Genomic DNA, 110,762 nt, shown 5'->3' on the forward strand with positions numbered 1-110,762 from the left:
CACTCCTGCACCAGCTCCGGCCGGTACGCCAACGCCAACCTCGCCACAACACTCTCCACCCGCTAAGTGTTGCGACCACCGCGAGAACCCAAGGTCTGCTCCCTGCGTTCGTACGTCTCGAGCGGGTGGCGCACAGCCTGAGACTCCCATGTGTGCTGCAAGGCTATCCGGGCCGCGATTTCCGCCGCTGGGCCTTGACAGATCGTGAGAGCCGTGCCCGATGGACGGCGAGGCTAGGCTCAGGTGGGGCGCGGGCACCGTGCGCGCCGGATCGAGGAGCAGATGGCCGACGCCGACGGTGTGGGATTCCGTTCGGAGCGGGGCCCCATCCTCATCGCGCTCATGCTCGCGACCGGACTCGTGGCCATCGAGTCCACCATCCTGGCCACCGCGGTGCCGACGATCGTGGCCGACATCGGCGGATTCACCGAGTTCCCCTGGCTCTTCTCGATCTACCTGCTCGCCCAGGCCGTCACGGTGCCGGTCTACTCGAAGCTCGCCGACACCTTGGGGCGGAAGCCCATCATCCTCATCGGCATCGGGTTCTTCCTCCTCGGGTCGATCCTCGCCGGGTTCGCGTGGGACATGTCCTCGCTCATCGTGTTCCGGGCTGTCCAGGGACTCGGGGCGGGTGCCGTGCTGCCGCTCGCGGTCACCATCACGGGCGACCTCTATTCGGTGCGCGAGCGGGCTCGGGTGCAGGCCTACATCGCAAGCGTGTGGGCCGCGTCATCCGTCATCGGACCTTCACTCGGTGGACTGTTCGCCGAGTTCCTCACCTGGCGCTGGATCTTCTTCGTGAACCTGCCCCTCGGCGCCGTCGCCGTGTGGATGCTCGTCAGGAACTTCCACGAGACCGTCGGGCGCCGCCGCCATCGGATCGACATCGCGGGGGCGATCGTGCTCACGGCCGGACTCAGCCTCCTCATTCTCGCGGTGCTCGAAGGCGGGCAGGCGTGGGACTGGCTGTCGTGGCAGAGCCTCAGCGGCTTCGGCCTGGCCGCGGTGCTGCTCGTGGCCTTCGTGCTGATCGAGCGACGGGCGGCCGAGCCGGTGCTGCCGCTCGGCATCTTCTCCCGGCGCCTGATCCTCACCACCTCCCTCATCGCGTTCGGGCTCGGCGCGGTGATCATCGGCCTCACCTCGTACGTGCCGACGTTCCTCGAGGTCACGGCCGACGCCTCGCCGTTCGCGTCGGGGCTGGCCGTCGCCGCCCTGACGCTCGGCTGGCCGCTCTCGGGCTCTCAGTCCGGCCGCGTGTACCTGCGCATCGGCTTCCGCGCCACGGCCCTGATCGGGATCGCGGTCACGGTGCTCGGTGCCGCGGGCCTCGTCGCCGCGACGGCCACGCCGAACCCGTGGACGGCCGCCCTCGCCTGCTTCGTCGTGGGGCTCGGGCTCGGTCTTGTCGCCTCCCCCACGCTCATCGCGGCGCAGTCGTCGGTGCCGTGGACCGAGCGCGGCGTCGTGACCGGTGCCATCATGTTCCTCCGCTCGATGGGCAGCGCCGTCGGCGTGGCGATCTTCGGCGCCGTCGCGAACGGCATGATCGCCCGTTCGGGGCTCGGCGAGCAGTCGCCGGCGGCGATCCAATCCGCGTCCGCGGCAGTGTTCATCGGCGTCGGGATCGCGGCGCTCGCGACCGTCGCCGCAGCGCTCGCGATGCCGCGCGGTCACGTCGACGACATCGAGCACCATGCGGCCGAGGAACCGGCGGCGGGCTGAGGTCGGGGTAGCCGCTCAGACCACCGCCGCGCCGCGCGTCAGCGCAACCCCGCCGGCGGGATGACCTCACGCTCGAAGGTGCGCACCCACCGGTCGCCGGTCGTGCGGAACTCCGCCCGCGTCGAGAACCGGTAGTGGTAGGCGCGCGCCCGCACCCACTTCGGCGGCGACCCGTCGAACGGGTCGGCCGCGAGGAGCTTCAGCGTCGGGACGTCCGCTTCGAGCAGGCGCAGCAGGAACACCTCGAACCACGGTTCCCACATGCGCCCGAGCGGCAGGAACCACATCAGCCAGTCGAGTCGCAGGTGGTACGGCGCCCACAGCCGCGGAATCGCGCGCACGTCGCCGGGCTTGCCCCTGAAGTGGTACTCGCGCCACCCCGAGTCGGGATCGGGCACGTCGTCGCGCGTGCCCTCGACGATGATCTCGATGCGCCGCTTCGTGACGGTGCCGAACGCGCCGTAGGCGTTCACGAGCATCCACCGGTTGAAGCTCGCGTTCATGAGCTGTCTCCGCGAGAGCAGGTTCTGCACGGGCCGCACGCTGAGCACGAGGAGGAGCACGGCGACCCCGGCGACGATGACGAACCACCACAGCGGCGTGGTCGCGGCATCCGTGCCCAGATCGGTCGGGATCACCGGGATGAGCCAGTGCCAGACCGAGTCCGAGATGGCGGATGCACCGAGCACCACCGTGATCCAGTTCAGCCACGCGAAGTTGCCGGTCACGATGAGCCAGAGCTGCGTGAGCACGATGATCGCGGCGGCGCCGGAGCCGATTGGCCCCGGCACGAACAGGAGGAACGGCACGATGAGCTGGGCGAAGTGGTTGCCGAGCACCTCGCCCTTGTGGAACCACTTCGGCAGCAGGTGCGCCGTGCGGCTCAGCGGGTTCGGCATCGGCTGCGTCTCGTGGTGGTACATGAGCGCGGTGAGGTCGCGCCACTCGCTACCGCCGCGGATCTTGATCATGCCCGCGCCGAACTCGAGCCGGAACACGAGCCACCACACGGCGACGAGGATCAGGATCGACGGCGGCTGGTCGTTCGAGCCGAGGAACGCCATGATGAACAGCGCCTCGCAGAGCAGCATCTCCCAGCCGAAGCCGTAGAACGTCTGGCCGACGTTCACGATCGAGAGGTACAGGATCCAGAGCGCGAGGAACACGAGCATCGGCACCCACGGCGGGCCCAGCTGCGGGAGACCGACGACGACGGATGCCGCGAGCACGAGCCCGGCGACGGCGACCACGACGAGGCGCCGGTCGGTGTAGCCCCAGCGGAACAGCGTCGGGCCGCGAAGCCGGGGCGCGAGGCGGATGAGCTCGGGCACGGGCAGCAGCCCGTGCTCGCCGAGCAGCGGACGGAACTGGTTCAGCGTCGAGAGGAACGCGACCAACGCGAGCGCCCCGACCCCCCGCTGCAGCACCTGACGGGCGATCTCGTAGTCGTGTGCGTCGAACCAGTCGAGCCAGTCCACGCCCTCACGCTACCGATTAGAACTGGTGCAGGTACACCCACGGCAGGCGGTCCATCACGAGCCGGTGCCGGTTGCCCATGGCGTCGGGGGCGTCATCCGGCACGTCGGGCGCGTGCTCCTGGCGTTCCCGCTCGGCCTCGTATTCGTCGTCCTCCTGCCAGAGGACCATGGTGCGGTCGTCGCTCAGCCGCGAGACGTACGGCCTGATCTCGCCCGAGCGCAACTCGGAGAGGGCTTCGTCGACGGATGTCGCGTCCATCAGTCCGTGCAGCGTCACCCACGTCGGCGGCCACAGCGACATCGACCCGGCGCTGTGCCGATCGAGCGCGTCGACCGGGCGGATCCACTCGACGGCGAGGACCTCGTTCGGGTCGGGACGGATGTCGCCGTCGGGCACCCGCACGGCGAAGAAGGTCGTGCTCAGGCGCTTCTGGGCGCTCGTCGGCGGCGGCATCCAGCGCGAGAACGCCACGAGCTCATCGGGGTCGAGCGTGAGCCCGATCTCCTCGCGGGTCTCGCGCACGGCGGCACGCCGCGCGGCGTCCTCGTTGTCGACCGCTCCGCCTGCGGCATCCGCGTCGTCGACGGCGCCGCCAGGGAAGACCCAGGCACCCGCGAACGAGCCGCGGTCGCGCGGTCGCTCGGCGAGCAGCACCTCGAGACCGCGTTCGCCGTCGCGCAGCAGCACGACGGTCGCGGCCGAACCAGGAACCTCGTCGGTGGTGAGTGATGCAAGGTCGCTGTCCATGGACTCAGACTAGGCGCGTCGTGCCCCGCGTGCACCGGTGCGACGCGCCCCGTCGCGGCGGCGCGGATACACTTCGGTCATGGCTGAGGCATCCGTCGGCGGCGACGCCGTCACCCGATTCGCGACGCTCGTGCGTGCCCCGAACCCGGGCCCGATGACGCTCGACGGCACGAACTCCTACGTGCTGCGAGCTCCGGGTTCGGCCGGAGTGATCGTCGTCGACCCGGGCCCGTCGGATGACGCGCACCTGCGTCGCCTGGCCGAAGCGGGCCGGGTCGAGCTCGTGCTGCTCACGCATCACCACGTCGACCACAGTGAGGCGCTCGCTGAGTTCGCGAACCTTGCGGATGCCCCGGCGCGAGCAATCGACCCGGCGTACTGCATCGACGCCGAGCCACTCGCCGACAGCGAACGCATCGAGGCCGCGGGGCTCGCGCTCCACGTGATCGCGACGCCCGGACACACGGCCGACTCGGTGTGCTTCGTGCTGCCCGACGACGGCGAGCACGGCTCGGTGCTCACGGGCGACACGGTGCTCGGGCGGGGCACCACCATCATCGCCGACCCCGACGGGGCCCTCGGCCCCTACCTGCACTCGCTCGGACGCCTGCGTGCCCTCGGCGCGATCGGCGGCGTGACGGTGCTGCCAGGGCATGGGCCGGTGCTGCCCGACCTCGCGGAGATCTGCGACGCGTACCTCGCCCACCGCACCGAGCGGCTCGACCAGATCCGCGCGGCACTCGGCGACCTTGGTGCGGATGCCTCGGCCGAGGCCGTCACCGACCTCGTCTACGCCGACACGGATGCCTCGGTGCGAAGCGCAGCCGAGGCATCCGTTCGAGCGCAGCTCCGGTACCTCAGGGGAACCGAGACCGCGTAGGCGTCAGGCCGCGACGGCGAAGCCGCCCGTCCAGTTGATCTTCTCGGCCGCGGCGAGCGTGATCTGCAGGAAGCCGAACGCCTCGAGCTCACGGGCACGCTTGAGGCCGCCCACGTCGATCGCCTTGATGCCGCCGGCACGCACGACCTCGGCAAGGGTCTGCTTCGCCGCCGCGTCATCACCGGCGATCTGCACGGTGGTGGGCAGGCCACCCACGGTCTTCCCGGCGAGGGTGCCCGCGAAGGTGGTGTTGAACGCCTTGAGCACCCGCGAGTCGGGAAGCTGCCGAGCCAGTTCCGCGGCGGCCGAGCTGTCGGCGGGAACGGTGAGCGAGTCGAAGGTCTCGAAGTTCACAGGATTCGTGATGTCGACGACGATCTTGCCGGCGAGCGCATCGCGGTGGGAGGCGACGATGTCGGCGAGCGCGGCGTAGGGAACCGCGAGCACCACGATGTCGCCCGTGGGCGCATCGTTGGAGTCTTCGCCGATGTACTGAACGGTGCTGCCGCCGTCGGCGATGACCCCGCCGATCGCGTTCGCCATGTTGCCGGTACCGAAAATGCTGACGTTGGTCATGTCTTCCTCCACGCGCCGCCTTCGACGCAAATAGTTGTTGGGACAACTATCAAGATAACACCGTTCAGTTGTTGCGTCAACTAATACGGTAGACTGGACGCATGAGCTCCGAAACGAGATGGCTGAACACCGAGGAATCCGCTGCCTGGGTGCGTCTCGTCGCGCTCGCCGAACTCCTTCCCGGAGCGCTCGATGCGCAACTCCTGCGCGACGCGGGGCTCACGCACTTCGAGTACGTCGCGCTCATGGCGCTGGCGGAGGCGCCCGACCGCACGATGCGCATGACCGAGCTCGCATCGCGCACCAACGCGACGCTCCCCCGCCTCTCGCACGTCGCACGCCGGCTCGAGGAACGCGGGCTGATCCGTCGGTTCCCGTGCCCCACCGACCGGCGCGCCACGAACGCGACCGTCACCGAGGCGGGGCTGGAGCTCATCGCCCAGGCGGCACCCGGGCACGTCGGAACTGTGCGCGCAAGCGTGCTCGACGCGCTCACGCCCGAGCAGTTGCAGCAGCTCTACTCGATCGCGGGCGCCGTGCTCGCCCGGCTCGACCCCGACGAGCGGCTCGCGGCCACCTCGTGCCAGTTCAGCGAGGGTCCGACCCTCGCCCGCGCCGGCTGATCCCCGCCTCGGGTGAGCCGTGCTGCCGTGAGCAGTGCTGCTCCAGGCAGTGCTGCTGAGCGCGGTGCTGCCCTGAGCGGCATCCGCCCCGTGGCATCCGACTCCGGCGCACGCTGGACGCATGAGCGAAGACCAGTCCGCACCCATCCAACCCATCGACGCCGAGCTCACCCGGCGCCTCTACCACGAGCGCATCATCGTGCTCGGCGAGGAGCTCGACCAGCAGGGCGGCAACCGCCTGATCGCGCAACTGCTCACCCTGTCGGCCGATGACCCGCGCCGCGACATCCGCTTCTGGATCAACTCGCCCGGCGGCTCGGTGCCCGCCATGCTCGCCATCATGGACGTGATGCGCGCCATCCCCAACGACGTCGCGACCATCGCGGTCGGCTGGGCGGCGAGCGCGGGGCAGTTCCTCCTCACGGCCGGCACGCCGGGCAAGCGGTTCGCGCTCCCGCACGCGCGCATCCTCATGCATCAGGGCTCTGCCGGCATCGGCGGCACCGCGGTCGACATCGAGCTGCAGGCGGAGGACCTGCGCTACACGCGCGACACCGTGCTCGGCATCACGGCCGAACTCACCGGGCAGCCGATCGAGCGCATCGCGCAGGACTCGTTGCGCGACCGCTGGTTCACGGCGGAGCAGGCGGTGGACTACGGCTTCGTCGACCGCGTCGTGAGCGAGGTCGACGAGCTCATGCCCTCGCCCGGGCGGAGCATGACCGGATTGCGGGTGTCGGCATGAGCACCTACACGATCCCCTACGTCATCGAGAAGCGCGGCAACTCCGAGCGCTCGCTCGACGTCTACAGCCGCCTGCTCTCGGAGCGCATCGTCTACCTCGGCACCGAGATCGACGACGGGGTGGCGAACGTGCTCATCGCGCAGTTCCTGCACCTCGCGTCGGAGTCGAGCGAGACGCCGATCAGCCTGTACCTCAACTCGCCCGGCGGCTCGCCGGGCGCGGCGCTCGCGGTGTACGACACGATGCAGCACATCCGGCCGGATGTCGCCACCACGTGCGTCGGCCAGGCGGGCGGTCCCGCCGCGGTGCTGCTCGCGGGCGGCGCGAAGGGCATGCGGGCCATCCTCCCGCACGGAAAGGTGACACTGCACCAGCCCGCGTCGCAGGGGCGGGGAACCGTGCCCGACCTGATCCTGCACGCCGATGAGGTGCTGCGTGTGCGCGCCGACCTCGAAGCGGCACTCGCGGCCGACACGGGTCACGACGTCATGACGCTTCGGCGCGACACCGACCGCGACCTCATCCTGCCGGCGCAGGCCGCCGTCGACTACGGGCTCGCCGACCGCGTACTCGCGGGTTGACGTCCGAGGGGAGGCTCAGGCGGCGAGAAGGAACACGTCGGTCGGTGCGGCGGGCGGATGCGCCGACAGCGCGTCCGCCCGGAACGCGAGCGACGCCTCGATGACGAGCCGTTCGCGTCGCTCGGCCTCGCGTCGCTCCTCGTCGCGTCGCGCCCCGAGCCGGTCGCCGACGCGGCGCACGACCTCGAACAGCTCGAGTCCGAGCGCCTCGGCGACGGAGCCGAGGATCTCCGACGACGGCTCCTTGCGCCCGCGCTCGATCTCGGAGAGGTACTGCGGCGAGACGCCCGCGGTCGCGGCGACCTCGGTCAGGATCCGCTCCTGGTCGAGGCGCTCGCCGCGCAGCACCTCGCCGAGCACGTGCCGCCAAAGCGGCTTCGGCGCATTCGGGCCGACCGCCCGTGAGAACTCGATGACGCTGCCCATGTCGAGAGGCTAATCGCGATGCGGTGTCGTCGACAGGTCGATCCGCTCAGAGCAGAATCCGCAGCATCCGCCCGGGCCCCTCACCGCCACGGGGTCGGTCGTCAAGGAGGGCTGGCGCGTGGTCTTCGCCGAGGGCGGGGTCGCCGACTCCGAGGGAAACCTCGTCGCGACGGCGTCGAGTTCACTGCTCGTGCTGTCCTCGCGCTGAGGCGCCAGCCCGGGTGCCCCCGCCGTCAGGCGGCGCCGAGCCGCGACGGCGCGCCGAGCCGGTCGAGCACCCGGCTCGTGGCATCCGCGATGGCCCGCTTCTCGTCGGGTTCGAGCAGGTCGAGGAAGAGCGAGCGGATGTCGCGGGCGTGATCGCGCATGGCGCGCAGCAGGGCGCGACGTCCGTCGCGCGTGAGCACGACCCACGACCCGCGCCCGTCGGTGTCGCACTCCTCGCGTTCGACGAGTCCGCGCGCGACCATGCGGGTGAGTTGGTGCGAGAGCCGGCTCTTCTCCCAGCCGATCGCGTCGCCGAGCGCGCTCGGGCGGAGCCTGCGGTCGGGCGCCTCGAACAGCGCGAGCATCACGCCGTAGTCGCCCTGCGAGATGCCGGCATCCCGCTGCAGGCGGCGGTCGAGTTCGCGCGCCAGCTCCTGTTGAACCCGGACGAAGTCGACCCAGAGCGCCCATTCGGCCTCGTCGATCTCAGACACCTCGGACATGTTCCCAGCATAGCCGAAGTTGGTTGACACATCATCTTCTTGAGTTATGATGACACGTCAACAACTTCGACGAAAGGGATCCACATATGTCCGCAGTCAGGATCGGCGTCATCATCGGCAGCACCCGCCCGGGCCGGGTCGGCGACCAGGTCGCCCGCTGGGTGATCGAGCAGGCGTCGGCACGTCACGATGCGGAGTTCGAGCTCGTCGACCTCGCCGACTTCGCGCTCCCCCACCTCGACGAGGCTGTTCCGGCCGCACTCGGTCAGTACGCCAACGACCACACGAAGGCCTGGGCGTCGAAGGTCGATTCGTTCGACGGCTACATCTTCGTGACGCCCGAGTACAACCACTCCACGTCGGGCGCGCTGAAGAACGCCATCGATTTCGTCTACGGCGAGTGGAACAACAAGGCCGCCGGGCTGGTGAGCTACGGCGGAGCGGGCGGCACTCGTGCGGCTGAGCACCTCCGGCTGATCCTCGGCGAGCTGCAGGTCGCCGACGTGCGCCAGCAGGTCTCGTTCTCGCTCCTCACCGACTTCGAGAACTACACGACGTTCACCCCGGCCGAGTACCACGCGGGCATGCTGGCCGCTCAGCTCGACCAGCTCGTGCCGTGGGCTGCGGCCCTGCGCTCGGTGCGCGAGTCCGCGTCGTTGGCGCAGGCCGCATAGCGGTCCGCACGCCGCGAACTGCTCGCGCCTCGATGGGAGCGGCGCCGGCCGGATGCCTCGGCGGCCGGCGCCACCCGCCTATGCGGGGGGGTTCTCGGGATCGACCGCGTCGATCGTCTCCTGCTCGACGGCGTTGTCGGCCTCCATGTCGTTGACCTCGGGGCCCTCGCGCGGCGTCTTCTCGACCCCGGAGTCGACGCCGACGTCCGTCTGGTCGGGCTCGTCGGGGTCGCTGCCCGTGGGAACGTTCATCGCATTCGGATCGCTCATCGTCTGCTCCTCGCTCACGGCGTGCGCCAAGCGTCCGACGTGGCCGCGGCATCCGTCAACGGCTTGACTCCCTGGTGACGCGGTGCGCGCGTCGGTCGCGCCAGGCGCCGCGCCGGTTCGCACTGGTGGATGGGCGACGACTCGGGCCAGAATGGCCACAAGACACCTGGAGGTGCAACGATGCCGATCGAAGTCGTCTTGTGGTCCATCCTCGGCCTGACGGCCGCCGTCGTGGGCGTGCTGGGACTCGCCGCGCTCTGGGCACTGGGCAAGCCGTCACGCTGACGAGGGTGCGCCTTCTCTCGAATTCCACGCAACACCCCACCCTCGCGATCATCATCCCCGTGCGCGACGACCGCGGGTTCCTCGAGCGGTGCCTCGGCTCGATCGCGGCGCAGTCGGTCGCTCCCGACGAACTGATCGTCGTCGACAACGGCGAGAACGGCGACCTGCGCGTCCTCGCCGAGCGCTTCGGGTTCCGCATCGTCGACGAGCCGGTCGTGGGCATCCCGGCGGCGACCGCGACCGGGTTCGACGCGGCATCCGCCGAGGTGCTCGCGCGGATCGACGCCGACTCGGTGCTGCCGCCCGGTTGGGTGCAGGCGGCGACCGACCGATTCACGGACCCAGCTGTCGAGGCGGCGACGGGCTGGGCCTGGATGCCGAACGCCTCGCGCGTGGCCTCCCGGCTCGGAGTCGCCGCGTACGTCGGCGGCTACACCCTCGCTGCCGGCCTCGGTCTCGGGCACCGGCCGCTCTGGGGGTCGTCGATGCTCATCCGCCGGCGCGTGTGGACCGAGGTGCGTACGCGGTTCTGCCGTGACGACCAGCGCGTGCACGACGACCTCGACCTCAGCGTGCACCTGCCGCCGGGCACGCGGGTGATCCGCGATCGTCACCTGTCGGTCGGGATCTCGTCGCGCCCACTCCGCGACGCCGCGAAGCTCCGCCGGTACGTGGCGATGGCCGTGCACACGCTCGTGAAGCACTGGCCGCACGAGCTGCCGCCATATCGCTACGTGCGCATCATCCGCGCGCGGGCTGCGATTCGGCGTCGCCAGCCTGCCCCCACCTGAGGCCGCATCAGGCGATCGTGACGTCCTCTCCGCGCCGTCGACGCAGTCGGAGGCGCCGGCGTTCGTCGAGCGAGGGGTCGGGCCCCTCCCACACCTTGACGATCGCCCAGCCGAGCGCCGTGAGCGGCACGGCGAGCACGGCCCCGGCGATGCCGCCGACGATGGTGCCCGCGGTGAGGGCGATGAGGATGACGAGCGGATGCAGCTTCAAGGACTGTGCCATGACCACGGGCTGCAGCAGGTCGCCCTCGAGCTGGTTCACGAGGACGACGATCGCCACGACGATGAGGGCGACCACCGGTCCGTTGGCCACCAGCGCGACGAGCGCGGCCAGGATGCCGGCCACGGTGGCGCCGACGAGCGGAATGAACGCGGTCAGGAACACGATGACCGCGAGCGGCAGCGCAAGCGGCACCTGCAGGATCACGAGTCCGAGGCCGATGAAGAGCGCGTCGACGAAGGCGACGATCGCCGTACCGCGCACGTAGCCGCCGAGCACCTTGACGCCCGTGACACCCACGCGGCGGCCACGCTCGCGGCGTTCGCCGTGGAATGGCCGCATGAAGAACGCCCAGATGCGGTCGCCGTCCTTCAGGAAGAAGAAGAGCACGACGAGCATCAGCACCAGTCCCGTGATGAACTCGGTGGCCCGGGAGACCCCGGTGAGCGCGGTCTGGCCGAACTCGGCGCTGGTCACGAAGTCGATGACGGAGTCGCGGGCCTCGTCGATCTGCTGCTGGTCGATGGGGATGGGCAGCGTCTGCACCCACGCGAGCAGGTCGTCGAACCCCTCCGTCGCCGCTTCGGCGAGGTCGGCCCATTGGCTCCTCACGGCGAACACGATCGCGGTGATGATGCCGCCGAGCACGAGGATGCCGCCGAGCAGCGTGATCCAGGCGGCCAGCATGGGCGAGACGCGATGACGGCGCAGCCACATGATGAGGGGCGCCGAAGCCGCAGCCAGGATGAGGGCGATCAGCACAGCGAGGACCAGCACCTTGACCTGGAGCAGCGCCCAGATCGTGAGCGCCGCGAGGATCACGACGATGAGCACCTGGAGGCTCCGCGTCGCCCAGCGGCCGAGGCGGTCGTTCCAGATCGATCCGAGGTTGGAGCGCCTCGGCGTGCTGCCGATACCTTCGGCCTCGGTCGCGCGCAACCGCTCGAGGGCTTCGTCGCGTCGTCGTCGTATCCGCATGCCGCCACCATACGAACGTCGGGTGGTCTGTGGCGCCCCCTCGCGGGCGCGCCGCGGATCCGCTATCGTCACACGGTCTTCGCGGGCCTCAGGCGGACCCGCTCCACGGCGCCGGAACGAGCACCCAGCACACCTCCGCGGGCTCGTCGGCGTCGGCGTGCCAGGTGTGCGGCTCGCGGCCCGGGAACGTCAACGCGTCGCCGGCGTCGAGGCGAACCGATCGGTCGGCGAAGCGCACGGTCACGGCGCCCGAGAAGACGTGCAGCACCTCGACGTCGCAGTTGACGGTGTAGAGCTCGTGCCCGCCGTGTGCGCCGCGACCGAGCGAGGAGCGCAAGAGCTGCACTCGTTCCTCGCCGCGCGGCGACATGAGGTGCTCCTCGACGTTGACCCCGCCGAGGTTGATCTTCGGGGCATCCGCTCGGCTGACCTTCTGCACTTCGGGCTCGGTGAACAGCGCCCCGACGGGGAGCGACAGCACTTGGCACAGCTGTACGAGGGTGGCGACGCTCGGCGAGGTCTCATCGCGTTCGACCCGGCTGAGGAAGCCCTTCGACAGGCCGCTCGACTCGGCGACCTGCGCGAGCGTCAGGTTCTGGGCGAGCCGGGTGCTGCGCAGCTTCGCGCCGATGGGCGTGCCCGCCGCGTCGGCGGACGGATGGATCGGGCGCACGTGGAACTCCCTTGACGGCGGCGGTGAGCGCGGCATACAGTGACCTCAAGTTTCCCCAACAGTACTGGAAGTTTCGTAATATGCAACTCACTTCCGACGGCTCGTCCGACGGCTCGCACACCGGCCAGAGCGATGCCGTTGCCATGAGCGCCGATCGCGGCATCCGCGGCCCGGTCGACGCCAGTGTCGTGCCGCGATTCGCCGGCATCGCGACGTTCGCGCGACTCCCCCGCCTCGACGAGGTGGGCCGAGCGGATGTCGCGATCGCGGGAGTTCCGTTCGACAGCGGGGTGAGCTATCGACCGGGCGCGCGCTTCGGTCCCTCGCACGTGCGCGAGGCGTCGCGCCTCCTCCGGCCGTACAACCCCGCGCAGGACATCTTCCCGTTCGGCGCGCAGCAGGTGGCCGACGCCGGCGACTTCGCGGTGAATCCGTTCGACATCGCCGAGGCGGTGCGGCAGGTGGAGGCGGGCGCGCGAGAACTCCAGTCGAGCGCCACGAAGCTCCTCGCGATCGGTGGCGACCACACGATCGCGCTGCCGCTGCTCCGCGCCGTCACCGCGCAGCACGGTCCGGTCGCGGTGCTGCACTTCGACGCGCACCTCGACACGTGGGACACCTACTTCGGCGCCCCGGTCACGCACGGCACACCGTTCCGCCGCGCGTCGGAGGAGGGGCTCATCGACCTCACGGCGAGCATGCACGTCGGCATCCGGGGGCCGCTCTACGCCAAGACCGACCTCGAGGACGACGAACGCCTCGGCTTCTCCCTCGTCACGAGCGAGTACATGGAAGAGCACGGGCTCGCCGCCGCGGTCGACCGCGTCCGTGCTCGCATCGGCGACGCGCCGCTCTACGTCTCCGTCGACATCGACGTGCTCGATCCCGCACACGCCCCCGGCACGGGCACGCCAGAGGCGGGCGGCCTCACGAGCCGCGAGCTGCTCCGCATCATCCGGAGCCTCGCCGACCGCAACATCGTCGGCGCCGACCTCGTCGAGGTCGCCCCCGCGTACGACCACGCCCAGCTCACGGGGGTTGCCGCGAGCCACGTGGCCTACGAGCTGATCAGCGCCATGGCGCCCCGCACCCAGCCGGCGGTCGAGTAGGCGCACAGCGCCGTATCGAAACCCAACCACCCCGAGGCGAAGGAGCCCCACCCGATGAGCGAACCGATCACCCCGACCCGCGAGTCGGTGCTGGCCGCGGCAGCCGAGATCGTCGACGCGTTCGCGGCGACCGACGGCGAGCGCTACTTCGCGACGTTCGCGCCCGAGGCGACCTTCGTCTTCCACACCGAGCCCGAGCGGCTCGGTGACCGCGCCGCCTACGAGCGGCTCTGGGCCGGATGGGTGGAAGACGGCTGGCGCGTCGTGTCGTGCGAGTCCAGCGACCAGCTCGTGCAGGCGTTCCCGGGCGGCGCCGTCTTCAGCCACTCGGTCGCCACCACGGTCGACACGGGCGAGGGCACCGAGTCCTACCGCGAGCGCGAGACCATCGTCTTCCGCGTCGAGGATTCGGCGACGGATGCCGCGTCGCCGCGCCTCGCCGCCGTGCACGAGCACCTCTCCCCGATGCCAGCGGCCGCGGCATCCGACACCCCCTCGTGACCTGACCCACTCGAACCCGACTCAATGAGGAGCACCCGAATGTCCGCCTACTCTCGTCTCGAGCAATACCTCGAGGAGCACTCCGACGACGCCGGCCCCGTGCGGGGCGAGCTGTCGCTTCCCCGCATCGGCATGATCTGGCTGGCTGCGAACCTCGTGGTCACGACCCTGCTCACCGGCACCCTGTTCGTGCCGGGCGTCAACTACGGCCTCGTGGTCGTGCTCATCATCGTCGGCACGATCGTCGGGGCCGCCGTGCTCGTGACGGTCGGCAACATCGGCACCCGCACGGGCCTGCCGACGATGGCGCTCACGCGCGGGCCGTTCGGCACGCGCGGCAGCCTGCTGCCCGTCGCGGCGAACGTCATCATCCTGATGGGCTGGAGCTGGGTGCAGGCCATGCTCGCGGGCATCGCGCTCGACTTCCTCGTGGCCTCGGTCACGGGATTCTCGAGTCCCGTGCTGTTCGCGGTGATCTGCCAGACGCTCGTCGTGATCCTCGCGATCTTCGGCCACACCGGCATCGCCAGGGTCGAGCCGTGGCTGGCGGTGCTGATCCTCGGCATCATCACGTACATCTTCATCGTCGCCTTCGTGACCTATGCCCCTTCGGAGTACGTGGGGATCCCCGCCGACGAGTCGATCGGCTACACGCCGATCCTCGTGCTCGACGTGGTGATCGCGACCGCGATCTCGTGGACGGTGCTGTCGGCCGACTTCAACCGCTTCGCACGGTCGAGCCGCGCCGGCATGATCGGATCCGGCGTCGGCTACACGCTCTCGACGGTGATCTCGATGACCGTGGGCGCCACGGCGATCGGGTATGTCGTGCTCTCGGGCGGCGAGGCGATCCCGTTCGACCCGGTGACCATCGTCGAGCCGTTCGGCGCACCGCTCGCGGTCATCATCTTCCTCTCGGTCATGGCCACGAACACCATGGTCGTCTACGGCATGGTGACGACGATCGTGAACGCCGTGCCGGGCACGAAGAAGCTGAAGTTCCTGCCGACGGCCCTCATCGTCGGCGTGATCTCGATCGTCGGCTCGACCTGGTTCGGCCTGCTCGAGCAGTTCACGACGTTCCTCGTGACGATCGGCGCGCTGTTCGCCCCGGTGTTCGCGATCATGATCGCCGACTACTACATCGTGAAGCGCGGCGCGTACACCGCCGACATCCTGAAGGCGCGCGAGGGCCGCTACTGGTACCTCGCGGGCGTCAACTGGGCGGCGGTCGTCGTGTGGGCGATCGGCGCGGTCCTGGCCTACGTGTTCACCTACATGTGGCCGACGCCGATCGGCGCGACGATTCCGGCGTTCGTGATCACGTTCGTGCTGTACCTGCTCGTGTCGCTGCGCGAGCGCTCGTCGACGCCCGCGGTGCGCAGCGAGCACCTGGCGGATGCCACGACGGAGCCCGCGCGGCATGCGTGACCTCAGTCATCCGCTCCACTCGGGCATGCAGGTCTACCCCGGCGACCCCGGGGTGGACTTCGCGCCCGCCCTCGAGCTCGATCGTGACGGCGCGGCCGTCACGGCGCTGCACCTCGGCTCGCACACGGGCACCCACGTCGACGCGCCGGCGCACACGGTCGCGGGCGGGCGCACCATGGATCGGGTGTCGCTCGACGAGCTCGTCGGCGAGGCGCTCGTGATCCACGTGACCGGCCCGGGCGATCGGGCGACCGTGGGCGTCGACGACCTCGGTGACCTGCCCGACCGGGTGCCGTCGATCGTGGTGATCGACACGGGATGGGCGCGGCACTTCGGCACCGAGCGGGCGCTCGCGCATCCGGCGCTCGGCGTCGAGGCGGCCCGGCTCCTCGTCGCGCGCGGCATGCACGTGCTCGGCGTCGACACGCTGAGCCCCGACCCCACGGATGCCGCGGGCACGACCGACTTCCCGGTGCACGAGGTGGTGCTCGGCGGCGACGGCCTCATCATCGAGAACCTCACGGGCCTCGAGGGGCTGCCGTCGCGGGTGCGGATCGGGGTGTTCCCGCTGCGGCTCGCGGTGGACGGGGCGCCCGTACGGGCGGTGGCGTTCGAGGAGTGATCGGGGCGCCGGTGCAGGTTCCGGCGTCGGGAACCCTCAGTCGCGGGCCGCGAGCAGCTCGTCGGCCCAGGCCGGCACCACGACGCTCGCGGGTCCGTGCCGCACCTCTTCGAAGAGCGGCGTGATCTCGCTCGCGGCCAGGTTGAGCTCGATCGTGCGGGCGCCGAACGACGACGCCGTCATCACGAAACCCGCAGCAGGATAGACGGCACCGGATGTCCCGATCGCGGCGAAGAGGTCGCACGCGAGGAGCGCCTCGTCGATCTCGTCGAGGTCGTACGGCATCTCGCCGAACCAGACGACGTCGGGCCGGAGCATCCGCTCGCCGCATTCCGGACATGCGGGCCGCTCGATGAGGTCGGCCGCGACGGGCGACCGCGCGTCGCACGTGGTGCAGCGTGCGGTGAGCAACGAGCCGTGCATGTGCAGCACCCGGCGCGACCCCGCCCGCTCGTGCAGGTCGTCGACGTTCTGGGTCACCACCAGCAGATCGTCGCCCATGGTGCGTTCGAGTCGGGCGAGGGCCCGATGGGCACCGTTCGGCTCCACCCCCGCGAGCGCGTGCCGCCGCGCGTCGTAGAAGCGGTGCACCGTGTCGGGATCTCGCTCGAACGCCTCGGGCGTCGCGACGTCCTCGACGCGGTGGCCCTCCCAGAGGCCGCCCGCGTCGCGGAACGTCGGCACGCCGCTCTCGGCGGAGATCCCGGCACCGGTGAGCACGACGAGTCGCATGCCTCTATTGAACCGTGCCCCCGTCGCCTCACACCGGGTCCGCACGCCGTAGGCCTCGCGGCCGTCGTACTGGCTGACCGCGCCGCACAGTGCCAGTCGGGCACCGACGCGGAGTCGTCCGATCGCGGCCTCGAGAACCAGACCGCCCACGTTGTCGAACACCACGTCGACGCCATCGGGTGCCGCCTCGGCGAGACGCCCGGGGAGGTCCGCGTCGTGATGGTCGATGGCGGCGTCGAAGCCGAGGTCGTCCACCAGGTGCCGCAGCTTGACGTCGGACCCTGCCGTACCGATCACCCGGTCGGCGCCGCGCATCCTGGCGAGCTGACCGGCGAGACCGCCCACCGCGCCGGACGCACCCGTGACGAGCACCGCGTCACCCGGTTCCACGGCGACCATGCGGGTGATGCCGAGCCAGGCCGTCAGCCCCGTCGTGCCGAGCGCGCCGAGGTGGACCTCCGGCGGGAGTCCATCGAGGTCGACCGGCGAGGCCCAGGCTCCGTCGACCACGGCGACCTCGCGGAGTCCCTGGAAGTGCTGAACGATCTGCCCCTCCTCGATGCCGTCGACACGCGACCGCTCGACGATGCCCAGTGCCCCGCCCTCGAGCGGCGCACCCACGGCGAACGGCGGGAGGTACGAGGGGCGGTCGTCCATTCGGCCGCGCATGTACGGATCCACCGAGAGGTGCGTGTTGCGGACCAGCACCTGGCCCGGCCCGACCTCCGGAACTGGGGCTTCGACGAGGGCGAAGTCGTCGGCCGACGCTCGCCCTTCCGGTCGGCGGATGAGGTGCCACTCCCGAGCCGTCCGGGTGTCTGTCTTGGAATTCATAAGTCTTCCTAATTGCTTGATTGGATCAAGCATCACCATTTGACACTGATGCTTGAGCGAATCAAGCTTTTTGCTACGATGGGGTCATGGCCGTGACATCCGGGCCCGTCGCCGCGTCGACCGACGCCGAGCGAGCCATGTACGACTTCGTCGACGCGTACGACCGCGCGTTCGAGTCCGCCGCCGTCGAGCACGCGCTCAGCGTTGCCCAGGCGTGCGTCCTCGGGCGCCTCACCCGCCCATGGGGTATGCGCGAACTGGCCGACGAACTGGGCTGCGACGCCTCGAACATCACTCAGATCGTCAGCCGTCTCGAAGCGCGCGACCTGGTCGAGCGCCGCCCGAACCCCGACGACGGTCGGTCCCGGCAACTCGTCAGGACGGCCAACGGCGAAGCCGTCAACGTCGCCTTCGAGCGGTCCTTCGAGTTCGCCCGCACCGCCATGTCCAACCTGAGCCCGCGGGAGCAGGATCAACTCGCCACGCTGCTCCGCAAGGCCCTCGGCACGACCGACCGGTCAGGGCCCGCGGCATAGGTGAAACCCGTCTCACGGGGCCATGATGCGGATTCTCATGCACGCTCGCGCACGAGCGAACGCAGCACGAAGAACACCACGACCGCGACCACCGCGACGATCGCGAGCTTCACGATGAACCACAGCACGCTGAACACCACGTCGACGATGAACCAGGCGATGAGCACGGCGGCGATCACGCCGAGGACGGTCCAGACGGTGCGGCTCATACATCGAGGCTAGCCCACGCCGCTCGCGCACGATCCTCGGCCGACCGGGGATACGCTGGCGCTTGCGCGCGACCGCGACCGCGACCGCGCGCTCGACCGTGGCCGCGGCGGCGGCCGCGACATCCGCCCTGACGAACCAGGAGTACGAACGTGAACGAACCGAACGCAACGGATGCCTCGGCGCTGCATCCCGAGACGGTCGCGATCACCGCGGGCCGCCCGCAGCATGGTGTGGACGCGCCAATGAACGTTCCGGTGCACCTGACCTCGACGTACGGCGCGGGCGGCGAGCTCGAGTACGGACGCTACGGTAACCCGTCGTGGTCGGCCTTCGAGGCCACCCTCGGCGCGCTCGAGGGTGGCCGCTGCGTGGCCTTCGCCTCGGGCATCGCCGCGATCGCTGCCGTGCTCGACCTCGTGAAGCCGGGCGGCACCATCGTGGCGCCGCGCCATTCCTACACGGGCACCGTCGGCCTGCTCGAGGAGCTCGAGGCGAAGGGCCGCGTCCGCGCCGTGTTCGTCGACATCACCGACTCGGCAGCGGTGGCGGATGCCTGTGCGGATGCCGCGATGCTCTGGTTCGAGTCGCCCACCAACCCTGCGCTCGAGCTCGCCGACATCGCGGCGATCACCCGGGCGGCGCACGAGCACGGTGCCCTCGTGGCGGTGGACAACACCTTCGCGACACCGCTGCTGCAGCGTCCGCTCGAGCACGGCGTCGACCTCGTGGTGCACTCGGCGACGAAGTACATCTCGGGCCACAGCGACGTGGTCATGGGCGCGGTGATCGCGGCATCCGACGATCTCGCGGCCGCCCTCGTGCACCACCGCTCGCTGTTCGGCGCCATCCCCGGGCCGCTCGAGGTGTTCCTCGCGCTGCGCGGACTGCGCACCCTGCCCGTGCGGCTCGAGCGTGCGCAATCGAACGCGCAGGAGCTCGTACGCCGGCTCACCGGACACCCCGAGCTCGAGGAGGTGCGCTACCCGGGCTTCGGCGCGATCATCTCGATCGTCGTGCGCGGCGGGGCCGGCGCGGCCGATACGCTCGTCGAGCGCACGTCGCTGTGGGTGCACGCCACGAGCCTCGGCGGTGTCGAGTCGACGTTCGAGCGCCGTCGCCGGTGGCCCGCCGAGGCGCCGACGATCCCCGAGGGACTCGTGCGCCTGTCGGTCGGACTCGAGCACGTCGACGACCTGCACCGCGACTTGGCTGCTGCGCTCGACTCGCTGGGGTGAGCTCCGAAACGCACCAGAAGCCCGGACGCGCGGGCGCCCGTCAGCGCGCCCGCTGGAGCAGCCAGTCCATCGCGTCGGGAACCGTGCCGAGCACCGAGACGTGACCGTCGTCGAGTCGCATCCAGAGCTGCGCGTTCGGCAACCGGCTCAGCATCCACGACGCGTGCGTGCGAGGCACGACCCGATCGCCCTCGCCCTGCACGAGAAGCACGGGCGCGGTGACCTGCTCGAGCTCGAAGCCCCACGGCGACGCGAAGGCGACGTCGTCGTCGATGAGGCCGTCGGGTCCGAAGGCGTCGGACCGGCCGACGTCGGCGCCGAGTGCCGCCCACTCCCCCTCGAGCGCGGCGTAGTCGGCCGGGAGGAACTGCTCGGGGTCGAACTCCTCCGACTCGGCGAAGCGCGCACGCGCGTCGCGGCCCTCGAGCGCCGCACGCAACGCGTCGGGCGAGCGCATGCCGCCGAACCAGTCGAACGCCTCGGTGAACGGTGCGATGCCCGCGATCGAGACGACCGCCGTCACCCGCTCGGGCTCGAGCGCCGCACCCGCCAGCGCATGGGGCGCGCCGCCCGACGCGCCCATGGCGGCGAACCGGTCGACCCCGAACGCATCGGCGACCGCCGCGACATCCGCCGCCGCCGAGGCCACGTCGCGCCCGGGTCGCGGTGATGAGCCTCCGTAGCTCGGCCGGGCATAGGAGATGAGTCGGATGCCCCGTGACGCCGCCGCCGCGACCACCGGGTCGAGCGGGGCGCCGGTCTGCGGCGACCCGTGGTGCCACACGAGCACGAGCGTCGACGCGGCTTCGGGCCCCGTGTCGTAGGCCCGGAGAACCCGGCCGTCGTCGAGCCGTACGTCGCGCTCGTCCACCATGTCGCAACTCCCATCGTCAAGCCCGGTTCTCCCGCGCGATGGCCACTCTAGGCTGGGCGGGTGACACGCAAGACCGGGGTGGTGGGCAGGTTCTTCGCCGGCGTCGGCATGCTGATGCGCGGCTTCGGCTTCTGGGGGAGGCGGCCGGGCATCATGCTGCTCGGGCTCATCCCTGCGGCGATCGTGTTCGTCGTCATCGTCGGCGCCCTCGTGGCACTCGGCTTCAGCATGCCGGTCCTCACCGACTGGCTGACGCCGTTCGCCGACGACTGGGCGGACCCGTGGCCCGACGTCATCCGCGCCGCTGTCGGGGCGATCCTGTTCGCCGCGGCGATCGTGCTCGCCGCCGTCACCTTCACCGCGCTCACGCTCGCGGTGGGCGACCCGTTCTACGAGCGGATCTGGCACGCCGTCGAGCTCGAGGTCGGCGGCGCGGTGCCCGAGCACGACCTCGGATTCTGGCGTTCGGTGCGCGACTCGGCGAAGCTCATCGGCCTCGGCCTCATCGCTGCGATCGCGGTGGGGCTCTCGGGATTCGTGCCCCTCGTCGGTGCCGTGCTCGCGCCGACCCTTGGCGTGATCCTGTCAGGACGGCTGCTCGCGATGGAGCTGAGCTCGCGGGCGTTCGAGGCGCGCGGCATCGCGGGCTCGACGCGCCGCGCGATCCTGCGAGGGCACCGAGCACAGGTGCTCGGCTTCGGCGTCGCCACGCAGCTGTGCTTCATGATCCCGCTCGGCGCGGTGTTCGCGATGCCGGCCGCAGTCGCCGGTTCGACGTTCCTCGCGCGATCGGCGATGGATGCCGCGGCTGCAGCCGGCGCGGCCACCGCCGCCGCATCCGCCGCGATCCCCCCGCCCGCCCCCGCCACCGGAATTCCGCCGCAGCCGGGTCGCGCCGTCGAACGCTAGGCCTCGGGCGCGCGTCCGTCGAAGAGCAGCATCGGCACCGGCCCGAACGGCATGGATCTCACGCGCAGCCGCCGCACGTCGACGCCCACGAAGCCAGCCGCGACGAGGGCCCCTTCGGTGTCGCGGTCCCAGTGGCATCCGTGGCAGAACCGCTTCGAGAAGGGCGTCGCGACCCGCTGCACCGCCCGCTTCAGCGTTCGCGGCGGGGCCAGGACGTGGTCGACGAAGACCACGCGACCGCCCCGCACGAGCACGCGCCGGATCTCGGCGAGCGCGGCGGCGGGATCGCCGACCGAGCAGAGCACGTACGTGCCCACCACCGCGTCGACCGAGGCATCCGGAAGCGGAATCGACTCGGCCCGGGCGTCGAGCGGCTCGGCACCATGCCGCCACTCGCGGGCCCGCGTCGCCAGTTCGGCACGCCGCTTCGCGTCGGGCTCGAGCCCGACCCAGTCGACTCCTGGATCGAAGGCGCCGAAGTTCTCGCCGTCGCCCGCACCGATCTCGAGCACGCGGCCGCGCACGCGCGCGACGAACTCGCGCTCGAGGTCGTCGAGCTGATCGTCGTCGATGAGCGGGATGGTCACCCTCGCACGCTAGCGCGCCGGTGCCCTCACGTCAGCCCTGCACGCGGCCGGATGTCGCGGCGATGCGCTTGAGGAGCGGCGGTTTCGCGAGCACCCAGACGACGACCATGACCACGACGGACGCCACGAAGACCGCGAGCCCCACCCAGTCGTCGGCGTCGCGGCCCGCGTACATCTGGTTGAGCTTGCGGAGCGCCCCCGTGGTGAGCACGAGCACGACGTGGACGAAGGTGAACACGAGGAACACGAGCATCACGGGGTAGTGCACCGCGCGGGCGAGCTTCTCGGGAATGGTTCGGACGAGCGGGCCCTCGAGCGGCCACACCGAGGAGAGCCTCAGCCCCGAGAGGATCGCGAGCGGCGCCGCCACGAACACGATCCCGAAGTAGACGAGCTGCTGCAGCGAGTTGTAGACGACCCACGAGTCCTCGGTCGGCCAGTCGAGCGACGCGTACTGCAGTGCGGCCGAGAGCGCGTTCGGAACCACGGCCCAGTCGGTCGGCACGAGGCGCAGCCACTGGCCCGTGGCGAACAGCACGACGACGTAGACGACGCCGTTGAGGATCCAGAGCGCGTCGAGCCAGAGATGGAACCAGAGGTGGATGCCGAGACGCCGTGGCGCCCGCTTCGTGCGCGGCCACCGCGCGTTGTCGCGCGTCCAGAACCCGGGCGGACGCTTCTTGGAGTGCAACTGGTAGCCCGTGCGCACGAGGAGCAGGAGGAACAGCGAGTTGAGGAAGTGCTGCCAGCCGAGCCACGCCGGAATCCCGACCGGGGTGCCGTCGGGCGGCGGCACGATGCCGGGGTACGTCTCGACGAAATCCTCGACCCCGGCAAGTCCGCGCAGCCAGCGCGCGACGAGCACCCCGATGACGAGCACGACCACCGCGACGAGCGTGGTCCACAACACCTGCTTGCGCCTGGCCCGCCACCATTCGGCGGCGCGAGTGGAGTTCGGCGAGGTCACGGTCATCTCGGGAGGCAGTTCCTTCTCCGGCGGGGGCCGGGGCATCCGCTCGATCGACGGCGCGACGGGCGCGCGACGGCCGCAGCGGTGAATTGCGGATGCCTCGACGATATCGCCGCACGCGGCGAGCGCGAAGTCCGCGAGCAACAGGGCGCCACGCGTCGACACGCTTTCGACCGGGGGCGATCCGACCGACCGATTCACAGGGGGCGGCACTAGGGTTGCGACCACGGGGCCGTCCAGGCTCCCGATCAGAGGACGTCACCGTGTCAGACAAGTCACCGAAGAAATCGTCCAGCAAGACCCCCGCAGCGAAGTCGCTCAAGGAGAAGCGGATCGACAAGAAGGCCAAGGTCGCGAATCGGCCGGGCAACGACGTCACCGAGGCCACGCACCGCAAGAAGTAGCCGGTCGGCGGGTCAGGGTCGCGGGTCCCGAAGCATTGGACGAGGACGGCGGCGGTGCAATGCCACCGTCCTCGATTTCGGATTGATCCTCCCCCGAAACCCGCGAGCGGCGCAGTCCCCTCTTTGGCGGACCCGGCCGGTTCTCGCCGGCCTCAGCCGCGCATCGGAGCGAAGAACGTCCGGATGTCGCCCACGAGGACCGAGGGCACCTCGAGCGCCGCGTAGTGGCCGCCTTCATCGAAGCGGCTCCAGTGCACGATGTTCGAGTTGTCGCGCTCCGCGAACACCCGAATGGTCTGGAAATCGTCCTTGAAGACGGCGACCCCGGTGCGTGCCGCGTTCACCTGCGGCTCGGCGCCCGCGGCATCCGCTCGGGCGTTCTCGAGGTAGCTGCGGCTCATGCCGGCCGGGGCGTTCGCGAACCAGTTGACGCTGACCTCGGTGAGGATCTTCTCGAGCGGCACGAGCGACGTGCCATTGCCGAACGAGTTGAACAGCTCGCTGTAGGCGAGCAACCCCACGGGTGAGTCGCTGAGGCCTGTCGCGACGGTCTGCGGCCGACTCGCGTTCATCGTGTTGTAGCCGCCCACGGACTGGAACCACTGCATGTGCTCGAGCCCGGCGTAGTCCTGCGGCTCGAGCCGCTCGAACTCGGCCGGGTCGCCCGAGGGGAACGAGAAGAGCTGCAGCACGTGCAGGCCGAGGAAGCCCTCGGGGTTCAGGAGGCCGAGTTCGCGTGCGACCATGGCGCCGTTGTCGGAGCCGTGGATGCCGTACCGCTCGTAGCCGAGGCCGCGCATGAGCGCGTCGTACGCCCGGGCGACGCGCGCCATGGTCCAGCCCGCCTCGACGACGGGGGTCGAGAAGCCGTAGCCCGGGGCATCCGGGATCACGACATCGAAGGCGTCCTCGGCGCGTCCGCCGTGCGCGACCGGGTCGACGAGCTCGTCGATCAGGTCGAGGTAGTCGACGGATGACCCGGGGTACGTGTGCGCGAGCAGGAGCGGTGTGGCATCGGGGTGCGGCGAGCGCACGTGGATGAAGTGGATCGTCTGGCTGTCGATCTCGGTCGTGAAATGCGGGAATGCGTTGATACGCGCCTCCGCGGCGCGCCAGTCGAACGTGGTGCGCCACGCGTCGATCGCCTCGCGAAGGTACGAGTTGGGCGTGCCCGCGTCCCAGTCGTCGACGGGGGCGGGCTGCGGGAGGCGGGTGCGCGCGAGGCGCTCCATGAGGTCGTCGAGCTCGGCCTTCGAGACCTCGACGCGGAAGGGGCGAATGTCGATGCTGGAGGTTGTGGTGTTCGTCATGTCTCCGACGGTACGGTCCATATAGGAACGTTCTGCTCCTAATTGCGCGAGAAAGTTGAGCCATGTCCGACACCGCCGCTCGCCTGCTGGCCCTGCTCTCGCTCCTCCAGTCCAGGCCCGAATGGAACGGCACCGAGCTCGCCTCGCGCCTCGGCGTGTCGACGCGCACCGTGCGCAACGACATCGACCGCCTGCGCGAGCTCGACTACCCCGTGGACGCGACGCGGGGAGCCGCCGGCGGCTACCGGCTCGGTAGCGGCGGCAAGCTGCCGCCGCTGCTGCTCGACGACGAGGAGGCCGTGGCCGTGGCCGTCGGGTTGCGCGCCGCCACCGGCATCGCGGGGATCGCGGAGTCGAGCACCCGGGCGTTGGCCAAGCTCGAGCAGGTGCTGCCCTCGCGACTGCGGCCGATGGTGGCGGCGGTCTCGTCGGTCGTCGATCGCGCGCCCGAGAACACCGGAACGGATGCCCCCGACCCCGAAGTGGATCCAGCCGTGCTCGCCGCCATCGCCGCCGCCATCCGCGACGTCGAATGGTTCCGTTTCGACGACCGCGGCACGCCGCGCCTCGTGGAGCCCTATCGGCTGCTCAGTTGGCAGCGTCGTTGGTACCTGGTGGCACGAGATCCCGCCTCGGGTGAGTGGGGAACATTCCGGGCCGACTGGATCGCGCCGCGGATGCCCACTCGCCGGCGCTTCTCCCCAGCACCGCTCCCGGGCGGCGACTACACCGCATTCGCGATGCGTTCGATCGCCGCGAGCGGCTGGAAGGTGCACGCCCGGCTTCGCGTCGCCGCTCCCGCCGATGCGGTGCTCGCGCGGATCAACCCGACGGTGGGCATGGTGGAGTCGATCTCCGACGCCGAGTCGGTGCTCGTGACCGGCGCCGACAGCCTCGACACGATCGCCGCCTACATCGGCATGCTCGGCATGGACTTCACCGTCGAGTCGCCCGCTGAGCTCCGGCCGTTGCTGCGCAGCTATGCCGAACGGTATCTGCGCGCGGCGGCCGAGGGCTGAGGGGGCACCCCGCGGGGCTCAGCCGCGCGCGCCGCCGTGGGCGGCGACGAACGGCCCGAGCACCGCGAGGAGGTTCGCCCGCACCTCGTCGAGCGCGTGGCCCGACTCGAGCAGTCGCGTGCCGGCGTGCACCATGCCGTTGATCATCTCGGCCACCGCAGCCGGATCGGTCGCGCCGAGCTCGTCGAGCGTGGCGATGAGCGGCTCCTGGATCTGCCGGTGCATCCGGTGGGCCTGCTCGTCGAGCTCCTCGCCGGGAGTGAGCGCCGCAAGGGCGGTGCCCACCACATGCTCCCCCTCGGCGACGAGGTCGAGGTTCGCCAGTGCGTACGCGGTGACGCGGTCGGCCGGCGTGGGCGCCGCGGCCATCGCGCCCGTGATGCGCTCGGCCCAGCGCGGGAACGTGTCCTGTGCGAGCGCGGCGAGCAGATCGCGGCGCGACGCGAAGTACTGGTACACGCTCGACCGGGCGACGCCCGCACGCTCGGCGACGTCACCGAGGGCGGGGGCCTCGGCATTCGCCTTCAGCAGCTCGTGCGCCGCATCGAGGAGGGCGCGGCGACGCGCCGCCCGGTGCTCGGCGAGCGACGGTGCATCGATCTTCGGCATGACCCGCCTCCCTTGGACTCGACGCTCTGCGGTGTCAGCCGCACCAGCCTAGGCCGACAGCTTGCCGTCGACCATCTCGTGCACCCGGTCGCAGTGAGCGAGCACGTCGCGATCGTGCGTGACCATCACGACGGCCACATCGGCGCTGCGCGCCTCGGCCGCCAGCAGCTCGACGACCTCGTGACTGCGTGCGCGGTCGAGCGCCGCGGTCGGCTCGTCGACGAGCAGGAGGCTCGGGCTGTTGACGAGGGCGCGCGCGATGCCGACACGCTGCCGCTCGCCGCCCGACATCTGGCCGGGGCGGTGGCCCGCCCGATGCGCCATGCCGACGGACTCGAGCAGCGGCATCGGATCGAAGCTCCGCGGCCCGCGCGCGAGGCGGTTGACGAGTCGCAGCTGGTCGGCCGCCGTGAGCGCGGGGATGAGGTTGCCCGACTGGAACACGAAGCCGATGTTGTCGAGGCGGAACCGGGCACGGCGGCCGGCACGCAGCCGGGTCACGTCCGTGCCGTGCACCCGCACGACGCCCGAGTCGGGTGCCGCCAGGGCACCGGCGATCGCGAGGAGCGACGACTTGCCCGAACCCGACGGGCCGACGATCGCGACGAACTCGCCGCGCGGCACGTCGAGCGAGACGTGGTCGAGGGCGCGCACGCGACCGTCGCCATCGCCGAGCTCGAGCACGGCGTCCTGCACCGACAGTGCGGGAACGGCGTCGACGGATGCCGCGCCGGTGGTCTCGGGTGCAGTCAGGGTCATCGCTGTCCTCCAAGGGCCTTCAGCGGGTCGACCCGCGAGATGCGCAGCACGGCGACGGCCGCGCCGATGAGTCCGAGCACGATGGTGAGCGCGCTCGCGATCGCGATGGGCACGAACTCGAGGTCGAACGGCATGGCGTCGGGCATCGCGGCCCCCATGCCGACACCGGCGGCGACGCCGAGTGCCGTGAAGCCGATGAGGAGCGCCGCCGCCTGGGCGAGGCTGTCACGCAGCAGGTAGCGGGTCGACGCGCCCACCGCACGGAGCACCGCGATCTCGTGCGTGCGCTGGATCGTCCACACCGTGAAGAACGCGCCGACGACGAGCGCCGAGATGGCGTAGAGGAACACCTGGATCATGCTGAGCGTCAGGGTTTCGGCCTCGTAGCCGGGCGACGCGTTGAACGCCTCGACGAGGGTCATGCTGGTCGTGCCGGCGAGCTCGTCACCGGCGGCCAGGTCGAGTGCCGCCTCGTCGGACGCCGAGAGGGCGACGACGCTGGCGAAGTCGAAGTCGACCGCGTCGATGGCCTTCGCGGTCGGCGCGCCCGCGGGTGCCTGCCCGGAGGCGAGGAGCTGCCAGGTCGTGAGCGGCAGGTACGCGACGTCGACATGACCGAACGTCGCCTGGCCCTCGGTGAAGCCGATCACCTCGAGTTCGACGTCGGTGCGGTCGAGCGTGACGATCGAGCCGAGCTCGATGCCCTGCTCCCGAGCGGTCTCTGAGACCACGATGCCGTCGACCGCGCCGATGCCGGTTCCCGACGAGGTGCCGGGCGCGAGGAAGCCGTCGGGATCCACGCCGAAGAGCGTGAGGTCGACCTGCGTGCCGTCGTCGATCGCCGCGTTGACGATGCTGACGCCGATGGGCGTCGCTTCGTCGACGCCGTCGGCCTGACGCCATGACTCGAGCTGTTCACCGTCGACGACCGAGCGCGAGAACGCATTGTCGGTCTTGGTGCCTTCGTCGAAGGCGAAGGCCGTGGCCGGCATCGTCTTGAGTCCGGAGACGCCGTCATTGACCAGGCCCGAGGAAAGGCCGGACAGCAGCACGACGAGCAGGGCGATCAGCGCGATCACGAGGCCCATCAGTGCGAACCGGCCGCGGGCGAACTTCAGTTCGCGGAGTGCGAGGAACATGGAATCCAAGGGTTCGGTGGTTTACCGACATGATGTCGGGATGATACCGACAGTCTGTCAGAACGATGATCGGCGTCCAAATCCAGGCCGTGCCGGGCCGTGCCGTGCACACACCCCGCATTCCGGTCATCTCCGGTTCTTCCCGTGGTCACCCGTCACGCCTAGCGTGGAGGCATCCGCTGCCCTGCACCGCCGACGAAGGAGTGCGCATGTCCACGAGACGCCACCTCACCACGACCCTGGCCGCCACCGCATTGGGAGCGCTTGCCGCGAGCACCCTCGTCGCCGGCTCCGCCGCCGCCGCACCGCCCGACTGGGCGAGCGACCCCGTCGACCTGCGCGTCGCGACCTACAACCTCTCGCTCAACCGCAACGCCCCCGGCCAGCTCGTCGCCGACCTGTGGACGGGGACGAACGCGCAGGCGAAGACCGTCGCCGAGATCATCCAGCGCGCGAACCCCGACATCGTGCTGCTCAACGAGTTCGACTACGTCGAGGGCGGCGTGGCTGCCGACCTCTTCCGCGACAACTACCTCGAGGTGTCGCAGGGCGGGGCCGACCCTGTCGCGTATCCGTACGCCTTCGTCGCCCCGTCGAACACCGGCGTACCGAGCGGCTTCGATCTCAACAACAACGGCGTGATCGGCGGAGGCGACGACGCCTTCGGCTTCGGTCTGTTCGAGGGCCAGTACGGTATGGCGGTGCTCTCGAAGTACCCCATCCTCGAGGCCGACGTGCGCACGTTCCAGCACTTCCTCTGGAAGGACATGCCCGGGGCACTGCTGCCCGACGACCCCGCCACGCCCGAGCCGGCCGACTGGTACTCGGCCGAGGAACTCGACGTGTTCCGGCTCTCGAGCAAATCGCACTGGGACGTGCCCGTCGAGGTCGGCGGCAACACGGTGCACGTGCTCGCCTCGCACCCGACGCCGCCCACGTTCGACGGCGCCGAAGACCGCAACGGCACGCGCAACCACGACGAGATCCGGTTCTGGGCCGACTACGTCACCCCGGGCACCGCGTCCCGGTACATCTACGACGACGCCGGCGCGACGGGCGGTCTCAAGCCCGGCGAGTCGTTCGTGATCCTCGGCGACCAGAACGCCGACCCGCTCGACGGCGACTCGGTGGATGCCGCGATCGACCAGTTGCTCGACCACCCGCGGATCACCGACCCGCTGCCCGCCTCCGATGGCGCGGTCGAGGCATCCGCTCTGCAGGGCGGAGCGAACCTCGCGCATGAAGGCGACCCGGCGTACGACACGGCCGACTTCAACGACAACCCGGCGCCGGGCAACCTGCGTGCCGACTACGTGCTGCCGTCGCGCGACCTGCGCGTGACCGATGCGGGCGTGTTCTGGCCCGTGCTGGCCGATCCGCTCTCGGCGCTCACGGGAGGGTTCCCCTTCCCGTCGAGCGATCACCGGCTCGTGTGGGTGGACCTGCGCGTGCACGGCTAGCAACTCGAGATTCCCTCGAATCTTCGGGACCAAAGACCCATATTGCGCGCCTGCAACGTGCGAACATGATGACGGTGCAATGGAGCCCGAAACTTCAGGCATCACGGTGAGTCGATGGTCGCCCTGTCGGGGGATGGGCCGACCTCCGCACCGGCGGGCGGTGGTTCAGGAATGAGCCACCGCCCGCTTTCGCGGTTCGGCGAAGGCGTCCGATCGCTCGCCCGCCGGTGGGTCAGGGCAGCTCGTGGATCAGGGCAGACCGATGCGGTCGGGCACGGCACCGACGACGCTCGGCAGCCAGTCCTCCACGTCGGGCCAGGCGCGGCCGGTGGGCAGGCGGCGCAGCAGGCGGGCGAGCGAGTCGTCGGCGTCGGGCCACGGGATGACCCGGGTCGGCGAGGCGCTCGCGAGCACGCCGAGCCACCAGTGCTTCCACGTCGTCGGCAGCTCCTCGGGATGCAGCACGACGTAGTAGTCGGGCACGGCCATGGCGTGCCGCTCGGCGGCCGCGACCGCGCGTTCGATCTCGAGCTCGAGCACGCCGAACGTGGATTGGTCGTCGAAGAACTCGACCCACGCGGCGGCGACGTGCGCGAGGGGGTCGTGATCGTGCACCACGTACGGCGAGTCCGCCGCTGACGACCAGCGGGCCACCTCGTCGTCGGGTGCGTGCTCGAAGGTGGCCGCGCGGACGTTCGCGAAGCCCTCGAGGGCGTGGATGGCCGACGTCGCCTCGTCGCCGACGACGACCAGTGTGGTGCTGGTCGGTGCCTCCATTTTCGAATTGTACGTCGCTTCCGCGGGGGTACGGCCGGACGCGCCCGGGCGGGTCTTCGGGTCGCGCGCAGACGCTCGATGTCCGGGAGACGTCACGAGCTGCGGAGATACGATCCGACACGCCGCCTCTTGGCCACGACGCCCGGCGCGCCGGATCGTATATCCGCGAAAACGGACAGAACCGCTTCCTGCGGACGCGCCCGGGCGGGTCTTCGGGTCAGGCGATGCGCAGCACCACGCTGCCGCGCTTGCGGCCGGTGTCGACGTAGCGGTGCGCCTCGACGATGTCGTCGAGGTCGTACGTGCGGTCGATGACCGGCCGCACCTCCCCCGCCTCGGCGAGCGCGGCGAGCTCGCCGAACTCGGCGCTGCCGATGATCGCGCCGCGCGCCGTCACGAGCCGGCCGCTGCGCTTCGAGTGACGTGATGCCGAGAGCGCGCCCTTCAGGTCGGTGATGACGAGGAGCAGCGAGCCGCCGGGGGCGAGCGCGCGCTCGACCCGTTCGAACGGCGCGTTGCCGACGCAGTCCACGATCACGTCGTATCGCCGACCCTCGGCGGCGAAGTCCTGGACGGTGTGATCGACGACCCGGTCGGCCCCGAGCGAGGTCACGAGGTCGGCGTTGCGGCCACTGCACACCGCCGTGACCCGGGCACCCCGGTGCTTCGCCAGCTGTACGGCCATGGTGCCGACGGCTCCGGATGCCCCGTTCACGAGTACCTCGGCGCCGGGCACGATCTCGGCCATGCCCAGGAACGCGAGGGCGGTATGCCCACCGAACACGATCGCGGCGGCCTCCTCCATGCTGAGGTTCCGCGGCTTCGGCGCGATCGCGGCGTCCTGCTTCACCGTCACGTACTCGGCATGGCCGCCGAACGCCCCGCCGAGCATGACCATGACCTCGTCGCCGGGCGCGAAGCGGGTGACGTGGGCGCCGACCGCCTCGACCGTGCCCGCGGCATCCATGCCGAGCACGGCGTGACGCGGCCGGAACACGCCGAGCGAGATCGGGATGTAGAACCAGAGGCCCTTCGGCAGGTCGCGAGCCCGGGTGCGGTGGTCGGCGACGCTCACGGTGCTCGCCTGCACCCGGATCAGCAGCTCGTCGGCCCGCGTTTCGGGTTTCGGCACCTCTTCGACGTGCACCACCTCGGGGCCACCGAAGCGGCGTGCCACCGCCGCTCGCATCCTCGTGCCGGTCTTCACCCGCGTGTCACTCATCATCGGCTCCTCTACCTTACGTTGTACGACTTACAACGTAAGGTAGCGTGGAACCGAGCATTTGTCGAGGGTTCGTCCACGACGAACCCTCGCCGCGCTTGTAGCGTGGTCAGCGAGGGGAGACTGCATCCGATGTCATCGACGGCCGAACAGCGCGCCGAACAGCGCGCCCAGCAGCGCGACGAACAGCGCGCCGCACGACGCACTCCCCTGACGCGCGACCGGGTGCTCGGTGCCGCCGTGGAGCTCGCCGACACTGCGGGCATCGACGGCCTCACCATCCGCCGCCTGGCCCTCGACCTCGGCGTCGAGCCGATGTCGCTCTACTACCACGTGCCCAACAAGGAGGCGATCCTCGACGGCATCGTCGACCTCGTCTTCCGCGAGATCGAGGAGGCGCTGGACGGGTTCGCCGTCGCCGAGACGGATGCCGCGTGGAAGGCCACGCTGCGCACCCGCATCCTCACCGCCCGCGACGTGATGCTGCGGCATCCGTGGGCCCCCGGGGTCATGGACACGCGGGCCGAGCTCGGCCTCGCGAACGCGCGTCACGTGGACGCCGTGGTGGGCATCCTCCGGTCGGGCGGGCTCTCGTTCGACCTCATCCACCACTCGCTGCACGCGCTCGGCAGCCGCATGTACGGGTTCTCGCAGGAGCTCGGCGCCGCCGACGACGGCACGGCGCCCGACCCCGACATGCTCGCCCAGATGTCCGAGAACGTGCCGCATCTCGCGGCGATGCTCTCGGTCGTCGCACATGACGATCCCGAGACGACGCTCGGCTGGTGCGACGACCGGTACGAGTTCGAGTTCGGGCTCGACCTCATCCTCGACGGCATCGAGCGGCGCGCACGCGAGGGCTGAGGTCTCAGCCGGCGAGCCGGGGCGGTTCGACGTCGACGCGGCCCTCGAGCATCGGCAGCACGTCGGCGAAGTCCGCGCCGCCGATGGTGAGCACGAGCCACGCGGCATCCGTGCGCCGCACGAGCGACGACGACGCGTTGTCGAGCTTCGGGAAGCGGCGGGGCTCGTGGCCGCTGATGCTGCCGAGGGTATGCCTGATCAGCGTGCCATGCGCGACCGCGAGCACGCGCGCGGGGCCGTGGTCGGCGGTGATGCGATCGAGCGCCCGGATGCCGCGCGGCCCCACCTCGTGGTCGGGCTCCTTGTCGGCGAAGTCGCGGGTCGGCCACCGCGTGGCGAGCTCCGACACGAGCGTGCCCTCAGCAGCCCCGAAGTCCTGCTCGACGAGCTCCTCGTAGGCGCCGCCGAGGGGTACGCCGATCGTCGACGCGAGGATCTCGGCGGTCTCGCGGGCCCGCACGAGCGGCGAGCTGACGACGACGTCCCATCGCTCGGTGGCGAGGGCGGATGCCGCGACGAGCGCCTGCTCGCGACCGACATCGTTGAGGGGGATATCGCTGCGACCCTGCATGCGCCCGGCGAGGTTCCAGTCGGTCTGGCCATGGCGGATGAGGGCGAGCAGCATGCCCTCCAGCCTACGGGAGCGTGCCTGGAGGCCCACTGGAGCACCGGGAACACGGTCGGGGTGGACACTGAGGAAATCTCCGTGTCCGGCACGGATGTGGCGGCGGGCCTGTCGGGCGCACGCTTGCCCTGTCCGATCCATCCGACCTGTCCGAGGAGACACCGATGACCGACACCGCAGTCCCCACCAGCTCCGACGCCGACCGCGCGCTGAAGACCAAGCACCGCGCCATGTGGGCGTCGGGCGACTACCCGCGCCTGGCGTCCGACCTGATCTGGGAGCTCGGCCCCCGCCTCGTGGCCGCAACCGACATCCGCCCCGGCGAGCGCGTGCTCGACGTGGCCGCAGGTAGCGGCAACGTCGCGATCCCCGCCGCCCTCCGCGGCGCCACCGTCGTGGCGAGCGACCTCACGCCCGAGCTGTTCGACGCCGGGCGACGGCTCGCCGCCGAGGCCGGCGCCGAGCTCGAGTGGCGCGAGGCCGACGCCGAGGCGCTGCCCTTCCCCGACGACTCGTTCGACGTCACGGTGTCGAGCGTGGGCGTCATGTTCGCGCCCCACCACCAGCCGGCTGCCGACGAGCTCGTGCGCGTCACGGCGCCGGGCGGTCGCCTCGGCCTCGTCAGCTGGACGCCCGAGGGCTTCATCGGCCAGATGTTCAAGGTCATGAAGCCGTACGCCCCGCCCCTGCCCGAGGGCGCCCAGCCCGCGCCGCTCTGGGGTGATGAGCAGCATGTTCGCGAACTCTTCGGCGACCGCGTGACCGACGTGACGGCCGAGCGCCAGACCGTGGAGATCCGGTTCGAGTCGGGCGAGGCGTTCCGCGACTACTTCAAGCAGCACTACGGACCGACGATCGCGGTGTACAACCGCATCGCCGACGACCCCGACCAGGTCGCCGCGCTCGACGCGGCACTGGCCGACCATGGTGACAACGCCCTCGACGCCTCCGGCGCGATGCAGTGGGACTACCTGCTGTTCACCGCCCGCGTGCGCTGACGGGCCCGACCGAAAGATCCATCATGCACCACTCCGCAGATCACGTCGTCTTCGAGCTCCATCAGCTCGGCGAGCAGCGCCTGCTCGATGAGCTCGAGCGGCGTCGCGTCGTCGCCGAACGGCTGGCCGAGACCCAGCACCTCGAGAACGGGATGACGGATGCCGCACGCCCGCGCCGAGGCATCCGGGCCCTGCTTCCCCGGCGCCTTCGCCCCCTGTCACCGCCGCGCCCGGCCCTCGGCTGAGACGACGTGCTGCACCGCCAGGGTCCGCCCCCTCCATCGGGAGGGGGCGGACCCGAGTCGGGCCGATCGGATGAGGCGATCCGAGCCGATCGGCCGATCCGCCAAGGGGCCGGCCTCGCGAGCATCGAGGCATGAGCGAAACCGCCGTCACCCGCCCTTCACCCCTCTCCGCCACACGCGCCCCGACGACCCGGCCGTCCCGACCGACCCGGAAACGCCGGACGGGCGCGTGGACCGTCACCGGCCTGCTGCTCCTGAGCTTCGTGCCGGTCGTGGCTGGAGCGGCACGGCTCACGGAGTTGTCGATCGGCGCCGGCGTCACGCCCGGCAACGCGCGGTTCTTCGAGTCACCGGTTCCCGTGGTGCTGCACATCGTCGGCGCCACCCTGTTCACGGTGCTCGGCGCGTTCCAGTTCGTCCCGTCGCTGCGCCGCCGGCGCTGGCACCGGATCTCCGGGCGAATCCTGCTCCCGGCCGGCGTGGTCGCGGCACTGTCGGGGCTGTGGATGACCGTATTCTACGAACTGCCCGGCACCGACGAGCAGGCGCTCCTCGTGATCCGGCTCGTCTTCGGCACGGGCATGGCGGCGAGTCTCGTCATCGCATTCATCGCCATCCGGCGGGGCGACGTGCGGACGCACAGCGCCTGGATGACCCGCGGCTATGCGATCGGCCTCGGAGCGGGGACCCAGGTGCTCACCCACCTGCCATGGGTTCTGCTGCTCGGTGAGCCCGACGAGGCGACGCGAGCCGTGCTCATGGCCGCGGCCTGGGTCATCAACCTCGCCGTGGCCGAACTGGTGATCCTCCGGCGCCGGGCGGCAGCGCGCCTATCATGAGGGTCATGACGAGCCCCCTCCGTTCGGTGTGGGATGCTCCGCCCGCCGCTCCGCCGCCGCCCCGGCGGGTGTGGCGGGACTGGGCGCTCGTCGCGGCGGTCACCGTGATCGTGGTGATCGAAGGCCTCTTCCGGCCTGAGCTGACGTGTCGGGCCATGTGGGTCGTGGTGCTCGTCGCACTCGTGCCGACGCTCCTCTGGCGCCGCACCAGGCCGCTCGAGATGGTCGCGATCGCGTTCGCGGTCGCCCTGTTGCCGACGATCGTCACCGGCCGCGACACGCAGCTCGTCTCGGGTGCGTATCTCCTGATCCTCGTCTACGCCCTGATGCGGTGGGGATCGGGGCGGGCGATGACCATCGGCTCGGCCATCGTGGTGGCATCGGGCGCCGTTTCGCTCGTGATCGGGCCGACGGTGCTGAGCGACCTCGTCGGGGCGCCCATCGTGCTCGTGGCCGTGAGCGCGATCGGCCTCGCCGTTCGGTGGCGCGGTGCCGCGCGGGCGCGCGAGCTCGACCGCATCAAGCTCGTCGAGCGCGAGCAGCTCGCGCGCGACCTGCACGACACGGTGGCCCATCACGTCTCGGCGATCGCGATCCAGGCGCAGGCGGGCACCGCGGTGGCGGCGACCGATCCGGATGCCGCAGCCCGCGTGCTCCAGGTCATCGAGGGCGAGGCGTCGCGCACGCTCGACGAGATGCGTTCCATCGTGCGGATGCTCCGCCGCGAGGGCGGGGCCGGCGACACCCCGCCCCCGGCTGCGCACGAGCCGGGCCCTGCCATCGGCGATCTGCGACGGCTCGCCGGAGCACAGCCCGGCGGCCCCGAGGTCGAGGTGCAACTCGAAGGCGGCGTCGACGCCGTGCCGCCCACCGTCGCCGCGGCGGTGTACCGCATGGCGCAGGAGGCCGTGACGAACGCGAGACGCCACGCCCGCGACGCGACCCGGGTCGAGGTGCTGGTTCGGGCCGACGACGACGGCGTGCGACTCGACGTGCGCGATGACGGCGACCCCGCGGCATCCGCTGCACCGGGCTACGGACTCACCGGCATGCGCGAACGTGCGGCCCTGCTCGGCGGGACCTGCGAGGCAGGGCCCGCACTGGACGGCGGATGGGCGGTCACAGCCGTGCTCCCACGGACCGGGTGGTCGGCATGACGGTGCGCGTCGTGATCGCCGACGACCAGGAGCTCGTGCGCACGGGACTCCGCATGATCCTCGACGCCCAACCCGACATCGAGGTGGTCGGCGAGGCGGCCGACGGCGCCGAAGCGGTGTCGCTCGCGCGCAGCCTGCGCCCCGACGTGTGCCTCTTCGACATCCGGATGCCGGTGGTCGACGGACTCGAGGCGACGCGCGCCCTCGCGGGGCCCGGGGTTGCCGACCCGATGTCGGTCGTCGTCATCACGACGTTCGACCTCGACGAGTACGTCTACGAAGCCCTCCGGTCGGGCGCGCGCGGCTTCCTGCTGAAGAACGCCGGCCCGGCGCTGCTCGCCCAGGCCGTGCATGCCGCCGCCCGCGGCGACGCCCTCATCGACCCGAACGTCACGGTGCGCCTGCTCGAGGCGTTCGCGGGATCCGCGCCCGCAGCCGCCCCCGCGCAGCCGATGGAGCCGCTCACCGAACGCGAGGAGCACGTGCTCGCCGCCGTCGCCAGAGGTCTCGGCAACAGCGAGATCGCCGGCGAGCTGCACCTCTCGGTCAGCACCGTGAAGACGCACCTCGGCAGCCTCATGGCCAAGATCGGCGCGCGCAACCGGGTGGAGCTCGCCATCTGGGCCCACGAGACCGGACGCCGAGCCTGACGGCATCCGGTCCGTTACTCCAGATGGGTCCGCAGGCTACTCAGCGTAACGCTCGGGCTCGCGCTCCGGTCGCAGCAGGTCGCCGGAACGGAACGACACGAACGAACCTCCTCGCGCGAGCCCACTGTCTGCGGCGATACGGTCGGCGCTGTCGTTCAACGCCCACGGCTCCGCGACATTCGCCCACCGATCGGTGTCGAGACGTTCCTGCAGGGCCGTGACCAGCGCGGCGATCTCCGCGTCGGCGTACGCGCAGTGCCCCGGTCGATCCACGAAGGCCTGCCGGAGGAGCGGAACGTCCCCGTTCGCGCGCACGCGATCGGCGTAGGTTCCAGCCTGTTGGACAACCGGGGCCGCGTCACCGGACTCGTGCAGCGACAGTACGGGCCCGGCGAGGTCGCCGACGGGCGTCGCGTTGCGCTGCATGTAGGCGACGGCATCCCGCTCCGCGGCGATCCGTTCCCCGGCGTTCAGTGCGGCGAGATCGTCGTCCAGCGAGAGACCGGCGTCGCGATACAGCTGCGACACGAGTTGCGCCTCCCCCGAGTCGCGGAGGGCCGCGACGTAGTCCACATCGGTGTTCCAGGAGAAGTTCCCTCCCGCACGCTGCTCCAGTGGCTGACGCGGCGAGACGACTCCCCAGAGGAAGATCCGGGAGAGCTGCTCCTGCTGGGCGGCGAGATCGTGCTTCTCGGGACGCTCGGTTCCCACCTGCGACCAGGTCGGCATCTGCGCGAGGGTGGCGGCGAGCGCGATCCGCGCGCGGCCTTCGGGTGTCTGCTGCGCCAGGTCGAGCACCTCTCGGAACGCCGCCTGGCGGGCGCCCTCATTCGTGACGTTCACGAGCTCGAGCCGCGGGTCATCGGGCGCGAGGAGCATCTTCAGTGCGAAGGTCCCGTCGAGCGAGCCGTTCAGCATCGGTATGGCACCCGCGATCGACCCGCACAGCGGCAGCGCCGCGTCGAAGACCTCCGGATCCTGCTCCATGAGCGTCACCGCGACCTGCCCACCCATCGATGCGCCCCACGCGATGACGTGCTCGGGCTCGCCGAGTTGCACCGTCGCGACCTCGACGACCTGCGGCTGTGCGGCCAGGAGATCTTCGACCGCCCAGCCAGAACCTGCCGCGGCGCCGGCGACGGCGTACCCCTCGTCGATCAGCCAGTCCACCACCGCGTCGGAGGGCCCGCCGACGGGAACGCCGCGGCCGCCGCCGTACCCGGGACTCCAGGTGAGCAGGGTGCCGTTCCAGATCTCGGGCTCGTAGAGGACATAGCGCCCCCCGCCGGGAAGCTCACCCCGCGTCTCTTCCACAATCGTCTCGGCGGCAGCGGCGCCAGGAGCTGCGGAGACGCACAGCGCGAGTGAGGCCGCGGATGCGAGCGCGGCCAGGATCGGTCGTGATGACATGTCGTCCTTTCCGCGACGCGGCTCGTCGTCGAGCCACAGCGCTCCCAGCGGGCGCGTCGCGACATCCGTATAGGTAAGCGACACTTGATTCAGCGATCGCTCGGAAAATTGTTGCGTATGCACCTTGGCACCCTTCTTCAATGCTGTCAACGGACACGTCGCGGAAACCGCTCAATCGCTGTCATCTCGCGATGCAGGTCGTGTCGATACGCGACACCACTGACGCCGATCGTTGGGTACGGTGACACGCTCACGGCATCCTCACCCTCTCGTCGACCCTCATCACCTCAGCCGGTCGTGCCGGGTGCACCCCGCCGGGTGGAGCTCGCCATCTGGGCCCACGAGACCGGCCGTCTGGCCTGACCCCGTATTCGGGGGTCGCGCCGGTGCGCATGGGCCCGGGCGGATCTAGACTGGCGCCGTGTCGGGCCAGCGACTGACGCCCCGTGAGAGCGCCGTCCTCGCCGCCGTCGGGCGGCGACTCAACAACCCCGAGATCGCCGCGGAGTTGTTCATCTCGGTGCGCACCGTCGAGAGCCACATCGCGAGCCTCAAGCGCAAGCTCGGGGCCGAGACCCGGGCCGACCTCATCGCGGCGGCCGGCGTACAACGCCAGCGTGCGGCATCCGTACGGCTCCCCCGCACTGCCTTCGTGGGCCGCGACGCCGAGCTCGCGGCCATCGCCGACCAGCTCGAGACGCACCGCTGGGTGACCGTGGTCGGGCCGGGCGGGGTCGGCAAGACGCGCCTGGCGCTGGAGTTCGCGAGCCGGGGCGAGCGGATGCCGCTGGTCGTCGAACTCGAGCACGCCGAGCCCGGCGATGTGGTCGCACGCATCGCGCGAGCGCTCGACCTCGAGGCGGGACCCGGAGCGGATGCCGCGACGCGAGTCGCCCTGGCACTCGCGGCGCACCCGTACCTGCTCGTGCTCGATAACGTCGACCGCGTCGGCCGGGCCGTGGGCGAGATGGTCGCGAGGGCGCAGCAGGTGGCACCCGACCTGCGGGTCCTGACGACCTCGCGGACCCCCATCGGCGACGCCGTCGAGTCCGTGTTCCCGCTCGTCCCGCTCGCGACGGACGGCCCGGATGCCGCGGCCGTCGCCATGTTCCTCGACCGCCTCGGTGCGGTGGGTCGCGCCGCCGCGGCACCCATGGCGTTGTCGACCGCCCAGCCGTCACCCGCCGACCGCGAGGTGGCGGAACGTGTGTGCCGGCGCCTCGACGGACTGCCGCTCGCCCTCGAACTCGCCGCCGCGGTGGCCCGGCACCTCTCGCTCGAGGAGCTCGCGAGTCGCCTCGACCGCGACTTCGCCACGCTCGACCGCGCGGCCCCCGAAGGCCGCCACCGCACGCTCGAGACCGCGTTCGACTGGACCTGGGACCTCCTCACCGACGAGGAGCGCGAGGTGCTCTGCCGGCTCGCCGCACTGCCTCGCACGTTCGACGTCGACCTCGCCGTCGCCGTCACGCATCCGGGAGCCGAGGGGGTGCTGGTGCGCCTGCTCGACCACTCGATGGTCGTGCCGACCGGCGGGCGGCCCCGACGGTTCCGCCTGCTCGCCGTGATGCGCGAGTTCGTGCGGGCGCGCACCGATCCCGCGGTGATCCGCGAGGTGCTGCAGCGGCACGCCGAGTACCTCGAGGCGGTCGTCACCGAGTTCGTGCGGCACGCCCGAACCGACGACAGCGCCGAGGCCGTGCACACGTCGGAGACCCTCTGCCCCGAGGTGAACGCGGCGGTGCGCTGGGCGCTCGCGGCGGGGCATCCGGCGGCCGTCACCCTTGCGGCCTCCCTGGCCATCGGGGTCGAGCAGTACGGCTCCGACGTCGACAGCGTGCGCACGCTGGCCATGGCGGCGAACGACGAACGGGTGCGCGCAGGGGCATCCGCTCAGCAGTTGCTCGACCTCGGCATCGGGCTCTCGTTCGTCGACGTGCACCTCGTCGACGAGCTCTCGCGACAGGCGCTGGCGCGCGCCGACGACCCACCCTCGCGGCTCGCGGCCAACCACCTCGCGGGGCTCGCCGACGCCTACTCCGACCGGGTGGCCGACGCGTTGGCGCACCTCGACGAGGCCGAGCGGCTCGCGATCGAGCTCGACGAGCCATGGCAGCTCGCCGCGGTCCGCCAGATGCGCGGGGTCGCGTACTGCCACACGTCCCCGCCCGACTTGGCCCGGGCCGTCGTGGAGTTCGAAGCCGCGATGCGCGGCTACTCCCTCGTCGGCGACGCCATGCACGCGAACAACGCCCGGTTCATGATGGCGTTCTCTGCCGCCGAGGACGGACTGGCGTCCGACCAGGCGGCCGAGTGGGCGGCCGAATGCGCCGACTACGCCGTGCGCACCGGCAACGTGCACGAGCTCGCGCACGCACACCTCGTGCAGTCCATGCTGCGGGCGGATGCCGCCGACCCCGACGGTTCGGATGACGGGCGCAACTCGAGCGAACTGGCCGACCTGTCGGAGCTGACGGGGACGTTCCGCCGCCTCGGCGACCTGCGCTGCGTGACCCGCAGCCTGATGCTGCGGGCACGGCTCGGTGGTCTCGCCGACCGCGTGCCCCTCCTCGCGGAAGCGGCCGACGTCGCCCATGCGGCGGGCGATCCCGCCCACGAGACCACCGCGCTCGGTCGCCTGGCGGCCGCGCACTGGGAGCGCGGCGATCGCATCGCGACCCTCACCGCGCTCGACCGCCTCGGGGCGGTCGCGGGAGCGGACGCCGCGGCTGCCGCGACCCCGCAGGAACTCGCCGAGGAGCGTGTCGCGGGCTGAGCGCCCGGACACACGGGACACGTGTCCCGTGACAGCGGGACTCCCCGGCTGTCACCATGATCGGATGACCCGCGCCCTCGCCACGAGCCGCATCGCGACGATCGTTGCGGTGTGCGCGTCGCTCGTCGCGGCGGTCGGCGCGCCGCTCGTCGTCGCCGGGGTTCGCCTGGTGGCCGCGCGCTGAGCGCGCCTGAGCCTGCGCCACCTCGCCACCCTCAGATCGTGGCGCCGACCAGCGCCTCGCCGAGCGGGGTGCGCACGTGCAGCACGCGGGCGCCGTCACGCGTGCTCGCGACGAGGCCGCTGTTGCGGAGCACCGTGAGGTGGTGCGACGCGGTGGACACGGCGATGCCGCAGTCGGCGGCGACCTGCGAGGTGGTTCGCGGGTCGTACGCCGTGAGCAGGATCTCGGCGCGAGCCGGGCTGAGCAGCGCGCCGAGCGAGCGCGACGCCGCCTCAGGATCGCGCGCCCACGTCTCGGTCACGCCCTGGGCCGGGTAGAACAGCGTCGGCTGGGCGGGCGGCTCGGTGAGCACCGCGCACCGATGCGAACTCATCACCGAGGGCACGAGCACGAGGCCGATTCCCCGGCAGTCGACGAGCTCGCTGTGCCGTCGCAGGCGCACCCGCACCCCGTCGCCGTGCCACGTGACCGACTCGTGCAGCGCCCGCACCATCGAGGCGATGCCGTCGGTCGCCACCCGCCGCGCACGTACGGCGATGTCGGCACGCAGGATGCGCTCGAGCTGCGGCCAAACTGGTGCGATCAAGGCGTCCCAGAGCTCGGTCCAGGCATCGGCGATCCGGTCGAGCGAGTGCTCCGGATGCTCCATCATGCGCGCGATGGTCTCGTGCCGGCGCCCGCTCGACCGCGCGAGCATCTTCGTGAGGTCGGCACGGAACAGCTCGGCCGGCACGTCGCGCAGCCGCTCGGCCTCGTCAGCGGGCGACATGTCCCAGCTCGGCGTCGCCGTGAAGAAGTCTGGGAAGTACCCGTCGGCGCCGATCACGGTCGACATCAGCTCGAACGGCTCGCGCGGGACCCGGTCGCGCACCGAGCGCAGCCACCCCCACTGCATGGGCTGATCCTCGGGCCGCTGCAGCACACGGACCGAGTTGCAGAGCTCATGACCCGGCGAGACGCCGAACCGGATCGCCGAGATGTCGTCGGGCGCCAGCCGGAAGTCCACGTACTTTCGATCCACGTCGAAATGGTATCGGCGTCGGATGCCGTGGCGGGAGCCTGTCGGCAACGGATGGCGACGGGTCATCCGGAACCTCGAAAGGACCATCACCATGACGCTCGCAGACCTCGAGAACGCCGCCGACGCCGCCTCGACCCTCGCCGCACTCGTGCACGCGGAGGCGCTCCGCGTCGGCACCGGACGCACCCTGCGCTTCGAGGGCCGGGATCACGGTTCGGCGATCTCGTACTTCCTCGTCGACAACGAGCCCGGCCAGGGGCCGGACCTGCACCGGCATCCGTACTCCGAGACGTGGATCGTGTTCGAGGGTGAGGCTCGCTTCACCGTCGGCGACCAGCAGTTCATCGCGACCGCCGGCGACACGGCCACCTGCGCACCGGGACTCTGGCACGGCTTCAAGAACGTGGGCACCGGGCGCCTCAAGGTGCTCGGCATCCACCCGTCGGACACGATCATCCAGGAGTTCGCCGACGAGACCGACGCCTGAGGTGACGGGCCACGGCGTCCAAGCCGCTACGCCGAGACGTCGGTATCCGCGTGAGGCGCGCCGACGGGCTTCGACTCGGGTGATCCCCGCTGACGCAGGTAGATCGAGAGCGCGATCATGCTGCCCACGGCGAGGAACTCCGACTGCCAGTTCTGCAGGGTGCGATTCCAGAAGTCGGCGGAGACGAGGTACTCCCCCCACGTGAGAAGGTCCTGGCCGTGGTCGACCTGCTCGGCGTTGAACACCACCATCCCCGAGATGGACTGGGCCAGCCACGAGAGCAGGAAGATGGTGCCCATCACGAGGAGCAGCGAGTTCGAGAAGAGCGTGTGACGCCAGTCGGAGACCTTGGCCCACTTCGGCGAGTCGGCGCGTGCGTGCTGCTTGACCAGTTGCTCCTCGTCGGTGCCGACGCCCTCCTGCCCGGGGGGCTTCGACTCGGGCGAGCCCTTCTGCACGAGCCAGATGGTGACGAAGATGAAGAGGAAGAACTGCAGGTACTCCGACTGCCAGTTCTCGGCCACGTCGACGACGAACTCCGAGGACGTCACGAATTCGCCCCAACTCACCGGCGGTTCGTCGTGCGACACCTGCTTCTCGTTGAACTCGAAGAGCCCCGCGATCGACTGGCCGATGAGCGCCAGGGCGAAGATCACGCCGAAGGCGATGCTGAGTCCATGATCCCGAACGCGCATGCGCTTCACCTCCCCATCAGGCCGATGGCGAGCATGTACACCAAGCCCACTGCGATGACCACGAGCCACGATGTGAAGACGACGCTCATGTGCCGACGGTAGCCCTCGGCATGTGGGGTCCGGCAACCGGATGCGGAGCGTCGCGGAAGCGGGCTCTCATCTCCCGTCAAGCCCCTGACCGTGCCGCCGGCGTCGGGCTATCAACGGAGCATGGCCGAGCTGCGCACTCCGGATATCAGGACCATTCCACGATCGAAGGCGATCGACGACTCGTACGCGTTCGTCCGCGACGGATATCTCTACGGAGACCGGCGATTCCGACGACTGGGCTCCGACGTGTTCACGGCACGGCTGGCGGGGCGGCCCGTCACCGTGATGTTCGGCGCTGAGGCCGTGGGCATCTTCTACGAAGGCGAGCGCTTCTCGCGCGATCGAGCCATGCCGGCGTCGGTGAGGCACCTTCTGCAGGACGAGGGCAGCGTGCAGGCGCTCGAGGGCTCGCCGCACCGCCATCGCAAGTCGATGTTCATGCAGATGCTCGAACCGGCATCCATCGACGAGCTCGTGAGCAGGTTCGACGCCGAGTGGTCGGCGGCGGGCCGCCGCTACGCCGGGCGCACCGTCTCGCTCTACGACGTCACCGTCGACGCGCTGACCCGCACGGTCGTGGGATGGTGCGGCATCCCCCTCCATGCGGTGGACCTGCCCGAACTGGGCGGTGCGCTCGCCGCGATGGTCGACCGGGCGGGGAGCTTCGGTCCGGTGAACTGGCTGGCGCGCGCACGACGTCGGCGAGTGGAGCAGTGGGCGGCCGAGCTCATCCTCGACGTGCGACGGGGCCGCCTCGAAGTCGCCTCGGGGTCACCAGTGGAGCAGCTCGCCCTCGCGACCGACGTGGATGGCACGCTGCTTCCCGAAGACATCGCCGCCGTGGAACTTCTCAACGTGCTCCGGCCGACGGTGGCCGTGAGCCGGTACCTGGTCTTCACGGCGCACGCGATGCATCACCATCCAGACTGGCGCTCGCGCGTCACGACCGACCACGAGATGGCAGGGCACTTCGCCAACGAGGTGCGACGACGCTACCCGTTCTTCCCGCTCATCGCCGGCACGGTGCAACGCCCGTTCGAGTGGCGCGGACGTGACTTCGAGCCGGGCGAGTGGGTGATCCTCGACCTGTACGCGACGAACCACGACAAGCGGCTCTGGTCGGAACGCAACCAGTTCCGTCCCGAGCGGTTCGAACGCTGGTCGGGCGACCCGAACACCCTCGTGTCGCAGGGCGGCGGCGACGCGGCGACGGGCCACCGCTGCCCCGGGGAGGCGGCGACCATCGCACTGACGACCCGTTTCGCCGAGTTGATCGCGCCGGAGCCGCCGTTCACCGTGCCCGCACAGGACCTGCGCATCAGCCTCCGGCGCATCCCGGCACTGCCGCAGGACCGTTTCCTGGTGGCGTTCGCCGAGCGGCCGTAACCGACGACAGCCGGCGGGCCGGCGCCCGAGTCAGGCGCCGAGTGCGCCCGGCGTCTCCATCACGTTCGTGCCGTCGGACAGTGTCTCCGACAGGACGCCGAAGAGGTTCCGGTCGGGGTCGAACAGGTAGGCGACCCGACCCACGCCCGGCATGTCGTTCGGCGCCACCGACTCGGTCGCGCCGATATCGATGGCCTTCGCGAACAGGTCGTCCACTTCTTCGACCGCGACGACGATGTTGCAGCCGTTCACGGGTGCGCCCGGCTCGGGGCTCGGTCCCTCTCGCGGCGAGAGGCCGCCATTGATGCCGTATCCCGGTTCCTCACCGATCGATCCCTCGCCGGTATCGATGAGCCAGTAGTCCATGTCGCCCACGCGTGTGAACTTCCAATCGAAGAGCGCCGAGTAGAAGTCGATGAGCCGCTCCGGCTCCGATCCGTACATCTCGAAGTGCGGGACGAGATTCGCCATGATGCTCCCCTCAGGTATCGATCGCGCTCAGGCTACGCCCGGTTCGGGTCCGATCTCCAGACCCCCGTGGCGGCGGCCTTCGCAAGCCCCTCGCGAATCCTGAGCGGGCGGCGCAGCATGGCCGTGATGGTGCTGACTGGCAGGCCCGGAAGAGCCGGCTCCGACATCGCGAATGCGTCGACGGCACGGTGGAGCGACGGGCGCGTCGCCGCGGCGGTCGGCGCCGCCTCGAGTCTGCTCGTCATCGCCGGGTCGTGGATCCCGGCTTCGTGCCGACCGAGCGCGTGGAACTCGAGTCCGACGTGGTGACGGTGTTCGAGCGCGGCCCCTGAGGGGTGCTGCTACGCGTTCCGCAGGTGCACTCGCTCGCCCTGGGTGCTGAGCAGGTTGATCACCTCGGCGGGCGCCTCCGACGCACTGGCGAACCCGTGCGGCACCCGGGTGTCGAACTCCGCAGCCTCGCCCGCCTCGAGCACGAGCTCCTCGTCGCCGAGGGCGAGCCGCACCCGCCCGCTCAGCACGTACACCCAGTCGTAGCCCTCGTGCGCGCCCTGCTCCATGGGGGCGTCGGGCGGATGCCCCGGCAGCACGATCTTGTAGGCGTGCACGTCGGGGTTGCTCCGCGTCAGCGGGATGATCGCCCGGCCCTTGCGGAAGAACGGCTTCGGATGGATGCGCGGGTCGGCGATCTGCGGTGCACCGACGAGGTCGTCGAGGCTGGCCTTGTACGCGGCGGCCAGCCGGATGAGCAGGTCGAGCGTCGGCTTGCGGAGGCCCGATTCGAGACGCGAGAGCGTTGAGACCGAGATACCCGTCTCGGCCGAGAGTTCGGCGAGGGTCGAGCCGCGTCGCCGGCGGAGCTCGCGCAGGCGCGGCGCCACGGCGTCGAGCACCTTGTCGAGATCGTCGGTCACGGGAGCCCACCCCTTTGCTGTTCCGGCAACGCTTGTTGCGGTATCTGCAGCCTACGTGCAGAGTGAGCGCATGCACAACGAATCCATGCAGAACACGTCTTGGGATGCCATCATCATCGGCGGCGGCAGCGGCGGACTCAGCGCGGCCCTCATGCTCGTGCGCGCCCGGCGACGCGTGCTCGTCGTCGACTCGGGTGCGTCCCGCAACCGCTTCGCTGCACACATGCACGGGGTGATCGGCCGTGACGGCTGGTCGCCGCTCGACCTCCTCGCCACCGGTCGCACCGAGGTCCAGCGCTACGGCGGCGTCGTCATCCCCACCGAGGTCGTCGGGGTCGAGCGCGCCGTCGAGCGTGCCGACCCGGGCTTCGATGTCACGCTCGGCACCGGCGAGCGCCACCGCGCACGCCGGCTCCTCATCGCGACCGGCCTGCGCGACGAACTCCCCGACATCCCCGGCCTCGCCGAGCACTGGGGCAGCGGCGTCTTCGTGTGCCCCTACTGCGACGGCTGGGAGTGGCGCGACCGACGCATCGGCGTGCTCGCGACCGGCCCGATGTCGCCGCACCAGGCGCAGCTGCTCCGGCAATGGTCGCCCGAGGTCACGTTCCTCACGAACGGCGCCGAGTTGGCGGACGACACGGTCGCCGAGTTGACCGCACGCGGCATCGTCATCGAACCGCGTGCTGTCGACGGCACGAGCACCGACGCCGACGGACGGCTCAGTGGCATCCGCCTCGCCGACGGCGACACCGTTGCGGTCGACGTGATCTTCCTGCATCCGCGAGTCGTGCCGAACGATGCGCTCCTCCGGGGCCTCGGCGCCGACACCGCACCGGGCCACGGCGGCGCCCCCTGGGTCGAGGTCGACGAGACCGGGCGCACCAGCGTGCCCGGCGTCTGGGCGGTGGGCAACGTGGTGAATCCGAGCGCGTCGGTGCCCGTGGCATCCGGGGCAGGCAACATCGCGGGTGCCACCATCAACGCCGACCTCATCGAGGAGGAGATCCGGGTGGCCGTCGAGGAGACCGTGCTCACGCCCGGCGGGTGAGCGCGGCGCCGATCCAATCGCCGAACGTCTGCCGGCCGAGGACGGCGCCAGGGCTCGCCAGCAGCGTGCCGTCGCGCATGGCCCGCCCGTAGGCGCCAGGGAGCGGCACCTCGACGATGAGCGCCCGAACACCGGCCGCGGCCGCGCTCCGGCGCACCAGGTCGACCATGCGCTCGACGCGTGGCCCGGCAAGATCCGGCACCCGGCCGACTGGCGCACCCGTCGCGAGCTCGACGAGCCGCTCGGCGACCTCCCGCGCGGCCACCGGCTGCGACTGCATGCGGGGCACGACCACGAACGGCCCGAATCGCATGCGCTGCAGCAACTGCGCCCCGAACTCGTGGAACTGCGCAGCGCGCAGGATCGTCCACGGCACCGGTCCGCGCACGATGAGCTCCTCCTGCAGCACCTTGCCGGCGTAGTAGCCGTACGGTGCCCGGTCGACGCCGATGATCGAGAGCGCGACGTGGTGGCCGACCCCGGCCGCTGCCTCGGCGTCGAGCAGGTGGCGCGTCGCGGCGCCGAAGAACGCGCGCGACGGGGCATCCGACAGCGTCTGCGTCGACGCGACGTCGATGACGGCGTCGACGCCCGCGAGCGCGTCGGCGAGGCCGGTGCCGGTGACGAGATCGACGCCGGCCGAGCGGCTGAGGGTCACGGGCTCGTGGCCCCGCTCGCGGACGACGTCGACGACGTGACGGCCGACGGTGCCCGTTCCTCCGGCGATGGCGATCTTCATCGGGTCTGCTCCAGTTCTGCATCGGTGGTGATCCCGGTGCGGATGGCCCGGGCCGGGAAGAGCAAGGGGATGCTCAACACGATGGGCGTGGCGAGTGCGATCGGCTGAGCGATCACGTCGATGAGCGGCAGGTGATCGAGGTGGCCGAGGTGAAACGCGAGGTGCGGCACGGAGAAGACCAGCCAGGCCACGCCGACGGCGACCGAGGCATCCGCCCGCCGTTGCAGCGCCGCCACCACGCCCGCGGCGGCGAGCGCGAGGTAGAGCGCGCCGACGTCGCGGACGAAGTGCTCGTTGAAGGGTCCCTCGCTCGCCCACGGGGCGAATCCGAGGCCGGGGAAGGACTCGCGGAACTCGCGGGGGCCGACGAGCGCCCAGAAACCGACGACGATGCCGACGGTGTTGAGGATCCAGAGGATGATGCGTCTCAATGTGGTGTTCACACCAACTACGACCGCGCGGCATGGCGGAATGTGAGGCGCGAGCAGATTCGGCATCCGGCCTCACGGTTCGACCCGCAGTCTGGTCTTGAATAGTGAGGGGCCGCAACTGCCGGATGCCCCGCCGCCGACCCGTGGGAGGAACCATGCGCGAGCCCGAGTCCGAGGCCCTGGGCGAACTGCTCGACGAACGCGATCACCTCATGAATCTCGCGTTCCGCATGCTCGGTTCACGCAACGACGCTGAAGACGTCGTGCAGCAGACGTACGTGCGCTGGTTCCAGCTGACCGATGCCGAGCGCGAGGCGATCGAGCGGCCGCGGGCGTGGCTCACAACCGTGGCCTCCCGCATCTGCCTGAACATCCTCGACTCGGCGCGGGTGCGTCGCGAACGGTACGTCGGCGAGTGGCTGCCCGAGCCGCTGCCGGCCATGACGACGGATGTCTCGAGCGCGTCGGCGCCCGCGGTCGATCCGCTCGACCGCATCACGCTCGACGACTCGGTGAGCATGGCGCTGCTCGTGGTGCTCGAGTCGCTCACGCCGGCCGAACGCGTCGCCTTCGTGCTGCACGAGGTGTTCGGGGTGCCGTTCGCCGAGATCGCTGACATCGTGGGCCGCTCGCCCGAGGCGACGCGGCAGCTCGCCTCGTCGGCGCGCCGGCACATCCGCGATGTGCGCTCGCGGCCGACGGATGCCTCGGAGCACGCGCGACTCGTGACGGCGTTCCGGCTCGCCTGCGAGAACGGCGACTTCGAGGCGCTGATCGGGATCCTCGACCCCCAGGCGACGTCGGTGAGCGACGGGGGCGGCAAGGTGCGGTCGGCGCTCCGACCCGTGGTCGGCGCGGACAGCGTGGCGCGTTTCATCCTGGGTGTGCTGCGGAAGGCGCCCGACTTCACCGCCGAGGAGCAGGACGTCAACGGCGAGCCGGGCCTCGTGGTCAGCCGCGGCGATCAGGTGGTCGGGGTCGTGACGCTCGGCATCGACGCCGGACGCATCCGCGACATCTGGATCGTGATGAACCCCGACAAGCTCGAGGCCTGGAACCGCTGACGCGCTACGTGCGAGTTTCGGCCCGCTGCTTGCGGTAGTGCCGCAGGGCCTTGTCGCGGCCGCCGCACATCTCCATCGAGCACCAGCGCCGGCTGCGGTTCTTGCTCGTGTCGACGAAGAGCCAGCCGCATCCGGGGCACTGCTTCACGCGGTCGAGTCGCGGGTCGGTCATGAGCTCGACGGCGGAACTCGCGAAGGCGGCCCGCAGTGCGGGGCCGTCCCAACGGTCGGGCCAGTCGCGGCGGAAGCCCTCAGCCTCGGCGGTGTAGCCGTGGCGCTCGAGGCCCTGGGCATGTTGCCGGGTGACCTCGCGTAGCGCTCGCTGATCGACGGATGTCGCATCGACGTGCGCGGCGAACACGCCGAAGATCGCCTCACGCAGGTCGATGAGGGCCGCGCGCTCGGCCTGGGTGAGCGGTCGGGCGAGCTCGAATCCGAGGGACGCCGCCCAGTCGCCCGCGGTGCGGCCATCGGCGAGCCAGTCTCGGTCGTCGTGCCGGTCGGGCACCGAGTTCGTGAGCTCGAGGCACCGCGCGTTGGCGACGTGTTCGAACACCAGGCTCGGCTCCTTTCACCGGCAAACGTCTGTTGACAGGTTACACCCACCCGAGTAGCTTGACCAGTGAAACGCAGTTGACCGGTGAGGTGAGCATGAACGCGGCGTTCCGTTGGCTCTGGTTCGGCGCCGGGGCGGCGAACCTCGGCGACGGGCTCGTGCTCACCGCGCTCCCCCTCATCGCGCTCAGCGCCGGCGCGTCGGCAGGCGAGATCGCGCTCGTGACGACGCTCATGACGCTCGCCTGGCCGGCGTTCGGCCTGCACGCCGGATGGATCGTGGACCGTATCCCGGTGCCGCGACTCCTGGTGCTCGCGAACGCCGGGCGCGTCGTCGCCGTCGCGATGCTCGCCCTCGGCATCGCGCTCGAGGGCCCGGTGGTGCCCCTCGTGTTCGCCGCGGCCCTGGTGTACGGCATCGCCGAGACCCTCGTCGACACGTCGCTCATCGCCGTCATCCCGACCGTCGTGCCGCCGTCGCGGCTCACTGCGGCGAACTCCCGCATGGAGGCCACGGTGAACGTGGCGAACCAACTCGCAGGGCCACCCCTCGCGGGGATCCTCGTCGGCGTCTCTGCCGCGGTCGGCGCCGTGACCGGGAGTGCGCTGTACGCCCTCGCCGCCGTCGCGGCCCTGATGCTCGTCCGGCGGGTTCCGACACGCATCCGTGTCCCGGAGGAACCCCGCGGGCGGGTGCGCGACGGGCTCACGTTCCTGTGGCGGCATCCGCTGCAGCGCGACCTCACCCTGCTGACGGCCGCGATGAACCTCGTCTGGAGCGCCTGGGCCGCGGTCTTCGTGGTGCACGCGGTGGCGCCCGGCCCGTTGGCGCTGACGCCCGCGGGATACGGGTGGCTGCTCACCGCGATGGCCGCAGGCGGGATCGCGGCGTCGCTCGCGACCAACGCGCTGCAGCGCCGATTCGGCACTGGCGTGCTGCTCTTCGTGGACTGCCTCGGCACGATCGCGCTCGTGCTGCCCTCGGCGCTCAGCGCCGAGCTGTGGATCGTCGCGGCAGGCCTCGTCATCGCGGGCGCCGGCTCGAGCGTGTGGCGCATCCTCGTCGCCGTCATCCGGCAGCAGGCCACGCCCCCCGAGCTCCTCGGGCGGGCCTACGCCGCCTCACGCGTCATCAGCTGGGGCGCGCTGCCGCTCGGTTCGGCGCTCGCCGGGCTGCTGGCGGCGGTCGCGGGCGTTGGCGCGGCCCTCACCGCGGCGAGCGCCGTGGCCATCATCGTCGCCGTGGCCTTCGTTCCGGTCTGGGTCGTGCGGATGCCGCATCCGGAGCCCGGTCCGGCCGACGTGTGAGCGCAGGCATTCGGCCGAACAGCCGAGCTGTGAGCCCGCGGCATCCGCTACCGTGTGTGCGCGTCGAGGAACTCGAGCGTGGCGTCGAGCGCGTCCTGGGCGTCGGCCGAGTCGAGGTGGAACTGGTACTCGTGCGGCAGCTTCGGCTCGTGGTCGGCCGCGAAGAACAGCTCGGTCGTCTCGACGCCGGCGTCGGAGAGCGCGTCGCTCATCGGCACCGACTGGATCCACGTCAGGGCATCGCCGTTACCGCCGCTGATGTAGGTCGGCGGGAAGTCCTCGGTCACGAAGTCGATCGTCGACATCGTGGTTCCGGCGTAGCTCGACGACCAGTCCTTCGTTCCCGTGTACGCCCACAGCGCGACCTGGAATCCCCAGTAGCCGATGCCGTTCAGCTCGGCCATCATGCGCAGGTCGTAGACGCCGCAGTTCAGGACGGTGGCCGCGAGCTGGTCGGCGTCGAGGGCGGGCCGGATGCCGATGAGATGCGCGTACTTCGGATTCGTCGTGAGCACGGCGAGCTGACTGGCCAGTTGCGCGCCCGCGGAGTCGCCGGCGAGCACGATGCGGTCGGGGTCGACGCCAAGCTCGTCGGCCTGCTCGATGATGTACGCGAGGGTGTCGTTCAGCTGTTGCACCGCGGTGGGGTACGTTCCCTCGGGCGCGATCGTGTACTGCAGCCCGATGGTCGTGTAGCCGTGGCTCGCGAGGATCCGCAGGTAGGGCGCCACGTTCCGCTTGTCGCCCGAGATCCATGCACCACCGTGCACCCAGACCACCGTGGGCAGGGGTTCGGTGGCGGATGCGTCGGTGAACACGTCGAAACCCGTGCCGTCGCCGACGGCATCATCGCCGGCCGCGACATCCAGTCGCTCGTCGACGCCGTCGGCGGGAACGTAGTGCTCCATCTCGGTGACGATGGCCGCCGCGTCCCGCTCGAAGAGCGATCGGATGAGCAGCGCCGACGGCCACGGCGAGCTCGAGACGATCACGGTGATGAGGGTGGCCACGAACGCGACGATGAGCAGGGCGAGCGTGCGTCGTCGCGCCTTCGGCGTGAGGAGCGGGCGCGGCGGCAGCGCGGGGTCGTCTCGCGAGGCGGCGCGCACCGCGGTGGATCGAGGCACGAGGTCATCGTGGCATCGCGGCCGCGGTTCGGGTGGCCGACACGGCGACACGGCGGGCGAACGGATGTCGCGGCGCCGCGTCACACGTCCGCCCCGGCCACAGGTGAGAATGTCCGGGTGGGAATCCTCTCCAAGCGTTCCGCCGACGGCGCGGGAACGCGGCTGCCGCGCCTCAGCGATATCGGCGACCCCGAGCGTGACTGGATCACCGCCCACACCGACATCGTCGCCCGGAGCGGCGTCGATGTGGACGACGTGCACGGCCTCAGGGCGTTCTATGATCAGGCGGCCGCCCGCTGGAGGCGTATCAACCCGCCCGAACGCTCCGATCCGAGGGTGCTGATCAATGCGATCGGCACCACGTTCGGCGAGAGCATGGTGCGCAGCACGCCACTCACGTGGATGCTCGCCGAGGACGAGCACGGCACGGAGCTCGCTGTCTTCGAGCCCCGAACCCACACGCTCCTCTACCCCGTGAAGCTCGTGGCTGAGCGCTGGCTGGCCGAGGATGCGGGCGAGTTCCTCACCACGACGTCGGATCAGGTGCTCGCCCGCTTCTCGCGTGGTCGCGCGCACCGGCGGCGCGAGACCCGTTAGGCGCCGACCACGCTGGCCGCAGCCGACCGCGTTCGACCGCCGCCGCGCGTCATCCGCGCAGCAACCCTCGCAGCGTCTGGATCGTGTCGGCGTCTTCGGGCCGCTTGTCGTCGCGGTAGCGCTTGACCCGTGCGAACCGCAGCGCGATGCCGCCCGGGTAGCGGGTCGAGCGCTGCACGCCGTCGATCGCGATCTCGACGACCGTGGTCGGCGCGACCCACACGGTGTTGGCGGTGCGGCGCACCTCGATCTGCGGGAAGTACTCGGTCTGCCACCGCAGCAGCTCGTCGGTGAGTCCCTTGAACGTCTTGCCGACCATCACGTAGTCGCCGGGCTCGCCGAACTCGCCCGTGGGGTCGAGTGCACCGAGGTGCAGGTTCGAGAGCCACCCGGTGCGTCGCCCCGACCCCCACTCGCAGGCGAGCACCACGAGGTCGTAGGTGTGCACGGGCTTCACCTTGATCCAGCTCGACCCGCGTCGGCCGGCGGCATACGGCGACTCGATCGCCTTGACGACGACGCCCTCCTGCCCGGCGGCGAGCGCATCGCGCGAGACCCGTTCGGCGACGTCGGGGTCGGCGGTGATCTCGCCCGGGATGCGGTGGGCCGACGCGATGCGCTCGAGTTCGCCGAGCCTGGTCGACAGCGGCTCGTCGAGCAGGTCGCGGCCGTCGACGTGCAGCACGTCGAAGAACCACGGATGCAGCAGCGTCTCGCGTGCGGCATCCGCCCCGAATCGCGACATCGTCTCCTGGAAGGGACGCGGCGCGCCGTCTTCGTCGAGCGAGAGCGTCTCGCCGTCGAGGATGACCTCGCGCACCGGCATGCGGCGCACCACGTCGACGACCTCGGGCAGGCGGTGCGTCACATCGGCGAGGTTGCGGGTGAAGACGCGCACGTCGTCGCCGGCCCGGTGCACCTGGATGCGCGCGCCGTCGAGCTTGTATTCGACGGATGCCGCGCCCACGACCTCGATCGCCGCGCTCGGCGTCGCGGCGGTCGCGGCGAGCATCGGCAGCACGGGGCGGCCCACCACGAGCCCGACCTCCTCCAATTCGGCCTCGGTGCCGGTGAGCGCCAGGCGCGCCGTTTCGCCGAGGTCGCCCGAGAGCATCGCGGCGCGGCGCACGACCGCGCCGGGGCGACCCGCGGCCCTGGCGATCGCGTCGGTGACGACGCCCTCGAGCGCACCGATGCGCATCTCGCCGAGCAGAACACGACTGATGAAGCCCTGCTCGCGTTCGGTCGCGCGCGCCGTCAGCTCGCGCAGCACCCGACCGCGTTCGGTCGCAGATCCGGCGCCCGCCGTGGCGGCGAGCCGATCGAGCAGGTCGTCGAGCTCGGCCACGGTGAGCGTGGGCGCCGCGGCGCGCTCCCCCATCGCCGCGGCCACGCCGCGCCATCCGACACCGACCCGGCCCTGCCGTGGCTTGCCGACGAGGAACCCCACCGCGGGGGCGATCTCATCGGGCTCGAGGCGGGAAAGGAGCTCGGCGAGCGCGTCGACCTTCGCCAGCCGCGATCGAGTCGCGGTGACGGCGTCGGCGGTGGTGACGAGCTCGTCGAGCAGCACGGAGCCAGTCTGTCACCGCCCACCGACGTGCGGGTGTCGGAGGGCTGGCGTAGCCTCTGGCACATGGACGATCGTGCCAAGGGCCGCGAACGACTCGACGAGCTCGCGCCCGAGCTGCTCGCGAACTCCGAGGTCTCGTGGATGCGCATGTTCGGCTCCGAGGGGCTCTCGGTGCGCGGCAAGGTCTTCGCCTTCGCCGCGCACGACGGATGCCTCGTGGCGAAACTCCCCGCCGCACGCATCGCGGAGCTCGGGCTCGACCACATGGTCATGCGCGGCCGCCCGATGCGGGAGTGGGCGCGCGTGCCGCTCACCGATGACGTCGAACGATGGCGGGCGATCACCGACGACGCGTACGCGTTCGTCCACTCGATCACGCCATAGCGTCTACGGCGCGGGGGTTGGTCACGCCGTAGTCCCACGCGGGCCGCCTGCTTGACACTGGGACGTGCTTCGACTGCAATATATTGCATGCACCACTCTGGCTCCACGAATGAGCACCCCACCACCCTCGCCGACTTCCCGCGTCATCAACTCACCTTCGGACCCAGTCCGATCCATCCGGTCGACCGCCTCCGCGCCCACCTCGGCGGCGCCCGCATCTGGATGAAGCGCGAAGACGTCAACTCGGGCCTCGCGTTCGGCGGCAACAAGACCCGCAAGCTCGAGTACCTCGTTCCCGACGCGCTCGCCAAGGGCGCCGTCACGCTCGTGTCGATCGGCGGCGTGCAGTCGAACCACACGCGGCAGGTCGCCGCCGTCGCCGCGCACCTCGGCATGAAGGCCGTGCTCGTGCAGGAGCACTGGGTCGACTGGCCCGACGCCGTGAACGACCGGGTCGGCAACATCCTGCTGTCGCGGCTCATGGGCGCCGACGTGCGGCTCTCGCCCGCTGGCTTCGGCATCGGGTTCAAGGAGTCGTGGAAGCAGGCGATCGCCGACGTCGAGGCGGCGGGCGGCACGCCGTACCCGATCCCTGCCGGGGCATCCGATCACCCGCTCGGCGGGCTCGGCTTTGCGAACTGGGCGCACGAGGTGGCCGCACAGGAGCGCGAACTCGGCGTGTTCTTCGACGCGATCGTCGTCTGCGCGGTCACGGGGTCGACGCAGGCGGGCATGATCGCCGGGTTCGCCGACCTCGATCAGAACTTCGGCGGGCGGCCGCGGCGAGTGATCGGCATCGACGCGTCGGCGAAGCTCGACGAGACCCGCGACCAGGTGGCGCGCATCGCCCGCCGCACGGCCGAGCTCATCGGCGTCGGACGCGAGCTGCGGGACGACGAGATCACGGTGCTCGAGGGCTGGGCGGGCGATCGCTACGGGGTCCCGGTCGAATCGACCGACGACGCGATGCGGCTCACAGGACGGCTCGAGGGCGTCATCCTCGACCCGGTCTACGAGGGCAAATCGATGGCCGGGCTCATCGATCTCGTCACCGACGGCGAGATCCCGAGGGACTCGAACGTGCTCTACGCGCACCTCGGCGGGCAGCCGGCGATCAACGCCTACAGCGGTCGCTACCACTGAGCGGAACGGATGCCCCGGAACGGATGCGCAGGAGATCGGAGGATGTGCAGGACGATCCCGCGACATCCGTCTTACACATCGTGCGAATTCCTGTACGCCGGCTGACTCCATGCCGAATGGGACTGGCAGAGTTGACGCATGCAGCGAACCGATTGGGACGTCATCATCGTGGGCGGCGGCAGCGCGGGGCTCAGCGCCGCACTGATGCTCGGCCGTTCGCGCCGCCGCGTGCTCGTGGTCGACGGGGGTGAGCCGCGCAACCGTTTCTCCGAGCACATGCACGGCGTGATCGGCCACGACCATTCGTCGCCGCTCGACCTGCTCGCCGCGGGGCGCGCCGAGCTCACGCGGTACGAGGACGTCGTCATCGAGTCGGGCACGGTCGTGTCCGCTGCGCCGCTCGACACCGACACCGACGCCATCGGTTTCGAGGTCGAGCTCGAGGCGGGTGAACGGCACACGGCTCGACGGATGCTCCTCGCCACGGGCCTGCGCGACGAACTCCCCGACATCCCCGGCCTCGCCGAGCAGTGGGGCCGCACTGCCGCGCTGTGCCCGTACTGCGACGGCTGGGAGGTGCGCGACCGTCGCATCGCCGTCATCGCCACCGCCGGGAACACCCACCAGGCGCAGCTCATGCGGCAGCTCTCTCCGCACGTCACGTTCTACTCGCAGGGGGCGAACCTGTCCGCCGCGGCACGCGCCGGCCTCGAGGCACGCGACGTCGCGATCGAGTCGCGTGCGGTCGTCGAGGTCGTCAGTGACGAGACGGGCGGGCTCCGCGGCATCCGCCTCGACGACGGAACCGAGCTCGAGGCCGACGCGATCTTCGTCGCCCCGCGCCCCGTGCCGAACGACCATCTCCTGCGCGAGCTCCGCGCGCGCACCATCCGTCAGGACGGCGTCGACTGGGTGCTCGTCGACCCGTCGGGCCGAACGAACGTGCGCGGACTCTGGGCCGCCGGCAACATCGCGACCGCGCAGTCGTCGGTGCCCGTCGCGATGGCGGCCGGCAACCTCGCGGGCAGCGGCATCAACGGCGAGCTCGTCGAGGAGGACGTCCGCGAGGCCGTCGCCGCGCACGAGCGGGAGAACGGCTGACCAGTCGGTTCGTTTCGATCCACATCGAAAGATTGGGCGAGAGGATGCCCCGGGGTGGATGCTGATGCCACTCGGATGCCGCGGCGGCATCCGCTCCGACGCTCTCGAAGGGACATCGCATGTCGTTCCAGGCATATCTCGACAACATCGAGAAGAAGACCGGCCTCACGCCGCGTCAGTTCATCGAGCTGGCCCACGAGCGGGGCTTCGACGAGACGACCAAGGCCACGCCCATCGCCACCTGGCTCAAGGAGGAGTACGGGCTCGGACACGGCCACGCCATGGCGCTCGTGCACGTCATCACCAAGGGCCCGCACATCAGCGCCAAGCACGTGGGCACCGATGTCACGCACAGCGACCCCAGCGACATGCTGTGGATCGACGGCGCGGCGACGAACCCGGCGAACGCGGCCACGGCGTAGCCGAGCGGATGCCGCGCCGAGCTCAGCCCGTGAGCTCCCGCACCGGCGCGCCCGACGCGAACGCGGCGATGTCGTCCACGGCGTCGCCGTAGAACGTGCGGTAGTTGGCCCGCGTCACGTAGCCCATGTGCGGCGAGCGCAGGACGCGCGTGCCGCCCGGGGCATCCGGTTGCCTGAGCCAGTGATGGGCGGGTAGCGGCTCGACCTCGTACACGTCGAGGCCGAGCCCCGCGATCCAGCGCTCGGCGACCGCCCGGAGCAGCGCGCCCTCGTCGATGATCGGCGCGCGAGAGGTGTTGACCAGCACGGCGTCGCGGCGCATCCGGCGTAGGTCGTCGGCGCTGATCAGACCACGCGTGGTGTCGCTCAGCACCAGGTGGATCGTGACCACATCGGCGCGTTCGAAGAGCTCGGCCTTCGTCACCGCGGTCGCGCCGACTGACGCTGCGCGTTCCTCGGTGAGGTTCGGGCTCCACGCGATGACGTCCATGCCGAATGCCCGGCCGATGGCCGCGACGCGCTGCCCGAGTCGGCCCAGGCCGACGACCCCGAGTGTCGCGCCCTCGAGGTCGCCCGGCAGCGAGGTCTGCCACCCGCCGGCGCGGACGACGGCGTCGTCGTACGCCACGCCTCGAACGAGCTCGAGGATGAGTGCCCAGGCGAGCTCGACGGTCGTCGTGCCACCCCGGGTGCCGCAGACCGTGATGCCGAACTCGTTCGCCGCGGCGACGTCGATCGAAGCGTTGCGCATCCCGGTGGTCACGAGGAGCCGGACGCCGGGGAGGCGAGCCAGCACCGCCCGCGGGAACGGCGTGCGCTCGCGCATCGCGACGACCACGTCGAAACCCCTGAGCGTCGCGACGACCGCGTCGGCATCGCCGAGCTGCTCTCGGAAGACCTCGATCTCGGCGTCGAGCGCCGACCAGTCGGCGACATCCAACGCGACGCCCTGGTAGTCGTCGAGGATCGCGATGCGCATGCGGAGGCCCTTTCGTCAGCCTCAGCGTATGGCCTCGCTGCTTGCGGGAGGACGTGCTGAGCCGACCCCGCGTCAGCGGATCGCCTCGGGGTCGGGCCCGAGGGCAGCGCGTCCGCCGTCGACCGGAATGACGGCTCCGGTCACGAATCCGGATGCCTCCGACAGCAGGAATGCGACGACGTCGGCGACCTCGGTCGCCCAGCCGACCCGACCGAGCGGGTGGAGTGCCGCCATCTGGTCTGCGACCTCTGGTCGCGCCTCCAGGAGCTGGTCGTAGCGTTCGGTCGCGATGGATCCGAGCGCGACCGCGTTGGCCCGGATGCCGCTGGGCCCGTGATCCACGGCGACGGCCCGCGTGAGTCCCTCGATCGCCGCTTTCGCCGTGGCATACGGGAGGGCGCCGGGAACGGGCCTCTGTGCCTGATGCGAGGACACGTTCACGATGGCTCCGCCGCGACCGTGGGCGTGGAAGTGTCGCACCGCGGCGTGGCATCCGGTAACCGCCATGGCCAGGTTCGCCGTGATCAGGTCGAGGATCTCGCGGGCGCCGACATCGAGCAGGGTCGCATCGCGGAACACGGCCGCGTTGTTCACCCAGCCGGTGAGCTTGCCATGATCCTCGGCCCGGCGGGCGGCTTCGGCAGCGACATCCGGATCGGCCGCGCTCCCCGAGACGAGGCTGACGTTCCCGGGGAACTCGACCGGGGGCCCGCTGTCGATGACGACGACATGGCCGAGGCCCGAAAGCCGATCGACGATGGCTCTGCCCACTCCTCCGAGGCCCCCGGTCACGACGAACGACACCTCGGTCTCCGACTCGCTCATGTGCCCATCCTCCACGCACGGGGCCTCTGGTGGTTACCGCTGCCGGACGATACGGTTACGGGCCATGCGCATCGTGGTGATCGGCGGCACTGGCTTCATCGGGAGCCAGGTGGTTGAGTTGCTGCGGACGTCGGGGCACGATCCGGTGGTCGTCGCGCGCTCGACCGGGGTCGACGCCTTCCGGGGTGACGGGCTCGCCCAGGCGCTCACCGGAGCCGACGCCGTGATCGACGCGAGCGACTCGCCGACGAGGGACCCCGATGGCATGATGGCGTTCTTCGCGACATCGGCTCGGAACATCGCGGCGGCCGAGACCGCCGCGGGCGTCGGCCACCACGTGCTGTTGTCGATCGTCGGAATCGACCGTGTGCCGAACAGCGCCTACTACCGTGCGAAGCTCGCGCAGGAGGAGGCCGCGCGCACGGCCCGCGTGCCCGTCACCGTGCTCCGCGCCACGCAATTCGCGACCTTCGGGCGGCAGATCGCCGACCGGGCGACGATCGGCGGTCGTGCGGAGGTGCCTCCCGTGCTCGTGCAACCGGTGGCCCCGGCGGAGGTGTCGGCCGAGCTGGTGCGGCTCGTCGTGGAACGCGCCCCCGCGGGCACGGTGGAGATCGCCGGTCCCGAGGTCGTCGGTCTCGACGACGTCATGCGGGGCACGTTCGAGATCCTCGGCGACGCTCGCATGGTGGAGACGGTGGCGACGTCGGCGCTCATGGGCACGGACGGGGCGCCCGAAGGAGCGCTCATCCCTGACCCGGCGTCGGGACATCCGCTCACGATCGGGCGAATCGGATGGCGCGACGCGCTGGCCGAGGTGGCGGCGAGTCAGACTTCCTGAGCGGGTTCGAGTTCGAGGGTCATGAAGACGCTGTTCGGGTCGAGGCGGTAGTCGCCGAACGGACCGGACTCGCGGAACCCGTACTTCGCGTAGAGGGTGCGCGCCGGCCGGAAGAACTCCTGCGACCCCGTCTCGAGGCTGACGCGACGGTATCCGCGACGCGTCGACTCGGCGAGCACGTGCTCGAGCAGCCTGGCACCGAGGCCACGGCCGCGCGCGGCGGCATCGGTGCGCATCGACTTCAACTCCCCGTGACCTGGCTCGAGCTCCTTCAGGGCGACGCAGCCGAGCAGTCGGTCGCCCTCGGCGATCGTCCAGAAGGTCACCTCGGGAACCGAGAGTCCCGAGACGTCGAGCGCATGGACGCTCTCGGCAGGCGAGGTCGCGAACATGTCGGTGAGGTGGTCGGTGAGCAGGCGGATGACCCGTTCATCGGCGAGGTCGCCCGGCTGGATCTCGGTCACGGTCGTCACCCGACCATTCTGCGCCGAAGCATGTTTCCGATTCGTGACGTCGCACCACTCCGGCACTCCGGCACTCCCGCACTCCGGCACTCCGGCACTCCGGGCCCTACCTGAGCGCCGTGATCACCTCGTCGACGAGCCGCACGACCGAGGGGTCGATGTCGGCGCCCGGCGTGAAGCCCATGCGCACCACGACGAGGTCTTCCGACGGCACGATGAGCATCTTCTGTCCGTCGTGGCCGGCGGCGTAGAACGTGTCCTCCGGCAGCTCGCGCCAACGCAGCTCGCCATGGAGCATCACGTTGCCGCGCCATCCCATGCCGGCGCCGGGGTCGTCGGTCTCGACGACGTCCACAACACGGAGGCTCTGTTCCATCCAGTCCTCGGGCAGCAACTGCTCCCCGTTCCACTCCCCGTTCTGCAGCGCGAACTGGCCGATCGCGGCCCAATCGCGCGGAGTCGCCCACAGGTACGACGAGCAGACCGGTGTGCCCGCGGCATCCGCTTCGAAGATCGCCGACGTGAGACCGAGCGGGCCGAGCAGTTCCCGTCTGGGAAGGTCCGCATCGACCCCCGCACGCTCGCTCAGCACCGAGCAGAGCACGTTGGTGCTGCCGCTCGAGTACTGCTGAATCGTGCCCGGCTCGTGCGCGAGCGGCAGGCTCGCGACATATGCGCCCATGTCGGGCTCGAGGTACAGCATGCGGGTGATCGGCGTGCCGAGGTCGTAGGTCTCGTCCCATTGCAGGCCGCTCGTCATGCGCAGCAGGTGCTCGATGGTGATGTCGGCACGCTCATCGGTCCACTCGGGGCGGAGGTGGTCGTCGTCGAGCGAGACCACGCCCTGCTCGACGAGCACTCCCGTCAGCAGCGACGCGACGCTCTTCGACATGGACCATCCGAGCTGCGGGGTGTCGGCGTCGAAGCCTTCGGCGTAGCGCTCGGCGATCAGCTCGCCGTCTTTCACGATGACGACGCCACGAGTGCCCAGCAGCCTGGTCTGCCGAGCGGAAAGATCCTCGCCGAAGGCGCCATCGAGCGCCGCCTCGATCTCGGGTGTCACGGCGGGGGCCGCCGCATCCGTGAACGGATTCGCACCGGGCGCGATCGCGGTCGCTTCGCCGAGGTCGGGGCGTTCCTTCGCGAGCGTGCAGCCGAAGCCCTCGGTGTACCAGGCCCGCTGGCGAGCAAGCGAGCTGAGCAGCGAGCCGGCGGTCACCGCGTCGTCGACGTCGACGCGGAGATACGGCACGAGCGGGTTCGACGGCAGATCGGATTCGGGATCGTCTCGTCCGGCGACCTGCGTCACCGCGCAGGCGTTGTGCGCGGCATAACCGGTGGCGGTCAGGAGAATCGGCTGCTGCCACGCGTACACTCCGGCGAACGCGGCGATCAGCACCAGGGCGAGGACGGCGACGACGACGACCACACGACGGAGTATGCGCACCTGCGGATGCTATCCGAACGACGCGCCACACGTACCGGGTGACCACCGGCGTGCTCGGATCAGCGGCCGAGCAGCGAGTTCAGCCAGCCCGGCCCGGCGACGAGCACGCCGTCGGCGAGGCGGGCGCGAAGGCCGCGGTCGGCGGTGACGACGAGGACGCGAGCACCCGAGCCGTCGGCGAGCGCCTCGTCGGCAGCCGCGACGATCGAGCTGTCGCCATCGGTCGGCGCCTGCACCACGTCGACACCATCGGGAGCGGTGGCCGCCTTCGCCGCCCCCTCGACCACGGCGATGATCCGCGCGATGCGGAGCGCCTCGCCGTCGGGCCCCGCGACGTCCTGGTCGACAAGCCCGGGAAGACCCGCGAGCAGTCGGGTCGCCGCGCCCGGGCGATCCTTCCACCAGCCGTCAGGACGCGACCCCATGACGTTCGCCACGTCCACCACGACGGTGACGAGCCGAGCGGATGCCGCGTCGTGAGTCATGCGGGGATCATCCCACGGTGGGGAGCCCGACGAGGGCGGCACTCTCCTGCCAGAGGCGCGCGGCAGCTCGAGTGTCGTACGAGGCGGGATTGGAGCGCTTGGCCTCGCGGTTGGCGAAGTACCGCCCCGTCACGCCTTCGACCTCCGCCGACGCCGCGAGGAGGATCGGCGTGGCCGCACCTTCGGCCGGGCTCTTCATGAAGAGCCGCGCCAGCCCGCTCATCATCGAGAAGAACCGCGCCTGGTCCTCAGCGCCGAAGTCCGTTCGGGTGACGCCGGGGTGCAGGACGTTCGCGGTCACCCCGGTGCCCTCGAGGCGACGGGCGAGCTCGTAGGTGAACATGACATTGGCGAGCTTCGACTGGTTGTAGGCCCGTTGCCCCGAGTACGTCCGCTCGCCCTGCAGGTCGTCGAAGTCGATCCGTCCCATGGACTGGGCACCCGACGAGACCGTCACCACCCGCGAGGGGGCGCTGGCTTCGAGCCGCTCGCGCAGCAGGTTGGTCAGCAGGAACGGGGCGAGATGGTTGAGCGCGAACGTGTGCTCGAGCCCATCCGCCGTGGTGTGACGGTGCGCCCAGAATCCGCCGACGTTGTTGACCAGCACGTCGAGCCGAGGGTAGGCCGCGAGCACCTCCGCCGCGAGCCGTCGCACCTCATCCTGCGAGGACATGTCCGCGACGAAGACGTCGACCGCGGGATTGCCGGAGGCCGAGCGGATGTCGTCCGCCGCGGCCGCGGCTCTGCTGGCGTCGCGGCCCACGATGCCGACTCGGGCGCCCAAGCGAGCGAGCCCGGTGGCAGTGGCCTTACCGATCCCGCCGGTGCCGCCGGTGACGAGGACGGACCTGCCGGCCATCGTGGCACCCGTTCGCTCGGTCATCGCTGACTTCCCTCACTGCGTACCGTCAGTATTGCCCGTGCGCGACGCGTCCGACATGCTCGGGTCATGCGCCCTCACGCACGACGCCGATGCGGCCGGCGCCGGGCTCACGCCGGGCGCACCGGCTGCCGCAGGATCGTTCGGAGCTTCTCGGGTGCGGTGCGGCGGGCGTCGCTGAGGTAGACCTCGTGGTGATCGCCGTTGAAGGTGAGGCCCTGCTGCGGCATCCACTCGTGATGCAGCCGCGCGAGCGTCGGCGTTTCCTCGTCGTACGAGCCGATGTGCAGGATCTGCGCCGAACGCCCCTCGCGGAGCTCGCGCACGTGCAGAAGGTCGAGCGCGGGCGAGGGCCGGTCGCCCTTGGCACGAACGGCCGCGACGGCGTCGACCACGAGAGCCTCGTCGATCCAGTCGGGCTGGGCAATGAGCATCGTCCAGCTCCACGCGTCCTTCTGTCGGGTCACGAACGTCTCGGGATCGTCGGCGCGCCACAGCCCCTCGAGCGGCGCGACCACGAAGTCGCGACCGAGTTCGCGCTTGCTGCGGAACTTCAGCGTGTAGGCGACGCTGAACAGCGCCTCGACGGCCTCGGCGTACTCGGCCGCCGTGTTCGGGTCGCCCTGCCCGTCGATCGCGAGATACGTCATCGGCGGCACGTCGACGATCGCGAAGTCCCGGGCGGATGCCCCGTACAGCTCGCGCCGGTCGCGCTTGACGTCGTACTTCTCGTTCGCGGATGTCCCCATGCGCGTACGTTACGACAACCAACCGTCAGCCGCTGGCCGGTTCAGGCGGATGCCGCCGCTCACGACCACTCGAACCCGTCGGGATCGGTAAACGAGCCGGCGTCGGCGTTGACCTGGATCCGGTGCGAACCCGAGCCTTCGGGCGAGACGCCGGCCGACTTGGCGAGCGCGCGCCGCTTGTAGAGACCGAGGCCGATCGGGCTGGACGGCGTGGCGAAGTCGACGTAGCTGCCGAAGCTCTTCGCGACCGAGAGCCCGCGGGCGGCGTAGAACCGCTTGCTCGCCGCCACGTCCTCGGCGCCGAGCAGCAGGACCATGTTGTCGAACGTGCGGGTCACCGGCGCGGTGTCCTTCTTCGCGGAGGTCGCGAGGTTCCAGATCGCGCCGTCAGGCGCCTGCACCACGCCCCCGAAGCCCCAGAACGACTTCTCGACCGGCTTGAGCACGGTCGCACCGGCGGCGACGGCAGCGTCGAACAGCGCGACCACGTTGCCCGGCTGCGCCGCGACGAGCGACATGGTGAATCCGCGGAACCCTTCGGTCGGGCTCTCGGCGGGGCGCGTGCGCACCCGGTCCACGCCGAATGCCTCGCGGTAGAAGCGCTCGGCGGCCCCGGGGTCGGCGGCCTCGAGTGTGATTGATTCGATGGACGTGAGCGTCGTGGAGTCGGTGGTGTTCATGTCACCGAAGGTACGCGCGGCCACCCGCAGCCGCTTCTTGATTCCTGCTCGATCGTTGCGCGACAGCCTCCGCGACCTGAGACCCGGTGGGTCAGTGGGTCGCGGCCCAACTCTGGAGCGTCGCGAGCGTGATACCCGACCGGGTGTCGGTCTTGCCGAGGCCGAGCTTGCTCGCGATCTGGAGTGCGGAGCATCCGCCGGCGTCGATCACGGTGATGCCGGCCGACGTGCCCGCACCGTCGACGAACCGACCGGACGACAGCGCGTAGTACCGGCCGGTGACCTTGCGCTTGATCGCGTCGGGAAGGGTGGTGCCGGCGCAGGCGTCGGCGGAATTCGCCACGCCATCGCGGTCGGCGTCGGTGGTGGTGGTGCCGGTCGAGCCTGAGCCCGTCGAGCACGTGAACGTCCAGGTGATGCTGCTGGGGCGGGTGCCGGATGCCTCGAGCGACCAGCCGAGGCCGTAGGTCCCGTCATTCGGGGCCTTGAACTGCAGCCCCGACGTGGCCGGCGCCTCGTAGAAGTTGATCGTCATGCCCGTGCCCACGCTGAGGATGATCGTGTCGCCGACACGCGCCGGTGAGACCGTGACCCCGATCACCTCGGCCGCCTTGAGCGAGACGGGGCTCACGCTGACGGTGTTGGCGGTCACGGTGCGTCCGTTGAAGTAGCCGCAGGTGTACGACGTCGTGGTCGCCTGACTCGAGGCGGGCTGGGACTTCGCGGCTGACGCTGGTGCGACGGCCGTCATAGTGGCCAATGCCAAGCCGATCGCCGCGCCCACGGCGGCCAGACGGCTGATGCGTGCACGTGCTCGCATAGGGGGGAACCTCGCTCTCCGGTCGCGATGTCACCGTTGACACCGTGCCCTGCGGGCGCGACACATGCCCCTGCCTATCAGACGATGCCGGACGCCGCCACTCAGCGGACCTCCCGATGGGCGATTCGCGTTTGCCGAACTGGCAATCGAAGGTGCCGATCGGCGACCCGTTCCGTAACCTCAATCAGCAGCGGAAGGAGTATCCCGATGAGTCGAAACGATCGCCCGCCCGGCGACCACCGGTCCGGCGACCACCGGCCCGGCGAAGCGCAGCACGCCGCGCCCGACTACTTCGAGCCGTCGAGTTGGGAGGAGCGATACTCGGGCGACGAGAAGGTGTGGAGCGGGAATCCGAATCCGCAGCTCGTCGCGGAGGCGTCGGGCCTGACCCCGGGCACGGCACTCGACGTCGGCTGCGGCGAGGGCGGCGACGTGCTCTGGCTGGCCCGACAGGGATGGCGGGTGACCGGAGCCGACTTCTCGGCGAACGGGCTCGCGCGCGCGGCCCGGCACGCCGAGGAGGCCGGGGTTGCCGACCGTACCGACTGGTGGCAGGTCGACGCCAGAACCTTCGCCGCGGACGGCCGATCGTACGACCTGGTCACGACGCACTACCTGCATCCGCCGGATGCCGGAATGGTCGACGTGGTGCGCCGGCTCGCCGAGGCCGTCGCACCCGGCGGACACCTCCTGGTGGTCGGGCATGCGCCGTCGGAGGCGTTCACGCACCTGACGGCCAGCCATCGCAAGGCGATGTTCCTCGCCGAGGATCTGCTGCCTGCCCTGCCGGATGACTTCGAGCCCCTCGTGGTCGAGCAGCGGGGACGCACGGTGGTCCGCGATGGCGCGAGCGTCGACATCGCCGACTCGACGCTACTCGCCCGCCGCGCACGGTGAGTTCGTCGGTGCGCCCGTCGAGTCCGCCATTGTGCTGGGCGCCGAGCCGCGCCATCCTGAACGCATGAGTGACGGTGACGACTTCCTGGCCTGGGTGAACAGCACGCTCCTCGACGCCGAGCGAGCCCAGTTCGACGGCGATGACCGCCCTCGGCGCGCCATCTGGTCGAAGACCGAACCCGTCAGCGTGCTCGGAGCCTGGCGGAGCGGCATCGGCCGAAGCGATGTCGTGGGAGCCTTCGAGGTGGTCGCATCGAACTTCTCGGGCTGCACCGACTACTCGCTCGACCTGATCTCGTTCGATGTGATCGGCGACATGGCCTACACCGTCGGCTACGAGCGCATCACCGCGACGGTCGACGGCAGACCACGCACCTTCACCATCCGCGCCACGCAGGTGTACCGACGCGAGGACGGGGAGTGGCGGGTCGTGCACCGGCACGCCGACTCGATCGCGTAGACCGCGGACTTCGCGCCAAGATGGTCAGGTGCTCCCTGTGTTCCACACCGAGACCCCTGCCCCGACGTGGGAGGACGGCCTCATCACCGGCAGCGGACGCGTCGGTGGGGTGCTGTTCGGCCCGGCCGACGAGCTGCGGCTCTCGCTCTCACACGAGCGCTTCTTCCTGCCTGCCAATCCCCGTCCGCCTGCCCCCGAGATCGCACCGGCCCTGCCCCTGATCCGCGAGGCGATCCTCGCCGGCGACAGCGCACGTGCGAGCGACCTCGTGACCGAGGCGGCCCGGCGCTCCGGTTTCGACGGCGGCCTCATCTGGACGGATCCCCTCGGCATCTGCGCGACGTTGGCCATCGCGACGCCGGGTGGGGCATCGGAGGTCCGGCGGTCGATCGACCCCGAGCACGGCGAGGTCGCCGTGTCGTGGACGGACTCCTCGGGCGGCCTCCACACGGTGCGTGCGCTCGCGCCTCGAGACTCCGAGTCGATCTGCGTCGCCGTGGAGGCGGACACCGATACCGTCACCGAGCTCGTCCTGGGCCTGACGGGTGACGCGGCCCATGCACTCGAGACGGGCGCCCCCGACTACTCCGGGGCCGTCCGTGCCACCTACGCGATCGAGGGCGACACCGGGCGAGTGAGCACGCAGACGGCGGATGATGCGATGACCTCGACCGTCTCCGCGAGCGGCCGACTCACGTGGGCCCGTTCGGCCGACGGGCGCCCGTTGCGCGCGCGCCTGGTCGTGGCGTCGGGCGCGCAGGAGATCATCGACATCGGGCTCCGGGTCGGTGCGCAAGGTCGAACGCCTGCCGGGCCGCGGCCGGACGCAGCCGCCGACTGGGCGACGCTGCGCGCCCGCCAGTCATCCTCCCATGGCGCCCTCGTCCGGGCCTCGACGCTCGAACTCGGCGGCACGGAGTTCGCGACCACCGAGGAACTCTGGGGCGCCGCGCATTCCGGCGATGCCGGTGCCCGCCGGGGAGCGATCGAGGCGGCGTATCTCTCAGGGCGTGCTCACGCCATCGCCTCGACGGGCGAACTGCCGCCGACGCTGCAGGGTGTGTGGCAGGGCAGCTGGAAACCCGCGTGGTCGGCGGATTACACGATGAACGGCAACGTCCAGAACGGCGGAATCGCCGGCCTGATCCCGACTGGCACGCCCGAGCTCGCCAGATCACTGCTGAACCTGGTGCTGCCGTTCCTCGACGACTACCGCGAGAATGCGCGACGCATCTTCGGCGCGGACGGGATGCTGCTTCCCTCGCGCATGTCGACCCACGGCCTCGCGAATCACTTCCATGAGCAGTTCCCACATCTCTTCTGGGTCGGATGCGGCGGCTGGGTGCTGCGCTTCGCCGCCGACCTGGTCGCCACCACGGGTGATCGTTCCGTCGTCGACGATCGACTCTGGCAGCTCGTCGAGGGCGTGCTGCGCTTCGGCGAGACCGCGACGTTCGCCACGGAGGACGGGCGCTCGTTCGTACCGAACTACTCGCCCGAGAACGCCCCCGTTCCCGGCGGTTCGCCCTTGATCGCCGACAGCACCATCGACGTGGCGATCTACCGCGATGCGGCGCGTGCCGCGCTCGTGCTCGCCGACGCGCGGAACGACCACTCGCTGGATGAACGCTGGCACCGGTTCGTCGCGAGCCTTCCGGCGTACCGCCGCGCCGACGACGGCACGCTCTCCGAGTGGATCTCGCCCATCTGGCCCGAGAACATCGCGCACCGCCACGCGTCGCAGCTGTACCCGCTCTGGTACGAGCTCGACCCCGCGTTCGAAGGCACGTCCCACGACGCCGCCGCGCTGCGCGAGGCCGCCGCCGCGACCATCGCGGCCAAGATCGCCTGGCGTGCCGAAGCCCCCACCGCGCCCCCGGGCCGCATGGAGATGGCGTTCGGACTCGTCCAGCTCGGGCTCGCCGCCGCCGCCCTCGGCGACGCCGAATCAGCGCTCACGTGCGTCGAGTGGCTCGCAGTCGATCACTGGCGACCCGCACTGACGACGACGCACGACGCCGGCAGCATCTTCAACCTCGACGCGAGCGGAGGCCTGCCGGCGCTCGTCGCCGCGATGCTCCTGAACTCGACCGTCGACCGTCTCTCGATCCTGCCCGCGCTCCCTCAGGAGTGGAGCCGTGGATCCATCACCGGCCTGCGGGCACGGGGCGGCATCGTCGTCGATCGGCTCGAGTGGGACGAGGACGGCTGCGTGCTGACGCTGCACCGTCTGCCGGAGGCCCGCTGGCTACGACCCGACGGCCGCGTGCGGCTTCAGTCGCCGCGCCCGTTCCTCATCGAGGGTCGACCGCCGAGCGACGGCACGATCGTGGTTGCGGAGCATCCGCTCACCCTGCGACTGGAATGGGGCGGCACACGCGCACCGGATGCCTGAGGGCGCACGCAGTACGGCCGGCTACGCCTGGACGATCGACGCCACGGCCCACGGCTGCAGTTCGAGGTCGAGGTCGAGCGTCCCCTCCGCCGACGCGACGAGCGAGAACCGCTGGAGCCCGTCGGCGACGTCCCTCAGGTGCTCGGTCTGCGAAGGCGTGAGGTTCTGCGGTGAACCCATCCGATACCACTCCTCCGCCACGTCACCGTGGGCCAGGTCGAGAACCGAGGCGAGGAAGACGGCTCCAGGCTCGAGCCCGGCGACCGTGTGTCGAATCCGCCGGGCGGGGCCCGCGCTGCGCAGGTCGCGGGTGTCGGCGTAGGAGTCGCGCGATCCCACCGAACGCGAACCCATCTCGGCCGGGTAGTTGAAGAACACGGCCGAGAGCTTCGAGGTCTCGGAGTCCTGGGCGATGACGCCCTCGGGTGTCGAGTGCACGACCCGGTCGCCCAGGCGCGCCAAGGCGGCGAAGGCGTGGAAGGTCGGCTTGTGGATGCCCTGCTCGTTCACGATGCCGAACCCGCCGTGGAACGGTCCGATGCCGGCTCCGCCCTCTTCGAACACGTCGGTGAACGTCCAGTACGAGATGGACTCCGCGAGATCCGAGCACTGCAGGTAGGCGCGCGTGATGTACGTCGCCGCGTAGACCGTGTCGTGGATGCTGTCGCGACTCGACGGCGTGGTCGACCACTCGGTGATGTGGACCTCAGCGCCCGGATACGGGCTCTCGGCGACGAGCCGGCGAAGCAGGGTGAGGTCGTCGAGCGTGGCGTCCGCGTAGCGGCTGATCAGCCGCGCATCGCCGCCGGCGCCGAACGCGTAGTCGGTGGGATACACGTGCGTGGTCACGAAGTCGACCGGGAGGGATCGCTCCGCACACCACTCCAGGAACTCCTCGATCCAGACCGGCCGCCAGTTGAGGGCGTCGACATCCTCGGCGGCAGCCGTCTGGAACTGCGCCTCGCGGTCTTCGGTCTCGCCGTCGTAGCGAGCGTCGGGGACGAAGACGCTGGTCGAGGGTCCGCCGACCTTCAGCCGCGCATCGATCGCCTTGATCGCGGTCACGGTGGCCTCGTAGAGCTCGAAGTACTGCGTCTTGGTGCCGGTCCAGAAGTGGGGCACGAGGTTGGGCTCGTTCCACACCTCGAACGGCCACTGGAGGACCTCATCGATGCCGTAGCGATGGATCCAGTGCCTGATCGTGACCGTCACGAGCTCGACCCAGCGATCCATGTCCTTCGGCGGACTCGCGTGGGCGCCCCACCAGAACACGGTCTCCGTGTCGGTCGCGAGGTCTCGCGGCAGGAAGCCGAGCTCCACGAACGGACGCGCGCCGCTCAGCAGGACGAAATCGAACACCTTGTCCACATAGCTGAACGTGTACGCGTGCCCGGCGAGCTCGCCGTCGGGGCCGAAGCCGCCTCCGCTCCGTGTCCGATAGACGAACATGTCGTCGTGGAAGAGACCATGGAACCTCACCGATCGCACGCCGAGGGTGCTGACCGCCTCGGCGAAGTGCGCCTGCCAGTCGGCCCGGAGCGCCTCGTTGGCGCGACCGGCACCGATGCAGCGGTTCCACACGTGCCGCAGCTCACGGCCCTCTGCGGGGTGCCCGTCGACCGTGATGTCCTGGTGGCGGGTGATCGTGGTCATGTTCATCCATTTCGCGAGAGTTCGGTGGTCATCGGGAGCACGACGAAGGGCGGGGGCGGCCGCGCCGCGGTGGAGGTTGATCCAGACGCGGCGGGTGCCAGGGCGGTGAGCTCAGATCAGCTCGAGCTCGACGGTCGCGAACGAGTGCGGAGGCATCCGCACCGTCAGGATCCCGTCGGTGAGTTCGGTCTCGAGCGGCAGCGGCGCGACGCGGGACGGGGCATCCGGCTCGTTGAACGCGCTCGTCGCATCGCCGCTGAGCACGCGCGCGCGACGCACCCGCGAGCCGCGCCCCCGCAGGTCGACCGTCACCTCGAGGTGTTCATCCACCGAGAGGTGCGTCAGCGACAGCAGGGCATCGCCACCCTTCGTCGACGCCGACATCGACAGCAGCGGCAGGTCCTGGCCGTTGACGTCGAGCAACGGCACATCGATCACGTGCGTGTTGAGCAGCGACGCATCCTGGTGGCCCTTGTTCATCTCGAACACGTGGTAGGTGGGCGTGAGCACCAGCCGATCGCCGTCGGTGAGCACCATCGCCTGCAGCACGTTCACGGTCTGGGCGATGTTGGCCATCGTGAGCCGGCGGGCGTGCCGGTGGAAGGTGTCGAAGTGCAGACCCGCGACGAGCGCGTCGCGAACCGTGTTCTGCTGGAACAGGAAGCCGGGGTTGGTTCCCTCCTCGACGTTCCACCACGTGCCCCACTCGTCGCAGACGAGGCCGATGCGGCCCGCCGGGTCGTAGGAATCCATCACGGCGACATGACCCCGGATGACCCGGTCGATGTCGGCTGCGTAAGCCATGGTCTCGTAGAACTGCCTCGCGGTGAACTCGGTGGCGGCCTCGGTGTTGATGCCCGATCCCGAGTGCGTGTAGTAGTGGAACGAGACCGCCTGGTACACCGGGGTGCCGTAGAGCCTGCAGCCGAGGCACTCGGTCAGCGACTTCATCAGCACGCGGGTCCAGTCGAGGTCGTCCTCGTTCGCTCCAGCGGCGATACGGGTGAGCCGGTTCCCGCCGTGGTCGCGGCAGAAGGTGGCGTAGCGGCGGGCCTCCTCGGCGTAGTGCTCGGCCGACATGTTGCCGCCGCATCCCCACGCCTCGTTGCCCAGGCCCCAGAACGGCACCTTCCACGGTTCGTCGCGGCCGTGCTCCCGACGCAGCCGTGCCATGGGACTGTCGTCGTCGCGCGTGAGGTACTCGACCCAGTCGGCCATCTCCTGCACGGTGCCGCTGCCGATGTTGCCGTTGACGTACGCGTCGGCGCCGAGCATCTCGCAGAGATCCATGAACTCGTGGGTGCCGAAATGGTTGCTCTCGACGACGTCGCCCCAGTTGGTGTTGGCGATCTTCGGCCGCGAATCGCGCGGACCGACCCCGTCGCGCCAGTGATACGTGTCGGCGAAGCATCCGCCGGGCCACCTCAGGTTCGGGATGTCGAGATTCCGCAACGCGTCGACGATGTCGAGCCGGATGCCGCGCTCGTTCGGGATCGGCGAGTCCTCGTCCACCCAGAAGCCGTCGTAGATGCACCGCCCGAGATGCTCGGCGAAATGCCCGTACACGTGACGGTTGATGGTGTGACCCGTGACATCCAGGTCGATGACGGCGCGCGCCGCGGCGGTCATTGCCGACTCCATTGCTCGGAGGGGGTGAGGGGCACGAGCGGAGGTCGTTCGACCGTCGTCTCGAGGGTGATGCGAACGCCTTCGTGGGCGGAGTCGAGCAGCGCGGTCATGATCTCGAGCACGTGCAGCGCCATCGCGCCGTGTGCGCGACGGCCGCCGTCGCGCAGGAAGTCGATGAGGCCGATGCCCCGCCCGGCCTGCTCGTAGCCGGCAGTGGGAGGCAGCGCCGTCCACTCGTCGTCCTCGAGACGCCGCAGGCGCACCTCGCCGTCGAACAGGTTGGGGTCGGGCACCGCCAGTGTGCCCGTCTCCCCGTGCACCTCGATCGGAGCCGCGGTCGTCGCGACGGCGTCGAAGCTGAACGTCACGGTCGACAGCGCGCCGCCTGCGTGTTCGAGCACGCCGCTGACGTGCGTGTCCACCTCGACGGGGATGGACTCACCGGCGCGCGGACCCGAGCCGACGCGGCGCGTCGCGCGCGGCCGCGACGACGCCCCGGTCACGCGCACGACCGGACCGAGCAGGTGCACGAGCGAGGTCAGGTAGTACGGACCCATGTCGAGCAGCGGCCCTCCGCCGACGCGGTAGTAGAAGTCGGGATGCGGATGCCAGGCCTCGTGTCCGGGCGAGACCCACGTCGCCACCGCCGACTGCGGGCGACCGATGCGACCGGCGTCGACTGCGTCGCGGGCGGTCTGCACGCCCGTGCCCAGCACGGTGTCGGGGGCGCCACCGACCCAGGACTCGTTCGCCGCGGCGAGCATCTGCCGGGCCTCGGCGAACGTCGCGGCGAGGGGCTTCTCGCTGTAGACGTTCTTGCCGTGCTCGAGGGCGGCGAGGGCGACTTCTGCATGCGCCGCCGGGATCGTGAGGTTCAGCACCGTCTGCACGGCGGGATCGGCCACCAGCTCGGCGACCGTGAGCGCCCGGCATCCGGGGATGGAGTCGGCGACCGCAGCCGCGCGTGCCTGATCGAGATCGGCGGTCGCGACGATACGAACGTCAGGATGCTGCTGCAGGGTGCTGAGATACGTCGTCGAGATGACGCCGAGGCCGACTATGCCGATTCCGTGCGGCTCGCCCACAGCATTCCCCTCTGGATGATGGTGCGCACGTTGATGTCGCGCAGTACGTCGAGACTGTGGCCGGGTGTCGCCACGAAGATGCGCCCCTCGCCCCACCGCCTCGTCCACACGGCCGGCGACGTGACCGGGCGGTGCCAGGGATGATACGGCTGCACCGGATGGGTCGTGGTCGCGAGCACGTCGATGAGGTCGTCGTGCAGGACCCAGTACTGCTCGGTGCGAAGCGTGAAGTCCTCGAGGCCGGCCATGATCTCGTGGGTGCGGCCGAGGTCGGTCAGGTCCACCGTGTAGCAGAGGAAGTTGTCGGACTCGTCGCCGGCGCACTGATCGGGTTCCTTCGAGGGATGCGTCGCGAACTGGCCGCCGATGAGGTGCAGGTAGTCGGAGTTGCCGCGGTACGAGTCGGCGATCCCCCCGTGCCAGCCGGCCAGGCCCACGCCGCGTTCGACGGCTGTCCGCAGGCCACGGAACGCCTCGGGCGAGATCTCGGACATCGTGACGCTCTGCACGATGAGATCCGTCGCCGCCATGACGTCGTCGTCGGCGTACACCTGGTTCGACTCCTCGACTCGGACCTCGAAGCCATTCCGTTCGAGGTAGGGGATGAAGATCTCCGTGGCCTCGACCGGCCGATGCCCCTGCCATCCGCCACGGACGACCAGCGCCTGACGCGCGGTCATGAACCTGCTCCTTCGACGTGATCGTCGACGTTGACGTACCGGCTCTCGTTGGCGGCGCTCCGCTCGACGGCTGCCAGCACGCGTTGCACGCGCGCTGCCTCGCGGAAGGTCGGTGCGACGACGCCGTCGCCCGCGATCGCGCTCAGGAAGTCGACCACCTGGTGGGTGAAGAGGTGTTCATAGCCGAGCCCGTGGCCGGGTGGCCACCACGCCCCGGCATACGGATGCTCCGGCTCGTTCGCCTGAATCCGCCGGAAGCCCTGGCGCCCCGCCGGGTCGGCGGCATCGTAGAACTCGAGTTCGTTCATGGCCCGGAAGTCGAAGGCCACGGATCCGCGCTCGCCGTTGACCTCGATGCGATTGGAATTGCGATGTCCGGTCGCCATCCGCGTCGCCTCGAAGACGCCGAGCGCTCCCCCGGCGAATCCTGCCGTGAATGCGACGGCATCATCGACCGTCACCTGCTCGCGCGGTGCCCCCTCCCGTGCTCGTCCGCCGAGGCCCACCTGCTCGTCCAGCACGGGCCGCGACCCGACGAAGGTGCGCAGCGCGGCCGAGACGCCGACGATGGCCTCGCCGGTGAGCCATTGCGCCGTGTCGATGCTGTGCGCACCGATGTCACCGAGCGTCCCGGTCCCGGCGCGGGTCTTGTCGAGGCGCCAGGTGAACGGCGCCTCGGAGTCGCTCAGCCAGTCCTGGAGGTACTGCGCGCGCACGTGGCGGATCTCGCCGACCCGGCCGTCCTCGATCAGGCGACGTGCCAGTGCCAGGGCGGGAGTCCGCCGATAGCTGAACCCGCACATGCTCACCGCACCCCGCCCCAGCGCATCCTCGGCCGCCGCAGCCATGCGGTCGGCCGTGGCCACGTCGTTCGCGAGCGGCTTCTCGCACATCACGTGCTTGCCCGCGGCCAGGGCGGCCAGGGCGATCTCGGCGTGCGAGTCACCCGGCGTGCAGATGTCGACGACGTCGATGTCATCCCGCTCGATCGCGAGTCGCCAATCGGTGGTGGATTGGGCGAATCCGAGGTGTGCCGCCGAAGCCGCCGTGCGTTCGTCGTCGCGGCCCGCGATCACCGAGAGCACGGGCGTCACCGGAAGGTCGAAGAACCTATGGGCGGTACGCCACGCATGGGCGTGCATCCGACCCATGAACCCGGTGCCGATGAGCGCGATCCGCATCGTCGTCGTCACTGACTCGTCCCTTCGCCTCGCGCTGTCGCCATCGGCCCGCGCTCGGGTGCTCACGATGTCAAAGTCCATGGCATTTGGACAGGAATTTGCGCAAAATAGCGAGATGACCTCCCGACCGCGTGCCACGTTGACCGACGTGGCGGCTGCCGCCGGCGTCAGCGTGTCGACGGCTTCCCGGGCCATGCGAGGCCGAGGAGACATGTCGGCCGAGACTCGCGCCCGCGTGCTCGCCGCAGCCGAACGCCTCGGGCACTCCCGATCAGGAGAACGCCGAGGCCGACCGCGCTCGGGCACGTCGCTGCTCTTCGATCTCGTGCTGGGTCACTTCCACGACCCGTACACCGACGAGGTGACGGCAGGCGCCCGCACCGCCGCGGCGCGACTGAACTACGACCTGGTGCTCACGGCCGAGCGTGAGACGCCCGGCGACGATTGGCCGATGCGCATCCGGTCACGAGGATCCGCCGGAGTCGTGCTCGGGCTGATGGTCCCGACCACCAGGCAGTTGGCGGTCCTTCGGGATGCGGACATCCCGGTCGTGCTCCTGGACCCCTGGGCCGACTCCTCGCTGCCGATCCCGAGCGTGCGCACCACCGATCGGGCCGGTGGGATCGACGCCGCGGAGCACCTCATCGCCCAGGGGGCGCGACGGTTCATCGTGATCGGCGGCGCACCGTCGTACCGGTACGGTCGAGCGCGCGTGGAGGGGTTCGAGTCGACGGTGCGACGACTGCTGCCCGACGCCCCCCTGGTGCGTGCGCAGGCCGACTGGAGCGCCGCCGGCGCGCGCCGGGCGTGCAACGCGGCCCTGTCGGCGCTGCAACGGCGGGAGGGCGACGGGCCCGTGGGGCTCTTCGCCTGCTCCGACGAGATGGCAGCGGGGACGTACCGCTCGGCTGCCGACGCCCGCCTCGCGATTCCGAGGGACATGATGGTCGTGGGGTTCGACGACGTGCGAGGTGCGCGGTGGCTCCGGCCGCCGCTGACGACGGTACGACAGCCGATCCGCGAGATGGCGGCATCCGCGATCCATGCCCTCGCCGCCTACGCGCGGGGAGAACCCCTCACTCCGTCGATCACCGAGCTGCCGACGCGACTCGTGGCTCGCGGCTCCACCCGCCCGGAGCTCAGCCCCGGAACGCCGGAGTGATCGGGAAGTACACGCTGAACGACTCATCCGTCACCTCATGCAGGGGGATGAGCCGAATGGCGTGGGCCTGCCCGATGGTGCGGTACCGCGTGAGCCACTGATTCCACTGCCGCTCGTTGTCGACGGCCAGCATCGAGCAGGGCTCCGCCGGATCGCCCTCGAGCGCGATCTCGCGATCGCACAGCCCGGCCAGCACGACGGGCCCTTCGACGAAGGCCACGGTGCTGGGCTCGTCGGGGATCGGCACGGCCCGCACCGCGAACGGGAACGTGATCTCGATCTCGGTGCGGCCGCCGGGGTGGTCGACCTCGAGAAATCCTTCGGTCGGATGCGTGGGGGCCGATGCCGTGATGACGGGCGTGCCCTGCACCCACTCGGGAACCCGGAGTCTCACGCGCCGGGGCGATGCGTCGGGCGTCTGCACCGTGACGCGCACGTGCCAGGCATTCGGCCGGTGGAGGTCACCCGCCTCCCCCGAGTTGGCGTCGGGACCCACGTAGCCGGCGTCTCCGAGCAGCTCGACCTCGACCTCTGCCACGCCCACGTCGTCGGCGAACTCGGCGCGGGCCGAAAGGTACTGCGCGATGGCGAGTGCCCCATCGTGATCGCGGTAGAACACCAACGACGAATGACGGGTGTGAGCCTGCACGAGGGTGCCGTGGCAGCACCAGAAGTCCTCGGTGGGCGTGCCCCACTGCTTGACCGCGCCGCCTTCGAGCGGCAGGAAGTAGGCCACCATTCCCGTCTCGGGGTGCTGCTGCGCCAAGACGCCGTTGTAGAGACTGCGTTCGATGTAGTCGAGGTACGTCGACTGCCCGGTCCAACGGAACAAGACGTCCGCGAGCCGGATCATGTTGTACACGGTGCAGTGCTCCTGGGTCTTCTCCCCTCGACGGCTCGCGAAGGCGAACGGCGGCGTCCAGATCTCGCCGGAGGTCTGGCCACCCGTGCAGAAGGTGCCACGCCGCGTCACGGCCCACTCCCAGTAGGCCTCGACGATGGCTCGCCACCGCGGGTCCCCGGTGACCTCGAAGGCGCGCGCTGCCCCCAGCACCTCGGGAATCGTCGTGTTCGCGTGCATGTTGGTGAGCACGTCGCGCCCGTCGAGCAACCCGTCGAAGAGCGTGCGGTGGGAGTAGCGCTCCAGCAGTTCGGCGTACATGTCGTCGCCGGTCGCGTCGAGGAGCTCGGCCCAGACCTCGAGCATTCCGCCGGTCTCGACCTCGAGGATCGCCCCGAACGCGTCGGCGTCGAACTCCCGCGCCCAGCGGAGGAGTCCCCCCGAGGCGCGGTGCGCGATCCGCAGTGCGCGCTCGTCACCGAGGTCGCGGTAGGCGTCGACGAGCCCCATCAGGGTCTTGTGGATCACGTACTGCGGCGCCCAGACCTCGCGGCCCTCGGCGAGTCGTCGCAGGAAGGCGCGAGGAACCGAGAAGACCCACTCGCCGTCACCCTCCTGCTGGCACCGTTCGAGGCCGTCGAGCACGGTGTCGAGCTTGGCGCGCAGGTGGGCGTCGCCGGTGACGGCGACCTCCCGCGCTGCGGCCGACATCCAGTGGCCGAGGAAATGCCCGCGCAGGAGAGACCCGGGCGTCTCCCACCCCCAGTGACGATCGAGGCCGCGGTCGGCCGCCGACGGCTGCGACGGATGGAGGTGCCAGCCCTGATCGCCGATTCCCGCCTCGATGAGGTGATTCTGCAGCAGGGCCGCCTCGCGCAACGACACGAGATACTCCCGGTTCCGGCGGCGCCGGGCCTCGAAGGGTCCCGGTGTCAACCGAACGGATGCGGCGGTCAGCTGCGTGAGCGTCATCGGCTCGAACTCCTTCATTGTGAGAACGATCTCTCACTGTACTCGGAGCCTCTCGACCCGCCAAGATGGACCAATGCGACCACACCGGACCATCCATCTCGCGACCGACGACGTCTCGCTCATCGTGGCCCTGCGCGACGACGCGCTGCCGACCATCGTCCATTGGGGGGCTCGCGTCACGACGACCGACGACGACCTCGCCGCCTTCGCCGAAATGCGGGAACGGCCAGGGATCGAGGGCATCTCCGACCTGCCATACCGTCCGAGCATCCTCCCCGAGCATGTCTACGGATGGTATGGGCGAGCGGGCGTGAGCGCACATCGAGGCGGGTCCGCCTGGGCGGCGCAGTTCCGCGTGCAGACCGTCGACCTCGACGGGCGGGAGTGCGCACCGGGCTCCTCCACGCAGAGCGGACCGGGTGTGCTCACCATCTCAGCACGTGACGAATGGGCGCAGATCGAGCTAGACGTAGAGATCGATCTCCGCCTGTCTGGCCTGCTGCGGAGCCGAGCCGGCGTGCGCAACACGAGCACCGACGCCGAACCCCTGCACGTCGAAGCCGTGAGTCTTGCGCTGCCGATCCCCACCTACGCGACCGAGATGCTCGATTTCGCCGGGCGGTGGGCGACGGAGAAGCTTCCGCAGCGGCATCCGGTCGTCGTCGGGCTTCACGCCCGCGAGTCCCGCAGGGGGCGCACCGGACTGGATGCGACCACGACGGTCGCCGTCGGCGTGCCGGGGTTCGCCGCCGACGCCGGCGAGGTGTGGCTCGCGCATGTGGGTATCGGCGGCAATCACGAGCACGCCGTGGAGCGCGTCGACGGCTCGCTCGCGTTCCGGGGCGGTGAGCTCCTGCTGCCGGGTGAGATCCGGCTCGACCCCGGGGGGTCGTACCAGTCGCCGTGGGTGTACGGCAGCTACGGCGAGGGTCTCGACGCGGCTGCCCACCGGTACCATCGGCACCTGCGGGAGGTCTCGCGCTCGTCGCGCAGGGAGCGTCCAGTCACCCTGAACGTCTGGGAGGCGGTGTACTTCGACCACGACCGTGCGACGCTCGACGAGCTCGCGGTGCGAGCCGCCGAACTCGGCGTAGAGCGGTTCGTGCTCGATGACGGATGGTTCCTCGGACGACGCGACGACCGTGCGGGTCTCGGCGACTGGACGCCGGATCCGGATGTCTGGCCCGAGGGCCTGCGTCCACTCGCCGATCGGGTCCGCGAGCTCGGCATGGAGTTCGGCCTCTGGGTCGAGCCCGAGATGATCAACGAGGACTCCGACCTGGCGCGCGCCCATCCCGACTGGATCCTCCGAGCACGTCCGGAGCTGCCCGCGACGTTCCGATTCCAGCACGTGCTCGACCTGACGAACCCCGAGGCCTTCGCGCACATCCTCGAGCGACTCGACGACCTCATCACGCAGAACGACCTGAGCTATCTGAAATGGGATCACAACCGCGACCTGATCGCCGCCGGTCACCCCGCGACCGGGGCACCCGCGGTGCACGCACAGACCATGGCGGTCTACCGTCTCCTCGACGAGTTGCGCGCGCGGCATCCGCAACTCGAGATCGAGAGTTGCGCCTCGGGCGGCGGACGCGTCGACCTCGGCATCCTCGAACGCACCGACCGGGTGCACCCGTCCGACAACCACGACCCGCTCGATCGCGCCCGGATCCTCCGCTGGACCGGCCTGCTCGTTCCGCCCGAGATGATGGGGTCGCACGTCGCATCGCCCACCTCCAGCGTCACCGGACGCACGCACGACCTCCACTTCCGCTGCGCCGTCGCGTTCCTCGGACACTTCGGCATCGAGTGGGACATCCGTGGGCTGACCGACGTTGACCGCGCCGTGTTGGCGCGGTGGGTCGCCCAGTACAAGCGGTTCCGCCGGCTCATCCAGCACGGACGCGTGGTGGGCGGTGGCGACTTCGATGTCGCCGGTCCCTCCCTGCGAGGCGTCGTCTCCGACGACGGCGCCGAAGCGATCTACACGATCGTCAGCCCCTCGGCATCAGCTGACACCGCCTCACGCGTTCGGCTGCCGGGCCTCGACGACGGGCGTCGCTATCGTCTCTCGGTGACCGATCCGGCCTCGCTCGGCCCGGGCTGGCTGGTTCCGGCCTGGATGCGGGATGCCGCCGGGCCGGATGCCGCGGGGCTGACCGCACCCGGGCCCGCCGCGCCCGTCGTCTCGGGCAGCCTGCTGCGGCGCATCGGCGTCGACGTGCTCGGGTTCCATCCCGAGCGGGCCGCGGTCGTGCACGCCCAGGCGGTGGACGCGTAGGTCAGCCGATCGGCAGGTCGCCGGCGCGCAACAGGTCGGCGACCTCGCCGTCGGAGCGGGCGATCGCGGCCTGCCGCGCATCGGCGAACATCTCGGCGAACGAGACCGGTACGCCGCGTCGAGCCGAGGTGACGGATGCCTCGACCATCGCCACGCTCCAGACGTTGCGGTGGATCTCGCCCGACGGGTTCGGGCCGCCATCGAGCGCGCCGACGAACTCCTCCAGTGCGGCATCCAGCCCCTCGGGTTCCGCATCGAGCACCACGGATGCCACGGGCCCGGTCGACCCCTGGGCGAGCACCTCGGTCTCGCCGTCCCAGGTCGCTGCGCCGGCCGCGGCCGAGCCGCGCCACTCTCCGTTCCACGACGTCGTCAGGCCGTCGGCGCACCAGCTGCCGGTGTACGAGAACCGCGAGCCGTCGTCGAAACGGAACACCGCTTCGGCCGCGGCGGCACCGTCGTACCAGCTCCACCCGGGGTTGAACTCCTCGCAGTAGACCGAGACGGGCTCGGCATCCAGGAGGAAGCGCGCCTGATCGAAGCTGTGGATCGCCATGTCGACGAGGAGTGGGTGCTCCATCCGGTCCCGGAACCCGCCGAACCTCGGATTCTGGAAGAACCGAGTCTGCAGCTGCGCTGCTCCCCCGAATCCGGCGAGCGCCTCCTTGAAGGCCCGGATGCCGGCCGAGTGACGGCGTGACTGGCTCGCGGCCAGCAGGACGCCGGTCACGCGACTCAATGCCGCGAGCAGGAGGGCCTCGTGCACCGTGGGGGTCACGGGTTTCTCGCTGAGCACCGGGATGCCGGCTCGCAGCGCGCTTGACGAGACGTCGAGGTGCGCCTCGGGCACGGTGGCGTTCAGCACCAGGTCGGCACCGAGATCCAGTGCCTCGTCGAGACTGCTCAGGGCCGGAATGTCCCACCCTCGTTCACGAGCGGCCGATTGCGCGGCACCCGGCATCACGTCGACGATCGCGCAGACCCGGGTATCGGCACGCCCGGCGATCGTGTCCATCCAGGCGCGTCCCATCGCGCCCGCGCCGACGACGATGACGTCCTTCACGGGATCGGCGTGCCGTCCCACTCGCGCGCCGTGGCGAAATCGTTCGACGCGTGCATGGCAATCCGGGGCGAGCGGCGGGGACGATCCTGGTGCGCCCACCGTGCGGCGTTCGCGAGGATCCGCTGGATGTCGCGATCGTGGTAGACGGGGTAGTCCTGGTCGCCGGGCGAGAAGTAGAAGATCCGCCCGTACCCGCGGGAGAAGGTCATGCCCGATCGGAAGACCTCGCCGCCGCTGAACCCCGACACGAAGACGAGCTCGTCGGGCACCGGCACGTCGAAGTGCTCGCCGTACATCTCCTGCGCGGGAAGCACGAGCGGATGCGGCACGCCCTCGGCGATGGAGTGCGTGGGCGCGACCGTCCAGATCACCTCGCGGTCATCGCCCTGCCGCCACCGCAACGTGCAGGAGGTGCCCATGAGCCTGATGAAGATCTTCGAGAAGTGCGCCGAGTGCAGGGCGATCAGCCCCATGCCAGCGAGCACGTGTCGGTGGACTCGCTCGACGACCTCGTTCTCCACGACGTCATGCTGCAGGTGCCCCCACCAGAAGAGCACATCGGTCTGCTCGAGCGCCGCCTCGCTCAGGCCGTGCTCGGGGTCGTCGAGCGTCGCCGTGCGCACCTGCGTCGAGGGACCGAGTTCGCGACGGAGCCCGGCCGCGATGGTCTCATGCATCGTGTCGGGGTAAAGCCGACGCACCGCCTCGTGGTGTTTCTCGTGGTGGTTCTCACCCCAGACGAGGACGCGTGAACGCACGGTACTGGCAGCGGCTGCGGCATCCGGAACCATCAGCCCTTGAACGCTCCGTCCATGATGCCCGCCACCATGCGCCGACCGACGAAGAAGAACACGATCAAGAGCGGCAGGGTCGCCATGAACGAGCCGCCCATGGTCAGGGCGAGGTCGATCGTGCGGTTGGCCTGCAACTGCTTGAGGGCGATCTGCACCGTGAACAGCTCGGGCGACTTCAGCACGATGAACGGCCACATGAAGTCGTTCCAGACCGACGTGAACGTGATCAGTCCTAGCACGAAGGCGGCCGGCCGCACCACGGGGAACGCGATCCCCCAGAACTGCTGCCAGCTGTTCGCGCCGTCGATGCGAGCGGCCTGGATCAGCTCGTCGCTGACGGTCGTCGCCATGTGCTGCCGCATCCAGAAGATGCCGAAGGCGCTTGCGAGCCCTGGCACGATGATCGCCTGCAGCGTGTCGACCCAGTCGAGCCACGAGATGATCAGGTACTGCGGGATGACGCTGAGCTGCGCGGGAACGGTCATCGTCAGCAGGACGATGAGGAAGAGCGCGTTGCGGCCCGGGAACTGGAGCTTGGCGAACGCGAATCCCGCCATGGCGCAGAGGATCGCCGAGATGACCGCGATCGACAGCGACACGATGACGCTGTTGATCAGCGACTGCACGAACGGCACGGTATCGAACACCTTCGCAGCGAGCTCGAAGAAGTTGAAGCCCGGATACAGCCGAGGCGGCGACGAAGTCACGGCCGTCGCTCCGACCGAGGCGATGACGAACATGTAGTACAGCGGGAAGACCGAGATGAGGACCGCGAGGATCAACAGCACGTAGACGGGCCAACCGACCCTGCCCGCCCGCCCGCCCCCGCGGCGTTTGGTCGCCTTGCCCGACGACGTCACGATGGCCTCGGTCGTGGATTCAGGGATCGCCTGATCGATGACAGCGGGCATCAGTTGCCTCCTCGGGTGCGGGTGGAAAGGAAGAAGTTGATGAGCGCCGCCACGACGACGATCACGAAGAGCGCGACGCCGATGGCCGACCCGTACCCGAACTCGAACTGGCCGAAGCCCTGCTCGTAGAGGAAGAGCGACAGCGTCTGGCACTGCCTGCCCGCCCCGCAGGTGAGGCCGGTCTCGGGTGCGACCAACAGTGGCTCGGTGAAGATCTGCAGGCCGCCGATGGTCGACATGATCACGGTGAAGATGATGATCGGGCGCAGCGACGGGATGGTGAGGTGGATGAACTGCTGCCAGCTGGACGCTCCGTCGACGGATGCCGCTTCGTACATCTCCCGCGGGATCGCCTGCAGGCCGGCGAGGTACAGCAGGGCGTTGTAGCCGAACCAGCGCCACATCACCATCGCCGAGATCACGACCCAGGAACCCACCTGGGAGGCGAGGAGGTTCACCGACGGCAGCCCGAAGATCTCGAGGATCCAGTTGAGGAGGCCGAAGTTCTTGTCGAAGATCTGGCCGAAGACCAGGGCCGTCGCCGCGACCGAGGTGATGTAGGGAACCAGCAGCGACATGCGGAAGAAGTTGGCCCACTTCAACCGCGCGTGATTCAGGAGGTGCGCGAGCACGAGGGCGAGGAGCAGCTGCGGGATCGTGGAGATCAGGAAGATCCCGAAGGTGTTGACGAATGCGTTCCAGAACCTCGGGTCGGCGAAGAGGCGTTCGAAGTTCGCGAAGCCGACAAACGTCTGCTCCCCGATGGGGTTCCAGTCGAAGAGCGCGACGTAGAACGTGAAGAGCAGAGGGAACAGCCCGAAGATCGCGAAGATGACGAAGAACGGCGCGACATACGCATAAGGCGCGATCCGTTCGGCGAGCGAACTTCGGATTCGTCGACGCTGCGGGCGCGGATGTCCCGAGCGCTTCTGGATGGGTATGGCGGTCGCAGTCACAGACACGATGTACCTCCGTCGGGTGGTGGCCCGACGCGTTCGCGTCGGGCCACCAGGTGTGGATGATCGCGGCTCAGCCGCCGATGGCCGCCTTCGCGCTGTCGACGCCCGTCTTCCAGGCGTCGGCGGGCAGGACGTTCCCGACCTCCATGTCGACGAGGGCGTTGAGCAGTGCTCCGCCGATCGCGCTCGTGTCGGGGCCGTTGTAGAAGGAATTGAACTGCAGCACCGAATCGCTCATGACCTTGCCGATGGCCGAATCACCGAAGAAGGGATCGGTGTAGCTCAGCACGTCCTCGCTCTCGAGCGCTCCCTTCGCTGCGGGCATCGTGCCGGTGTCGGCGAAGTGTTCGGTCTGCCCCTCGGGCGAGAGCATCGTGTCGATGTACTGCCAGGCCGCTTCGGGGTTGTCCGCTCGGGCCGGGATGGCGATCACGCTGCCGCCCCAGTTGCCGCCGACGCCCGGAATCGAGGCGATGCGCCACTTTCCTTCGGTATCGGGAGCGTCGTTCTTCAGGCCCGACAGGATCCAGGACGGTGCCGTGGTCACCGCGAACGCGCCGTTGGCCTTGCCGGGCGCCCAGCCCGACGACCATGCCGCGATGCCCGCGCTGATGCCCGCCTCATACGTGTCGACCGCGACCTGGAACGCCTCTTCGACCTGGGGGTTGCTGTCGAAGATGAGCTCGCCGTCGTCCGAGTAGTACTTCTCGCTGACCTGGTTGACGGTGGCGAAGAACACCGTCGTCTCGACGTTGTCGACGAAGGGCTGACCGGTCGCCGCGGTGTACTTCTTCCCCATCTCGATGAAGCCGTCCCACGTCGACCACATCTCGGCGACTTCCTCGGGGTCGGTGGGGAGGCCGGCCGCCTCGAACAGGTCCGCGCGGTAGGCGAAGCTGAGGCCGCCGACATCGGTCGGGATGCCGATGATGGAGCCGTCTTCGCCGGTGGCGGCGTCGATGGCCCAGTCGAGGTAGTCGTCCCCGATGTCATCGCCGCCGAGGGTGCGCAGGTCGATGAAGTTCCCGGGGTTCTCGACGAACTTGGGGAGGTCGTCGTTCTGGATCATCACCAGGTCGGGCACCTTGCCGCCCGCGAGAGCTGCGGTCAGCGCCGTCGCGGTCTCGGTGGTGCTGCCGACCTCGCTCAGCTTGACCTTTGCATCGGGGTTCTTCTCGAGGTACCGGTCGACGGATTCCTGCTGGCCGATTCCGGTGAACGACCAGAACTCGAATTCGGCGTTCGGGTCGCCCTCGGCGGACGAGCCTCCGGAACTGCAACCGGTCAGGGCCAGTGCGAGGGCACCGATTGCTGCGATCGGGATCGCGAGCATGCGTCGGTTCACGACAACTCCACTTCTCTGGGGGGAACCTACTGTGTTGGTCGACAGCCTCTGGCTGCTGCGACTGCAGAGATCGATCTCTGGTGTCGTCACAGTAGCCCTCAAATACAACGTTGGCAAGCATGAGCTTGAGGATTCGCCGTGATGCCTGGCGTCGTGAATCACTGCGTGAGAGATCGATCTTCCGGGCGTTCCCAACTAGACTGGCCACCTCATTCGAAAGGTCATGACATGCTCCGTCCGACGATCGTGGATGTCGCGCAGGCCGCGGGCGTCTCCCGTGCCACCGCGGCACGGGTGCTCTCGGGCGCGACGAACGTCGACCGCCAGATGGCGATCGCCGTCGAACGTGAGGCCGAGCGGCTCGGATACGAGACGAACTTCGCGGCACGCGTGCTTCGCGGCGGGCGGGCGGGCGCCATCGGACTCGTGATCGCGTTCAACGAGCTCGACAGCCTGAGCGGCACCTTCTTCACGGCGGTCCTGAAGGGCGCCGCGAAGGGCCTGTCAGCGGGCGACGTGCAACCCGTGCTCCTTCCCGCCGACCATGAGGATCAGGGTCGCGTGCCGCGCTTCCTCCGCTCGGGTGCCGTGGACGGCGCGATCGTCATCCTCCAGCACGAGATCACCCATCTCGTCGAGGGGCTCGTCGATTCCCCCGTTCCCATCGCCTGGGTCGGCCGCCCTCTCGTGGAACTCGCATCCAACGCCATCGTGGTGGATTCCGACAACCACGGCGGCGGCGTGCTCGCCGCCCGAGCGCTCGTCGAAGCGGGACGCACCCGAATCGGCATCATCACCGGACCTCCCGACATGGAGCCGGCACGCGATCGGATCCGGGGCTGGCAGGACGAACTGGCGCGCCACGATATCGCGCCCGGCCCGATCGTGCACGGGGACTTCACGGTCGACAGCGGGTCTGCGGCGATGGCACGCCTCCTGCAGCGGTCACCCGATCTCGACGGCCTCTTCGCGTCATCCGACCTGATGGCGAGCGGGGCCATCAGGGTGCTGCAGGCGTCGGGCCGCAGCGTACCGACGGATGTCTCGGTCGTCGGGTTCGACGACGTCCTCATCGCCGCCGCGTCGGATCCACCCCTCACGACCATCCGCCAGCCGCTCGAGGAGATGGGCCGAGTCGCGGCCGACACGCTCATCCGCCTCACGCGCGGCGAGACCGTCGAGCACGAGCACGTCCTGCCGACGACCCTGGTGCGGCGAGAGTCGCTGTAGCAACTCCGCGTTGATCAGCCGAACCGGGGAAGTGTCCGGCGCGCCGCCTCGTGCGCCCCACCGTCGCCCGGCGCCCCGGCCGAGTAGACCCCGAGGCGTTCGCGCAAGGAACTGGCATGCAGCTCGAACAGGTGGCCGTCGTGGTCGTAGACGTAGGTCGTCGTAGAAGTAGATGGAGTCGCCCTCGCCATCGACACGCGGGCGCGGCGGCCGGATGTCGAGACCGAGCCCAGTGACCGTCTCGCGCAACGCCGGCAGGTCTTCGCGCCGCACCTGGAACGCGACCACGCCGATGGCTGCCCTTCACTGGGAGAATCGCCCATGAGCGGGTGAGCGGAGGCAGGAGATGCGGGAAGACGAGTACATCGAAGAGGCGCTTCGGCGCGAGCCCGGCCTGACTGATGAATGGCTGAAGCAGAACAACCTGATGTACGGCGGCCTCGTCGGCATCTGCATCGTGCTCGTGCAGCCGCTGGTCACGGATGCCGCGCCGTCGCTGCTCGGGCTGGCGAGCGTGATCCTCTTCGCGATCGCGATCCCGCTGCTCGCCGGGCTCATCCTGCTGAACCGGCAGGAGACGTACCGCCATCGCCTGGCGAAGTCACGTGCGGTCACCGTCTTCCGGTCGCTCGCGATGGGCACCGCGTTCGCCGGAATCGTTACGACGTTCTGGCACGTCAGTTGGATCGCCGGAGCCGTGCTGCTCGTCAGCGCCTTCGTGGCGACGTTGGTGCACGGCGCGGGATACACGGGTGTCGAGGGGGTGCTGCGGTGGGGACGCTGGTCGTGGCGCGCTGAGGGGCGCGAGGCATCCGACCTTTCCGAGAACGTCGCGACCGAGGCATCCGATCAGCCCGCCGGTGACGGCGCGCCGTTCACGCTCTGCTGCCTGCTCTGGGCTCGGCCCGGACTCGAGACGGACCTCGTCGCGTACGAGGATCGCGTGCTCGCGCTGCTGCCCGACTACAGCATCGAGGTGACCGAGCGGGTGCGAAGCGCGCGTGGGCCGGAGCATCCGACCGAGGTGCAACTGCTGCGTGTCCCGACGCAGGCACTCCTCGACGCGTACCTCGCCGACCCGCGTCGGCTCGAGTTCACCGCCGAGCGCGACCGGGTCGTCGCCCGCACCGAGCTGTTCCGGGTGCCGAGCGCGTAGTCAGGGGTGGCCTGCAGCGCACGGCGGGACGCGTGCCGCACCTGCCGTCACCGCCTCGCCGTCGCGGAGCAGTGGGGCGCGCCGAAGGCCCGACCTCTCGAAAGAGGACCGGGCCTTCGAACCTGCACGGGCGACGTTCGCCCGCACCTCCGCGCCTCGGCGAGAGGTCAGCCTCGCCCGGGGACGCGGGCTTCGATCGGGAAGCTCCAGGCATTCACGCCATCGCCCGACGCCGCGTCCTGCCGCTGCTCCTCCGCGTACGAAACGAGGATGACCGCGTCATCGGCGAGCGCGGCGCGGATGTCCGCGTCGATCGGCACCGTCACGCTGCCCTTGCCCGCATCGACCGCCCCCTCGAACGACGCCAGTAGGCGGCCACCCATGTTGGGAGCCCAAGGCGGTGTCCCGCCATCCGACGGCGAACAGGCTTCGAAGCCGTAGACGTCGCCGGCGCAACTCGACGACCAGACCGGGATGAACGCCGTGTCACCCTTCCAGAGGAACACGCGGGCGGTTCCCGCCTCCTCGGATCGATACGAGATTCGAACCTTCTGCTGCTGGATCTTCACCTCGGTGATGGTCATCGCATCGCTCGGCTGCACACCCGAGATCGTGCCGCCCCGCGTCGCTGACTGCGAGATCGTCTGCGGTGACTGCACGCCGAGCAGCGCGGTGTCAGGGATGATCGCCTCGGCCGATTCGGTCGGCCGGTCGGCCGGCGGCGCGTAGCCGTCGAGGTACGCGTGGCCCCACCGATACGGCTCGGACTGCTGGCTGCCGAACGCCGACCATGCCGTGCGAGTCTGGCCGATGAAGTCCTGCGTGTCGGAGTCGTACGGTGTCATGTTGAGCCCGAGGTACTCCGGGTCGAGGTCGTTCAGCGTTGCGTCGCCGGTCGGCGCCGAGCTCGTGGGCCCGACGGCCGCCGGAAGAGCGGCAAGCGGCACCTTCACCTCGAGGTCGTACCCTCCACCGGCATACGCACCGCTTGTTTGGCGGGTGACGTTCACCGCCACCTCGACCCCGGCAGCGTTGAGGCCGCCCTCGACGGTTTCCGCGAGCGGGCCCGTCGAGAACCCCTGGTGGTTGTCGGCGTCACGCGACCAGCACGGCCCGTCCGGTCCGTTTCCGTTCGTCCCCTCGGGGTCGTCGGTGAACGGGAACATTCCGAGCTTGAAGGTCGACGACGTGTCGATCGAATCACCCCGCGGATCGAGCAGCAGTTCCACCGAGTCGACCAGCCAGTGGCCGAAGCAGCGGTCGGGCGTCGATGCTGCGCTGACCACGTCGTCGGTCACGTGGATCTGCGCGTACAGCGCGTCGTCATGCCAACCGAGCCGGGCCATCCCTCCGTCGCCGCAGTCCACGCCGTCGATGGCGCATGCAGCACCCTCCCAGCGCGTACCGATGTCGATCGGTGTGCCGACGTAGAGCTCGTCGGCTGTGCCGTCGATCGTGGGTGCGGCATCGAGCTGCGGGATGACCACCGATGGCACGACGTACACCGTCAGCTTCTCGGTCGACTCCCCGGCACTCGACGTGGTCGTCGCCGTGATCGTCGTCGTTCGGCTGCCGGGATCCGCCGGATCGGCGTGCGTGACCACGAATTCGATCGTCGTGGTCTCGCCGGGAGCGAGGCCGGAGAACGGTTTGCCTGCCGCATCGACGGCGAAGCCATCTGGCAACGCGAGGGCGACAACGCCCGACTCGGTGCCGGCGCTTCGGTTGGTCACCTCGACCGGAACCGTCACGGTCTCACCGGCGCCGATCTGCGCCACAGCCACCGAGCGACCGCCGACGTAGGCGTCGTGGTCTCGCGTCCACTGCTCGTACTCGGCGGCGGTGCCCCAGCGTTGGAATCGACCCTCGACCGGCGCGACAAGTTCGATCCGCGTGTCGTTGTAGGCGGTGACGCCGTCCCCGGCGAATTCCGCTGCGAGCTTGTAGACGGCCGGCACCGCGTCGGGCGCGGGCGTCACGGTGAACGTCGCCTGAACGAGTTCCTCATCGGTGATCCCATCGATCTCGATCGGGTCCGAGACCTGCCAGCCGGCGGGCACGTCGAGGCTCACCGTGCCACCTGCGAGCTGTCCGTCTCCCGAGCGCACCCCGACCGTCGCCGCGAACGGCTCGCCAGCAGCTTCGTAGTAGTCCTCGACCGAGATCGAGAACTCCGACCCGAGCGGAAGACCGCCCGGATCGGCGACGACTGCGCCGTAGAGTACGGCATCATCGTTCGCGGCAGCCGGCGACCCATTGGGCTGCATCGGCACGGTCGACTGCGAGACGCCGTAGCGCAGGCACGTCGGGTCGACGAGCGCGGTCTGCATCGTGCGCGCCTGGGTGGGGTGCGCCCTGGCACCCTCGCGGCCGACCTGCGCCCAGGTCTTGGCGGACCCCGCCACCTGGCCCGCCAGGTTGCCCTCAGCCCAGGTGTACGGCGAGTCGTAGCCAGTCCACGTCCCCACGACGGTGAAGGGATTCGTGGCCGCGGGCGTGAAGCCCGCGTTGCAGTTGGGTCCGACGGTGCCACCCGTGCCCTGGGTCTGCCCGCCGGCGAGGATCTTCTTCACCTGCCAGGTCTCGACGGCCCCGGGGCCGGTCAGCTGCTCGGGGAACATGTTCGGGTCGGCTGCGGCCGCTGCGGCCTCCCACACCATGCGCCCCTGCGCGTACTGGTGATTGCCGTGCCCGACGGCGAGCGACGGCGTGCTGCCGACGAGGATCTCGGGCTGCGTCTCACGGATGATCCGCACGGTGCGCCTCAAGGTCTCGTCCGCGTCCCATACCTTCGCCGTGAGCGGCGCCGACGTGTTGTAGTAGAAGTCGACACGGTCGAGGTTGAAGATGTCGACGGTGCCGGATCGGATGTGCGACGTGCGATCCTCGTTCTCTCGACGCAGCCCGAGGTCGGGGCCTGCCTCGGAGCCCACGGAGTTCGAACCGCCCTCGCCTCGCGTGGCCATGATGATGCCGCAGCGCACGCCGTAGAGGTCGTGCCAGACTCCGCAAGGCGTCGTGAAGCCGGCATCGTCGTCGGGGTGGGCCCAGATGCCCATGACATCGATCTTCTCGCGCTGGGTCTCGGTCGCGATCGCTGGGTCACCGACGTCGAGCTCCAGCGCAGCCTCGGCGGAGTCTGGCTGCGTCTCGCCCATCGTCGCTGCCACCGCAGTGCCAGGCGCCATGAGCGTAGCGACCGCCAGCAGCGATGCGAGCAGAACTGCGTGATGACGTTTCATGCGTTCCTCCGTTGGAACTCGAGGGACGACGGGCTGTCGCCCCGATCCGTTCTCAAGTTAGAGCACCTTCGATCGAATCCACAAGCAGTTTCGTGCATCTACGCGCAGACAACTGCGCGCGCCTGACCCCGCCCGCGCATATCAGCATCGAGTCCCGATGCGGCATCGCGATCGAGCAGCATCGTCGCCGCAGGATGGAGGTGCAGCGCCGAAACCGGCAGGAACGGCGTCGGACCGGTCCGCACCAGCGCCGCCACCGCCTCGGCCTTCGCCCGACCGGTCGCGACGAGGACGATCCGTCGCGCCCCCAGGATCGTGGCGATCCCCTGCGACATCGCCCGCACTGGCACCGATCCGAGGTCACCGCCGAAGAAGCGAGCGTTGTCCTGCCGGGTTCGACCGGCAAGCTCGACGACTCGCGTCCTGCTGTCGAAGGACGTACCGGGTTCGTTGAACGCGATGTGCCCGTTGCCTCCCACTCCGAGCAGCTGTACCTCGATTCCGCCCGCGTCGGCGATCTCCTGCTCGAACGCCGCACCTGCGCGATCTGCTTCCGAGGTATCGACGTCTGGAGCGTGCACCCGCGCGAACGGCACGCCGAGCGGATCGGCGAAGCTCCGTCGGATCACCTCGGCATAGCGTTCGGGATGCCCGACCGGGAGCCCGAGGTACTCGTCGAGCAGGTAGAACTGCATCTTCCGGTACGGGTTGTCCCGCCCGCCGTGACGCCGAACCAGCTCCGAGTAGATGGGGTCGGTCGACGATCCCGTCGCCAACCCCAGCGCACGGGATCCCGACCTCGCGGCCGCATCGAAGATGTCCGCAGCGTGCGCGCCGACCGCATCGGCGTCGGGAAGGACCATCATCCCGATCATTCGCGCACCGCACCCTCGATCATGCCCTTGATGAAGTGTCGCTGCAGGAAGACGTACAGCACGACGATCGGCAACGCGACCATGACAGCCCCTGCGGCGAGGAGCGCCGTGCCCTGCGTGTACTGTCCCTGGAAGAACGCAAGGCCGAGCGGTGCAGTTCGCACGGCTCCGTTCGGCGACATCACGAGCGGGATGAGGAATTCGTTCCAGGTCCACATGAAGACGAGCAGCACGAGCGTGAGGATCGCCGGTCGGCCGATGGGCACCAGGACCTGCCAGAGGATGCGCATCGAACCGGCACCGTCGAGACGAGCAGCCTCGATGAGCGCGCGACTGGAGGAGCGGAAGTACGTGCGCATCCAGTACGTCCCGAACGCAATCGACATCGCGATCTGCGGCAGTGCGACGCCCCAAACCGTGTTGGTGAGTCCCAGGACGCGCAGGTCGAAGTAGAGGGGCACAATGAACGCCTCCGTCGGCACCATGATGCCGAGGAGGAACAGGTAGAAGATGAACGTCGCCCCACGGAAGCGCATCGTGCCGAGCGCGTACCCGGCGAGGATCGACGCGAGGACCGATGCGACGACGACGATCGTGGCCACCACCACGGAGGTCAGCATGTACTGCCCGAATCGCCCGACCTCCCACGCCTCGGGGAAGTTCTCGGGATGGAACAGACCCCCCTCGCGTGCCGCCGAGGCATCCTGCGGCCCGAACGCCAACGTGATGATCACGCTGATCGGACCGAGCACCACGAGCGCGAACGCGATGAGCACGACGTAGTTCGCGCCCCGCTCGATCGGGGAGACCTTCATTTCCTGTCTCCAACCATGTTGACGACGCCGTTGATGGCGAACACCACGACCGTGAGCACGATGCCCACGGTGGTGGCGACACCGACATCCCCGAGCTGGAATGCCCTGCGATAGATTTCGAAGCTCGGGACGGTCGTCGATGTGCCCGGGCCCCCGCTCGTGGTGACGTACACGAGATCGAACGTCTTCAGCGCCGCCACGATCGTGAGCGTGAGCGCCACCGTGATCTCACCGCGAACGGTCGGCAGGGTGATCGCGAAGAACTCACGCACCGGGCCGGATCCATCCAGCCGTGCCGCCTCGTACAACTCACGCGGCACCCGACTCATCCCGGCCATCAGCAGCACGGTGACCAGACCGGTGCACACCCAAGTACCGATGAGTCCGACGGCAGGGAGGGTGAACGTGTAGTCACCGAGCCACGGACGCGTGAGAGCTCCGAGTCCGATGAGCCGCAAGAATGCGTTGAGCGGGCCGTCGGGAGCATAGATCTGTCGCCAGGTCACGGCGACGACCACCATGGCGATGACTTGAGGCAGGAAGATGACACTGCGGAAGAATCCGAGCCCGCGCACCTGCGAGCGAGTGAGGAGTGCCGCGAGCAGCAGCCCGATCGCGAGGGGCAGTACTGCGTAGAAGAACACGAGGACCAGGGCATGCCAGAAAGCCTCGCGGAGACGTTCGTCGTACAGGATCGCGACGTAGTTGTCGAGGCCGACGAACGTCGATTCCCCAAGGCCGTCCCAGTCGAAGAGTGAGTACTGTGCGGCCCGACCGAGCGGGAAGAGCAGGAATCCGCCGTAGAGCAGTAGCGCGGGGGCAAGATATGCGTACGGAACCCAGCCCGATCGGGCGGAGCGCCGAGAGGCACTCCGCCCGACCGTTGACGTGCCATCATCCATTCGCTGCAACGAACTCCGCGTAATCGGCTTCAAGCGCCTCCGTGAACTCCGCAGGAGTCACCTGGCCGGCCAGCAGATCCTGCAGCGATTGCCCCATGGTGTCGGCAAAGGTCGGCGTGGCGTAGTCGAGGTAGGGCAGGAGACTGCCGTTCGCAGTGACCTCGCCGAACACGGTGAACACGTCCGCCATCACGCCCGAGCTCGGGGCCAGTTCGGAAGCGCGGTTCACCGGCAGATTACCGGTCTCTGCGAGGACCTCCATCGCCTCATCGCTCGTGATGAAGTCGATGTATGCCGCCGCCACGTCGGTGTTGTCGGCCGCCGAGGTGATCGTGAAGGGCAGGCCCGTACCGCCGGTGGTCGCGGGTGTGCCGTCGGCCCGGTTCGGAACGAAGAACCCGACGTCGTCGCCCATCGCGTCGTCGAGGTCGGCCGCCAGCCACGAGCCGCCGATGAGGAACACCCCATCGCCGGAGGCGAGCGCCTGCCACGCTGCGTCGTAGTCCGTGCCGTTCACTCCGTCGTTGAAGTACCCGGCGTCGACCCAGTCCCGCAGCGAGGTGGCCGCCGCCACGTTCTCGGGCGTCGTCCAGCTCTGCCCGGAGTTGCCGAGTCCGAGGTCGGTGATCACGTCGGCATCGACATGGTCGCCCTGCAGCGGGCCGAACACATGGAGGGCCGGCCACTTCTCGATGTTGCCGAGCAGCAGCGGGGTCTCTCCCGCTCCGGCCGCAGCCGCCAGCGCCTCGTCGAACGCGCTCCAGTCGGCTGGGACCTCGAGACCGAGTCCCGCGAGCTTGCTCTTGGAGTAGAACACCCCCACAACCTCACCGACCTGCGGGAGGCCGTAGAGATTCCCGTCACCGAAGACCTTCGCATCATCGCTATAGGTGGAGTACTGCACCACCGACGGCGAGTAGCGGTCGAACCAGCCGTACGCATCGGCGTAGTCGTCGAGCGGACGAAGCTGGCCCCCTGCGACGAATTGCCCCATCGTGTTCCGGCCGTTGTTCGCCTGCACCACGTCGGGGGCATCGGCGTCGGTGAGAGCGAGGCGGAGCGTGGTCGCGAGGTCGTCGAACGACTGCGAGTTGCGTTCGATGGTCACGTTCGGATACTTCTCCATGAACGCCGCGTTCAGCTGCTCCATCTGCTCGTTCTGACCACCGCGCACCTCCTGATCCCACACGGTGAGCGTGACGTCGCCGACATCCGAGATGTCGGTGCTGATCTCGCCCGAACTCTCGGGGTTCTCGGCGGCTCCGTTCCCGGGTGCGCAACCCGCGAGAGCGAGGATGAGCGCGACACCCCCCAGTGCCGCAGCGCTCGGTCGGATGTGTGATTTCATGCTGTACCTCTCTTGTCAGGGATGCCTGCCGGGCCTGCTGTGGTCCGGTAGTCGGCGAACGGGAACGTGGACTCCGACCTGCGGCGCGAGGGCGACTCCGGCAGCACCTCGGCGAGGAACGAGAAACGGTCGACGAGGTCGCGGTCGGCGGTGCGACGCGTTCGATCCCACCAGTCGCCGAGGTCGCCCCAGCCTGGCGCAGCGAGCGCCCCGCCCGGATACTCGACGGCAAGGGCCGCGCACAGCGCAGCGAACGAAAGGCTCTGATCGAGCGGCCACTTTCGCAACGTCCCGAGCACGAGTGATGCCCCGAACACGTCCCCGGCGCCGGTGGCGTCCCGGCCGTTCGCGGGGACGGCGGCCACCATCACCTCCTCGCCGCGGGCGGAGTCGATCGCGACCGCTCCGGCCGCACCGCGCGTCACGACCACGAGCGGCACCCGCTCGGCGAGCGCTCGCGCAGCAGCGACGGCAGAGCGAGTGCGCGTGTAGGCCATGGCCTCGGACTCGTTGGGCATGAAGGCGAAGCAGTCCGCGAGGGGTTGCAGGTCGGCGATGTCCCACCGTCCCGTCGAGTCCCAGCCGATGTCGGCGAAGATCTTCGTGCCCGAGCGCGCTGCCCGCCGCCACCAGGCGGTCTCCCCGCTCGACATCGATCCCAGATCGGCGAACGCCGCGCGCGCCGTGATCCCGTCGCCGACGAGGGCTTCGGTCGAGAATGGGTTCGGAACCTCACGCGTGATCATGCTGCGATCACCTCCGGAAGCGATCGAGACGGTGACCGGTGTGGGCCAGTTCGGGGCCAACCGTGAGGAGGTGAGATCGACGCCCTCTCGATCGGCGAGGAACTCCCAGCACCAGCGACCGTAGGCATCGTCGCCGAGCGTCGCAGCGAGCGCGGTGCTCAGGCCGAGACGGGCGGTGGCCACCGCGAGGTTGGCGACGCCGCCCGGACTGCTGGAAAGCGCGCCGGCGTGCACCTCCGTTCCAGGCCGAGGAACTCCGTCCAAGTCCGTGAAGATCAGGTCGAAGAACACCGGCCCGGTGAGGAGCACGTCGACGGCATCGCCGTCAGCGAGTTCTGCCACGAGTCCTCCTCAGAGTGCGACCGCCCGCGCGACGATCGATCGGGTTTGCGTGAACATACTCTCTGATGAACGGAGTTGCGTCAATTCATGCTCGCGAGTGACTGCTACGATCATGCACATGCTCACAGCAACGCGAAAGGCGCGCATCCTGAACTCCCTGCGCAATGACGGCGAAGTCACCGTCGAAGAGCTCGCCGAGCAGTTCGGCGTCTCCCTTTCCACCATCCGCCGCGACCTGAACGCGCTGAGCGCTGAGGGTCTCCTGCGGCGAGTACGCGGCGGGGGCAGCGTCGAGCCCGACCAGATACCCTTCAGCGACGTCGAACGACAGCACCACCCCGAGAAGGCGCGCATCGCGGAGCGGGCCGCCGAGTTGGTGACCGAGGGAGACGTCGTCATCATCGACATCGGCACGACGACCGCGCTGCTTGCCCGCCAACTCCGCGGCCGTCGCATCACCGTCATCACCTCGAGTCTCGCGGTCATCGACGAACTGCGGAACGACGACGTGGTCGAGCTCATCGTCCTTGGCGGCGCCGTCCGCAAGAACTATAACTCGATGATCGGCACCCTGACCGAGCAGGCGCTCGCGCAGATCCGTGCGACCACCTGCTTCCTCGGTACGAGCGGCATCAGGGCCGACGGTACGATCTCCGACACGACCGGCATGGAAGTTCCGGTCAAGCGGGCGATGATCGAGTCGTCGCAGCACACCGTCGTGCTGGCGGACTCGTCGAAGTTCCCCGGGGTCGGCGTCTTGAGCGTGTGCGGACCCGAGCAGATCTCGGCCATCGTGACGAACGACGATGCCGACGCGGCAACGCTCGACGTGTTGCGAGGCGCAGGCGTCGAGGTGACGGTCGCGTGAAGCTGACCATCATCGGGGGCGGCGGCTTCCGAGTGCCTCAGGTCTTCGAGGCCGTCTCTGCCGACCATGCTCCAGTTCGAATCGACGAACTCCGTCTCTACGACGTCTCCGAATCGCGCCTGAAGACGGTCGGCGCCATCTTGGCGCGGCTCTCGAGGCAGCGACGTCACGTGCCGAGCATCACGATCACGACCGACCTCGAAGACGCGCTCCGTGGCACCGATTTCGTGTTCAGCGCGGTGCGAATCGGCGGCACCCACGGACGCATCGTGGACGAGCGCACCGCGCTCGACCTCGGCGTGCTCGGACAGGAGACGGTCGGTGCCGGAGGGCTCGCATACGCGCTCCGTACGGTGCCGTTCATGACTCGTCTCGCCGAGACGATCCGCAGGGTGGCCCCCGAAGCGTGGGTGATCAACTTCACGAACCCAGCGGGCATCGTCACCGAGTCGATGCAGCGCGTGTTGGGCGATCGGGTCGTCGGGATCTGCGACACGCCGATCGGCCTGATGCGCCGCGCCGCCGCCGCCGTCGGCGAGGCTCCCGACCAGGTCCGGTTCGACTACGTCGGCCTGAACCACCTCGGTTGGCTGCGGTCGATGACCGCTGGCGAGAAGGACCTCTTGCCGCAGCTGCTCGAATCCGACCATGCGCTGCAAGGCATCGAGGAAGCCCGCCTGATGGGCTTCGACTGGGTGCGAGCGTTGGGCGCCCTCCCGAACGAATACCTCTACTACTACTACTTCACGCGCGAAGCGACCGCTCGCATCCGCTCGGCGAGCTCGACCCGCGGCGAGTTCATCGACCGCCAACAAGCGACGTTCTACGGAGCCCCTGGAGACGACCCGCTCGCGACCTGGCTGACCGCTCGACACGAGCGCGAATCGAGTTACATGGCGGAGAGCCGGGGCGCCGACGAGCAGCGCCTCGAGTCGGATGTGGACGGCGGCGGATATCACGAGGTCGCGCTCGACCTCATGGCCGCGCTCGCCACCGGTCGACCTGCGACGATGATCCTCAACGTACGCAACAACAGCCTCGTGCCGCAGCTGCCCGAAGACGCGGTCGTCGAAGTGGGGTGCGTCGTCGATGGCGGCGGAGTGCGCCCATGGCCGATCGCCCCCGTCACCGGAGAGATGCTCGGTCTGATCACGCAGGTGAAGTCAGCCGAGCGCCTCATCATCAGCGCCGTTCGCCACCAGTCGCGCGAACAGGCATGGCGGGCGTTCGCGGCGCATCCACTCGTCGATTCGGTGGGTGTGGCGCGTTCGCTCCTCGATCGCTACAGCGATTCCTTCTCCGAGATCGGCGCACTCCTCCGGTGAGCAGGTCGATTCTTGACAGTGTCCCGCACCCGACACCAGGCGACGCGGCACCCCAGGTCCTCGTCTTCGGCCGGCTCGGCGTCGATCTCTACCCGCTGCAGAGCGGCATCGGGCTCGAAGACGTCACGAGCTTCGGCAAGTACCTCGGCGGGAGCGCCGCGAACGTGTCCGTCGCGGTCGCGCGCCACGGCCACCGCGCCGCGCTCGTCTCGCGCGTGGGCGAAGACCCGTTCGGGAGGTACCTGCAACGCGAGCTGGACCGGCTGGGCGTCGAGACCCGGTTCGTGGCGATCGACCCGACGTACCCGACGCCCATCACGTTCTGCGAGATCGCTCCCCCCGACCACTTCCCGCTGTACTTCTACCGCGAGCCGAAAGCCCCGGACCTCAACCTCTCGCTCGATCAGTTGGACGTCGATGCGATTCGCACGACCGCCGTTCTGTGGTTCACGCTGACGGGCCTCAGCCAAGAGCCCAGTCGGGCCGTCCATGTCGCCGCACTCGAGGCTCGCGGTCGAGCACCGCACACGGTGGTCGACCTCGACTATCGTCCGATGTTCTGGGTGGACTCGTCCGAGGCGACGCGACAGGCGGCGATCGCCCTCGAACACGCGACTGTGGCGGTGGGCAATCGCGAGGAATGCGAGATCGCGGTGGGCGAGACCGAACCCGAGCGAGCCGCCGACGCCCTGCTCGAGCGCGGCGTCGAATTGGCGATCGTGAAGCAGGGGCCCGAGGGTGTCCTCGCGAAGACCCGGTCCGAGACCGTCGTCGTACCCCCGTATCCGGTGAACGTCGTGAACGGCTTGGGTGCCGGTGACGCGTTCGGTGGTGCACTCTGCCACGGCCTTCTCGAGGGCTGGAGCCTCGAACGCACACTGCGATTCGCGAACATCGCCGGATCCATCGTGGCCGGCAGGCTCGAGTGCTCGACGGCGATGCCGTTCTCGTCCGAGATCGAGGATCTTCTGGGGGGTGACTGACATGCCGGGCACGCGACTGCTGCTTCCCAGTGACTTCGCACGACTGCGCGACATCCGTGCGCACCGACCCGCAGATATCCGTTCGGCGCTGGCATCACGCACGCGGCGCGACGTTCTGCGAGGCGACAGACGATTGCTCATCGTCGCCGCCGATCATCCGGCTCGAGGCGCGCTCGGCGTCGGCGCCGACCCGATGGCGATGGCGGACCGCTACGACCTGCTCGAGCGGCTGGCCGTCGCCCTGAGCAGGCCGGGTGTCGACGGGGTGCTCGGCAGTCCCGACATCATCGACGATCTCGCAACCCTCGGCCTGCTGGACGACAAGATCGTGGTCGGCTCCATGAATCGAGGCGGCCTGCTGGGTGCCGCGTTCGAGATCGACGACCGATTCACGGGCTATGACGCGGACTCGATGTCTGAGCACGGCATCGACTTCGCGAAGCTGCTGTTGCGCATCGACCTCGATGACCGCGCGACGGCCCGGACGCTGGAAGCCGCGGCGCGGGCGGTGACGCAGAGTGCGCGAGCCGGGCTCCCGATCATGATCGAGCCGTTCATGAGCCGGCGGATCGACGATCGTGTGGTCAATGACGTCTCGACCGAGGCGGTGATTCGCTCGGTGGCGATCGCAACGGGCCTCGGCGCCCTCAGCGCCTACACCTGGCTGAAGCTCCCCGTCGTACCCGACATGGAACGCGTCATGGCGGCGACCACGATGCCCACCCTCCTGCTGGGTGGCGAACGGAGTGACGATCCGGACGCGGCATTCTCGACCTGGGAGGTCGCGCTGTCGCTCCCGGGCGTTCGCGGGCTCACGGTCGGCCGATCGCTCCTGTATCCCCATGACGATGACGTCGCCGCAGCCGTGGACATCGCTGCGCGCCTCGTGCACGTCGACCAGCAGCACACCGACGATGGGATGCCCTGACGTGATGGATGTTGCAGGGGAACGCTGGTTCCATCGCCGAGGCGACCTCGCGCGCGATGACTGGGAGAGTGTCGTCGACGCCTCCACGCCGGGCTGGGCTCACACCGGGCTCCGGGTGGCCGACGTGCAGGCCGGCAGGGCGCTGCGGCTGACCGATCCCGGCGTCGAACGCATCGTGGTTCCGCTCGCGGGATCGTTCACGGTCGAACACACCGATCGGGAGACGACGACGGCGACGCGGCTCGAGGGTCGCCCCAGCGTGTTCGCAGGCCCGACCGATGTGCTCTACCTCGCCACCGGATCGACCGCGGTGATCCACGGCGAGGGTCGCGTCGCGGTCGCGTCATCGCCGACGACGACGCGCCACCCGAATCGGTACCTCGCCGCCGCGGAGACGCCCGTCGAATTGCGCGGTGCGGGGGCATCCAGCCGGCAGGTCCACAACTTCGGAACCCCGGGCGTGCTCGATGCCGAACGCCTCATCGTCTGCGAAGTCATCACGCCGGCCGGCAATTGGTCGTCGTATCCGCCGCACAAGCACGATGAGCATATGCCCGGTCAGGAGTCCCGCCTCGAGGAGATCTACTACTTCGAGGTCGCACCGACCGCTGGGTCGCCCGATTCGGGGGCGGATGTCTCGGCCGGGGCCTTCGGTCTCTTCAGCGCATACGCGTCGCCGGCGGGCGAGATCGACATCGACGCGAGCGTACGGACGGGAGACATCGCGCTGGTGCCGTACGGCTACCACGGGCCGGCGGCGGCGGCACCGGGGTACGACCTCTACTACTTGAACGTGATGGCCGGCCCCGACCCCGCGCGGGCCTGGCACATCACCGACGACCCCGCCCACGCGTGGCTGCGCACGACATGGGGCGCACAGGAGGTCGATCCACGACTGCCGTACGGAGACCTACAGGAAGGGCGGCACTGATGGCGGCAACACGGAGGATGACGGTGAGCCAGGCGCTCATCGAGTTCCTGGCGAACCAATGGACGGTCGACGGCGACATCCGAGAACGAACGATCCCCGGGGTCTTCGGGATCTTCGGCCATGGCAACGTCGCCGGCATCGGACAGGCGCTGAAGCAGCTCAACGTCGATCGGCCCGAACTGATGCCCTACTACCAGGCTCGCAACGAGCAGGCGATGGTGCACCAGTCCGTCGGTTATGCGCGCATCCACCGACGCCGTGCGACCTTCGCGTCGGCCGCCTCCGTGGGGCCCGGGGCGACGAACATGCTGACTGGCGCCGCGCTCGCCACGACGAACCGGCTGCCGGCGCTCCTCCTGCCGAGCGACACCTTCGCCACGCGGGTCGCCGACCCAGTGCTGCAGCAGCTCGAACAGCCGTGGGACATCGGCCTGTCGGTCAACGATGCGTTCCGTCCGCTCTCGAAGTTCTTCGACCGGGTGCAGCGTCCTGAGCAGCTGTACTCCATCGCCCTGAGCGCAATGCGCGTGCTCACGGATCCCGCCGAAACCGGCGCCGTGACCATCGCACTGCCCGAGGACGTGCAGGCGGAGTCCCTCGACGTTCCCGTCGAGTTCCTGAAGGAGCGTGAGTGGCATCTGCGTCGCCCGGCTCCCGAACGCGGCGTGCTGGATCGCGCCGTCGCAGCGATCCGTGCCGCGCGACGACCATTCATCGTCGCAGGCGGGGGCGTGCTCTACTCGGGTGCTGAGGACCAGCTGCGCGAGTTGGTCGAGGCGACCGGCATTCCGGTCGGCACGACGCAAGCCGGCGGAGGATCCCTCCGGTGGGACCACCCCGCATACGTCGGCGCCGTCGGTGCCACCGGCACCACGGCAGCCAACACCCTCGCTGCCGAAGCCGACCTCGTGATCGGTATCGGTACCCGGTACAGCGACTTCACCACGGCGTCACGCACCGCGTTCCAGCACCCGTCGGTGCGCTTCGTCAATGTGAACATCGCCGCGTTCGACGCGTACAAGCATGGAAGCGATCTGCCGGTCGTCGCCGACGCCCGCGAGACCCTCATCGCCCTGTCGGCCGGAGTCGACCGACACCGAGTCGACGACGCATACGCCGAGCGGATCCACCGTCTGAAGGCCGAGTGGGATGCCACGGTCGACGCGGCCTTCGAGCCCTCCGGTCGTGCCCTGCCCGGCCAGTCCGAGATCATCGGCGCCGTGCAGTCGACGACCGACCCCGAGGACGTCATCGTCCAGGCCGCGGGCTCGCTCCCCGGAGACCTGCACCGGCTGTGGCGGGTGCGGGATCCGCTCGGATACCACGTCGAGTACGCCTATTCGTGCATGGGCTACGAGATCGCCGGCGGACTCGGTGTCAAGGGCGGGCTCGAGGCATCCGGAGACGATCGAGACGTCGTCGTGATGGTCGGCGACGGCTCATTCCTGATGCTCAGCTCCGAACTCGCGACCGCCGTGGCCGAGGGCATCAAGATCATCGTCGTCCTGGTCCAGAACCACGGATTCGCGTCGATCGGGCGTCTCTCGGAGAGCGTCGGATCGGAGCGGTTCGGCACGAAGTACCGGGCCTACGATCCGGTCGCACGCAACTTCCAGGGGGATGACCTGCTACCCGTCGACCTCGCGATGAACGCGCGCAGCTACGGTCTCGACGTGACCGAGATCGAGCCCGGGCCCCGCGCGATCGACGACCTGAAGCGCGCGATCACCGCGGCCAAGGCCTCGGACCGTTCGACGCTCGTGCATGTCACCAGCGACCCGCTGATCGACGGGCCCGACGGCGGGGGCTGGTGGGATGTCCCCGTCGCCGAGGTGTCGACCCTCCCGTCGACCCGTCAGGCTCGCGTGGAGTACGACGAGCAACGCGGGGCGCAACGTCCCCTGCTCGGTGCTGAGGAGGCGCGATGAAGGCGACGGTCGCCGGCGCACCGGTCAGCTTCGGCGTCTTCGAGATGACTCCGGAGGGGGCGTCGACGATCGCGCCGGACGACCTGCTCGAGGTGCTCGCCGAGGCAGGGTACGGCGGCGTGGATCTCGGTCCGATCGGTTACTTCGGTCGAGGCCCCGAGTTGCGCCGTCGGCTGTCACGTTTCGGTCTCGACCTGGCAGGCGGATGGGTCCAGTTGCCGTTCTCGAACGACGAGGCGTTCGAGGCGAGCCTGCCTTCACTTCGCGACGCGATCGGCATCTTCTCGGATGCGGCAGATGCGGGGCCGCAACGACTGCCCCTGCCGACGCTGGCGGATGACGGGTCGGCACGGCGGCGCGCCGCGCCGGGAGCTGGGGCGGTCACGGACCCGCTCGATGAAGCCGGCTGGCTGCGCCTGACCGCCAATGCCGAACGCGCGGTCGCCATCGTGCGATCCGCGGGATTCGAGCCGACCTTCCATCACCACGCCGGCACGTTCGTGGAGTCGCCCGACGAGATCGACAGATTCCTCAGCGCGGTCGACGTGGATCTGACCCTCGACACCGGGCATCTCATGATCGCCGGGGGCGACCCCATCGATGCGGTGCAGCGATGGGGCGAGCGCATCAACCACCTCCACCTGAAGGATGTGGACCTCGTCGAACTGCATCGAGTGCTCGCAGCGGGGGGCGGGATGCGCGAGGTCTGGTCGTCGGGCGCGTTCGTCGCCTTCGGGCGCGGCTCGATCGATCTCGACGCCGTCATGCGGTCGATCGACGCACGGGGTTTCGACGGATGGGTCGTCGTGGAGCAGGACGTGCTGAACGGTCCCGACGTCGAGCTCGCCGAGTTCGAGCGAGAGCGAGCCGACGACCAACGACACAATCGCGAGGCACTCCGGGAGTGGCTCTGAGCGCGACCCTCGCTCCGATCCTCGCGCCGATCTCCGCGCCGATTCTCGCGCCGACCCGAGCGCAATTCGAACCGGAAGGACCCACCGGATGACTGCTGACCACGTGCGATTCGCGCTGATCGGGACGGGGCGGATCGGCCAGGTCCACGCCGCGAACATCGCCGCGAGCCCAGATGCCACGCTGACCCGGGTCTACGACCCCGTCGCCGGGAGCGCGCACGCGGTTGCGCAGCGACACGGCGGAGTTGTGGCGAGTGAGCTCGAGGCGGTGTTCTCGTCGGGCGATGTAGACGCCGTGCTGATCTCGTCGCCCACGCCGACGCACATCGACCTGATCGCCCGCGCGGTGGACGCCGGCATCCCGGCCCTCTGCGAGAAGCCGATCGATCTCGACCTCGCTCGCGTCGACGCACTGCGTCCGAAGGTCGAGGCCTCTGGGGTGCCGGTCGCCCTCGGCTTCAACCGCAGATTCGACGCCTCGTTCGCGAACGCCCGTGCGCGGGTCGCGGCTGGCGAGATCGGACCTCTCGAGCAGCTCTCGATCATCAGTCGCGACCCGGCTCCCCCGCCCGCTTCCTACGTCGGCGTGTCGGGTGGCATCTTCCGGGACATGACGATCCACGACTTCGACATGGCGCGGTTCTTCGTGCCGGACATCGTCGAGGTCTTCGCGACCGGTTCGGCCTTGTTCGACGGCGGGGCGCGTGGACACGGCGACTTCGACACCGCGCAGGTCGTGCTGCGCGCGGCATCCGGAACCCTCGTGACGATCACGAACTCCCGGCACAGCGCGATGGGGTACGACCAGCGCATCGAGGCGTTCGGCGGGCGAGGCATGCTGCAGGTCGCGAACGCGGGAACCAGCCTCGTGAGCGTGTCGACCGCCGACTCGGTCGAGGCGAAGGCTCCCTCTCAGGAGTTCTTCCTCGAACGGTACGCGGGCGCCTACGCGGCCGAGCTCGATGAGTTCATCAAGCTGGTCAGGGGTGTGCCGTCGACGAGTCCCACGTTCGCGGACGGTCGCGCAGCGCTGATTCTCGCCGACGCCGCCCAGCGCTCTGCAACCGAACGGATCGTCGTTCCCGTGAACCTGAGCTGAGTGCGCGCAGCGGCGCGTCCCGCTACCCGCCGATGCAGTTCGGGTCGCCGGGTCCCATGCAACTCGATGAGGCCGGGAACGCCGAAGGCCCGGCCTCCTCGGAGAGGACCGGGCCTTCGAACTGCCGGCACTTCGGCACTTCGGTACTTCGGCACCGAGCCGTGCGAGGTGACTATGCCGCCTGATCGAGCGACGCGGTCGCGCGGGGCACGGATGCCACGACGAACGCGCCGACCGCCGCCCGCAGCATCCGGGATCTCCTCAAGGCCGCCGGAGTACGCTGGGCGTCGAACACGATCGCGAGGGACCATGTCGGCGAAGCAGCCCGCGATGTCACCGTCGGACTTGCCGGTGGCCGAGGTGCTCGACCGCGTCACGGGTCCTCGCCGCGCCGAGGCCGACGAGCTGCTCGCGATGTTCGGCGAGATCAGCGGCGAGCCGCCCGTCGTCTGGGCAGGCCGGATCATCGGGTTCGGAGCGTACGACTACCGCTACGAGAGCGGACGCGGGGGTCGATCCCCGCGGCTCGCCTTCGCGCCGGACCCGACGAAGCACACGATCTACCTCCCCGAGCATTTCTCCGAGCGCTGGCCCGACCTCATGTCGCGGCTGGGCCCGCACCGTGCGAGCAAGGTCTGCCTCTACCTGACGCGGCTGACGGGGGTGGATCGCGGCACGCTGCGAGAGCTGCTGGAGCGCGCGCACGCCGAGACGCGGTCGCGAGTGTCATGAGCACGCGGAGCGCCCGGATCTCCCGCACCACGATGGTCGTGGCCGGCGGTCTCCTCGCCGGCCTGGCTGCCCTCGCCGCGTGGCTCCGGTTCGGCGGCCCCCGCCTTCCGGCCGGAATCGACGCCGTGATCGACCGGCTCGCGGAGAGCGATCTGGAGGGCGTGGTCACGGGCACCACCGGCGAGACGGATGCGAGCGGCATCCGCATCTGGTACGAATCGATCCCGCCGGTCGGCCGGGAACGCGGCACGATCCTCCTGTTCATCTCCCTCGGGGGCGATGCGATCCTCTGGCCGCCCGAATTCCTCCGCGTCTTGACCGGTTCGGGGTACCGCGTCATCAGGTTCGACCAGCGCGGTACCGGCGCGTCTGACTGGATGCCCGAATGGAGCCGCGCGGATCCGTACACGCTCATCGACGTGGCCCGCGATGCGATCGCCGTCCTCGACGCGACCGGCACCGAGCGAGCCCACCTCATCGGGTTGTCGTTCGGCGGAATGGTCGCCCAGGAGGTGGCGATCCTGCAACCTCACCGGGTGGCGTCGCTCACGCTGATGTCGACCTCACCCGATCCGACGGACCCGACCCTGCCGGAGCCGAGGGTCGGGCGATTGGCCCTTCTCGCCATCCGGAGCCTGCCGCTGCTGAAGTACCGGCTCCGCGGGGACCCACGTGCGCTCGTCAAGGAGCGCATCGCCGGGATCATCAGCGTGGCCGGTCCTGACGGGGTCGACGTCGAGGAGAACGCCGCGCTGGTGCTGTACGACCTCCGCCACCGACACGGCCTCAACCTCCGGGCGCTCCGCCAACACCAGGCCGCGGTGGCCGCGACGCGACCCCGGGCAGCCGCCCTGACGACGCTCGCGGTGCCGACGCTGGTGGGTGCACGGCACCGACGACGACCTCATTCCGTTCGAGCACGGGCGCCGGCTCGCCGCGTTGATTCCGGATGCCGCGCACCTCTGGCTCGACGGCGTGGGCCATGTCTTCCCGTACCCGGCCTCGGCCGGCGTCGAGGGCGCGATTCTCACTCACCTCGACTCGGCGGATGAGGGGTGATCGGGCTTCCCAGTCGATCGAGGGACGGGCGCGGGCGCCGGGTCCCCCTGAGGCAACCCGGCTCTCATCGCTCATGAGGGCGAGCCGAGAACGGATGCCGCGGCATCCGTCGTCGAGGTCGTCGCTCGCTGCTCGAGCGGCGGCAGCTGGCACGAGTCGGCGAACCCGTCTGAGTGGATGCCGAGCGCCACGTTCATGCGCGCGCTCATGTTCATGAACGCGACCTTGGCCGCGAGCTCGATGAGCGCCGCCGGCCCGAGGGCGTCGAGTAACCTCGCCGAAAGTTCGTCGGTCACGGTCGGCGGGGTCTGGCTCATCGCCTCGGCGTACGCCATGACGTCGCGTTCGAGCGGCGTGAAGACGGAGGCCTCGCGCCAGTTCGGCACGTGTCGCGCCTTCGCCTCGTCGAGTCCCTCGTGGTGCGCCTTGTAGTAGTTGAAGTCCAGGCACCAGCTGCAGCCGACATACGCCGCCGTCGCCATCACGGCGTACGAGGCGAGGGTGCGGTCGAGCTCGTCCAGCGCCTCGACCTTGCGGCCGATGCCCATCGAGGCGCGCATCAGGGCGGGATGGTGCGCGAGCACGCCCATCGAGTCGGGCACCGTGCCGAGCATGCGCCGGGCGGCGAGCTTGACTGCGGTGCCGAACACGCCGGTGAGCTCGGTCGGCTGGATCCTGGGCGCGGTCGGGGTCTGCGTGGTCGCGGTGTGCGTGGTCATCGTGTCCTCCTGCGTCGTCGGCGGCCGGGGTTCGGTCCCCGTTTCTGCCGTCGAGATGAAGACACCGCTCGGCTCAGCGCTGTGACATAGCCGGTGCACGGATGCGTCGCGGACACACCGCGCCGCTCGGGACGAACAACAAACCCGCAGTGCGAACGGATCTGGCGCTCACCGCACGCCGATGTGCCGAAGGCCCGGCCTCTCTCGTGAGAGGACCGGGCCTTCGAACTGCCGGTACTTCGGCACTTCGGCACTTCGGTACCAAGCCGTGCGCTGCGACTATGCCGCCTGATCGAGCGACACGGTCGCGCGCGGCACGGATGCCACGACGAGCGTTCCGTCCGAAGCATCCACCCGCACGCCCTCGCCGTCGCCGAGCTCACCCGAGACGAACAGGTCGGCGATGCGGTCGTCGACCTCGCGCTGGATCAGGCGACGCAGCGGACGAGCGCCGTACTCGGGCTCGTAGCCGTGCTCGCCGAGCCACTCGACCGCGGCATCCGTCACCTCGATGGTGACCTCGCGAGCCGCGAGCCGCGCCGACGTCGCACCGAGCATGAGCCTGACGATCTGCGAGATCTCCGCCTGCGACAGCTTCTGGAACAGCACGATCTCGTCGATGCGGTTCAGGAACTCGGGCCGCATGGCCTCGCGCACCTTGCCCATGACGCGAGCCTTCACGTCATCCGACGACGAGAACCCCGAGCCATCCGTCGACGCGACGAAGCCGAGCGCACCCGACCGCGACGCGAGGAACTCCGAACCGAGGTTCGAGGTCATCACGACCACCGTGTTGCGGAAGTCGACCGTGCGACCCTGGCCGTCGGTCAGGCGTCCGTCGTCGAGCACCTGCAGCAGCAGGTTGAACACGTCGGGGTGCGCCTTCTCGATCTCGTCGAACAGCACGACCGAGTACGGGTTTCGCCGCACGCGCTCGGTGAGCTGGCCGGCCTCGTCGTACCCGACGTATCCGGGAGGGGCGCCGACGAGCCGCGACACGGTGTGCCGCTCGCCGAACTCGCTCATGTCGAAGCGGATGATCGCGCCCTCGTCGTCGAACAGCCGGTCGGCCAGCGCACGCGCCAGCTCGGTCTTGCCGACACCCGTCGGGCCGAGGAACAGGAACGAGCCCACCGGACGCTTCGCGTCGCCCATGCCCGTGCGGTTTCGGCGCACGGCCTTGGCGACGGCGGTGACCGCGTCGTCCTGTCCGATGACGCGGGCGTGCAGCTCGGCCTCGAGGTCGTGCAGGCGCTCGCGCTCGCTCTCGGTGAGACGGTTCACCGGAATGCCGGTGGCCCGCGAGATCACCGCGGCGATCTGCGCTTCATCAACGACGTGCGCCTCGTCGATCACGGCATCGTTCTGCTGAGCGGATGCCGCAGCACGGCCGCGCTCGTCGGCGGTCGCCTCGTCGAGCTTCGCCTGCACCTTCGAGATCTCGTCGCGGATACGCGACGCCTCCTCGTAGTGCTCGGCGGTGACGGCTGCGTTCTTGTCGGCCTCGAGCTCGGCGAGCCGGGTCATGAGGGCAGGGACATCCGTCTTCACACCGAGCCGCAGGCGCAGTCGCGCGCCGGCCTGGTCGATGAGGTCGATGGCCTTGTCGGGCAGGACCCGGTCGGTGAGGTAGCGCGCGCTGAGTTCGACGGACGCCCGCAGCGCGGCATCCGTGTACTCGACGCCGTGGTGCTCCTCATAGGCGGGCTTCAGACCGTGCAGGATCAGCACGGCGTCCTCGATGGAGGGCTCCCCCACGCGAACGGGCTGGAAGCGACGCTCGAGCGCCGGGTCCTTCTCGACGGTGCGGTACTCCTTGAGCGTGGTCGCACCCACGAGGTGCAGCTCGCCGCGGGCGAGGCGCGGCTTCAGGATGTTGCCCGCGTCCATGCCGCCGTCACCGGCACCGCCGGCGCCGACGACCGTGTGCACCTCGTCGATGAACACGATGAGCTCGCCCTTATTGGCGGCGATCTCCTCCATGGTCTTGGTGAGGCGCTCCTCGAAGTCGCCGCGGTAGCGGGTGCCGGCGAGCATGCCGGGCAGGTCGAGCGAGACGACGCGCTTGCCGAGCAGCTGCTCGGGCACGTTCTCCTCGACGATCGCGCGGGCCAGGCCCTCGACGATCGCGGTCTTGCCGACGCCGGCCTCGCCGACCAGCACGGGGTTGTTCTTCGTGCGGCGGCTGAGGATCTCGATC

General features: G+C 69.9%; 111 protein-coding genes (1 of these 111 running past the window's edge). 52 read left to right on the forward strand and 59 right to left on the reverse strand.

Going from position 1 to position 110,762, the window contains the following annotated elements:
* Positions 1-282: 282 nt before the first annotated feature.
* Positions 283-1,725 (forward strand): MFS transporter, encoded by a 1,443-nt coding sequence (locus tag AB0K73_RS16670; RefSeq protein WP_360515533.1) that lies wholly within the window; start codon positions 283-285, stop codon positions 1,723-1,725.
* A gap of 38 nt (positions 1,726-1,763) precedes the next feature.
* Here the strand turns inward: AB0K73_RS16670 and AB0K73_RS16675 are convergent, their stop codons facing one another.
* Both AB0K73_RS16675 and AB0K73_RS16680 read right to left on the reverse strand, forming a co-directional pair.
* Positions 1,764-3,203: a lipase maturation factor family protein gene (locus AB0K73_RS16675; protein ID WP_360515536.1), complete on the reverse strand. Its 1,440-nt coding sequence runs from the start codon at positions 3,201-3,203 to the stop codon at positions 1,764-1,766.
* Between the two features lie 16 nt (positions 3,204-3,219).
* The gene (locus tag AB0K73_RS16680) at positions 3,220-3,951 is read right to left on the reverse strand and encodes an NUDIX domain-containing protein (RefSeq protein WP_360515539.1); all 732 of its coding nucleotides are present in this window, start codon (positions 3,949-3,951) and stop codon (positions 3,220-3,222) included.
* Between the two features lie 79 nt (positions 3,952-4,030).
* Here AB0K73_RS16680 and AB0K73_RS16685 point away from each other — a divergent pair, with 79 nt between their 5' ends.
* Complete coding sequence (locus AB0K73_RS16685; RefSeq protein WP_360515542.1) at positions 4,031-4,831, forward strand: MBL fold metallo-hydrolase; 801 nt, start codon at positions 4,031-4,033, stop codon at positions 4,829-4,831.
* A 3-nt stretch (positions 4,832-4,834) separates the two neighbouring features.
* Here the strand turns inward: AB0K73_RS16685 and AB0K73_RS16690 are convergent, their stop codons facing one another.
* Positions 4,835-5,407, reverse strand: coding sequence for an NADPH-dependent F420 reductase (locus tag AB0K73_RS16690; protein ID WP_360515545.1), 573 nt, complete (start codon positions 5,405-5,407; stop codon positions 4,835-4,837).
* Between the two features lie 101 nt (positions 5,408-5,508).
* Here AB0K73_RS16690 and AB0K73_RS16695 point away from each other — a divergent pair, with 101 nt between their 5' ends.
* The 3 genes from AB0K73_RS16695 to AB0K73_RS16705 all read left to right on the forward strand — a co-directional run bounded on the left by AB0K73_RS16695 (position 5,509) and on the right by AB0K73_RS16705 (position 7,356).
* Positions 5,509-6,030, forward strand: a complete 522-nt coding sequence (locus AB0K73_RS16695; protein ID WP_360515548.1) for a MarR family transcriptional regulator — start codon at positions 5,509-5,511, stop codon at positions 6,028-6,030.
* 121 nt (positions 6,031-6,151) lie between these two features.
* Positions 6,152-6,775, forward strand: a complete 624-nt coding sequence (locus AB0K73_RS16700; RefSeq protein WP_360515551.1) for an ATP-dependent Clp protease proteolytic subunit — start codon at positions 6,152-6,154, stop codon at positions 6,773-6,775.
* The gene (locus AB0K73_RS16705; protein ID WP_360515554.1) at positions 6,772-7,356 is read left to right on the forward strand and encodes an ATP-dependent Clp protease proteolytic subunit; all 585 of its coding nucleotides are present in this window, start codon (positions 6,772-6,774) and stop codon (positions 7,354-7,356) included. The genes AB0K73_RS16700 and AB0K73_RS16705 overlap by 4 nt, the downstream gene beginning before the upstream one ends.
* A gap of 15 nt (positions 7,357-7,371) precedes the next feature.
* On the opposite strand, the gene AB0K73_RS16710 is transcribed toward AB0K73_RS16705, so the two are convergent.
* Both AB0K73_RS16710 and AB0K73_RS16715 read right to left on the reverse strand, forming a co-directional pair.
* Positions 7,372-7,782, reverse strand: coding sequence for a helix-turn-helix transcriptional regulator (locus AB0K73_RS16710; protein ID WP_360515557.1), 411 nt, complete (start codon positions 7,780-7,782; stop codon positions 7,372-7,374).
* A gap of 233 nt (positions 7,783-8,015) precedes the next feature.
* The gene (locus AB0K73_RS16715; RefSeq protein WP_360515560.1) at positions 8,016-8,492 is read right to left on the reverse strand and encodes a MarR family transcriptional regulator; all 477 of its coding nucleotides are present in this window, start codon (positions 8,490-8,492) and stop codon (positions 8,016-8,018) included.
* Positions 8,493-8,578: 86 nt separating this feature from the next.
* Here AB0K73_RS16715 and AB0K73_RS16720 point away from each other — a divergent pair, with 86 nt between their 5' ends.
* Positions 8,579-9,166, forward strand: coding sequence for an NAD(P)H-dependent oxidoreductase (locus AB0K73_RS16720; RefSeq protein WP_360515563.1), 588 nt, complete (start codon positions 8,579-8,581; stop codon positions 9,164-9,166).
* A gap of 78 nt (positions 9,167-9,244) precedes the next feature.
* On the opposite strand, the gene AB0K73_RS16725 is transcribed toward AB0K73_RS16720, so the two are convergent.
* Positions 9,245-9,436: a hypothetical protein gene (locus tag AB0K73_RS16725; RefSeq protein WP_360515566.1), complete on the reverse strand. Its 192-nt coding sequence runs from the start codon at positions 9,434-9,436 to the stop codon at positions 9,245-9,247.
* Positions 9,437-9,726: 290 nt separating this feature from the next.
* On the opposite strand from AB0K73_RS16725, the gene AB0K73_RS16730 reads away from it, so the two are divergent.
* Positions 9,727-10,512: a glycosyltransferase gene (locus AB0K73_RS16730; RefSeq protein WP_360515569.1), complete on the forward strand. Its 786-nt coding sequence runs from the start codon at positions 9,727-9,729 to the stop codon at positions 10,510-10,512.
* Positions 10,513-10,519: 7 nt separating this feature from the next.
* Here the strand turns inward: AB0K73_RS16730 and AB0K73_RS16735 are convergent, their stop codons facing one another.
* A complete protein-coding gene (locus AB0K73_RS16735) occupies positions 10,520-11,710 on the reverse strand; it encodes an AI-2E family transporter (RefSeq protein ID WP_360515572.1) in 1,191 nt (396 codons plus the stop codon).
* 88 nt (positions 11,711-11,798) lie between these two features.
* Complete coding sequence (locus AB0K73_RS16740; protein ID WP_360515575.1) at positions 11,799-12,383, reverse strand: helix-turn-helix domain-containing protein; 585 nt, start codon at positions 12,381-12,383, stop codon at positions 11,799-11,801.
* A gap of 143 nt (positions 12,384-12,526) precedes the next feature.
* Here AB0K73_RS16740 and speB point away from each other — a divergent pair, with 143 nt between their 5' ends.
* From speB to AB0K73_RS16760, 4 genes are read left to right on the forward strand one after another with little or no spacing between them, the layout of a single operon-like run.
* Positions 12,527-13,492 (forward strand): agmatinase, encoded by a 966-nt coding sequence (gene speB / locus AB0K73_RS16745; RefSeq protein ID WP_360516402.1) that lies wholly within the window; start codon positions 12,527-12,529, stop codon positions 13,490-13,492.
* A gap of 54 nt (positions 13,493-13,546) precedes the next feature.
* On the forward strand, positions 13,547-13,993 hold the full coding sequence (locus tag AB0K73_RS16750) for a nuclear transport factor 2 family protein (RefSeq protein ID WP_360515578.1): 447 nt from the start codon (positions 13,547-13,549) through the stop codon (positions 13,991-13,993).
* 39 nt (positions 13,994-14,032) lie between these two features.
* Positions 14,033-15,424 (forward strand): cytosine permease, encoded by a 1,392-nt coding sequence (locus AB0K73_RS16755; protein ID WP_360515581.1) that lies wholly within the window; start codon positions 14,033-14,035, stop codon positions 15,422-15,424.
* Complete coding sequence (locus tag AB0K73_RS16760) at positions 15,417-16,046, forward strand: cyclase family protein (protein WP_360515584.1); 630 nt, start codon at positions 15,417-15,419, stop codon at positions 16,044-16,046. The genes AB0K73_RS16755 and AB0K73_RS16760 overlap by 8 nt, the downstream gene beginning before the upstream one ends.
* 36 nt (positions 16,047-16,082) lie before the next feature.
* Here AB0K73_RS16760 and AB0K73_RS16765 read toward each other — a convergent pair whose 3' ends face one another.
* Positions 16,083-17,612: a Sir2 family NAD-dependent protein deacetylase gene (locus AB0K73_RS16765; RefSeq protein WP_360515587.1), complete on the reverse strand. Its 1,530-nt coding sequence runs from the start codon at positions 17,610-17,612 to the stop codon at positions 16,083-16,085.
* Between the two features lie 86 nt (positions 17,613-17,698).
* Between AB0K73_RS16765 and AB0K73_RS16770 the strand changes: the two genes are divergently transcribed.
* Positions 17,699-18,148, forward strand: coding sequence for a MarR family winged helix-turn-helix transcriptional regulator (locus AB0K73_RS16770; RefSeq protein WP_360515590.1), 450 nt, complete (start codon positions 17,699-17,701; stop codon positions 18,146-18,148).
* 35 nt (positions 18,149-18,183) lie between these two features.
* Here AB0K73_RS16770 and AB0K73_RS16775 read toward each other — a convergent pair whose 3' ends face one another.
* On the reverse strand, positions 18,184-18,357 hold the full coding sequence (locus AB0K73_RS16775; RefSeq protein ID WP_360515593.1) for a hypothetical protein: 174 nt from the start codon (positions 18,355-18,357) through the stop codon (positions 18,184-18,186).
* 150 nt (positions 18,358-18,507) lie between these two features.
* Here AB0K73_RS16775 and AB0K73_RS16780 point away from each other — a divergent pair, with 150 nt between their 5' ends.
* Positions 18,508-19,593, forward strand: a complete 1,086-nt coding sequence (locus tag AB0K73_RS16780; RefSeq protein WP_360515596.1) for a PLP-dependent aspartate aminotransferase family protein — start codon at positions 18,508-18,510, stop codon at positions 19,591-19,593.
* 40 nt (positions 19,594-19,633) lie between these two features.
* On the opposite strand, the gene AB0K73_RS16785 is transcribed toward AB0K73_RS16780, so the two are convergent.
* Positions 19,634-20,467 (reverse strand): alpha/beta hydrolase, encoded by an 834-nt coding sequence (locus AB0K73_RS16785; RefSeq protein WP_360515599.1) that lies wholly within the window; start codon positions 20,465-20,467, stop codon positions 19,634-19,636.
* A 60-nt stretch (positions 20,468-20,527) separates the two neighbouring features.
* On the opposite strand from AB0K73_RS16785, the gene AB0K73_RS16790 reads away from it, so the two are divergent.
* On the forward strand, positions 20,528-21,376 hold the full coding sequence (locus AB0K73_RS16790) for an EI24 domain-containing protein (protein ID WP_360515602.1): 849 nt from the start codon (positions 20,528-20,530) through the stop codon (positions 21,374-21,376).
* Here the strand turns inward: AB0K73_RS16790 and AB0K73_RS16795 are convergent.
* Positions 21,373-21,963, reverse strand: coding sequence for a class I SAM-dependent methyltransferase (locus AB0K73_RS16795; protein ID WP_360515605.1), 591 nt, complete (start codon positions 21,961-21,963; stop codon positions 21,373-21,375). The two genes, AB0K73_RS16790 and AB0K73_RS16795, sit on opposite strands and share 4 nt — an antisense overlap.
* Before the next feature lie 31 nt (positions 21,964-21,994).
* Positions 21,995-23,098, reverse strand: a complete 1,104-nt coding sequence (locus AB0K73_RS16800) for a hypothetical protein (protein WP_360515608.1) — start codon at positions 23,096-23,098, stop codon at positions 21,995-21,997.
* A gap of 98 nt (positions 23,099-23,196) precedes the next feature.
* On the opposite strand from AB0K73_RS16800, the gene AB0K73_RS16805 reads away from it, so the two are divergent.
* Positions 23,197-23,337, forward strand: a complete 141-nt coding sequence (locus AB0K73_RS16805; protein ID WP_360515611.1) for a hypothetical protein — start codon at positions 23,197-23,199, stop codon at positions 23,335-23,337.
* A gap of 152 nt (positions 23,338-23,489) precedes the next feature.
* Here AB0K73_RS16805 and AB0K73_RS16810 read toward each other — a convergent pair whose 3' ends face one another.
* Positions 23,490-24,647 carry an epoxide hydrolase family protein gene (locus tag AB0K73_RS16810; RefSeq protein ID WP_360515614.1) on the reverse strand — a complete coding sequence of 386 codons (1,158 nt, stop codon included), beginning with the start codon at positions 24,645-24,647 and terminating at the stop codon, positions 23,490-23,492.
* A gap of 62 nt (positions 24,648-24,709) precedes the next feature.
* Between AB0K73_RS16810 and AB0K73_RS16815 the strand changes: the two genes are divergently transcribed.
* On the forward strand, positions 24,710-25,666 hold the full coding sequence (locus AB0K73_RS16815) for a WYL domain-containing protein (protein ID WP_360515617.1): 957 nt from the start codon (positions 24,710-24,712) through the stop codon (positions 25,664-25,666).
* 18 nt (positions 25,667-25,684) lie between these two features.
* On the opposite strand, the gene AB0K73_RS16820 is transcribed toward AB0K73_RS16815, so the two are convergent.
* Genes AB0K73_RS16820 through AB0K73_RS16830 form a run of 3 tightly spaced genes read right to left on the reverse strand, consistent with a single transcriptional unit; the run spans position 25,685 to position 28,173 of the window.
* Positions 25,685-26,275, reverse strand: a complete 591-nt coding sequence (locus AB0K73_RS16820; RefSeq protein WP_360515620.1) for a TetR/AcrR family transcriptional regulator — start codon at positions 26,273-26,275, stop codon at positions 25,685-25,687.
* A gap of 48 nt (positions 26,276-26,323) precedes the next feature.
* On the reverse strand, positions 26,324-27,034 hold the full coding sequence (locus AB0K73_RS16825) for an ABC transporter ATP-binding protein (RefSeq protein WP_360515623.1): 711 nt from the start codon (positions 27,032-27,034) through the stop codon (positions 26,324-26,326).
* The gene (locus tag AB0K73_RS16830) at positions 27,031-28,173 is read right to left on the reverse strand and encodes an ABC transporter permease (protein ID WP_360515626.1); all 1,143 of its coding nucleotides are present in this window, start codon (positions 28,171-28,173) and stop codon (positions 27,031-27,033) included. Before AB0K73_RS16830 ends, AB0K73_RS16825 begins: the two co-directional genes overlap by 4 nt.
* A 209-nt stretch (positions 28,174-28,382) precedes the next feature.
* Between AB0K73_RS16830 and AB0K73_RS16835 the strand changes: the two genes are divergently transcribed.
* The gene (locus AB0K73_RS16835; RefSeq protein ID WP_360515629.1) at positions 28,383-29,633 is read left to right on the forward strand and encodes an endonuclease/exonuclease/phosphatase family protein; all 1,251 of its coding nucleotides are present in this window, start codon (positions 28,383-28,385) and stop codon (positions 29,631-29,633) included.
* Positions 29,634-29,882: 249 nt separating this feature from the next.
* Here AB0K73_RS16835 and AB0K73_RS16840 read toward each other — a convergent pair whose 3' ends face one another.
* Positions 29,883-30,410, reverse strand: a complete 528-nt coding sequence (locus AB0K73_RS16840) for a hypothetical protein (RefSeq protein ID WP_360515632.1) — start codon at positions 30,408-30,410, stop codon at positions 29,883-29,885.
* Between the two features lie 217 nt (positions 30,411-30,627).
* Entirely contained in the window at positions 30,628-31,632 is a 1,005-nt protein-coding gene (locus AB0K73_RS16845) for an NAD(P)-dependent alcohol dehydrogenase (RefSeq protein WP_360515635.1), read from the reverse strand.
* Between the two features lie 132 nt (positions 31,633-31,764).
* On the opposite strand from AB0K73_RS16845, the gene AB0K73_RS16850 reads away from it, so the two are divergent.
* Positions 31,765-32,496, forward strand: a complete 732-nt coding sequence (locus AB0K73_RS16850; protein ID WP_360515638.1) for a TetR/AcrR family transcriptional regulator C-terminal domain-containing protein — start codon at positions 31,765-31,767, stop codon at positions 32,494-32,496.
* A 4-nt stretch (positions 32,497-32,500) separates the two neighbouring features.
* On the opposite strand, the gene AB0K73_RS16855 is transcribed toward AB0K73_RS16850, so the two are convergent.
* Positions 32,501-33,121 (reverse strand): histidine phosphatase family protein, encoded by a 621-nt coding sequence (locus AB0K73_RS16855; RefSeq protein WP_360515641.1) that lies wholly within the window; start codon positions 33,119-33,121, stop codon positions 32,501-32,503.
* A gap of 164 nt (positions 33,122-33,285) precedes the next feature.
* Here AB0K73_RS16855 and AB0K73_RS16860 point away from each other — a divergent pair, with 164 nt between their 5' ends.
* From AB0K73_RS16860 to AB0K73_RS16880, 5 genes are all read left to right on the forward strand, one after another.
* Positions 33,286-34,119, forward strand: a complete 834-nt coding sequence (locus AB0K73_RS16860) for a class I SAM-dependent methyltransferase (RefSeq protein WP_360515644.1) — start codon at positions 33,286-33,288, stop codon at positions 34,117-34,119.
* A gap of 23 nt (positions 34,120-34,142) precedes the next feature.
* Positions 34,143-34,364, forward strand: coding sequence for a hypothetical protein (locus AB0K73_RS16865; protein ID WP_360515647.1), 222 nt, complete (start codon positions 34,143-34,145; stop codon positions 34,362-34,364).
* A gap of 131 nt (positions 34,365-34,495) precedes the next feature.
* The gene (locus AB0K73_RS16870) at positions 34,496-35,203 is read left to right on the forward strand and encodes a DUF2306 domain-containing protein (RefSeq protein ID WP_360515650.1); all 708 of its coding nucleotides are present in this window, start codon (positions 34,496-34,498) and stop codon (positions 35,201-35,203) included.
* 5 nt (positions 35,204-35,208) lie between these two features.
* The gene (locus tag AB0K73_RS16875) at positions 35,209-36,360 is read left to right on the forward strand and encodes a sensor histidine kinase (RefSeq protein WP_360515653.1); all 1,152 of its coding nucleotides are present in this window, start codon (positions 35,209-35,211) and stop codon (positions 36,358-36,360) included.
* Positions 36,357-37,010, forward strand: a complete 654-nt coding sequence (locus tag AB0K73_RS16880; RefSeq protein WP_360515656.1) for a response regulator transcription factor — start codon at positions 36,357-36,359, stop codon at positions 37,008-37,010. The genes AB0K73_RS16875 and AB0K73_RS16880 overlap by 4 nt, the downstream gene beginning before the upstream one ends.
* 36 nt (positions 37,011-37,046) lie before the next feature.
* Here the strand turns inward: AB0K73_RS16880 and AB0K73_RS16885 are convergent, their stop codons facing one another.
* A complete protein-coding gene (locus tag AB0K73_RS16885; protein WP_360515659.1) occupies positions 37,047-38,504 on the reverse strand; it encodes a hypothetical protein in 1,458 nt (485 codons plus the stop codon).
* Between the two features lie 337 nt (positions 38,505-38,841).
* Here AB0K73_RS16885 and AB0K73_RS16890 point away from each other — a divergent pair, with 337 nt between their 5' ends.
* Positions 38,842-41,196 (forward strand): LuxR C-terminal-related transcriptional regulator, encoded by a 2,355-nt coding sequence (locus AB0K73_RS16890; protein WP_360515662.1) that lies wholly within the window; start codon positions 38,842-38,844, stop codon positions 41,194-41,196.
* 215 nt (positions 41,197-41,411) lie between these two features.
* Here the strand turns inward: AB0K73_RS16890 and AB0K73_RS16895 are convergent, their stop codons facing one another.
* Positions 41,412-42,401 carry a DUF5937 family protein gene (locus tag AB0K73_RS16895; RefSeq protein WP_360515665.1) on the reverse strand — a complete coding sequence of 330 codons (990 nt, stop codon included), beginning with the start codon at positions 42,399-42,401 and terminating at the stop codon, positions 41,412-41,414.
* 91 nt (positions 42,402-42,492) lie between these two features.
* On the opposite strand from AB0K73_RS16895, the gene AB0K73_RS16900 reads away from it, so the two are divergent.
* On the forward strand, positions 42,493-42,888 hold the full coding sequence (locus tag AB0K73_RS16900) for a cupin domain-containing protein (protein ID WP_360515668.1): 396 nt from the start codon (positions 42,493-42,495) through the stop codon (positions 42,886-42,888).
* Between the two features lie 26 nt (positions 42,889-42,914).
* Here AB0K73_RS16900 and AB0K73_RS16905 read toward each other — a convergent pair whose 3' ends face one another.
* Positions 42,915-43,583 carry a DUF6766 family protein gene (locus AB0K73_RS16905; protein WP_360515671.1) on the reverse strand — a complete coding sequence of 223 codons (669 nt, stop codon included), beginning with the start codon at positions 43,581-43,583 and terminating at the stop codon, positions 42,915-42,917.
* Between the two features lie 210 nt (positions 43,584-43,793).
* On the opposite strand from AB0K73_RS16905, the gene AB0K73_RS16910 reads away from it, so the two are divergent.
* Complete coding sequence (locus AB0K73_RS16910; protein ID WP_360515674.1) at positions 43,794-45,059, forward strand: cytochrome P450; 1,266 nt, start codon at positions 43,794-43,796, stop codon at positions 45,057-45,059.
* Between the two features lie 30 nt (positions 45,060-45,089).
* On the opposite strand, the gene AB0K73_RS16915 is transcribed toward AB0K73_RS16910, so the two are convergent.
* The 3 genes from AB0K73_RS16915 to AB0K73_RS16925 all read right to left on the reverse strand — a co-directional run bounded on the left by AB0K73_RS16915 (position 45,090) and on the right by AB0K73_RS16925 (position 46,444).
* A complete protein-coding gene (locus AB0K73_RS16915; protein WP_360515678.1) occupies positions 45,090-45,530 on the reverse strand; it encodes a VOC family protein in 441 nt (146 codons plus the stop codon).
* Positions 45,531-45,562: 32 nt separating this feature from the next.
* The gene (locus tag AB0K73_RS16920) at positions 45,563-45,775 is read right to left on the reverse strand and encodes a hypothetical protein (RefSeq protein ID WP_360515681.1); all 213 of its coding nucleotides are present in this window, start codon (positions 45,773-45,775) and stop codon (positions 45,563-45,565) included.
* A gap of 96 nt (positions 45,776-45,871) precedes the next feature.
* Entirely contained in the window at positions 45,872-46,444 is a 573-nt protein-coding gene (locus tag AB0K73_RS16925; RefSeq protein WP_360515684.1) for an XRE family transcriptional regulator, read from the reverse strand.
* Between the two features lie 70 nt (positions 46,445-46,514).
* On the opposite strand from AB0K73_RS16925, the gene AB0K73_RS16930 reads away from it, so the two are divergent.
* Positions 46,515-47,495, forward strand: a complete 981-nt coding sequence (locus tag AB0K73_RS16930; protein WP_360515687.1) for an NAD(P)/FAD-dependent oxidoreductase — start codon at positions 46,515-46,517, stop codon at positions 47,493-47,495.
* On the opposite strand, the gene AB0K73_RS16935 is transcribed toward AB0K73_RS16930, so the two are convergent.
* On the reverse strand, positions 47,479-48,234 hold the full coding sequence (locus AB0K73_RS16935; RefSeq protein ID WP_360515690.1) for an NAD(P)H-binding protein: 756 nt from the start codon (positions 48,232-48,234) through the stop codon (positions 47,479-47,481). The two genes, AB0K73_RS16930 and AB0K73_RS16935, sit on opposite strands and share 17 nt — an antisense overlap.
* On the reverse strand, positions 48,231-48,665 hold the full coding sequence (locus tag AB0K73_RS16940) for a hypothetical protein (RefSeq protein WP_360515693.1): 435 nt from the start codon (positions 48,663-48,665) through the stop codon (positions 48,231-48,233). Before AB0K73_RS16940 ends, AB0K73_RS16935 begins: the two co-directional genes overlap by 4 nt.
* Positions 48,666-48,820: 155 nt before the next feature.
* On the opposite strand from AB0K73_RS16940, the gene sigJ reads away from it, so the two are divergent.
* Entirely contained in the window at positions 48,821-49,729 is a 909-nt protein-coding gene (gene sigJ, locus AB0K73_RS16945; RefSeq protein ID WP_360515696.1) for an RNA polymerase sigma factor SigJ, read from the forward strand.
* A gap of 4 nt (positions 49,730-49,733) precedes the next feature.
* Here sigJ and AB0K73_RS16950 read toward each other — a convergent pair whose 3' ends face one another.
* A complete protein-coding gene (locus AB0K73_RS16950; RefSeq protein WP_360515699.1) occupies positions 49,734-50,285 on the reverse strand; it encodes a CGNR zinc finger domain-containing protein in 552 nt (183 codons plus the stop codon).
* Between the two features lie 59 nt (positions 50,286-50,344).
* Between AB0K73_RS16950 and AB0K73_RS16955 the strand changes: the two genes are divergently transcribed.
* A complete protein-coding gene (locus AB0K73_RS16955; protein WP_360515702.1) occupies positions 50,345-51,592 on the forward strand; it encodes an MFS transporter in 1,248 nt (415 codons plus the stop codon).
* A gap of 47 nt (positions 51,593-51,639) precedes the next feature.
* On the opposite strand, the gene AB0K73_RS16960 is transcribed toward AB0K73_RS16955, so the two are convergent.
* Positions 51,640-52,719 (reverse strand): alpha/beta hydrolase, encoded by a 1,080-nt coding sequence (locus AB0K73_RS16960; protein WP_360515705.1) that lies wholly within the window; start codon positions 52,717-52,719, stop codon positions 51,640-51,642.
* A 117-nt stretch (positions 52,720-52,836) separates the two neighbouring features.
* On the opposite strand from AB0K73_RS16960, the gene AB0K73_RS16965 reads away from it, so the two are divergent.
* Positions 52,837-53,316 (forward strand): DUF3806 domain-containing protein, encoded by a 480-nt coding sequence (locus AB0K73_RS16965; protein WP_360515708.1) that lies wholly within the window; start codon positions 52,837-52,839, stop codon positions 53,314-53,316.
* Between the two features lie 49 nt (positions 53,317-53,365).
* Here the strand turns inward: AB0K73_RS16965 and AB0K73_RS16970 are convergent, their stop codons facing one another.
* The gene (locus tag AB0K73_RS16970; RefSeq protein ID WP_360515711.1) at positions 53,366-54,889 is read right to left on the reverse strand and encodes an ATP-dependent DNA ligase; all 1,524 of its coding nucleotides are present in this window, start codon (positions 54,887-54,889) and stop codon (positions 53,366-53,368) included.
* 63 nt (positions 54,890-54,952) lie between these two features.
* On the opposite strand from AB0K73_RS16970, the gene AB0K73_RS16975 reads away from it, so the two are divergent.
* From AB0K73_RS16975 to AB0K73_RS16990, 4 genes are all read left to right on the forward strand, one after another.
* The gene (locus AB0K73_RS16975; RefSeq protein WP_360515714.1) at positions 54,953-55,273 is read left to right on the forward strand and encodes a hypothetical protein; all 321 of its coding nucleotides are present in this window, start codon (positions 54,953-54,955) and stop codon (positions 55,271-55,273) included.
* An 87-nt stretch (positions 55,274-55,360) separates the two neighbouring features.
* On the forward strand, positions 55,361-56,416 hold the full coding sequence (locus AB0K73_RS16980) for a 1-aminocyclopropane-1-carboxylate deaminase (RefSeq protein WP_360515717.1): 1,056 nt from the start codon (positions 55,361-55,363) through the stop codon (positions 56,414-56,416).
* Positions 56,417-56,554: 138 nt separating this feature from the next.
* Positions 56,555-57,517, forward strand: a complete 963-nt coding sequence (locus AB0K73_RS16985; RefSeq protein ID WP_360515720.1) for an NAD(P)/FAD-dependent oxidoreductase — start codon at positions 56,555-56,557, stop codon at positions 57,515-57,517.
* A 119-nt stretch (positions 57,518-57,636) separates the two neighbouring features.
* Positions 57,637-57,939, forward strand: a complete 303-nt coding sequence (locus AB0K73_RS16990) for a DUF4287 domain-containing protein (protein ID WP_360515723.1) — start codon at positions 57,637-57,639, stop codon at positions 57,937-57,939.
* A 22-nt stretch (positions 57,940-57,961) separates the two neighbouring features.
* Here AB0K73_RS16990 and AB0K73_RS16995 read toward each other — a convergent pair whose 3' ends face one another.
* Together AB0K73_RS16995 and AB0K73_RS17000 are read right to left on the reverse strand one after the other, a co-directional pair.
* On the reverse strand, positions 57,962-58,918 hold the full coding sequence (locus AB0K73_RS16995) for a D-2-hydroxyacid dehydrogenase family protein (RefSeq protein WP_360515726.1): 957 nt from the start codon (positions 58,916-58,918) through the stop codon (positions 57,962-57,964).
* Between the two features lie 72 nt (positions 58,919-58,990).
* Entirely contained in the window at positions 58,991-59,743 is a 753-nt protein-coding gene (locus tag AB0K73_RS17000) for an SDR family oxidoreductase (protein ID WP_360515729.1), read from the reverse strand.
* A gap of 64 nt (positions 59,744-59,807) precedes the next feature.
* Between AB0K73_RS17000 and AB0K73_RS17005 the strand changes: the two genes are divergently transcribed.
* The gene (locus tag AB0K73_RS17005) at positions 59,808-60,584 is read left to right on the forward strand and encodes an NAD(P)H-binding protein (RefSeq protein WP_360515732.1); all 777 of its coding nucleotides are present in this window, start codon (positions 59,808-59,810) and stop codon (positions 60,582-60,584) included.
* On the opposite strand, the gene AB0K73_RS17010 is transcribed toward AB0K73_RS17005, so the two are convergent.
* The 7 genes from AB0K73_RS17010 to AB0K73_RS17040 form a co-directional block, all read right to left on the reverse strand.
* Positions 60,572-61,048, reverse strand: a complete 477-nt coding sequence (locus tag AB0K73_RS17010) for a GNAT family N-acetyltransferase (RefSeq protein WP_360516405.1) — start codon at positions 61,046-61,048, stop codon at positions 60,572-60,574. The genes AB0K73_RS17005 and AB0K73_RS17010 overlap by 13 nt on opposite strands.
* Positions 61,049-61,154: 106 nt before the next feature.
* Positions 61,155-62,495, reverse strand: a complete 1,341-nt coding sequence (locus tag AB0K73_RS17015; protein ID WP_360515735.1) for a serine hydrolase — start codon at positions 62,493-62,495, stop codon at positions 61,155-61,157.
* A 59-nt stretch (positions 62,496-62,554) separates the two neighbouring features.
* On the reverse strand, positions 62,555-62,980 hold the full coding sequence (locus AB0K73_RS17020) for a hypothetical protein (protein WP_360515738.1): 426 nt from the start codon (positions 62,978-62,980) through the stop codon (positions 62,555-62,557).
* Between the two features lie 7 nt (positions 62,981-62,987).
* Positions 62,988-63,863, reverse strand: a complete 876-nt coding sequence (locus AB0K73_RS17025; RefSeq protein WP_360515741.1) for an SDR family oxidoreductase — start codon at positions 63,861-63,863, stop codon at positions 62,988-62,990.
* Between the two features lie 107 nt (positions 63,864-63,970).
* A complete protein-coding gene (locus AB0K73_RS17030; RefSeq protein ID WP_360515744.1) occupies positions 63,971-64,609 on the reverse strand; it encodes a GyrI-like domain-containing protein in 639 nt (212 codons plus the stop codon).
* Positions 64,610-64,668: 59 nt separating this feature from the next.
* Positions 64,669-65,289 carry a glyoxalase gene (locus AB0K73_RS17035; protein ID WP_360515747.1) on the reverse strand — a complete coding sequence of 207 codons (621 nt, stop codon included), beginning with the start codon at positions 65,287-65,289 and terminating at the stop codon, positions 64,669-64,671.
* 91 nt (positions 65,290-65,380) lie between these two features.
* Positions 65,381-66,109, reverse strand: coding sequence for a hypothetical protein (locus AB0K73_RS17040; RefSeq protein ID WP_360515750.1), 729 nt, complete (start codon positions 66,107-66,109; stop codon positions 65,381-65,383).
* A 207-nt stretch (positions 66,110-66,316) separates the two neighbouring features.
* On the opposite strand from AB0K73_RS17040, the gene AB0K73_RS17045 reads away from it, so the two are divergent.
* The 3 genes from AB0K73_RS17045 (at position 66,317) to AB0K73_RS17055 (ending at position 69,861) form a co-directional block, all read left to right on the forward strand.
* Positions 66,317-67,006, forward strand: coding sequence for a class I SAM-dependent methyltransferase (locus AB0K73_RS17045; protein WP_360515753.1), 690 nt, complete (start codon positions 66,317-66,319; stop codon positions 67,004-67,006).
* A gap of 64 nt (positions 67,007-67,070) precedes the next feature.
* Positions 67,071-67,466, forward strand: a complete 396-nt coding sequence (locus tag AB0K73_RS17050; RefSeq protein WP_360515756.1) for a nuclear transport factor 2 family protein — start codon at positions 67,071-67,073, stop codon at positions 67,464-67,466.
* Positions 67,467-67,503: 37 nt separating this feature from the next.
* Positions 67,504-69,861 carry a glycoside hydrolase N-terminal domain-containing protein gene (locus AB0K73_RS17055; RefSeq protein ID WP_360515759.1) on the forward strand — a complete coding sequence of 786 codons (2,358 nt, stop codon included), beginning with the start codon at positions 67,504-67,506 and terminating at the stop codon, positions 69,859-69,861.
* A 21-nt stretch (positions 69,862-69,882) separates the two neighbouring features.
* Here AB0K73_RS17055 and AB0K73_RS17060 read toward each other — a convergent pair whose 3' ends face one another.
* From AB0K73_RS17060 to AB0K73_RS17080, 5 genes are all read right to left on the reverse strand, one after another.
* The gene (locus AB0K73_RS17060; protein ID WP_360515762.1) at positions 69,883-71,514 is read right to left on the reverse strand and encodes a beta-xylosidase; all 1,632 of its coding nucleotides are present in this window, start codon (positions 71,512-71,514) and stop codon (positions 69,883-69,885) included.
* Positions 71,515-71,625: 111 nt separating this feature from the next.
* Positions 71,626-73,143 carry an alpha-L-arabinofuranosidase C-terminal domain-containing protein gene (locus AB0K73_RS17065; RefSeq protein WP_360515765.1) on the reverse strand — a complete coding sequence of 506 codons (1,518 nt, stop codon included), beginning with the start codon at positions 73,141-73,143 and terminating at the stop codon, positions 71,626-71,628.
* The gene (locus tag AB0K73_RS17070) at positions 73,140-74,228 is read right to left on the reverse strand and encodes a Gfo/Idh/MocA family oxidoreductase (protein ID WP_360515768.1); all 1,089 of its coding nucleotides are present in this window, start codon (positions 74,226-74,228) and stop codon (positions 73,140-73,142) included. Before AB0K73_RS17070 ends, AB0K73_RS17065 begins: the two co-directional genes overlap by 4 nt.
* Entirely contained in the window at positions 74,201-74,908 is a 708-nt protein-coding gene (locus tag AB0K73_RS17075) for a ThuA domain-containing protein (RefSeq protein WP_360515771.1), read from the reverse strand. Before AB0K73_RS17075 ends, AB0K73_RS17070 begins: the two co-directional genes overlap by 28 nt.
* Positions 74,905-76,101: a Gfo/Idh/MocA family oxidoreductase gene (locus tag AB0K73_RS17080; protein WP_360515774.1), complete on the reverse strand. Its 1,197-nt coding sequence runs from the start codon at positions 76,099-76,101 to the stop codon at positions 74,905-74,907. The genes AB0K73_RS17075 and AB0K73_RS17080 overlap by 4 nt, the downstream gene beginning before the upstream one ends.
* Positions 76,102-76,204: 103 nt before the next feature.
* Between AB0K73_RS17080 and AB0K73_RS17085 the strand changes: the two genes are divergently transcribed.
* Positions 76,205-77,251: a LacI family DNA-binding transcriptional regulator gene (locus AB0K73_RS17085; protein WP_360515777.1), complete on the forward strand. Its 1,047-nt coding sequence runs from the start codon at positions 76,205-76,207 to the stop codon at positions 77,249-77,251.
* Here the strand turns inward: AB0K73_RS17085 and AB0K73_RS17090 are convergent.
* Positions 77,229-79,064: a beta-L-arabinofuranosidase domain-containing protein gene (locus AB0K73_RS17090; RefSeq protein ID WP_360515780.1), complete on the reverse strand. Its 1,836-nt coding sequence runs from the start codon at positions 79,062-79,064 to the stop codon at positions 77,229-77,231. The genes AB0K73_RS17085 and AB0K73_RS17090 overlap by 23 nt on opposite strands.
* 73 nt (positions 79,065-79,137) lie before the next feature.
* On the opposite strand from AB0K73_RS17090, the gene AB0K73_RS17095 reads away from it, so the two are divergent.
* Complete coding sequence (locus tag AB0K73_RS17095; protein WP_360515783.1) at positions 79,138-81,348, forward strand: alpha-galactosidase; 2,211 nt, start codon at positions 79,138-79,140, stop codon at positions 81,346-81,348.
* A 1-nt stretch (position 81,349) separates the two neighbouring features.
* Here the strand turns inward: AB0K73_RS17095 and AB0K73_RS17100 are convergent, their stop codons facing one another.
* The 5 genes from AB0K73_RS17100 to AB0K73_RS17120 all read right to left on the reverse strand — a co-directional run bounded on the left by AB0K73_RS17100 (position 81,350) and on the right by AB0K73_RS17120 (position 86,420).
* The gene (locus AB0K73_RS17100; RefSeq protein ID WP_360515786.1) at positions 81,350-82,411 is read right to left on the reverse strand and encodes a Gfo/Idh/MocA family oxidoreductase; all 1,062 of its coding nucleotides are present in this window, start codon (positions 82,409-82,411) and stop codon (positions 81,350-81,352) included.
* Positions 82,408-83,202 (reverse strand): ThuA domain-containing protein, encoded by a 795-nt coding sequence (locus AB0K73_RS17105; RefSeq protein ID WP_360515789.1) that lies wholly within the window; start codon positions 83,200-83,202, stop codon positions 82,408-82,410. The genes AB0K73_RS17100 and AB0K73_RS17105 overlap by 4 nt, the downstream gene beginning before the upstream one ends.
* Positions 83,202-84,116 (reverse strand): carbohydrate ABC transporter permease, encoded by a 915-nt coding sequence (locus tag AB0K73_RS17110; RefSeq protein WP_360515792.1) that lies wholly within the window; start codon positions 84,114-84,116, stop codon positions 83,202-83,204. Before AB0K73_RS17110 ends, AB0K73_RS17105 begins: the two co-directional genes overlap by 1 nt.
* The gene (locus AB0K73_RS17115) at positions 84,116-85,078 is read right to left on the reverse strand and encodes a sugar ABC transporter permease (protein WP_360515795.1); all 963 of its coding nucleotides are present in this window, start codon (positions 85,076-85,078) and stop codon (positions 84,116-84,118) included. The genes AB0K73_RS17110 and AB0K73_RS17115 overlap by 1 nt, the downstream gene beginning before the upstream one ends.
* 67 nt (positions 85,079-85,145) lie before the next feature.
* On the reverse strand, positions 85,146-86,420 hold the full coding sequence (locus AB0K73_RS17120) for an extracellular solute-binding protein (RefSeq protein ID WP_360515798.1): 1,275 nt from the start codon (positions 86,418-86,420) through the stop codon (positions 85,146-85,148).
* Positions 86,421-86,648: 228 nt separating this feature from the next.
* Here AB0K73_RS17120 and AB0K73_RS17125 point away from each other — a divergent pair, with 228 nt between their 5' ends.
* Complete coding sequence (locus AB0K73_RS17125) at positions 86,649-87,650, forward strand: LacI family DNA-binding transcriptional regulator (RefSeq protein ID WP_360515801.1); 1,002 nt, start codon at positions 86,649-86,651, stop codon at positions 87,648-87,650.
* A 346-nt stretch (positions 87,651-87,996) separates the two neighbouring features.
* Entirely contained in the window at positions 87,997-88,806 is an 810-nt protein-coding gene (locus tag AB0K73_RS17130; protein ID WP_360515804.1) for an ECF transporter S component, read from the forward strand.
* A gap of 167 nt (positions 88,807-88,973) precedes the next feature.
* On the opposite strand, the gene AB0K73_RS17135 is transcribed toward AB0K73_RS17130, so the two are convergent.
* From AB0K73_RS17135 to AB0K73_RS17160, 6 genes are all read right to left on the reverse strand, one after another.
* Positions 88,974-92,048, reverse strand: a complete 3,075-nt coding sequence (locus tag AB0K73_RS17135) for a sugar-binding protein (RefSeq protein ID WP_360515807.1) — start codon at positions 92,046-92,048, stop codon at positions 88,974-88,976.
* A gap of 98 nt (positions 92,049-92,146) precedes the next feature.
* Positions 92,147-92,914 (reverse strand): glucosamine-6-phosphate deaminase, encoded by a 768-nt coding sequence (locus AB0K73_RS17140; protein WP_360515810.1) that lies wholly within the window; start codon positions 92,912-92,914, stop codon positions 92,147-92,149.
* 5 nt (positions 92,915-92,919) lie between these two features.
* Complete coding sequence (locus AB0K73_RS17145) at positions 92,920-93,738, reverse strand: carbohydrate ABC transporter permease (RefSeq protein ID WP_360515813.1); 819 nt, start codon at positions 93,736-93,738, stop codon at positions 92,920-92,922.
* Positions 93,735-94,640, reverse strand: a complete 906-nt coding sequence (locus AB0K73_RS17150; protein ID WP_360515816.1) for a sugar ABC transporter permease — start codon at positions 94,638-94,640, stop codon at positions 93,735-93,737. The genes AB0K73_RS17145 and AB0K73_RS17150 overlap by 4 nt, the downstream gene beginning before the upstream one ends.
* Positions 94,633-95,988 (reverse strand): extracellular solute-binding protein, encoded by a 1,356-nt coding sequence (locus tag AB0K73_RS17155; RefSeq protein ID WP_360515819.1) that lies wholly within the window; start codon positions 95,986-95,988, stop codon positions 94,633-94,635. Before AB0K73_RS17155 ends, AB0K73_RS17150 begins: the two co-directional genes overlap by 8 nt.
* Positions 95,985-97,076 carry a PfkB family carbohydrate kinase gene (locus AB0K73_RS17160; RefSeq protein ID WP_360515822.1) on the reverse strand — a complete coding sequence of 364 codons (1,092 nt, stop codon included), beginning with the start codon at positions 97,074-97,076 and terminating at the stop codon, positions 95,985-95,987. The genes AB0K73_RS17155 and AB0K73_RS17160 overlap by 4 nt, the downstream gene beginning before the upstream one ends.
* A gap of 118 nt (positions 97,077-97,194) precedes the next feature.
* Here AB0K73_RS17160 and AB0K73_RS17165 point away from each other — a divergent pair, with 118 nt between their 5' ends.
* The 10 genes from AB0K73_RS17165 to AB0K73_RS17210 all read left to right on the forward strand — a co-directional run bounded on the left by AB0K73_RS17165 (position 97,195) and on the right by AB0K73_RS17210 (position 107,836).
* Entirely contained in the window at positions 97,195-97,944 is a 750-nt protein-coding gene (locus AB0K73_RS17165; protein ID WP_360515825.1) for a DeoR/GlpR family DNA-binding transcription regulator, read from the forward strand.
* Positions 97,941-99,269 carry a 6-phospho-beta-glucosidase gene (locus tag AB0K73_RS17170; RefSeq protein WP_360515828.1) on the forward strand — a complete coding sequence of 443 codons (1,329 nt, stop codon included), beginning with the start codon at positions 97,941-97,943 and terminating at the stop codon, positions 99,267-99,269. The genes AB0K73_RS17165 and AB0K73_RS17170 overlap by 4 nt, the downstream gene beginning before the upstream one ends.
* Positions 99,266-100,252, forward strand: a complete 987-nt coding sequence (gene iolC, locus AB0K73_RS17175) for a 5-dehydro-2-deoxygluconokinase (protein WP_360515831.1) — start codon at positions 99,266-99,268, stop codon at positions 100,250-100,252. Before AB0K73_RS17170 ends, iolC begins: the two co-directional genes overlap by 4 nt.
* 1 nt (position 100,253) lies before the next feature.
* Complete coding sequence (locus AB0K73_RS17180) at positions 100,254-101,180, forward strand: deoxyribose-phosphate aldolase (RefSeq protein ID WP_360516408.1); 927 nt, start codon at positions 100,254-100,256, stop codon at positions 101,178-101,180.
* A 4-nt stretch (positions 101,181-101,184) separates the two neighbouring features.
* On the forward strand, positions 101,185-102,111 hold the full coding sequence (gene iolB / locus AB0K73_RS17185) for a 5-deoxy-glucuronate isomerase (protein WP_360515834.1): 927 nt from the start codon (positions 101,185-101,187) through the stop codon (positions 102,109-102,111).
* 17 nt (positions 102,112-102,128) lie between these two features.
* Complete coding sequence (iolD, locus tag AB0K73_RS17190; protein ID WP_360516411.1) at positions 102,129-104,039, forward strand: 3D-(3,5/4)-trihydroxycyclohexane-1,2-dione acylhydrolase (decyclizing); 1,911 nt, start codon at positions 102,129-102,131, stop codon at positions 104,037-104,039.
* Complete coding sequence (locus AB0K73_RS17195) at positions 104,036-104,953, forward strand: sugar phosphate isomerase/epimerase (protein ID WP_360515837.1); 918 nt, start codon at positions 104,036-104,038, stop codon at positions 104,951-104,953. Before iolD ends, AB0K73_RS17195 begins: the two co-directional genes overlap by 4 nt.
* A gap of 88 nt (positions 104,954-105,041) precedes the next feature.
* Positions 105,042-106,052 carry an inositol 2-dehydrogenase gene (iolG, locus tag AB0K73_RS17200; RefSeq protein ID WP_360515840.1) on the forward strand — a complete coding sequence of 337 codons (1,011 nt, stop codon included), beginning with the start codon at positions 105,042-105,044 and terminating at the stop codon, positions 106,050-106,052.
* A 330-nt stretch (positions 106,053-106,382) separates the two neighbouring features.
* Positions 106,383-106,784 carry a DUF1801 domain-containing protein gene (locus tag AB0K73_RS17205; protein WP_360515843.1) on the forward strand — a complete coding sequence of 134 codons (402 nt, stop codon included), beginning with the start codon at positions 106,383-106,385 and terminating at the stop codon, positions 106,782-106,784.
* Positions 106,781-107,836: an alpha/beta fold hydrolase gene (locus tag AB0K73_RS17210; protein ID WP_360515846.1), complete on the forward strand. Its 1,056-nt coding sequence runs from the start codon at positions 106,781-106,783 to the stop codon at positions 107,834-107,836. Before AB0K73_RS17205 ends, AB0K73_RS17210 begins: the two co-directional genes overlap by 4 nt.
* A gap of 78 nt (positions 107,837-107,914) precedes the next feature.
* On the opposite strand, the gene AB0K73_RS17215 is transcribed toward AB0K73_RS17210, so the two are convergent.
* Complete coding sequence (locus AB0K73_RS17215) at positions 107,915-108,562, reverse strand: carboxymuconolactone decarboxylase family protein (protein ID WP_360515849.1); 648 nt, start codon at positions 108,560-108,562, stop codon at positions 107,915-107,917.
* 279 nt (positions 108,563-108,841) lie between these two features.
* Positions 108,842-110,762, reverse strand: the 3' portion of a protein-coding gene (locus AB0K73_RS17220; RefSeq protein ID WP_360515852.1) for an ATP-dependent Clp protease ATP-binding subunit. It continues 689 nt past the right edge of the window; the window shows 1,921 of its 2,610 coding nt (coding positions 690-2,610); the start codon falls outside the window, past its right edge — the gene reads right to left on this strand; the stop codon is at positions 108,842-108,844.

Source organism: Agromyces sp. NPDC052230 (genome assembly GCF_040679595.1).
Taxonomy (GTDB): Bacteria; Actinomycetota; Actinomycetes; order Actinomycetales; family Microbacteriaceae; genus Agromyces.

What these genes read in the sequence shown, in the direction of transcription:
- AB0K73_RS16990 (WP_360515723.1), top strand. Translation starts at nt 57,637, where the DNA reads ATGTCGTTCCAGGCATATCTCGACAACATCGAGAAGAAGACCGGCCTC.
- AB0K73_RS16715 (WP_360515560.1), bottom strand. Translation starts at nt 8,492, where the DNA reads ATGTCCGAGGTGTCTGAGATCGACGAGGCCGAATGGGCGCTCTGGGTC.
- AB0K73_RS16995 (WP_360515726.1), bottom strand. Translation starts at nt 58,918, where the DNA reads ATGCGCATCGCGATCCTCGACGACTACCAGGGCGTCGCGTTGGATGTC.
- AB0K73_RS16680 (WP_360515539.1), bottom strand. Translation starts at nt 3,951, where the DNA reads ATGGACAGCGACCTTGCATCACTCACCACCGACGAGGTTCCTGGTTCG.
- AB0K73_RS16865 (WP_360515647.1), top strand. Translation starts at nt 34,143, where the DNA reads ATGCACCACTCCGCAGATCACGTCGTCTTCGAGCTCCATCAGCTCGGC.
- AB0K73_RS16880 (WP_360515656.1), top strand. Translation starts at nt 36,357, where the DNA reads ATGACGGTGCGCGTCGTGATCGCCGACGACCAGGAGCTCGTGCGCACG.
- AB0K73_RS17130 (WP_360515804.1), top strand. Translation starts at nt 87,997, where the DNA reads ATGCGGGAAGACGAGTACATCGAAGAGGCGCTTCGGCGCGAGCCCGGC.
- iolG (WP_360515840.1), top strand. Translation starts at nt 105,042, where the DNA reads ATGACTGCTGACCACGTGCGATTCGCGCTGATCGGGACGGGGCGGATC.
- AB0K73_RS16785 (WP_360515599.1), bottom strand. Translation starts at nt 20,467, where the DNA reads ATGGTGGACGAGCGCGACGTACGGCTCGACGACGGCCGGGTTCTCCGG.
- iolB (WP_360515834.1), top strand. Translation starts at nt 101,185, where the DNA reads ATGGATGTTGCAGGGGAACGCTGGTTCCATCGCCGAGGCGACCTCGCG.
- AB0K73_RS17025 (WP_360515741.1), bottom strand. Translation starts at nt 63,863, where the DNA reads ATGACCGAGCGAACGGGTGCCACGATGGCCGGCAGGTCCGTCCTCGTC.
- AB0K73_RS16725 (WP_360515566.1), bottom strand. Translation starts at nt 9,436, where the DNA reads ATGAGCGATCCGAATGCGATGAACGTTCCCACGGGCAGCGACCCCGAC.
- AB0K73_RS16810 (WP_360515614.1), bottom strand. Translation starts at nt 24,647, where the DNA reads ATGACGAACACCACAACCTCCAGCATCGACATTCGCCCCTTCCGCGTC.
- AB0K73_RS16905 (WP_360515671.1), bottom strand. Translation starts at nt 43,583, where the DNA reads ATGCGCGTTCGGGATCATGGACTCAGCATCGCCTTCGGCGTGATCTTC.
- AB0K73_RS16705 (WP_360515554.1), top strand. Translation starts at nt 6,772, where the DNA reads ATGAGCACCTACACGATCCCCTACGTCATCGAGAAGCGCGGCAACTCC.
- AB0K73_RS17105 (WP_360515789.1), bottom strand. Translation starts at nt 83,202, where the DNA reads ATGGTTCCGGATGCCGCAGCCGCTGCCAGTACCGTGCGTTCACGCGTC.
- AB0K73_RS16755 (WP_360515581.1), top strand. Translation starts at nt 14,033, where the DNA reads ATGTCCGCCTACTCTCGTCTCGAGCAATACCTCGAGGAGCACTCCGAC.
- AB0K73_RS17030 (WP_360515744.1), bottom strand. Translation starts at nt 64,609, where the DNA reads ATGGGGACATCCGCGAACGAGAAGTACGACGTCAAGCGCGACCGGCGC.
- AB0K73_RS16870 (WP_360515650.1), top strand. Translation starts at nt 34,496, where the DNA reads ATGAGCGAAACCGCCGTCACCCGCCCTTCACCCCTCTCCGCCACACGC.
- AB0K73_RS17040 (WP_360515750.1), bottom strand. Translation starts at nt 66,109, where the DNA reads ATGCGAGCACGTGCACGCATCAGCCGTCTGGCCGCCGTGGGCGCGGCG.
- AB0K73_RS17005 (WP_360515732.1), top strand. Translation starts at nt 59,808, where the DNA reads ATGCGCATCGTGGTGATCGGCGGCACTGGCTTCATCGGGAGCCAGGTG.
- AB0K73_RS16980 (WP_360515717.1), top strand. Translation starts at nt 55,361, where the DNA reads ATGCACCACTCTGGCTCCACGAATGAGCACCCCACCACCCTCGCCGAC.
- AB0K73_RS16845 (WP_360515635.1), bottom strand. Translation starts at nt 31,632, where the DNA reads ATGAGTGACACGCGGGTGAAGACCGGCACGAGGATGCGAGCGGCGGTG.
- AB0K73_RS16770 (WP_360515590.1), top strand. Translation starts at nt 17,699, where the DNA reads ATGGCCGTGACATCCGGGCCCGTCGCCGCGTCGACCGACGCCGAGCGA.
- AB0K73_RS16685 (WP_360515542.1), top strand. Translation starts at nt 4,031, where the DNA reads ATGGCTGAGGCATCCGTCGGCGGCGACGCCGTCACCCGATTCGCGACG.
- AB0K73_RS16820 (WP_360515620.1), bottom strand. Translation starts at nt 26,275, where the DNA reads ATGCCGAAGATCGATGCACCGTCGCTCGCCGAGCACCGGGCGGCGCGT.
- AB0K73_RS16720 (WP_360515563.1), top strand. Translation starts at nt 8,579, where the DNA reads ATGTCCGCAGTCAGGATCGGCGTCATCATCGGCAGCACCCGCCCGGGC.
- AB0K73_RS16775 (WP_360515593.1), bottom strand. Translation starts at nt 18,357, where the DNA reads ATGAGCCGCACCGTCTGGACCGTCCTCGGCGTGATCGCCGCCGTGCTC.
- AB0K73_RS17125 (WP_360515801.1), top strand. Translation starts at nt 86,649, where the DNA reads ATGCTCCGTCCGACGATCGTGGATGTCGCGCAGGCCGCGGGCGTCTCC.
- AB0K73_RS16750 (WP_360515578.1), top strand. Translation starts at nt 13,547, where the DNA reads ATGAGCGAACCGATCACCCCGACCCGCGAGTCGGTGCTGGCCGCGGCA.
- AB0K73_RS16875 (WP_360515653.1), top strand. Translation starts at nt 35,209, where the DNA reads ATGACGAGCCCCCTCCGTTCGGTGTGGGATGCTCCGCCCGCCGCTCCG.
- AB0K73_RS16855 (WP_360515641.1), bottom strand. Translation starts at nt 33,121, where the DNA reads ATGCTGCTCGCCCTCATCCGCCATGGCCAGACCGACTGGAACCTCGCC.
- speB (WP_360516402.1), top strand. Translation starts at nt 12,527, where the DNA reads ATGAGCGCCGATCGCGGCATCCGCGGCCCGGTCGACGCCAGTGTCGTG.
- sigJ (WP_360515696.1), top strand. Translation starts at nt 48,821, where the DNA reads ATGCGCGAGCCCGAGTCCGAGGCCCTGGGCGAACTGCTCGACGAACGC.
- AB0K73_RS16690 (WP_360515545.1), bottom strand. Translation starts at nt 5,407, where the DNA reads ATGACCAACGTCAGCATTTTCGGTACCGGCAACATGGCGAACGCGATC.
- AB0K73_RS17165 (WP_360515825.1), top strand. Translation starts at nt 97,195, where the DNA reads ATGCTCACAGCAACGCGAAAGGCGCGCATCCTGAACTCCCTGCGCAAT.
- AB0K73_RS16695 (WP_360515548.1), top strand. Translation starts at nt 5,509, where the DNA reads ATGAGCTCCGAAACGAGATGGCTGAACACCGAGGAATCCGCTGCCTGG.
- AB0K73_RS16735 (WP_360515572.1), bottom strand. Translation starts at nt 11,710, where the DNA reads ATGCGGATACGACGACGACGCGACGAAGCCCTCGAGCGGTTGCGCGCG.
- AB0K73_RS17180 (WP_360516408.1), top strand. Translation starts at nt 100,254, where the DNA reads ATGCCGGGCACGCGACTGCTGCTTCCCAGTGACTTCGCACGACTGCGC.
- AB0K73_RS17195 (WP_360515837.1), top strand. Translation starts at nt 104,036, where the DNA reads ATGAAGGCGACGGTCGCCGGCGCACCGGTCAGCTTCGGCGTCTTCGAG.
- AB0K73_RS17215 (WP_360515849.1), bottom strand. Translation starts at nt 108,562, where the DNA reads ATGACCACGCACACCGCGACCACGCAGACCCCGACCGCGCCCAGGATC.
- AB0K73_RS16930 (WP_360515687.1), top strand. Translation starts at nt 46,515, where the DNA reads ATGCACAACGAATCCATGCAGAACACGTCTTGGGATGCCATCATCATC.
- AB0K73_RS17110 (WP_360515792.1), bottom strand. Translation starts at nt 84,116, where the DNA reads ATGCCCGCTGTCATCGATCAGGCGATCCCTGAATCCACGACCGAGGCC.
- AB0K73_RS17210 (WP_360515846.1), top strand. Translation starts at nt 106,781, where the DNA reads ATGAGCACGCGGAGCGCCCGGATCTCCCGCACCACGATGGTCGTGGCC.
- AB0K73_RS16850 (WP_360515638.1), top strand. Translation starts at nt 31,765, where the DNA reads ATGTCATCGACGGCCGAACAGCGCGCCGAACAGCGCGCCCAGCAGCGC.
- AB0K73_RS16835 (WP_360515629.1), top strand. Translation starts at nt 28,383, where the DNA reads ATGTCCACGAGACGCCACCTCACCACGACCCTGGCCGCCACCGCATTG.
- AB0K73_RS17000 (WP_360515729.1), bottom strand. Translation starts at nt 59,743, where the DNA reads ATGAGCGAGTCGGAGACCGAGGTGTCGTTCGTCGTGACCGGGGGCCTC.
- AB0K73_RS16920 (WP_360515681.1), bottom strand. Translation starts at nt 45,775, where the DNA reads ATGACGAGCAGACTCGAGGCGGCGCCGACCGCCGCGGCGACGCGCCCG.
- AB0K73_RS17045 (WP_360515753.1), top strand. Translation starts at nt 66,317, where the DNA reads ATGAGTCGAAACGATCGCCCGCCCGGCGACCACCGGTCCGGCGACCAC.
- AB0K73_RS16815 (WP_360515617.1), top strand. Translation starts at nt 24,710, where the DNA reads ATGTCCGACACCGCCGCTCGCCTGCTGGCCCTGCTCTCGCTCCTCCAG.
- AB0K73_RS17065 (WP_360515765.1), bottom strand. Translation starts at nt 73,143, where the DNA reads ATGACCGCCGCGGCGCGCGCCGTCATCGACCTGGATGTCACGGGTCAC.
- AB0K73_RS16860 (WP_360515644.1), top strand. Translation starts at nt 33,286, where the DNA reads ATGACCGACACCGCAGTCCCCACCAGCTCCGACGCCGACCGCGCGCTG.
- AB0K73_RS16910 (WP_360515674.1), top strand. Translation starts at nt 43,794, where the DNA reads ATGGCCGAGCTGCGCACTCCGGATATCAGGACCATTCCACGATCGAAG.
- AB0K73_RS16670 (WP_360515533.1), top strand. Translation starts at nt 283, where the DNA reads ATGGCCGACGCCGACGGTGTGGGATTCCGTTCGGAGCGGGGCCCCATC.
- AB0K73_RS16825 (WP_360515623.1), bottom strand. Translation starts at nt 27,034, where the DNA reads ATGACCCTGACTGCACCCGAGACCACCGGCGCGGCATCCGTCGACGCC.
- iolD (WP_360516411.1), top strand. Translation starts at nt 102,129, where the DNA reads ATGACGGTGAGCCAGGCGCTCATCGAGTTCCTGGCGAACCAATGGACG.
- AB0K73_RS16760 (WP_360515584.1), top strand. Translation starts at nt 15,417, where the DNA reads ATGCGTGACCTCAGTCATCCGCTCCACTCGGGCATGCAGGTCTACCCC.
- AB0K73_RS16900 (WP_360515668.1), top strand. Translation starts at nt 42,493, where the DNA reads ATGACGCTCGCAGACCTCGAGAACGCCGCCGACGCCGCCTCGACCCTC.
- AB0K73_RS17090 (WP_360515780.1), bottom strand. Translation starts at nt 79,064, where the DNA reads ATGACGCTCACGCAGCTGACCGCCGCATCCGTTCGGTTGACACCGGGA.
- AB0K73_RS16935 (WP_360515690.1), bottom strand. Translation starts at nt 48,234, where the DNA reads ATGAAGATCGCCATCGCCGGAGGAACGGGCACCGTCGGCCGTCACGTC.
- AB0K73_RS16840 (WP_360515632.1), bottom strand. Translation starts at nt 30,410, where the DNA reads ATGGAGGCACCGACCAGCACCACACTGGTCGTCGTCGGCGACGAGGCG.
- AB0K73_RS17085 (WP_360515777.1), top strand. Translation starts at nt 76,205, where the DNA reads ATGACCTCCCGACCGCGTGCCACGTTGACCGACGTGGCGGCTGCCGCC.
- AB0K73_RS17095 (WP_360515783.1), top strand. Translation starts at nt 79,138, where the DNA reads ATGCGACCACACCGGACCATCCATCTCGCGACCGACGACGTCTCGCTC.
- AB0K73_RS17140 (WP_360515810.1), bottom strand. Translation starts at nt 92,914, where the DNA reads ATGATGGTCCTTCCCGACGCCGATGCGGTCGGCGCGCACGCTGCGGAC.
- AB0K73_RS16975 (WP_360515714.1), top strand. Translation starts at nt 54,953, where the DNA reads ATGGACGATCGTGCCAAGGGCCGCGAACGACTCGACGAGCTCGCGCCC.
- AB0K73_RS17155 (WP_360515819.1), bottom strand. Translation starts at nt 95,988, where the DNA reads ATGAAATCACACATCCGACCGAGCGCTGCGGCACTGGGGGGTGTCGCG.
- AB0K73_RS17020 (WP_360515738.1), bottom strand. Translation starts at nt 62,980, where the DNA reads ATGACTCACGACGCGGCATCCGCTCGGCTCGTCACCGTCGTGGTGGAC.
- AB0K73_RS16765 (WP_360515587.1), bottom strand. Translation starts at nt 17,612, where the DNA reads ATGAATTCCAAGACAGACACCCGGACGGCTCGGGAGTGGCACCTCATC.
- AB0K73_RS16700 (WP_360515551.1), top strand. Translation starts at nt 6,152, where the DNA reads ATGAGCGAAGACCAGTCCGCACCCATCCAACCCATCGACGCCGAGCTC.
- AB0K73_RS17205 (WP_360515843.1), top strand. Translation starts at nt 106,383, where the DNA reads ATGTCACCGTCGGACTTGCCGGTGGCCGAGGTGCTCGACCGCGTCACG.
- AB0K73_RS17150 (WP_360515816.1), bottom strand. Translation starts at nt 94,640, where the DNA reads ATGGATGATGGCACGTCAACGGTCGGGCGGAGTGCCTCTCGGCGCTCC.
- AB0K73_RS17135 (WP_360515807.1), bottom strand. Translation starts at nt 92,048, where the DNA reads ATGAAACGTCATCACGCAGTTCTGCTCGCATCGCTGCTGGCGGTCGCT.
- AB0K73_RS17035 (WP_360515747.1), bottom strand. Translation starts at nt 65,289, where the DNA reads ATGAACACCACCGACTCCACGACGCTCACGTCCATCGAATCAATCACA.
- AB0K73_RS17075 (WP_360515771.1), bottom strand. Translation starts at nt 74,908, where the DNA reads ATGACCGCGCGTCAGGCGCTGGTCGTCCGTGGCGGATGGCAGGGGCAT.
- AB0K73_RS16915 (WP_360515678.1), bottom strand. Translation starts at nt 45,530, where the DNA reads ATGGCGAATCTCGTCCCGCACTTCGAGATGTACGGATCGGAGCCGGAG.
- AB0K73_RS17145 (WP_360515813.1), bottom strand. Translation starts at nt 93,738, where the DNA reads ATGAAGGTCTCCCCGATCGAGCGGGGCGCGAACTACGTCGTGCTCATC.
- AB0K73_RS16985 (WP_360515720.1), top strand. Translation starts at nt 56,555, where the DNA reads ATGCAGCGAACCGATTGGGACGTCATCATCGTGGGCGGCGGCAGCGCG.
- AB0K73_RS17050 (WP_360515756.1), top strand. Translation starts at nt 67,071, where the DNA reads ATGAGTGACGGTGACGACTTCCTGGCCTGGGTGAACAGCACGCTCCTC.
- AB0K73_RS16830 (WP_360515626.1), bottom strand. Translation starts at nt 28,173, where the DNA reads ATGTTCCTCGCACTCCGCGAACTGAAGTTCGCCCGCGGCCGGTTCGCA.
- AB0K73_RS17060 (WP_360515762.1), bottom strand. Translation starts at nt 71,514, where the DNA reads ATGACCACGATCACCCGCCACCAGGACATCACGGTCGACGGGCACCCC.
- AB0K73_RS16710 (WP_360515557.1), bottom strand. Translation starts at nt 7,782, where the DNA reads ATGGGCAGCGTCATCGAGTTCTCACGGGCGGTCGGCCCGAATGCGCCG.